At 41.1% G+C, this 115343-nt stretch carries 92 protein-coding genes and 1 pseudogene (1 of these 93 running past the window's edge); 37 read left to right on the top strand and 56 right to left on the bottom strand.

Annotated elements, in window-relative coordinates; translation table 11 throughout:
* From U3A58_RS13850 to U3A58_RS13840, 3 genes are all read right to left on the bottom strand, one after another.
* A protein-coding gene (locus U3A58_RS13850) for a tyrosine-type recombinase/integrase (protein WP_323824246.1) crosses the window boundary here: on the bottom strand, positions 1-301 show its 5' portion. Its footprint begins 104 nt before the window's first position; 301 of the gene's 405 nt are visible here — the first part of the coding sequence; it begins with the start codon at positions 299-301; its stop codon lies beyond the left edge, outside the window.
* Positions 302-899: 598 nt separating this feature from the next.
* Complete coding sequence (locus tag U3A58_RS13845) at positions 900-1073, bottom strand: hypothetical protein (RefSeq protein WP_323824244.1); 174 nt, start codon at positions 1071-1073, stop codon at positions 900-902.
* A 124-nt stretch (positions 1074-1197) separates the two neighbouring features.
* Positions 1198-5028 carry a PVC-type heme-binding CxxCH protein gene (locus U3A58_RS13840; RefSeq protein ID WP_323824242.1) on the bottom strand — a complete coding sequence of 1277 codons (3831 nt, stop codon included), beginning with the start codon at positions 5026-5028 and terminating at the stop codon, positions 1198-1200.
* Between the two features lie 488 nt (positions 5029-5516).
* Between U3A58_RS13840 and U3A58_RS13835 the strand changes: the two genes are divergently transcribed.
* Positions 5517-6254: a phytanoyl-CoA dioxygenase family protein gene (locus U3A58_RS13835; RefSeq protein WP_323824240.1), complete on the top strand. Its 738-nt coding sequence runs from the start codon at positions 5517-5519 to the stop codon at positions 6252-6254.
* 114 nt (positions 6255-6368) lie between these two features.
* Here U3A58_RS13835 and U3A58_RS13830 read toward each other — a convergent pair whose 3' ends face one another.
* Entirely contained in the window at positions 6369-7022 is a 654-nt protein-coding gene (locus tag U3A58_RS13830) for a DUF2490 domain-containing protein (RefSeq protein ID WP_323824238.1), read from the bottom strand.
* A 619-nt stretch (positions 7023-7641) separates the two neighbouring features.
* Here U3A58_RS13830 and tnpA point away from each other — a divergent pair.
* Positions 7642-8103, top strand: a complete 462-nt coding sequence (tnpA, locus tag U3A58_RS13825; RefSeq protein ID WP_323824236.1) for an IS200/IS605 family transposase — start codon at positions 7642-7644, stop codon at positions 8101-8103.
* Between the two features lie 1219 nt (positions 8104-9322).
* Positions 9323-9727, top strand: a pseudogene (locus tag U3A58_RS13820) (XRE family transcriptional regulator).
* A gap of 120 nt (positions 9728-9847) precedes the next feature.
* Here the strand turns inward: U3A58_RS13820 and U3A58_RS13815 are convergent.
* The 3 genes from U3A58_RS13815 to purL all read right to left on the bottom strand — a co-directional run bounded on the left by U3A58_RS13815 (position 9848) and on the right by purL (position 15928).
* Positions 9848-10528: a hypothetical protein gene (locus U3A58_RS13815; RefSeq protein ID WP_323824233.1), complete on the bottom strand. Its 681-nt coding sequence runs from the start codon at positions 10526-10528 to the stop codon at positions 9848-9850.
* A 180-nt stretch (positions 10529-10708) separates the two neighbouring features.
* On the bottom strand, positions 10709-11950 hold the full coding sequence (locus U3A58_RS13810; protein WP_323824231.1) for a hypothetical protein: 1242 nt from the start codon (positions 11948-11950) through the stop codon (positions 10709-10711).
* Positions 11951-12244: 294 nt separating this feature from the next.
* A complete protein-coding gene (purL, locus tag U3A58_RS13805; RefSeq protein WP_323824262.1) occupies positions 12245-15928 on the bottom strand; it encodes a phosphoribosylformylglycinamidine synthase in 3684 nt (1227 codons plus the stop codon).
* A 454-nt stretch (positions 15929-16382) separates the two neighbouring features.
* On the opposite strand from purL, the gene U3A58_RS13800 reads away from it, so the two are divergent.
* The 5 genes from U3A58_RS13800 (at position 16383) to U3A58_RS13780 (ending at position 23886) form a co-directional block, all read left to right on the top strand.
* Positions 16383-16982, top strand: coding sequence for a TetR/AcrR family transcriptional regulator (locus U3A58_RS13800; RefSeq protein ID WP_323824229.1), 600 nt, complete (start codon positions 16383-16385; stop codon positions 16980-16982).
* A 70-nt stretch (positions 16983-17052) separates the two neighbouring features.
* Positions 17053-18435 carry a TolC family protein gene (locus U3A58_RS13795; RefSeq protein WP_323824227.1) on the top strand — a complete coding sequence of 461 codons (1383 nt, stop codon included), beginning with the start codon at positions 17053-17055 and terminating at the stop codon, positions 18433-18435.
* A gap of 271 nt (positions 18436-18706) precedes the next feature.
* Entirely contained in the window at positions 18707-19840 is a 1134-nt protein-coding gene (locus tag U3A58_RS13790; protein ID WP_323824225.1) for an efflux RND transporter periplasmic adaptor subunit, read from the top strand.
* 4 nt (positions 19841-19844) lie between these two features.
* Entirely contained in the window at positions 19845-23249 is a 3405-nt protein-coding gene (locus U3A58_RS13785) for an efflux RND transporter permease subunit (protein ID WP_323824223.1), read from the top strand.
* 136 nt (positions 23250-23385) lie between these two features.
* Complete coding sequence (locus U3A58_RS13780) at positions 23386-23886, top strand: UpxY family transcription antiterminator (RefSeq protein ID WP_323824221.1); 501 nt, start codon at positions 23386-23388, stop codon at positions 23884-23886.
* An 8-nt stretch (positions 23887-23894) separates the two neighbouring features.
* Here the strand turns inward: U3A58_RS13780 and U3A58_RS13775 are convergent, their stop codons facing one another.
* The 8 genes from U3A58_RS13775 to U3A58_RS13740 all read right to left on the bottom strand — a co-directional run bounded on the left by U3A58_RS13775 (position 23895) and on the right by U3A58_RS13740 (position 31307).
* A complete protein-coding gene (locus U3A58_RS13775; RefSeq protein WP_323824219.1) occupies positions 23895-24596 on the bottom strand; it encodes a hypothetical protein in 702 nt (233 codons plus the stop codon).
* A gap of 122 nt (positions 24597-24718) precedes the next feature.
* Positions 24719-24907, bottom strand: a complete 189-nt coding sequence (gene xseB / locus U3A58_RS13770) for an exodeoxyribonuclease VII small subunit (RefSeq protein ID WP_323824217.1) — start codon at positions 24905-24907, stop codon at positions 24719-24721.
* Positions 24904-26214, bottom strand: a complete 1311-nt coding sequence (gene xseA, locus U3A58_RS13765; RefSeq protein WP_323824215.1) for an exodeoxyribonuclease VII large subunit — start codon at positions 26212-26214, stop codon at positions 24904-24906. The genes xseB and xseA overlap by 4 nt, the downstream gene beginning before the upstream one ends.
* Before the next feature lie 2 nt (positions 26215-26216).
* On the bottom strand, positions 26217-27080 hold the full coding sequence (dapA, locus tag U3A58_RS13760) for a 4-hydroxy-tetrahydrodipicolinate synthase (protein ID WP_323824213.1): 864 nt from the start codon (positions 27078-27080) through the stop codon (positions 26217-26219).
* Between the two features lie 153 nt (positions 27081-27233).
* The gene (gene ligA, locus U3A58_RS13755; protein ID WP_323824211.1) at positions 27234-29684 is read right to left on the bottom strand and encodes an NAD-dependent DNA ligase LigA; all 2451 of its coding nucleotides are present in this window, start codon (positions 29682-29684) and stop codon (positions 27234-27236) included.
* Between the two features lie 208 nt (positions 29685-29892).
* Positions 29893-30507, bottom strand: a complete 615-nt coding sequence (locus tag U3A58_RS13750; RefSeq protein ID WP_323824209.1) for a toll/interleukin-1 receptor domain-containing protein — start codon at positions 30505-30507, stop codon at positions 29893-29895.
* Positions 30508-30718: 211 nt separating this feature from the next.
* Entirely contained in the window at positions 30719-31003 is a 285-nt protein-coding gene (locus U3A58_RS13745; protein WP_323824207.1) for an addiction module antidote protein, read from the bottom strand.
* A 4-nt stretch (positions 31004-31007) separates the two neighbouring features.
* Positions 31008-31307: a type II toxin-antitoxin system RelE/ParE family toxin gene (locus U3A58_RS13740; protein WP_323824205.1), complete on the bottom strand. Its 300-nt coding sequence runs from the start codon at positions 31305-31307 to the stop codon at positions 31008-31010.
* Between the two features lie 259 nt (positions 31308-31566).
* Between U3A58_RS13740 and U3A58_RS13735 the strand changes: the two genes are divergently transcribed.
* From U3A58_RS13735 to U3A58_RS13720, 4 genes are all read left to right on the top strand, one after another.
* Positions 31567-32199 (top strand): TetR/AcrR family transcriptional regulator, encoded by a 633-nt coding sequence (locus U3A58_RS13735; RefSeq protein ID WP_323824203.1) that lies wholly within the window; start codon positions 31567-31569, stop codon positions 32197-32199.
* Positions 32200-32293: 94 nt separating this feature from the next.
* Positions 32294-34354, top strand: a complete 2061-nt coding sequence (metG, locus tag U3A58_RS13730) for a methionine--tRNA ligase (protein WP_323824201.1) — start codon at positions 32294-32296, stop codon at positions 34352-34354.
* A 129-nt stretch (positions 34355-34483) separates the two neighbouring features.
* Positions 34484-34882: a nucleotidyltransferase substrate binding protein gene (locus U3A58_RS13725; RefSeq protein WP_323824198.1), complete on the top strand. Its 399-nt coding sequence runs from the start codon at positions 34484-34486 to the stop codon at positions 34880-34882.
* A 9-nt stretch (positions 34883-34891) separates the two neighbouring features.
* Positions 34892-35200 carry a nucleotidyltransferase domain-containing protein gene (locus tag U3A58_RS13720; RefSeq protein WP_323824197.1) on the top strand — a complete coding sequence of 103 codons (309 nt, stop codon included), beginning with the start codon at positions 34892-34894 and terminating at the stop codon, positions 35198-35200.
* 104 nt (positions 35201-35304) lie between these two features.
* Here U3A58_RS13720 and U3A58_RS13715 read toward each other — a convergent pair whose 3' ends face one another.
* Complete coding sequence (locus tag U3A58_RS13715; RefSeq protein ID WP_323824195.1) at positions 35305-36210, bottom strand: YitT family protein; 906 nt, start codon at positions 36208-36210, stop codon at positions 35305-35307.
* A gap of 261 nt (positions 36211-36471) precedes the next feature.
* Between U3A58_RS13715 and U3A58_RS13710 the strand changes: the two genes are divergently transcribed.
* Both U3A58_RS13710 and U3A58_RS13705 read left to right on the top strand, forming a co-directional pair.
* Complete coding sequence (locus U3A58_RS13710) at positions 36472-37896, top strand: circularly permuted type 2 ATP-grasp protein (protein WP_323824193.1); 1425 nt, start codon at positions 36472-36474, stop codon at positions 37894-37896.
* A gap of 14 nt (positions 37897-37910) precedes the next feature.
* Complete coding sequence (locus U3A58_RS13705) at positions 37911-38891, top strand: alpha-E domain-containing protein (protein WP_323824191.1); 981 nt, start codon at positions 37911-37913, stop codon at positions 38889-38891.
* Positions 38892-38911: 20 nt separating this feature from the next.
* Here U3A58_RS13705 and U3A58_RS13700 read toward each other — a convergent pair whose 3' ends face one another.
* A complete protein-coding gene (locus tag U3A58_RS13700) occupies positions 38912-39694 on the bottom strand; it encodes a DUF6503 family protein (protein WP_323824189.1) in 783 nt (260 codons plus the stop codon).
* 274 nt (positions 39695-39968) lie between these two features.
* Between U3A58_RS13700 and U3A58_RS13695 the strand changes: the two genes are divergently transcribed.
* On the top strand, positions 39969-41201 hold the full coding sequence (locus tag U3A58_RS13695) for a PepSY-associated TM helix domain-containing protein (protein ID WP_323824187.1): 1233 nt from the start codon (positions 39969-39971) through the stop codon (positions 41199-41201).
* Between the two features lie 447 nt (positions 41202-41648).
* Here the strand turns inward: U3A58_RS13695 and U3A58_RS13690 are convergent, their stop codons facing one another.
* Entirely contained in the window at positions 41649-42338 is a 690-nt protein-coding gene (locus tag U3A58_RS13690) for a LytR/AlgR family response regulator transcription factor (protein WP_323824185.1), read from the bottom strand.
* Positions 42335-43360: a sensor histidine kinase gene (locus tag U3A58_RS13685; protein WP_323824183.1), complete on the bottom strand. Its 1026-nt coding sequence runs from the start codon at positions 43358-43360 to the stop codon at positions 42335-42337. Before U3A58_RS13685 ends, U3A58_RS13690 begins: the two co-directional genes overlap by 4 nt.
* A 182-nt stretch (positions 43361-43542) precedes the next feature.
* On the opposite strand from U3A58_RS13685, the gene U3A58_RS13680 reads away from it, so the two are divergent.
* The 3 genes from U3A58_RS13680 to U3A58_RS13670 are packed head-to-tail and all read left to right on the top strand — an operon-like array spanning position 43543 to position 46063.
* Positions 43543-43680 carry a hypothetical protein gene (locus U3A58_RS13680; protein ID WP_323824182.1) on the top strand — a complete coding sequence of 46 codons (138 nt, stop codon included), beginning with the start codon at positions 43543-43545 and terminating at the stop codon, positions 43678-43680.
* Between the two features lie 11 nt (positions 43681-43691).
* The gene (locus U3A58_RS13675; RefSeq protein ID WP_323824180.1) at positions 43692-44075 is read left to right on the top strand and encodes a carboxypeptidase regulatory-like domain-containing protein; all 384 of its coding nucleotides are present in this window, start codon (positions 43692-43694) and stop codon (positions 44073-44075) included.
* Positions 44076-44083: 8 nt separating this feature from the next.
* Positions 44084-46063, top strand: coding sequence for an outer membrane beta-barrel family protein (locus U3A58_RS13670; protein WP_323824178.1), 1980 nt, complete (start codon positions 44084-44086; stop codon positions 46061-46063).
* A 958-nt stretch (positions 46064-47021) separates the two neighbouring features.
* Here U3A58_RS13670 and U3A58_RS13665 read toward each other — a convergent pair.
* From U3A58_RS13665 to U3A58_RS13645, 5 genes are all read right to left on the bottom strand, one after another.
* Positions 47022-47705, bottom strand: a complete 684-nt coding sequence (locus U3A58_RS13665) for a haloacid dehalogenase type II (protein WP_323824176.1) — start codon at positions 47703-47705, stop codon at positions 47022-47024.
* 266 nt (positions 47706-47971) lie between these two features.
* Positions 47972-48286 (bottom strand): YtxH domain-containing protein, encoded by a 315-nt coding sequence (locus U3A58_RS13660; protein ID WP_323824174.1) that lies wholly within the window; start codon positions 48284-48286, stop codon positions 47972-47974.
* 80 nt (positions 48287-48366) lie between these two features.
* A complete protein-coding gene (locus U3A58_RS13655) occupies positions 48367-49098 on the bottom strand; it encodes a hypothetical protein (RefSeq protein ID WP_323824172.1) in 732 nt (243 codons plus the stop codon).
* 339 nt (positions 49099-49437) lie between these two features.
* Positions 49438-50457 carry an alpha/beta hydrolase gene (locus U3A58_RS13650; protein ID WP_323824171.1) on the bottom strand — a complete coding sequence of 340 codons (1020 nt, stop codon included), beginning with the start codon at positions 50455-50457 and terminating at the stop codon, positions 49438-49440.
* A 205-nt stretch (positions 50458-50662) separates the two neighbouring features.
* Entirely contained in the window at positions 50663-51091 is a 429-nt protein-coding gene (locus U3A58_RS13645; RefSeq protein WP_323824169.1) for an RNA polymerase sigma factor, read from the bottom strand.
* Positions 51092-51711: 620 nt separating this feature from the next.
* Here U3A58_RS13645 and U3A58_RS13640 point away from each other — a divergent pair.
* Positions 51712-52806 (top strand): phosphoglyceromutase, encoded by a 1095-nt coding sequence (locus U3A58_RS13640; protein WP_323824167.1) that lies wholly within the window; start codon positions 51712-51714, stop codon positions 52804-52806.
* Positions 52807-53264: 458 nt separating this feature from the next.
* Here the strand turns inward: U3A58_RS13640 and U3A58_RS13635 are convergent, their stop codons facing one another.
* The 5 genes from U3A58_RS13635 to U3A58_RS13615 form a co-directional block, all read right to left on the bottom strand.
* On the bottom strand, positions 53265-53609 hold the full coding sequence (locus tag U3A58_RS13635) for a hypothetical protein (protein WP_323824166.1): 345 nt from the start codon (positions 53607-53609) through the stop codon (positions 53265-53267).
* Between the two features lie 158 nt (positions 53610-53767).
* Complete coding sequence (locus U3A58_RS13630; protein WP_323824164.1) at positions 53768-54196, bottom strand: GAF domain-containing protein; 429 nt, start codon at positions 54194-54196, stop codon at positions 53768-53770.
* 70 nt (positions 54197-54266) lie between these two features.
* The gene (locus U3A58_RS13625; protein ID WP_323824162.1) at positions 54267-54494 is read right to left on the bottom strand and encodes a hypothetical protein; all 228 of its coding nucleotides are present in this window, start codon (positions 54492-54494) and stop codon (positions 54267-54269) included.
* Positions 54495-54762: 268 nt separating this feature from the next.
* Positions 54763-56469 (bottom strand): tetratricopeptide repeat protein, encoded by a 1707-nt coding sequence (locus U3A58_RS13620; RefSeq protein ID WP_323824160.1) that lies wholly within the window; start codon positions 56467-56469, stop codon positions 54763-54765.
* A 468-nt stretch (positions 56470-56937) separates the two neighbouring features.
* Positions 56938-57405: a GAF domain-containing protein gene (locus tag U3A58_RS13615; protein ID WP_323824158.1), complete on the bottom strand. Its 468-nt coding sequence runs from the start codon at positions 57403-57405 to the stop codon at positions 56938-56940.
* Between the two features lie 177 nt (positions 57406-57582).
* Here U3A58_RS13615 and U3A58_RS13610 point away from each other — a divergent pair, with 177 nt between their 5' ends.
* Positions 57583-58683, top strand: a complete 1101-nt coding sequence (locus U3A58_RS13610; RefSeq protein WP_323824260.1) for a glycoside hydrolase family 130 protein — start codon at positions 57583-57585, stop codon at positions 58681-58683.
* Between the two features lie 260 nt (positions 58684-58943).
* Here U3A58_RS13610 and U3A58_RS13605 read toward each other — a convergent pair whose 3' ends face one another.
* From U3A58_RS13605 to U3A58_RS13570, 8 genes are all read right to left on the bottom strand, one after another.
* Positions 58944-59894: a DUF1259 domain-containing protein gene (locus tag U3A58_RS13605; protein WP_323824156.1), complete on the bottom strand. Its 951-nt coding sequence runs from the start codon at positions 59892-59894 to the stop codon at positions 58944-58946.
* A gap of 465 nt (positions 59895-60359) precedes the next feature.
* Complete coding sequence (locus U3A58_RS13600; RefSeq protein ID WP_323824154.1) at positions 60360-60782, bottom strand: SRPBCC family protein; 423 nt, start codon at positions 60780-60782, stop codon at positions 60360-60362.
* Between the two features lie 106 nt (positions 60783-60888).
* Positions 60889-61464, bottom strand: a complete 576-nt coding sequence (locus tag U3A58_RS13595) for a TetR/AcrR family transcriptional regulator (RefSeq protein ID WP_323824151.1) — start codon at positions 61462-61464, stop codon at positions 60889-60891.
* Positions 61448-62032 carry a TetR/AcrR family transcriptional regulator gene (locus U3A58_RS13590; RefSeq protein ID WP_323824149.1) on the bottom strand — a complete coding sequence of 195 codons (585 nt, stop codon included), beginning with the start codon at positions 62030-62032 and terminating at the stop codon, positions 61448-61450. The genes U3A58_RS13595 and U3A58_RS13590 overlap by 17 nt, the downstream gene beginning before the upstream one ends.
* A 688-nt stretch (positions 62033-62720) precedes the next feature.
* Positions 62721-62999 (bottom strand): helix-turn-helix domain-containing protein, encoded by a 279-nt coding sequence (locus U3A58_RS13585; protein WP_323824147.1) that lies wholly within the window; start codon positions 62997-62999, stop codon positions 62721-62723.
* 11 nt (positions 63000-63010) lie between these two features.
* On the bottom strand, positions 63011-63259 hold the full coding sequence (locus tag U3A58_RS13580) for a hypothetical protein (protein ID WP_323824145.1): 249 nt from the start codon (positions 63257-63259) through the stop codon (positions 63011-63013).
* Positions 63260-63306: 47 nt separating this feature from the next.
* Positions 63307-64659, bottom strand: coding sequence for a sensor histidine kinase (locus U3A58_RS13575; protein ID WP_323824143.1), 1353 nt, complete (start codon positions 64657-64659; stop codon positions 63307-63309).
* Complete coding sequence (locus tag U3A58_RS13570; protein ID WP_323824141.1) at positions 64649-66037, bottom strand: sigma-54-dependent transcriptional regulator; 1389 nt, start codon at positions 66035-66037, stop codon at positions 64649-64651. Before U3A58_RS13570 ends, U3A58_RS13575 begins: the two co-directional genes overlap by 11 nt.
* Positions 66038-66365: 328 nt before the next feature.
* Between U3A58_RS13570 and U3A58_RS13565 the strand changes: the two genes are divergently transcribed.
* From U3A58_RS13565 to U3A58_RS13520, 10 genes are all read left to right on the top strand, one after another.
* Positions 66366-67613 (top strand): efflux RND transporter periplasmic adaptor subunit, encoded by a 1248-nt coding sequence (locus U3A58_RS13565; protein WP_323824139.1) that lies wholly within the window; start codon positions 66366-66368, stop codon positions 67611-67613.
* Between the two features lie 110 nt (positions 67614-67723).
* Positions 67724-68077 carry a four helix bundle protein gene (locus U3A58_RS13560; RefSeq protein WP_323824138.1) on the top strand — a complete coding sequence of 118 codons (354 nt, stop codon included), beginning with the start codon at positions 67724-67726 and terminating at the stop codon, positions 68075-68077.
* Positions 68078-68627: 550 nt separating this feature from the next.
* Positions 68628-69323 carry an ABC transporter ATP-binding protein gene (locus U3A58_RS13555; RefSeq protein WP_323824136.1) on the top strand — a complete coding sequence of 232 codons (696 nt, stop codon included), beginning with the start codon at positions 68628-68630 and terminating at the stop codon, positions 69321-69323.
* A 240-nt stretch (positions 69324-69563) separates the two neighbouring features.
* Positions 69564-71885, top strand: a complete 2322-nt coding sequence (locus U3A58_RS13550) for an ABC transporter permease (protein WP_323824134.1) — start codon at positions 69564-69566, stop codon at positions 71883-71885.
* Positions 71886-71980: 95 nt separating this feature from the next.
* Positions 71981-74344, top strand: coding sequence for an ABC transporter permease (locus tag U3A58_RS13545; protein ID WP_323824132.1), 2364 nt, complete (start codon positions 71981-71983; stop codon positions 74342-74344).
* 425 nt (positions 74345-74769) lie between these two features.
* Entirely contained in the window at positions 74770-75204 is a 435-nt protein-coding gene (locus U3A58_RS13540; RefSeq protein WP_323824130.1) for a nucleotidyltransferase substrate binding protein, read from the top strand.
* Positions 75205-75292: 88 nt separating this feature from the next.
* Positions 75293-75616, top strand: a complete 324-nt coding sequence (locus tag U3A58_RS13535) for a nucleotidyltransferase domain-containing protein (protein WP_323824128.1) — start codon at positions 75293-75295, stop codon at positions 75614-75616.
* Between the two features lie 261 nt (positions 75617-75877).
* Entirely contained in the window at positions 75878-77092 is a 1215-nt protein-coding gene (locus U3A58_RS13530) for an exo-beta-N-acetylmuramidase NamZ family protein (RefSeq protein WP_323824126.1), read from the top strand.
* Between the two features lie 585 nt (positions 77093-77677).
* Entirely contained in the window at positions 77678-80038 is a 2361-nt protein-coding gene (locus tag U3A58_RS13525) for an ABC transporter permease (RefSeq protein WP_323824124.1), read from the top strand.
* 344 nt (positions 80039-80382) lie between these two features.
* Positions 80383-82809 (top strand): ABC transporter permease, encoded by a 2427-nt coding sequence (locus U3A58_RS13520; protein WP_323824122.1) that lies wholly within the window; start codon positions 80383-80385, stop codon positions 82807-82809.
* Positions 82810-83099: 290 nt separating this feature from the next.
* Here U3A58_RS13520 and U3A58_RS13515 read toward each other — a convergent pair whose 3' ends face one another.
* From U3A58_RS13515 to U3A58_RS13500, 4 genes are all read right to left on the bottom strand, one after another.
* Entirely contained in the window at positions 83100-84878 is a 1779-nt protein-coding gene (locus U3A58_RS13515; RefSeq protein WP_323824120.1) for an arylsulfatase, read from the bottom strand.
* A gap of 402 nt (positions 84879-85280) precedes the next feature.
* The gene (locus tag U3A58_RS13510) at positions 85281-85886 is read right to left on the bottom strand and encodes a DUF2911 domain-containing protein (RefSeq protein WP_323824118.1); all 606 of its coding nucleotides are present in this window, start codon (positions 85884-85886) and stop codon (positions 85281-85283) included.
* Between the two features lie 155 nt (positions 85887-86041).
* Positions 86042-87187, bottom strand: coding sequence for a geranylgeranyl reductase family protein (locus U3A58_RS13505; RefSeq protein WP_323824116.1), 1146 nt, complete (start codon positions 87185-87187; stop codon positions 86042-86044).
* A 136-nt stretch (positions 87188-87323) separates the two neighbouring features.
* Entirely contained in the window at positions 87324-88163 is an 840-nt protein-coding gene (locus tag U3A58_RS13500; RefSeq protein WP_323824114.1) for a sugar phosphate isomerase/epimerase family protein, read from the bottom strand.
* 187 nt (positions 88164-88350) lie between these two features.
* Between U3A58_RS13500 and U3A58_RS13495 the strand changes: the two genes are divergently transcribed.
* The 3 genes from U3A58_RS13495 to U3A58_RS13485 all read left to right on the top strand — a co-directional run bounded on the left by U3A58_RS13495 (position 88351) and on the right by U3A58_RS13485 (position 91257).
* Positions 88351-89394: an NHL repeat-containing protein gene (locus U3A58_RS13495; RefSeq protein WP_323824112.1), complete on the top strand. Its 1044-nt coding sequence runs from the start codon at positions 88351-88353 to the stop codon at positions 89392-89394.
* A gap of 173 nt (positions 89395-89567) precedes the next feature.
* Complete coding sequence (locus U3A58_RS13490) at positions 89568-89846, top strand: VOC family protein (RefSeq protein ID WP_323824110.1); 279 nt, start codon at positions 89568-89570, stop codon at positions 89844-89846.
* A 103-nt stretch (positions 89847-89949) separates the two neighbouring features.
* Positions 89950-91257 (top strand): sensor histidine kinase, encoded by a 1308-nt coding sequence (locus tag U3A58_RS13485; protein ID WP_323824108.1) that lies wholly within the window; start codon positions 89950-89952, stop codon positions 91255-91257.
* On the opposite strand, the gene U3A58_RS13480 is transcribed toward U3A58_RS13485, so the two are convergent.
* Genes U3A58_RS13480 through U3A58_RS13455 form a run of 6 tightly spaced genes read right to left on the bottom strand, consistent with a single transcriptional unit; the run spans position 91254 to position 98492 of the window.
* Positions 91254-91814: a LutC/YkgG family protein gene (locus U3A58_RS13480; RefSeq protein ID WP_323824106.1), complete on the bottom strand. Its 561-nt coding sequence runs from the start codon at positions 91812-91814 to the stop codon at positions 91254-91256. The two genes, U3A58_RS13485 and U3A58_RS13480, sit on opposite strands and share 4 nt — an antisense overlap.
* Positions 91811-93169, bottom strand: coding sequence for a lactate utilization protein B (locus U3A58_RS13475; RefSeq protein WP_323824104.1), 1359 nt, complete (start codon positions 93167-93169; stop codon positions 91811-91813). The genes U3A58_RS13480 and U3A58_RS13475 overlap by 4 nt, the downstream gene beginning before the upstream one ends.
* Positions 93166-93924: a (Fe-S)-binding protein gene (locus U3A58_RS13470; protein WP_323824102.1), complete on the bottom strand. Its 759-nt coding sequence runs from the start codon at positions 93922-93924 to the stop codon at positions 93166-93168. The genes U3A58_RS13475 and U3A58_RS13470 overlap by 4 nt, the downstream gene beginning before the upstream one ends.
* 20 nt (positions 93925-93944) lie before the next feature.
* A complete protein-coding gene (locus tag U3A58_RS13465; protein WP_323824100.1) occupies positions 93945-95270 on the bottom strand; it encodes an FGGY-family carbohydrate kinase in 1326 nt (441 codons plus the stop codon).
* Positions 95271-95280: 10 nt separating this feature from the next.
* The gene (locus U3A58_RS13460; protein WP_323824098.1) at positions 95281-96315 is read right to left on the bottom strand and encodes a GntR family transcriptional regulator; all 1035 of its coding nucleotides are present in this window, start codon (positions 96313-96315) and stop codon (positions 95281-95283) included.
* Between the two features lie 56 nt (positions 96316-96371).
* Positions 96372-98492: a bifunctional aldolase/short-chain dehydrogenase gene (locus U3A58_RS13455; protein WP_323824096.1), complete on the bottom strand. Its 2121-nt coding sequence runs from the start codon at positions 98490-98492 to the stop codon at positions 96372-96374.
* Positions 98493-99167: 675 nt separating this feature from the next.
* Between U3A58_RS13455 and U3A58_RS13450 the strand changes: the two genes are divergently transcribed.
* From U3A58_RS13450 to U3A58_RS13435, 4 genes are all read left to right on the top strand, one after another.
* Entirely contained in the window at positions 99168-100643 is a 1476-nt protein-coding gene (locus U3A58_RS13450) for an arylsulfatase (RefSeq protein ID WP_323824094.1), read from the top strand.
* A 209-nt stretch (positions 100644-100852) separates the two neighbouring features.
* A complete protein-coding gene (locus tag U3A58_RS13445) occupies positions 100853-101872 on the top strand; it encodes an SMP-30/gluconolactonase/LRE family protein (protein WP_323824092.1) in 1020 nt (339 codons plus the stop codon).
* A gap of 756 nt (positions 101873-102628) precedes the next feature.
* Positions 102629-102991 (top strand): transmembrane 220 family protein, encoded by a 363-nt coding sequence (locus U3A58_RS13440; RefSeq protein ID WP_323824090.1) that lies wholly within the window; start codon positions 102629-102631, stop codon positions 102989-102991.
* A gap of 82 nt (positions 102992-103073) precedes the next feature.
* Positions 103074-103823 carry an NIPSNAP family protein gene (locus U3A58_RS13435; protein ID WP_323824088.1) on the top strand — a complete coding sequence of 250 codons (750 nt, stop codon included), beginning with the start codon at positions 103074-103076 and terminating at the stop codon, positions 103821-103823.
* 251 nt (positions 103824-104074) lie between these two features.
* Here the strand turns inward: U3A58_RS13435 and U3A58_RS13430 are convergent, their stop codons facing one another.
* The 9 genes from U3A58_RS13430 to purH all read right to left on the bottom strand — a co-directional run bounded on the left by U3A58_RS13430 (position 104075) and on the right by purH (position 115025).
* Positions 104075-107518 (bottom strand): ThuA domain-containing protein, encoded by a 3444-nt coding sequence (locus U3A58_RS13430; protein ID WP_323824086.1) that lies wholly within the window; start codon positions 107516-107518, stop codon positions 104075-104077.
* A gap of 128 nt (positions 107519-107646) precedes the next feature.
* Positions 107647-108792 carry a galactokinase gene (galK, locus tag U3A58_RS13425; RefSeq protein WP_323824084.1) on the bottom strand — a complete coding sequence of 382 codons (1146 nt, stop codon included), beginning with the start codon at positions 108790-108792 and terminating at the stop codon, positions 107647-107649.
* 4 nt (positions 108793-108796) lie between these two features.
* Positions 108797-108940 (bottom strand): hypothetical protein, encoded by a 144-nt coding sequence (locus U3A58_RS13420; RefSeq protein WP_323824082.1) that lies wholly within the window; start codon positions 108938-108940, stop codon positions 108797-108799.
* A gap of 4 nt (positions 108941-108944) precedes the next feature.
* Positions 108945-109967 (bottom strand): LacI family DNA-binding transcriptional regulator, encoded by a 1023-nt coding sequence (locus tag U3A58_RS13415; RefSeq protein ID WP_323824080.1) that lies wholly within the window; start codon positions 109965-109967, stop codon positions 108945-108947.
* Between the two features lie 163 nt (positions 109968-110130).
* Positions 110131-111111, bottom strand: coding sequence for a M28 family peptidase (locus tag U3A58_RS13410; protein ID WP_323824078.1), 981 nt, complete (start codon positions 111109-111111; stop codon positions 110131-110133).
* A complete protein-coding gene (gene cysS / locus U3A58_RS13405; protein WP_323824076.1) occupies positions 111101-112591 on the bottom strand; it encodes a cysteine--tRNA ligase in 1491 nt (496 codons plus the stop codon). Before cysS ends, U3A58_RS13410 begins: the two co-directional genes overlap by 11 nt.
* Before the next feature lie 222 nt (positions 112592-112813).
* The gene (locus U3A58_RS13400) at positions 112814-112963 is read right to left on the bottom strand and encodes a type II toxin-antitoxin system HicB family antitoxin (RefSeq protein WP_323824074.1); all 150 of its coding nucleotides are present in this window, start codon (positions 112961-112963) and stop codon (positions 112814-112816) included.
* Positions 112964-113027: 64 nt separating this feature from the next.
* A complete protein-coding gene (locus tag U3A58_RS13395) occupies positions 113028-113285 on the bottom strand; it encodes a type II toxin-antitoxin system HicA family toxin (RefSeq protein ID WP_323824072.1) in 258 nt (85 codons plus the stop codon).
* A gap of 213 nt (positions 113286-113498) precedes the next feature.
* A complete protein-coding gene (gene purH / locus U3A58_RS13390) occupies positions 113499-115025 on the bottom strand; it encodes a bifunctional phosphoribosylaminoimidazolecarboxamide formyltransferase/IMP cyclohydrolase (protein ID WP_323824070.1) in 1527 nt (508 codons plus the stop codon).
* Positions 115026-115343 lie beyond the last annotated feature (318 nt).

Below are 115343 nucleotides of genomic sequence, written 5' to 3'. Positions count from 1 at the left end.
TTTTATCGCTGATAGGAACTAGCCGGTCGTTATTGTCTTTTCCCTGATTGACGCTAAGCATCCTTCTTTTGGAATCTATATCTTGTGGCGTCAGATTCGGTAGTTCTGATCTTCTCAGCTCACTTGCATAGATTAGACTCAGCACTGCCCAATGTTTGATATTCTGATGTGCCTGGTGAATTGCCTTCACTTCTTCTGAATAGGAGATGGGCCAAATTTTTAATTTGTGACGCCAATCAGCTCCGGGTATGGTCTTGATGCGCTCTTTCAATTCTAAGTCTAATGGAAATTTCAGCAGCATTACCGGGTTTTTTTGATTTGTCCATTTCGGATAAAAATTAACTTCATCAGTCTCAGGTGAAAAATATTTTCAAAGTAACTAAAAATCGGCTCAAAAAAAATCCCTCAGATTTCTCCAAGGGATTTTTGTGAATTCAAGTAAGAAATATTGAAATTGAACGCTTGTGGTGACGCAATCTCAAATCTCAAGTATCGAATGATGTATTATCAATATTGGGAATAAGAATCAACCCAGCCTCCCCCTCAATATTTCTACTTTTGCAATGTTAGTTTTCGACTAAAAATATATTGATATGCCTACCAAACAAGAAATCGAATTTTTAGATACTTAAGATTATCTTGATTTAGGTCAATTATTGACTGCAGGGCAAGTCAAACAAATGAATTTACGAATTGATGGAGTCAGAAGGTAAACATGCTGGGGCAGAATAAGTAGAATCAAAGTATATCCGTCACCCGAAAGAAGGAGGGGGGTGTTCCTGATCACTGCTGCCCGGCCGCTCCCGAAGGGATTCGTATTTCGCCTTTCGTGCCGACTGTTTTTTGATTTCCGCCGCCAAGATTTCCTGTTGCCCGACCTCTCCGTCCTCTTTGGCAAGTTATGTCTGGTACTTGGCGAGTTTTACTTCAATGTAGGCTAGATTCAGCTCCTCTTCAAGCTGTTTGATACGGTCTTTTAAATCCCTGATTTCGTCTTTTCCCCCAGCCAATTTTTTTAGTAGTGGAAGAGGATCAATGGCTGCATTTCTGGGCAAACCTGCAAAAATCCTCATCCACTCCTAGATGGCGGATTTACTCTTAATATCGTAAACAAGCCTTGCACGTTCCTTTGAAAGGCTACCGGATAGCGCCTCAATTACAATTTTTCTCCGTGAAGCTTCGGGAAACTTTTCTAAATCAGTCTATTCGCTTGTTGGTTTTGAGATACTCAACAAGATCGATAATTTCGGTTTGAGTGAGATTTTCAAACAAACCTGAAGGCATCATAGAGACCTCTGTTACCTCCCGGGAGAGTATTGCTGATTTGTTAATAATCAGCTGATCTTGACCGACAATTCGCATGGTGATCTGTCTTTCGTTTTCCCCAATGATATTTCCAGAATAAGTTCTTCCATCGCGGGTATTAATCACCACCATTTTGTAGTCATCCTGAATTTCCGCACTTGGTTCGAGTACATTCATAAGGATGTATTCGGGATCTGTCCGGTTCGATCCGGTAAGGTCTGGCCCGATGATTCCTCCTTCTCCGTACATTTTGTGACAGCTTCCACAGGATTTGGCGAAGACTGTTTTCCCGGATTTGATATTCGCTGACCCCAAGGCTGTTGGTGTGATCATTTCCCGGTACTTGTCATATGCGGCTTGATTGCTGGGAACTGACTCAATAGGACCCCAAACCTCAATAAATCCGCTGCCCACAACCCGCAACAGTTGTCTTGCGACGCTGGCAGGAACTTCTGATTTGGCGATGGTTTGTTTTTTAAGTTCTTGAGTAAGCATGTTGCCATATCGCGCTCTGGACGAAAGTGTCTGCATGGCTTCTAATTTTTCCTCAGGGGAAAAATTGGGGTAGTTTTCCAAAAGAATTTTCCCCAAGTCCTCATTGTCAAAGGCTGCTATGGCCCTGATGGCATCTTTTCTTAAAGTAGGTTCCTGAAGTAGTGCCGGGATTTCGGCAGGTAATGCTTTTTGTTGTTGAGCGGTAAGTATTTGCAGGGCTTTCCTTCGTTGATCTATTGGTGAATTTTTGTCTTGTAGTGTTGCGAAAGCCCGTTGGGTAGCTTCGGTATCACCGAAAAGTCCAGAAATCTCCAATGCAAGCTCTTGCTTTTTTCCGCCGGATTTTTGAAGGGTTTCTGCCACGGATTTCCAATTCGCCGGGGTTTTCAGATCTGTCCGGCCTTCCATTCCGCTCAGCATGCCGGCCATAAGCAGTTCAGTATTTTGACCTCCCTTGCCAATGAGAGTGACTAGTTTATCCGGCTGATTTCCGTCCACAGCTCTTCTTGCTATATTTTGGGTGACGAATGTGAGTTGGGAATTAGGCGCCAGTTCGAGGAATTTGTCTGGATATTCAGCAAATAATGGTTCGATTCCATACCACAACATTTTGGGAAGGTTGTGATCTTTTTCATCTTCAGTATGCTGAATTAAACTTTCTGCGATATCCCATTTTTCAGAAGTTGGAATGCGCTGCAAAGCTGCGGTAAGGTAAAGCCGGACCACAGGGGAAGGGTCAGAGTCAGCCATTGTTCTGAATTTGGTCAAGGCTTCAGTGGAGGGTTTCATATCCTCACAAAGCAATTGAATGGACCAGGCTCTGATGTAGGGATCCTTGTCAGAAAGTGAAGCAACCAGTTCTTTCTCGCTAAATCCTCCGATCTGATGAATCGTCCACATCGCCCGAAGCCTCCAGTCGGGATTATTGTCATTCACAAAAATCGTCTTCAAAGCGTCATTTGTTCCAGGCTGAAGTGTCTTGTTTACAGCGCGCTTATGAAGAATTCCCCTTGCTCGTCGTGAATGCCAATCAGATGGATTAGTCTGAAGAGCCACCAACTGTGCATCGGTCATTTTATTCAGGTCTGAATACCTTCCGGCGAAGTTTTGGGCTAGTGAATTTTCGGGCATAATCCTAAAAATTCTGCCGGTTTCTTCATTCAATACTTCTTTGCCGCAAATATCCGCATCGTGCCAATCGAGCGCGTAAAGTCCACCATCCGGTCCGATCTCCATACTGAAACCTACCCATTGGGCATTGTTTGCCATCATGAACTCATCCCCGTGCTCTCCTTCAAATCCTGAACCTTTTGGAATCAAAATATCGGATAGTACCCCGTGCTCGTGGATGTTGGCCATAAAAATACGGCCTTGTTCTTCTTTAGGAAAAGCGTCTGATTGATAAATCCGAGCCCCTCCATGTGCAGAGCGATGGCTGTGATTCGCAATGGTTTTAATGTCCTCATAAACATAAGGATTGAAATGCTGTCCACCCTGTCGGTGGTAGATCCCCCCGGGTACAACATGCCATAAATGGGGGATGACACAAGCACTCATAAAAAGTTGGCCTTTTGCATCGTAGTCAATTCCCCATGGATTGCTGAAGCCGTGGGCGACCACTTCAAACCGTTCTTTGATCGGATGATAGCGCCATACACCGCCATTGATGTCGACTCCTTCTGCTTCGAGGAGATCTTCAGGAAATTGGTCTTTATGGTAATAAAGTTTTGCATCACCAGTTGGCTTACGGATTTTGGAAGGCGTGGCAAATCCCTGCAATCCATATAACCACCCATCTGGACCCCAATGCAAGCTGTTTAGCGTTTCGTGCCGGTCGCGGATTCCCCAACCGGTAAGTAGGATTTCAATATTATCCATATCGGCTTTGTCATCGCCGTTTTTGTCGGGAACAAAAATCAGGTTGGGCGGAGCACCGATGAAAACCCCGTCGAACCCTACGGCTAAGGCCGCAGGAAAAGCCAACCCCTCCATAAATACTTTTTGACTGTCAGCTTCACCATCTCCGTCGGTATCTTCTAGAATAAGGATTCGGCTGTCACCTGAATTGGAAAAACCGTCTCCTCTGGACTCGTAATCTTTGTTTTCTGCAATCCAAAGTCTACCCCGATCATCCCAACAAAAAGCCATGGGTTGGGTCATCATGGGCTCCGAAGCCCAGACATTTACCTTATACCCAGATTTAATAGTCATAGCATCCACGGCTTCCTCAGCAGTCAAGAATTTTGCATTTCTTCCTTCTTCCTGTGCCAAACCCCAAAGTTCGGTGGTGCTGTACATACCCTCTCTACCCGAAAAATTCCCCCAGGATTCTTTCAGTTTCAGGTCATTTGCTTCACCTGTGTAGACCAAAAGGCGAAGTTTGATGGTTTCGGTGTTTCCTTCTTCGATTACCCAATCTCCGTCTCGTGTAAAAGCTGGGCCCAATCCCATTTGACCGTCAACACGCCATTTGTTGGGATATCCCCGGTTTTCTGGATGATCAAAAATGGCCACATTTGCACGATCCTCCCGACCTTCGACTTTCAATCCCACATTGATCCACATAGCAGGCTGACCTTCAGCCTGCATGTTTTTCTGTCGGGCTGCATTGATGATTTCTCCATCGATTCCATCTTTCCAAGGCATTCGGACGAATAAACTCCCGTAATCGTATTGACCAATCGTTACTTCAGTTTTTGCTTCGCCTTTCCATTCCAAGTCAAGAATATATTCTCCATTTGCCTCGCTCATAGTCCAGTTCTGAGTTTCTTCCAAAACTGTTCCTCCCAGAGAATCCAGAAGTTGATAGATAGTCTGCCATTTGACCTGCTCTCCGGTTTCCTCTACGATGTTCAGCGCCACCTTTTTCCAATAATCTCCCTGAGGATTGTGAAAATAATCGCGACCATTTACCCTTGTGAAACCCCAATAAAGTCCGGTCTGATGCTTGTGGTGTCCCGGACTATATTCAGTCAAAACTCCCTTGCCATCAGGAGCAAGAACAGGATGGATGTAGGGTCTGAAATCTTCAGTGGCATTTTGAACTAGAATAGGATCACTCTCTCCCTCCCTTAAAATTGAGATAGTACCTTCCTCTTTATTTTGGACGAGTGTTAGGAGAGTGGCTTGATCTGAAATTTCTCCTTTTACTGATTTTTTTGGAGTAGAACTGAGAAGTATTAAAAAAGTAAAAACACCAATAAGGGTCGTAATTCGGGCTTTTGACATGGTATAAATGGTTTTTTGGGTTTGGGATAGAAAAACGAAGTGTCTAAATGCTCCAAAAATGGATTTTTAAATTTGAATAGAGGTATAAATCTTATTTCTTTTCTCAAAGAACTTTTGAAAGTTTTTAATGGTTTGGCTAGTTTTTTTTGTGAAGTTCTAAAGTGGTCTCAATTGCTTTTTGTATAGCCCTGGTTTGTTCAGCCCATTGTTTCTTTACATTAAGCACAACGTTTTCGGGCTTTGCGTTAGGGCGGGTTTCGTAGCACAATATTGTCAACCTGAACGAAAGTTTGAAAAAATCCCTCAAATTTCTCTAAGGGATTTTCTCGAGTTCAAGTAATAAATATTGAATTTGAACGCTCGTGGTGACGCCATCTCAAATCTCTAATATCAAATGATGTATTATCAATATTGGGAATAAGAATCAACCCAACCCCCTCAATATTTCTACCTTTGAAATATTATTTTACGACTAAAAATATATTGATATGCTTACCAAACAAGAAATCGAATTTTTAGATACCTATGGTTATCTTGATTTAGGTCAATTATTGACTACGGAGAAAGTCAAACAAGTGAATTTGCGAATTGACGAATTGATGCAGTCAGAGGGAGAAAATGCAGGGGCAGAATTAGCAGAATCAAAATACATCCGCCATCCCAAAGAAGAAGGGGCGGATCGCTTGGCTAATTTGGTCAATAAGGGGCCCATTTTCGATGTTTTTTATACGCATCCGCGTGTGCTCGCGGGTATTGAAGCGGTTTTAGGTCAGGAATACAAATTATCCTCCCTTAATTATCGGGCTGCCAAACCCAATCAAGGTCTACAAAAACTTCATGTGGATTGGAAAAATACGGTCGTGAATGGCTCGTACAAAGTATGCAATAGTATTTGGCTTTTGGATGATTTTACAGACACAAATGGTTCTACCCGAATCGTCCCTAAATCTCATAAATTAAGCACCTTGCCCGATGAAGCGATGGCAGATCCTCTTGACAAACATCCTGACGAAATCCGGATTATAGCTCCCGCAGGGTCGGTGTTTATTTTCAACTCGCATGTTTGGCATGGTGGCACGACTAATCAGACAGACCAGGTGCGAAGGAGTATTCACAGTTATTTTTGCAACAGAGAGCAACCCCAACAGATTGACCAAAAGAAGTATATAACGGAAGAAACGTTACAGCGGATTGGTGAAAAAGGCAGGCATATTTTAGATGTTTAAGGCTTATCCACAGTATCAATTGTAAATTGATTAGGATAGGTGTAATTACTTCCGACTGCTGTACGGAACTACGCCTAGCTCAAAGCTGTCTATTCGACAGTTGCCAGTTTTTATTTAAAAATTTAGAAACGTAATTATATTTAATTGATTTCGAGAAGTACTATTGGCGGATTGGTTCATAATGCCAATTTCTGTTCTAATGTTTTTTGAAAATCTGTATCCAAGCCCGCCATAAAGTCTGTTTCTGTCGAAAAATGTTTGTTCTGTATTCATAAAAATCTCATTATATGCGGACAGATAAAGCGTTTTGTCTGTGATTTGTTTTTTGTTTAAAGCCACGTTAAGGGCAAGAAAATATCTTAGCCTAAGTTTGAAGTCATCTTCAATAAATCGTTGCTCAAATCTGTAGCGGTGTTGCAGAGCAAAGCGTCCAAACGTTTGCCGGGTAATGAATTGCTGATAAATTCGGTGTTCGTTAAAACTGGTTTTTTCATCCGTTTTCCCGATATAGGGTTCACTATATACAAAACCATATCCTAGAAGAATATTATTGTTGTTTTCCGAAAGGTTATACCCTAAACCCGTTCTCAAGAGTAGCTGCTCAGTGTCGCCTATAAAATTGAAGTTACGATACTGTACTTCGTGATGCCAATTGAATTTGTGATTGATTTTCTTGTCCCCAAAATAAATCCACCAATTACCAAAATCAGTATTCTGCGCAAATAGCGAAATGGGTGCAAATAACAGTATAATTAGCAGTCTTTTCATTTTTGATTGTATTGTGCTCCACCAGTGGTTTGTGTCCTCAAAGATCAAACTTATGAGGATTATTCTATTCTGCGAGTCACAGACTGGGTAATTGGAGTGTAAGCAGGATTGATGGTAAATGCTAGTGTCTGAGTCCCTAATGTCAGTATCAATATGATTTTGGTTTTATGGCGTAGTTACAAAATACACCTAGCGCTGTGCTATCAAATTTTGCTGTGCTTAGGAAAAATCTAATTCCCTAGTAATACTACGGTCATTTGTTTATTAAGACGTTCGTTGGTAAGACTGGGTGAAGCCTAGCTCAACTCCCATTCTACGCTCAGGGGGGGGCTGGTTTGTAACCAAATTTATCGTTTTTGGCCGGTTAAAGCTTGCTTAGTGGCGTATTTTGCAAAAGGTTCAAATAAGAATTAATATAGGTATGTACGATAACTTAGCCGGTCACCGATGTTACGTAAAATGAATTAGAATTTTCATCCCAATTAATACCGTTAGGCATTACCGATCTTTTAGCCAGCCATTTCAATGGCTGGATGAATGGCGAAGTGGCATATTGTAAAATGTCTTTAGGTATGACCGATATTGGTTAAATTAGTTTGAATAATATATATGATCTATTATGCCAAATACCTATTCAAAGATGTATTGTCAGGCAGTTTTTGCCGTCAAATACAGAAAAGCAGTTATTCAGGATATTTTTAAAAGTGAGTTGTATGGAGTGATAGGAAATCTTATCAATGAGACAGGTGCAAAGACTTTAATAGTTAACGGTCATTTTGACCATGTTCATTGCCTGTTCCAATTCTATCCGAAACTAGCTGTCTCTGAAATAATGAAAAGCACCAAATCCAAATCATCCAAGTGGTTAAATGAATCAAAGCTACTTGAGCATCGGTTCGAATGGCAAGCCGCGTTTGGCTCCTTTACTTACAGTGAAAGGGAGATGCCAAATATTTTTGACTATGTGAAAAATCAGGAAATTCATCACCAAAAAATGAGCTTTAGAGAGGAATACCTCATGATGCTAAAAGCCCATAATGTAGATTTTTTGCCGGAATACCTTTTTAAAGAGTTGGAATAGATATCGGCCGTCCCTATGGGACTTTGCCATATTATATTGCAACTCAGAGATCCAGAGGTTGAAACCTCTGGCAAGAAGATGGGTCGTCCCTATGGGTCTGGTAAGGAATAGGTCTGGAATTAAATGTTGTTAGATATGAACGATATATTAGCCAGCAATTTGATTATCACGAAGATGAATGAGGATGTCCATTTCAATTAATGCCGTTAGGTATGACCGATCATCTAGCCAGCCATTTCAATGGCTGGTAAAATGATAATAGAATAGTTTACAAATGCCTTTAGGCATGGCCGATATTGGTCAAAGACAATCCAATTTTAGATGAATATCTGATGTGGTGCAGAATTGATATCGTCCGTCCCTATGGGACTTTGCCAGATCATATTGCCATTCAGAAATCCAGAGGTTGAAACCTCTGGCTATAAGATGGGTCGTCCCTATGGGACTGATAAGGAATAGTTCCGGTAATAGTGCCTTTAGGTATATCTACGATAACTTAGCCAGCCATGGTTGGTGAGTGGAGTCGAACCATGAATATGGTAGAAATGAATGAATTTTCCATTCCAATTAATGCCGTAGGCATGGCCGATCATCTAGCCAGCCATTTCAATGGCTGGATGAATAGGTATGAGGTTTTCATAATAATGCCGTAGGCATGGCCGATATTGGTTAAAGTCAACCAGCGATAGGTTGAATTTTTTGCAATGAAAACCATGTACGGTGTTGAATTAATATCGTCCGTCCCTATGGGACTTTGCCATATTATATTGCAACTCAGAGATCCAGAGGTTGAAACCTCTGGCAAGAAGATGGGTCGTCCCTATGGGACTGGCAAGGAATAGGTCTGGAATTAAATGCTATTAAATATGAATGATATATTAGCCAGCAATTTGAACATCAGTAATATGAATGAGGGTTTACGTTCAAATCAATGCCGTAGGCATGACCGATTGGCTAGCCAGCCATTTCAATGGCTGGTCTAAAGGAATGAGATTTTTATAAAATGCCGTAGGCATGGCCGATATCTATAGGAGCATGAGATTTCCTCGCTTCTTGCTGCCTTGTCAGCTGACAAACTCTCAATTACTTATCCCGACACATTTTGTCTGGATTTATCAGGCAATACCTCGAATTCCTTGCTGGTATCCTCCCGAATGAATAAATTAGTCTAAACACTTTGGGCAGATTTTACTAATTTCCCTTTTTAATACTTCAGACTATGAACGAAAAAATCCACCACGGCCGGAATATCAAGCGTTTTCGTGAGATGATGGGCATCAAGCAGGAGTCACTTGCCTACGAACTCGGGCCTGACTGGTCATAGAAGAAAATCAGCTTGCTGGAGCAAAAGGAAGAAGTGGAGGAGGAACTATTACGTCAGGTGGCTGAGATTTTAAAAGTTCCGGCGGAAGCGATTAAGAATTTCGATGAAGAAAAGGCGATAAATATCATTTCTAACTCCTTTGAAAATTGCAACCAACCTGCCTCTATTTTCTATAATTCTTCCATCAATCCGGTGGATCAAATAATTAAAATCCACGAAGAAAAAATCACCCTTTACGAGCGGATGCTAAAGGAAAAGGATGAAATGATGGCGAGATTGGAGAAGTTGCTGAATAAGTAAAATTTTTAGGCTAATCCATAACAGCCTTTCTGGACTATAGAGAATTACAAATTCTATTGAATATGAAAGTATAGTTGCAAACTACGCATTGACGAAAGATCTGACTACACCCAGACGGGGCTATTGTAGCTCGTTTTTGGCATCTCTAAAATTTATTATAAAATTACTTATTAAGTAATGTAACATATAAGCAGTAATCCAGATAGTAAGCCAAAATGATATTTTTCCTAATGTGTCTGAATAATAGTTTGTCCAAATTGTTTTCAACATGTAGAATTCAAAGTAAAATGGAAGGAAAATTAAAGATAATAAAGGGAGTACTAGTATAACACCTAAGCAACTGTTTATTACGCCTGTCTTTTCCATGCTGAATTTTAACAATTCTGTTGAATAGGAAAATGGAAGTAAAATTCTTGTAAATATATTGTTGTTTTCATTTTCAAACTCTTTAGGGTTAATGTCTTGCACATAGTTTGCTAAAAATATTAACTTTACGATTTTGAATAATTCTGCTTTTTGTGATGAGATTACAATTATTTGAAGTAAAAGAAAAGCGAATAGAACGGGTATTATTTTTAGTAGAATAGAGATGTCTGATATTGTAGCCGGTCCAACTTGTATTGAAGATATAGTAGTTCCTGAAGCAATGAAGTATAAAAATGTAATAATGATAATATACAATGAGGTCTTATCAATTCTCGTGTTAAGATCTTTCAATTTATCATAGCATTTGTCGTAATAGTCGAGCAGCCTTTCATTTTGATTATCACTAATGAATTTAATCACATCATTTCTGTTCATTATTTAGTTGGGGTTCATGTTTTAATTATTTAGGAAGGGTGCTCATGATCTATTGAAAATTGATCAAAATATCAAAGCGTAGTTAAAAACTACGCTCAGAAGGGACTGTAACTAAGGTTGTCTGAGAGGTGCATCGTGGGCTTGTGGCTCACTGCCGTCTACTTGATTATCCATTGTATTTTATTCTTTACTTCCGATTATTATTGTTCTGCTAATTTGTAATACTAATTCTATCTCCATTCTTAAAATCTCCATATTCTTTGTTGTTGGTACAAAAGGTATTGCTTTTGACTCGTCAAAGTCAGGGTTCGAATGCACTATTGAACACCTAACTGAGTAAATTCTTTTAGTTAAATCACCAAAAAAATTGGGATCGATACTGAAATCAATTTTCGGAAGTTTTAAAGGTTTAGAGCAATCTATAATCATTTCTTGTTCGAAATGGTCAATAATACCAAGGCTTCTAAGTTGTTCTCCGAGTTCTTCCCTTGTAATGAATTGTCTTAAAACTCTTTCAACTTTGATTTTGTCAGATGTATATCTATCGCTTTCCTTCTTAAAGAAGTTAATGGCTTGATTAACATACTGATTTGTTTTAGTATGGAAATCCGGTTTAAGCAATAACTTTTTCAAATAGTCTGAAACAACATAGTACGCACTTTTATCTGAGAAATACTCAATAATATGATAATAGCAAATGAATTTAAAAGGTAAATAATCTACTTTTTCTCCTATGTGGAAATACTCGATAAGTTCTGGTATATATTTTTTGTAGACTAGATTTATTTGGTCTGTGGGTAATTCACTGAATTGGTCATTTCTTCTAAAATATCTTCGAGTTAGGCTGTCAATGTTTATTGTTTCAAACCCAATTCCGTATGTATACTCTATGTCAAAAAGAACAGAATTGAGAATATTTCTCGTGTCATTTTCAATTCCTTCTCCTGTTATTTTGTCAAAATTTTCAACTTGAATTATTAGTGGAGCCCTTCTAGTCGAATATCGCCTAGCACCTCTTAAGATTTGGCTGTACTTAGAAATTAAATCTGTTGGAGTAGCGTATTTTATTGAAATATCGAGTTCATTTTTGAAATAGTTTATTTTAATTCGGATTATGTCTTTTCCTTCTTCGTCTCTATCAATTCCACGTAAACTTCGATAGGATACATTTGAAAGTGCAACTTGTATTGTAGAATCTGCATAAGTTCCGATAAAATCGCTAAACAGATAAGGAGATTTGTCGATTAATTCTTCGAGGATATCAACATCCGCTTCTTCACGAATTAAAAAGTCAATTGTTTCATTCTCTTTAAGTCCGTGAACAAGATAAAAAATTCTTGCCTCTTCATCCGGATATATGACTTTTCTTTCCTCAATGTTTAAGGATTTTTCTTTTTTAAGTTTTTCAATTCGTTCTTTCATTTTGTTCATATTACTGCCAACTTATTATTGTCACCAACTAGTGACGTAATTATCAGTGGTTTTACTTGAGTTCTGACTCAAAAGTTCCTGAATATTTGGAAAGTCTGTCCCACTTTCCATTTGGTTAAAATTCGTCTTCATCAGCTTTAGTTGGAAAGTATTTCAAAATAGTAAAAGCAAGGTTTAAAAAAAAATCCCTCAGATTGCTCCAAGGGATTTTAATGTGTTCGAAGATCTTAATTTTTCAATCAGATTAATTTCGAATGAAGAATGATGAACGTCGAATAATGAAATTTAAGAAGTGTGAGTCTCAACCCACTTCCTAGCATTCACAAAAGCCTCCATCCATGGCGTGAAGTCATCGTTTCTATCAACTGGATAGTGTGCCCAGTTCCAAGGCTTCAAGCTTCGTTCGATATGTGGCATAATAGCTAAGTGACGTCCGTCAGCAGATGCGATACCTGCGGTAGCATGATCGGAACCGTTTGGATTGCCTGGGTAAGCTTCGTAGCTGTATTTCATCGCGAAGTTGTAGTCGCTTTCTGCCTGTGGAAGGTGGAATTTACCTTCTCCATGCGCTACCCATACGCCTAGTCGTTGACCGCTAAGCGACCCTAGCATCACAGATTCGTTTTGTGGAATAGTTACATTCACGAAAGTAGATTCAAACTTATGCGAGGCATTGTGTAGCATCTTTGGTTTGTCTGCATGATCAGGAGTGACCAAGCCAAGTTCTACCATCAGTTGGCAACCGTTACATACACCTAAACTCAAGGTATCTGGTCTTGCGTAGAAGTTGTCCAGTGCTTGCTTAGCCTTATGATTGTACAGGAATGCACCTGCCCAGCCTTTGGCCGAACCTAGTACATCGGAATTGGAGAATCCACCTACGAAGACGATCATCTGCACATCTTCCAGGTTTTCACGACCTGCGATCAGATCGGTCATGTGGATATCCTTCACTTCGAATCCTGCCAACCAAAGGGAATAAGCCATCTCACGATCGCCATTCACCCCTTTTTCACGGATGATCGCTGCTTTCGCCTTGCCCTTCTCAGTTCTGAATGGATCAAGTCCCGCAGCAGCAAAGTCGCCTTTCCATCCGGCTGCAAATTCAAAAGACAGCGGTTGATTTTTATAGTTGTCAAAGCGGTCTTTAGCTAGTTTCTCTCCGCTTTGCTTTTTGTCCAACAAGTAAGAAGATCTGAACCAAACATCGCGTAGTTCCTCGATGTCAAGCGTGAGGTCTTTTCCTGCAAATTCAATATTTCCGGAATCAGTGACTTTCGCCAGTTCCACATAATCTACATCTGCTTCTACCAATAAGGCTTCCACCGCATGAGTGTCTTCAACTTGAATTAAGATTCCTGGATTTTCGGCAAATAAAGCTTTCACTAGATCCGCTTCATGCAAGCGATCCAGCTTCACTTTCAACCCAATATTCTGCACTGGGAAACACATTTCCAAAAGTGCTGTGACCAAACCACCTGAAGAGATATCATGCCCTGCAAGAATCCACGTTTGATCGATTAGATCCTGAATAGCTGTAAATGCCTGAGCAAAATAAAGCGGATTTTTAATGTCTGGCGTTTCTGTTCCTACTTTGTTCAGCGCTTGATAGAAGCTGGAGCCAGCCAGTTTGAATTCGTCTTTCGAAAAGTCTATGTATAGAATTCTACTTCCCATGATTGGTTTCAGGGCAGTTTTCACGGTTTTCTTCACATCTGAGCATTCTCCCACGGTGGAGATAATCACCGTTCCCGGAGAGTAAACAGTTTTGCCGTCAGGATATTTCTGCGTCATGGATAGGGAGTCTTTTCCTGTAGGAATATTCACACCCAAATCAATGGCAAATTCAGAAACAGCTTCGACGGCTCTATATAATCTGTCGTTTTCACCTTCGTTTTTGGCAGGCCACATCCAGTTGGCAGAAAGGGAAATGCCCTGCAAGCCGTCCTGAATATGTGCGAAAATCAAGTTGGTCATCGCCTCTGCAATCGCCAATCGGCTTCCTGCCTCAGGATCCGCCAAAGCTGCCACCGGTGCATGGCCGATGGAAGTTGCGATGCCTTTGTTGCCGGTGAAGTCCAAAGCCATCACGGCCACGTCATTTAGCGGAAGTTGGATCTCGCCGACAGTCTGCTGTGTTGCCACACGACCAGTCACCGATCTATCGACCTTATTGGTCAACCAGTCTTTACAAGCCACAGCTTCCAGTTGCAATACCTCGCGGATATATCCTTGGATCAGATCTGCTTCATAGGTTGCTTCCGCAAAAGATGCGTTGGTAGTTTTGTCTTCTAAAATGGTCTTTGGCGAAGAGCCGAACATGTAGCTCAAGTTCCAGTCCACCGGTTTTTCACCGGTTTTGCCATTTTCAAACTTGAAATGCATATCTCCAGTCGTCTCACCTACCACATAGAATGGAGCACGCTCCCGGTCGGAGACCTGATGTAGGGTGTCCACGTTCTCTTTGCCAATCACCAACCCCATTCGCTCTTGAGATTCGTTTCCGATGATTTCCTTGGCGGAAAGTGTATGATCTCCCACCGGCAATTTGTCGATGTGGATCGTTCCACCGGCATTTTCTACCAATTCAGATAGGCAGTTTAAATGTCCGCCAGCTCCGTGATCGTGGATGGAAATGATCGGGTTGTTTTCGCTCTCAGCCATGGCTCGGATCACATTGGATACACGCTTTTGCATCTCCGGGTTGGAGCGCTGTATGGCATTAAGCTCAATTGCATTGGAAAGTTCTCCGGTGTTCAAAGACGAAACCGCCGAACCGCCCATACCGATTCTATAATTGTCACCGCCCATGATCACGATCTGATCACCGGCTTTTGGCTCGTTTTTCTTAGTGTATTTGGCATTGGTGAATCCCACACCACCTGCCAACATGATTACTTTGTCAAATCCGTGATGCTTACCATCTTCCTCATGCTCAAAAGTCAACAATGATCCACAGATCAAGGGTTGACCGAATTTATTCCCAAAGTCAGAAGCTCCGTTGGAAGCTTTTATCAGGATATCCATAGGTGTTTGGTACAGCCATGGACGCTCAGCAAGCTTGCTTTCCCAGCTTCTTCCTTTCTCGGATCTAGGATAAGAAGTCATGTAAACAGCCGTTCCTGCTAGAGGAATGGATGCCGTACCGCCAGCGAGACGGTCTCTGATTTCTCCTCCCGCTCCGGTAGCAGCGCCGTTGAAAGGCTCCACGGTAGTTGGGAAGTTATGTGTTTCAGCTTTTAGGGAAATGACCGTATCGATCTCTCGGGTTTCGAAGAAGTCGGCTTGGTGCTGAGTTTTCGGTGCGAATTGTTGGGTTTTTGGTCCTCCTACGAAGGCTACATTATCTTTGTAAGCTGAAGCGATACGGTTAGGATGTATTTTGGAAGTTTCTTTGATGAGTTGAAAAAGAGTTTGAGGCTTTTCTACTCCGTCAATAATAAATGTACCGTTGAAAATCTTGTGTCGGCAGTGCTCTGAGTTCACTTGGGAAAACCCAAAAACTTCTGAATCCGTTAATGGGCGCTCTAATTGCTTAGAAACATTATCCAGGTAATCGACTTCTTCTTGGCTAAGTGCCAATCCGTTCTCCTTATTATATGCAGCGATATCGCTTACGGCTACGATTGCTTCCGGCTGTAGGTGTATATCAAAAATATCCTGATCCAATTCATCAAACTTATGCTGAAGCATAGGATCAATGCTGTCTCCTTCATTCAGGGGGAAGAACTCTTCTATTCGGATTACGCCAGGGATGCCCATGTTTGCAGCGATTTCCACTGCGTTGGTTGACCATGGGGTAATCATTTCCTTGCGAGGTCCTGAGTATTTCCTGTTAAGTGATGGGCTGCTGATAGCTGTAGCTCCGCCAAAAAGCCAAGTCAGCTTTTCTAAGTTTTCGGATGCGAAAGGTTGTGGGGATTGTACAGCGTAAACGGTTTTGAGAGGGGATTCAAAGAAGAAAATCATGTCCTTTGGCTGGTAAGATGCAAAGATAAGCATTTGGGGGGGAGTTTGAAAAGTAAGTGATCAGTTTTGAATGATCACTACGCGTCATTGAAGAAGAGAGGAATAGCTTGCCTCACGCCAGTGATCAAATGACGAGATTGCGTCGGTCATTTTTCCCTCACAAAGACGCTGTTGCTTGGTCATGAGACTTAAACCATGAGTTGTGATTAAAATTCTTGGCTCTTGGCTCTCGGCTCTTGAATCTAATATCTAAATACTTGATTCAAGCTTTTTACAACTAATAATCATCCAGTGTTAAATTTTAAAAAGATAACCAACTGTTCAAAATCGCGCGCTTTTCTATGTTATTTTTTTATTAACGCCGAAGAATGTTCGTTTTTGATACAACGGAAACTTTTGATTTACCTAAAGTTTCCGTAGTATTGTGATCCAAAATACAATTTGATCAGCGTAAATGAGAGAAAAGATTTTATTGATAGCCAGTGAGCAGTTTAGCCAGTATGGTGTGAGGACGATCACCATGGAGGATATTGCTCGCTTGGCTGGGATTTCTAAAAAGACCATTTATCAAGAATTCAAGGACAAGAAAGAACTAGTCAAAGAGGCATTTTCTATGGCTTTGAGAGAAGATCAGGATAGTCTCGACAAAATAATGGAGGGAGAAGACGGCGTCATTGAGCATTTGGTACACACTTCCAAAATGGTTCGGGAGCGCTTATCTGCCCTAAACCCCATGGCTTTACTTGAGATTCAAAAGTACTTTCCGGAGGTTTGGGAAATGTTTAATGACTTCAAGGAAAAAATTATTGTGACAGATCTTGTCAATGTCATAGAGAAAGGCAAGACACTTGGTTATTTTCGTCCGGAAATTAATGCGAAAATATTAGCTAAAATGCGAGTGGATCAAATCAGTGCGTCTATGAATCCATCTAACTATGATAGAAGGGATTTCAGTTTTTTAAGTCTTCACTTAGAGATGCTGGATCATTTCTTACATGGTATTTTTACCGAAAAAGGTAGGCAAGCTTATTTGCAAAAGCGTAATTCAACTTAAATTGCTCAGAATTTAGAATTCGCCTTATAGAATCAATTAACAATGAAAAGATCCTTTATTGAATTATATCATGTTTAGATCGAAGATTTATCTAGTAATGGTTATGGCCTTGAGTGTTTTCAGGCTGGAAGCGACTGCCCAAGAAGTGCTGCCGTTGGAGACGCTTCAGCTCAATCTCAAGGAGACCTTGGAGTACGCTTTAGAAAATAATGCTGACGCGAAGAATGCCAAGCTGGAGGTATTGGTTTCTCAGACTACAATAAAAGAGGAGACTGCAGCAGGCTTGCCCCAGATCAATGGATCTGTGGGCTTGAATTATAATCCATTGGTACAGGTTCTTTTTCTGCCAAATGAGCCCCCTTTTGGAGATCCCAGCAATCCTTCCGACGTAATTCCCGCTAGGTTCGGTGTGAACTACACAGCAAATGCAGGTGTGAATTTGACCCAGATGATCTTTGACGGTTCTTTCTTTGTAGGCCTGCGAGCCGCCAAGACATACAAAGCCTTGACTGAGTATGACAAGACCAAGGTGGAAAATGATGTTATCGAAAATGTAAAGAAGGCGTATTTCGGAGTCTTGGTAAATGCAGAACGTATCAAACTTGCACAGGCAAACCTGACTAGAATTGATTCACTTTTGGAAGAAACCAAAGCAATGAATGAGGCAGGATTTTTAGAGAAAATTGAAGTTTCCAGAATCCAAGTTCAGCGCAATAACACCTTTTCTCAATTGAGAAGAAGCATGACAGCCTATGATATTTCCAAGCAGCTCTTGAAGATTCAACTGGGACTACCTAGAAATTACGATATCGTACTTACCGAAACACTAGACGAGCTGAATCCTGAAGAAGAACTAGCGTCACTGCAGGCTATGGAAGGTTCTCATCGGGTGGAAATGGACCAGTTGGAAACTAATCTTGAGTTGACACAATTAGATCTCAAGTACAATACTTCGCAGTACATGCCCACGCTGGATCTAACTGCAAATTTCACACGATCAGGAGCTGGTAATTCTATGAATACCTTGTTCAAATCGACTAACTGGTTTAGCTCCTCCATGATCGGTGTGGCGATGAATATCCCGATTTTCGATGGCTTTTCTAAAAGTGCAAGAATCCAACGAAACAGAATTCAATTGCAGCAATTAGAAAATCAAAAATTCTATCTCGACCAGAATATCCAGTTGGAGATCTATCAAGCCAAGCAGAATTTGGCAAATGATCTGGAAGTACTGGCAGTTCAGCGGGAGAGCATGGCGCTGGCTCAGGAAGTTTATGCTATATCCAAAATCAAATATAATGAAGGCGTGGGCTCCAACTTGGAAGTAGTAGAGGCCGATGCTGCACTGATAGAATCAGAAATTAATTATTTAGGAGCCCTATATGACGGCTTGATTTCCAAGGTAGATTTGGAAAAAGCACTGGGGATTTTAAAGGAAGGAATCATTCAATAAACCTACATTTTGCACACATACGACCAGGGCTTATTTAACAACGACATTATTCACAAATCATGAAATCGAGCATGTCAGAGACGTCACACAGAGGGATGATTATCCGCTATGTGAGATTCTCCCGATCCGCGGCGGCGGACGGGACAGGCTATCTGACCAATAAAAATCAATTATAAACACATGAAATCGAGCACGACTGAAGCGTCACACAGAGGGATGATTATCCGCTATGAGAGATTCCATGTGACCAATAAAAATCAATTATAAACACATGAAAGCAACCTATAAATTTTTATCCCTAATTGCACTTGCCTTTCTCGCTAATTCCTGTGCTACAGAAGACGGAGTGGAGGCTAAAAAAGCTGAATTGGAAAAACTCAAAACCGAGTCAATCGAAATCACCAACGAGATTAAGGCACTAGAAGCTGAGTTGATCAGACTCGACCCTGAATTTGCGAAGCAAAATCATAAGTCTATTCTGATCACTACGGTTCAGGTGAAGAAGGGGAGATTTGAGCACTATGTAGAAGTGACAGGATCAGTTCTTTCTAAGAAAAATGTAAGCATTAGCGCGGAAACCTCGGGAAGAATCCTAGAAGTGCCAGCTTTAGAAGGCATGCGAGTGGGGAAGGGGCAGGTTTTGGCAAGAATTGATGCGGAATCTATTCAGAGATCAATCGAAGAGCTAGAGAATACAATGAATCTGGCAACTACCTTATTCGAAAAACAAGAGCGACTTTGGAAACAGCAGATCGGTACTGAAGTTCAGTATTTGGAAGCTAAAAGCAGAAAGGAAGGCTTGGAAAGAAATCTGGCAACAGCGAAAACTGAACTGTCGAAGGCCGTGATTCGTGCGCCTTTTTCAGGTACTATCGAAACGGTACAAGTACGTTTAGGAGAATTGGTGCAGCCTGGTGCAGTGATGTTTCAGTTTGTAGGGGATAGCGATTTGTTTATCGAAGCAGATATCTCTGAATCCTATGTGGGAGTGCTGGCGAAGGGAGACTCGGTAGATGTGAGCTTTCCTTCAATCGATAAGACTCTCCAGACTAAAGTATCCGCTGTAGGTGCGATCATCAATCCAAACAACAGGACTTTTAAGGTAGAGGTATATCTTCCCAATATACCGATGGTGAAGCCAAATATGATTTCTGTTCTGAAGATTCAGGATTATGAAAGCAATGAGGCAGTGACCGTGCCTAGCCATTTGATTCTTAGTGACAACAGAGGAGATTATATTTTTGTAGTGCAGGATGGACTAGCCAAGAAAAAATATGTGGAGAGAGGTAAGACCTTTGATAAGGAAACGGAAATCCTAAAAGGCCTCGACGGTAACGAAAAACTTGTGGACAAAGGCTTCCGTGAAGTGGGAGATAATTTCAACGTGAACATAGCTCAGCAGTAATAAGATGGCGGAAAAACAAAGACCAATAAAAACGCGCGAGTTTGGATTATCCAGCATGTCTGTGGATAATTCCACCTCAGTGGTGATCCTTACGCTGATAATTACCTTCTTGGGCTTAAGTGCATATCGCAATATGCCTAAAGAGAGTTTCCCTGAAATTGTCATCCCCACCGTATATGTTGGTACTCCTTATCCCGGCAACTCACCGGTAGATATGGAGAATCTGATTACCAGACCTATCGAAAAGGAACTGAAGTCTATCAATGACGTGAAGGACATCACCTCTACGTCAGTTCAGGATTTTTCTGCCATCGTGGTGGAATTCAATCCCGGTGTGGAGATATCCAAGGCGATTCAAGATGTAAAAGATGCAGTCGATAAATCCAAAAGTGAATTGCCTACAGATTTGGATCAGGAACCCAATGTGTTGGAGATTAATACCTCCGATTTCCCGATAATGAATGTGAATATCTCAGGGAATTATTCTGAGGCAGAGCTGAAGAAATTTGGAGAGTATCTAGAGGATGAAATCGAAAAACTGGCGGAAATATCTAAGGCAGATCTAGCGGGAACAGTAGAGCGAGAGATTCAAATCAATGCAGATCCCTATAAAATGGAGTCAGTTGGCGTAAGCTTTGGTGATATTGCGACTGCTATCCAAACGGAAAATGTAACTATTTCTGGAGGTAATATTCGTTCTGGAGATTTTCAGCGTACGTTACGTGTGGATGGTGAGTTTACTGACCCTATGGATATTTTGAATATCATCATCAAAACTGATAATCAGAAAATCGTATATCTCCGGGATGTAGCAGAAGTAAAGGATACCTATAAGGAGAGAAGTAGTTATGCCAGAAGTAAGAACCTTCCAGTAGTCACTATCAATGTGGTGAAGCGAAGTGGAGAAAACTTGCTGAATGCTGCCGATAAAATCAAAGAGATTATTGATAAAACTAAGGCAAATAGATTTCCTCCGGATCTGGAAATCAGTATCACCAATGATCAATCAAAAGCGACTAGGCTTCAGGTGAGTGACTTGGAAAACTCCATCATCTTCGGGGTAATCCTAGTAGTATTGGTATTGATGTTTTTCCTTGGATTTAGAAATGCGCTTTTCGTAGGTATTGCGATTCCACTTTCCATGTTTATTTCATTTTTGGTGCTGAATGCATTTGGGATCACGCTGAATCTTATGGTGCTTTTCTCGCTAATACTTGCGCTTGGCATGCTGGTGGACAACGGGATCGTGGTGGTAGAGAATATCTATCGATTGATGTCTGAGGGAAAGAGTGCTATTCAGGCAGCCAAGGAAGGTGTCGGCGAAGTGGCTTGGCCGATCATTACTTCTACGGCTACTACGTTGGCAGCATTCCTACCATTGGCTTTTTGGAAGGATACCGTAGGAGAGTTTATGAAATTCCTCCCTATTACGTTGATAATCGTACTTTCTTCATCACTCTTTGTAGCATTGGTAATCAATCCTGTATTGACTGCTCTATACATGAAAGTGGAGGATGTGAGTAAAGATAAACCAAAGCAAAGATCAATTATTGTGGCGGGCGTACTTCTCATTCTCTCCGCATTACTGTATCTGATAGGTTGGACTGCTTTTGGCTCCTTGATGCTGATTGCATGTGTGCTGACTGCGTTCAATGTATTTGTATTAAGAAAAGCCATACGCTGGTTCCAAACGGTGTTTCTGGTGAAACTTGAGAATAAATATGAATCAATTTTGGAGTATGCTTTGGTAGGGAAAAAACCATACGCATTCATAGGAGGAACCGTATTGCTCCTAGTACTGTCTTTGGCATTGCTATATGTGAGAGCCCCAAAGATTCTTTTCTTCCCGGACAATCAACCTCAGCTGGTTAATGTATTTATTGAATTCCCTATCGGCACCGACATAGAAGCGACAAACGAATTTGTGGATGGAATGGAAGACGAGCTGCTGATAGCTTTGGATGAATACAAAGATATCTTAGAGTCAGTCATTACCCAAGTAGGAGAGGGTACGGGGGATCCGCTGGAAGGGCCTAGTAATCAGCCTACTCCACACAAAGCTAAAATCACAATAGGATTTGTTGACTACATAGATAGACAGGGAATTAATACCAATGGGGCAATGGAAGAAATCCGTCAATTGGTAGGGAAATATCCAGGCGTTTTGATTACGGTAGATAAGCAGCGAAATGGCCCTCCTGTGGGCAAGGCAATCAACTTGGAATTTGCTGGCGAAGACTACGATCAGTTGATTGCGTTTGTCAATCAAACACGAGAATACCTAAATGACCAGAATGTTCCGGGTGTAGAGGAATTGAAATCTGATTTGTCTTTGGGTAATCCTGAAGTAATCTTAATTATTGATAGGGAAAAAGCAAGAAGATTTGGGCTTTCTACCTCAGAAATCGCAACAGACCTGCGTACGGCTCTTTTTGGTCTGGAAGTTTCCAAATATAAAGAAGGAGAGGATGATTACCCTATTCAGTTGAGACTGAAGGAAGGTTTCAGATACGATATCAATACCTTAGTCAATAAGAAAATTGGCTTTAGAGATAAGTTTGGAGACAAACGAGAAGTTCCCATCTCAGCAGTAGCGGATGTGAAATACGGCTCAACTTACGGTTCTGTGAAGAGAAAGGATCTAGAAAAAGCCATCACTATTTATTCCAATGTCCTTGATGGGTTCAATGCAACTGCTGTAAATGCACAGATCCAGACAGTTCTTCAAAACTATGAAGTGCCAGATGGCATCACAGTAAAATACACCGGAGAGCAAGAAGAGCAGCAGAAGTCTATGGATTTCTTAATGGGCGCATTGGGTATTGCTGTCTCTTTGATTTTCCTAATCATTGTAGCACAATTTAACTCAGTTACTACTCCATTCATTATTATGGCTTCTGTGGTTTTGAGTACTATTGGCGTTTTCTTGGGTCTTGTGATTTTCAATATGGATTTCGTAGTGATCATGACAGGTATAGGGATCATATCCCTTGCCGGAGTAGTGGTCAACAACGCAATCGTCTTGATTGATTATACCAATCTAGTTCGGGAGAGAAAAAGAGACGAGCTAGGAATGGGACCTAAGGATCACCTGCCGTTCCCATTAATGATAGCTAGTATAGTGGAGTCAGGAAAGACAAGACTACGCCCAGTATTGCTGACAGCCATCACTACCGTACTGGGATTGATACCCTTGGCTATAGGAATGAATATTAATTTCGGGACTTTACTGAGTTCTTTTGATCCCCAATTTTATGTGGGTGGAGATAATGCTGCGTTCTGGGGACCAATGGCTTGGACAGTAATATTTGGGCTAACCTTTGCGACTTTCCTTACGTTAGTCATCGTACCAGTCATGTATTTGTTGGCAGATAAACTCAATATGAGAATCAGCAAACTTAAATCTTGATTGGATTAAGGTTGGTGGTTTTTTTTGTTAAAACCTCCGGGACAATGTCTCGGAGGTTTTTTGCTTTTAACAGCTGGGTTTTTCTCTTTACAGCATGGAATTTGTAAATTCACCATCCCGAAATGATACGAGTAAAATGGAAGAATTAAAGTGGTTCGTGATGTACACATCTTCACGATCCGAAAAGAAAGTGGCTGATCGCTTGATAGAAAACGGCTTAGAAGTTTACTTACCGATGATAGAGGAACTTCGACAGTGGTCAGACAGAAAGAAGAAAGTAAAACGGGCTATGTTTAATGGCTATGTTTTTGTAAAAACTCGTCGCAATCAGCTTTGGGAATGCCTACAAGTACCTGGAGCTGTCAAGTTTGTACACTTTTCAGGACAACATGCCACTATTCGGGAAGAGGATCTTGATATCATCAAGCGTATAATCGAGACCGGTGTAGGGGTGGAGTCTGATGGATCGACTATAGACCCTGGTGAAAAAGTCAAGGTAATCGGCGGTCCGCTTCAGCACATGAGTGGAGAAGTTATTGAGAAAGGCAATCAGGATTATTTGTTGATCAGAATCCCAGGTATTTACCAGAATTTGCTGATCAATGTGCCTAGAAAATTTCTTGAGGTAGTCCCCTAAATTTTGTACTACTTGGATTTTGAGAAAAAATACCTTCTATACACGAGCTGCCCTTGGACTAGGTGATCTCCAAAGCGGTTGAAGCCGGCATTTCCATCGAGGTTATCGGTGAAAGTAGCAAGCATAGTTCCTTCCAATGCAATATCAGAAAACGCACCAAGTGTATAGCTGATTCCTCCTCTGATAGGTACATATCCCGTGGTGATTTTTTTCCGCTTTGGAATTTCATCTTTATTGAAAGAGCTGGTTTGCTCAGTACTGGCATGCATCACACCTAAGCCTAATCCACCGTAAAAGTTAAATATGCTTCTGTTCATGTGATTTCCAAAAGGGATGAGATACATGCTAGGCATCAAATCAAAATAGAAAACCGAGCCTTTTGCTGTAAATGTGGAGTTATTTTCCGACCAATAATTAGTGACAGCAGCACTGGGGGATCCTCCACTGGATATCCATTGCGCTCCACTTGTAGCTCTTAGTTCTACTCGGTCTGATAGTCGTTTGGTCAAAGAGGCAGAAACTGATGGTTTAATTTCAAAATTAAGTGATCTATATTGTCCTCCATTGTCAAGATATGCAAATGAAGGGCCTATACCGATGCTGATGATATTGTCTCTGGATTGTTTCTCTTTAAAAAAGCTTTGGGCGGACAGATTTATGCTTGCACAAAGGAAGAAAACTAGTGAGGAGAGTTTGAAAATTTTTGACATAACTTCGAGTCCTGAATAAGTGAAGACTTGATTGCAAATTTGGCAACAAATATGCCAATACGCTGCATGGATTTAAATTTAGAACTGAGCGATGCGAAAATTAGTATAGTCAAGACTAAAAATCAGGCTCCGTCAAACGCCTTTTTGATATCTTCCTCGGTGGTCTTTAACTTCCTTCGGCATGATTTTACTAGCTCTGCAGCTTCCTTGACCAATTCAGAAAGCTCATCCACACTTTTCTTTCCTTCCTCTAGTTCTGCTAGGATTGTCTCCAAGCGAAGCATGGCTTCATTGTACTTTAATTCGCTCATTTTTCCTCAATTTGTGTAATTGTGCTACTGATTATTTGCTTGGAAGTATGGGTTTGTAGTACATCTCCAAGTTGGATTTTTGCTGTATTGATAGGGTTACCGCTGATTTCAGTTCGGGTATAGCCTCTGGCTAAAATTACCTCGGGATTCAATTGACGCAGCAGTAATTCCTTGGAGTCTAGGTTCTGTTTGTGTTGTTGCAAAAAGCCCTCTAATCCCCGGATTATGTTTTTTTCAAAAGCCAGAAGCGCGTTTTCTTGGATCTGTAGTATGTTTTTGCCCGAAATCCGAATCCGATTAGTAGAGAAATTCAATTTCTCAGCTTCAAGATTCAGACGGCTTTCAGAACTTGCTTTTACCTGATGGGCGATTTGATGAATTCTGGTTTGCTCTTCACTCAGTTTTTGACGAGTCGCCCGATCCACTCGTAGGATAGCTAAGCCTAAGTTTTCTTCAAATTCCCTGAAGCCTGAAAGTAGAAATTCAGCTACTGCTGTGGGAGTTTTGAGTCTGGAATGTGCTACCAAATCGGCTATACTTTCATCCCGCTCATGGCCGATTCCTGTGAGCACAGGCAAGGAGAAATTCGCGATTTGGGCGGCAAGCTTGTAGTCATCAAAGCAATCTAGATCTAACTGCGCCCCTCCTCCGCGTATCATTACCACTGCCTCAATCCCCAATTCTTCTTTCACAGATTCAATCTGTTCCAGACTTCTGCTCAAGGATGCCACGGCTTCATTGCCCTGCATCATCGATGTAAAGAGCTTGTGATATACTTGATATCCGTAGGTGTTATTTTTCAGTTGATTGATAAAATCACCATAGCCTGCAGCTGTAGGGCTGCTGATGATGGCGATTTTCTGAATGACTGCTGGAAGTAGGTGTCTGGCGTTAAGACGTAATAAACCTTCTTTGGTGAGCCTATCGATTGTTTCTTGCCGGACTCGTGCTCTTTCTCCCAATGAAAAAGAGGGGTCTATGTCTTTTACATTGATGCTCAGACCATAGATAGGATGGAAGTTGACGGCCACCTGGGCAAGTACTTTCATGCCGTTTTTGATGCTGGAGCCAGTGATAGATTCAAATCGCGCCGCCACACCTCTATAGGCAAATGACCAGAGATTTGCCTTTATCTTTGCCTGAACCTGATTCCCTTGCTTTTCTACCAGTTCAAAATAAGCATGTCCCTGAGGAGCCTGACGGAAATCCGCAATCTCACCGATCACCCAAATCACCGGATCCAATTCCGTCTCTAGGGCTTGTTGGATGAGCCGATTGAGTTCAGATATTGATCGGGCATTTTGCATACTTAATTCAGCTTTTGGAATTCCGCCTTGATCTTTTGGTTCAATCCTAGGCTTGCACGAAGCATGGGGAGTCTAACTTGATCGTCACAGATTCCCATGTGGCAAAGCAGATTTTTAATACCTACAGGATTGCTTTCTTCATACATAAGGTGATTCAATGGCAAAAGTGAGAAGGCTGCCTTCAGACTTTCCTCTTCTGAGCCATGGCATAAGGCCTTAAAAGTTGCTGGAATTGCATTTGCCATCACAGAAATAATTCCTGATCCGCCAATGCTGTATATTGCTTTGGTCATCAGATCATCACCAGAGACCAACAAGAAGTCTTTTGGCATTTTTGATGCTATTTGCATGCATTGCTCCAGATTTCCACTCGCCTCTTTCATTCCAATAATATTTGAATGCTCGGCAAGACTTAAGGTAGTTTCCGCTGAGATATTAGACATGGTTCTTCCTGGGATATTGTACAAAATCACAGGCACTGGACAGGCATCGGCAATCGCTTGATAGTGAGCTATAATCCCTGCTTGGGTAGGTTTATTATAATATGGGCTGACTGAAAGGATGGCTTTTATGCCAGTGAAGTCTGTGTTTGCGATATCACGAAGGACGGACATGGTATTATTACCACCCATACCATAGACTACAGGTACTCGGTCAGCATTATATTCTAGACAGGCGCTTAACACCTGTTTTTTCTCAGAAGTTGATAGCGTCACTGTCTCCCCAGTCGTACCCAAAACCACCAAATAATCCACTCCACCATTGATCACATGATTGACAAGGCGTTTTAGTCCTTCGAAATCAATGGAGTAATCATCGTGAAATGGCGTGACAAGGGCTACGCCGGTTCCTTTAAGTTGGTGCATGGTTATAAGGTTTGGGAGGCTAAAGATAATGGGATGAGAGGAATTGACATTCTGTTTTGGAAAAAAATGGGGTAAGATCCAGTGAACAGTTACAGTGAACAGTCACAGTTGGGGCCTTCCACTAACTGAGACTGAGACTGAAGACTGTAAATCCTAAACACCAATCATCCTCAAAAACTCTTCCTCAGAAATCATTGGAACGCCCAGTTTCTGGGCTTTCTCCTTTTTACTTGGCCCCATATCTTCTCCCTCAATGATGAAGTCAAGATTTTTGGAAACTGCAGAAATATACTGTCCACCATGTGCTATCACAGCATCCTTGATCTCATCTCTCTTGAAATGAATTAATTTCCCGCTGGCCAAAATCCGTTTGCCTTCTAGGGAATTGCCCAACTGCTTTGATTCACTTTCATCCACCTCGAATTTCAATCCGAAGCCTTTCAGTCTAGCGATGATCTCTTGGTTTTTTGGCTGCGCAAAAAAGTCATGAATGCTATAGACTAGTGTTTCGCCTACGCCATTAATATCCAGTAATTGTTCAGAAGTGGCAGCTTCGAGTTTTTCAATTGTTCCAAAATGTCTGGCTAGCAATTGAGCTGTGTTCTCTCCAATATTTCTAATTCCCAAAGCGAAAAGCACTTTCTCGAAAGGCTGATTTTTTGAGGCTGCAATTCCTTCCATCATGTTTTTAATCACGCCGTCTTGAAATGTATTTGCTTTGAGTTTTTTGATGCGCTCAGTCAATTCCTGATTGAGATCAAGATTAAGTTTCAGAAGAATTCCATGCACCGTCCCTTCCTTTTTGCTGACTTCAAGCACCTGCTGGAAATCTACTTTTCTACTAAGGAAAAGATCCAATACCACAGCTACAGGTACGTAGTCTTCCAGTTTGGGTAGGTTGTGATCTTTAAGGTTCGAAATTAGGAAATCGATCATACCAGTATTGGAGGGGACTTTTTTCTTCCATTTTCTGATATGCTCCTGAAATGCTTTGAGCACTTGGGCTAATGGTAATTCAGTGTTTTCAGCTAGGAAATCATGAACTTGTTTAAATGTTAGCCCTTCAGTTAATGCAAAAAGTGCCTTTTCCAAGGTGATATAAAGCAGGCCATCCCCTTCAGTTTCATACTGGTCTTGCGACATTTCCAAGCCCAAAAGTTGATCCTTCCTCGCCTCCAATTCATAAATACCCGCTGGATTGGAGATAAAACCTTGATCAATCAGTGCTCTGATGCGCTCAGTTCCCATGGAGTCTATATCCATGGCTCGCTTATGTACAAAATGCTCGATTCTCCCCAAAACCTGAGGCGGGCAGGATTCTGCATTGGGACAATAGTGTTTGGCTTCGCTTTCTTTTCGTTCAAGCACTGATCCGCATTCCGGGCAGTGCGTGATATAGTCAATAGGTTTGGTATCTGAGCTTCTCCTTTCGGGATTTACTGCCGTGATCTTCGGGATGATTTCCCCGCCCTTTTCCACAAAAACAAAATCACCTTCGTGCAGATCCAGACGCTCAATCTCATTGGCATTGTGTAGGGAAGCCCGCTTCACGGTCGTACCAGCCAAGCTCACTGGAGAAAGGTTAGCCACAGGCGTGATCGCTCCGGTTCTTCCTACTTGATATGTGACAGATAATAATTCAGTCTCAGCACTTTCTGCTTTGTATTTGTATGCAATTGCCCAGCGGGGATTTTTTGCGGTAAAGCCCAGCTCCTCACGCTGATCGTAATTATTGACTTTCAAAACTACTCCATCGGTATCTACAGGAAGTGAAAAACGCTTTTCTTTCCAGTCTTCTATGTATTGGATTACCTGCTGTATATTTTCTGCTTTTCTATAGGTTTGGGAGACATTGAATCCCCATTTTTCTATCAATGAGATAGTCTCAGAATGCGTGTTTACACTGAGTTCATCGCCTAGCAACTGGTAGAAATAGCAATTCAATCTTCGCTTGGCGACGACAGAAGAGTCTTGCATCTTCAGTGTCCCGGAAGCTGCATTTCTGGGATTGGCGAGCAGCGCATCTCCTGCTTCTTCGCGTGCGGCATTGATTTTTAAGAATTCTTTCAAAGGCAAAAATATCTCTCCGCGTACTTCGAATTTGGCTGGAATTCCATTGCCTTTAATGTATAAAGGAATATTGCGGATCGTACGCACATTGGCCGTGACATCATCTCCTCGGGTTCCGTCTCCACGGGTGACAGCCCTAACCAATTTCCCGTTTTCATAGACCAGACTGATGGCCACGCCATCGAATTTCATTTCACAGAAATATTCGTAATTCGTATGCCCAAGACCTTTTGCGACACGCTCATCAAAGGCGATAAGCTCTTCCACAGAATAGGTATTGCCCAAAGAAAGCATGCGGGTCTCGTGCTCCACAGTCTGGAATTCCTTGGTGATCGTCCCGCCCACACGCTGACTTGGACTATCAGGATCAAGCAAATCAGGAAATGCCGTTTCCAATCGGATCAGTTCCTCCAACAATTGATCGAACTCATAGTCAGAGACTTCGGGATTGCTTTCCTGATAATACAGGTTGTTGTGGTGGTTGATTTCCTGGCTCAGTTGGGCAATTCGCTTTTCGGCTTCCTGTGGGTTCATGATTTTGTAGAAAAATTGGGGTATGTAAAAATAATAGATACTTACCGCAAAGTCGCAGAGGTCGCTAAGAAAGGCGTGGAGGGATTGCGGTGGAGGTGTTGGCGTATTCTGCACATAGCATTTTTTCTTATCAAATCAGCTCAAATTGAAACCTGATATTAAAGATGTTTAAGATTACTATTTATTAAAGCTATCTCCCAAATGATTTTTATTTATTCCAACTCATGATTTTTTCCAATTGATTCTTTGAGTCAAAATACTTTGTCAATTCCGCTCCTTTAGGTTTGATTTTTTCTAAGAATTCGTTAAGTGATTTAATTCCCTTAATTGGAAATGCTATTTTCAAAAAGTCTGGGATTGGGATTTCACTGATTTCTATTAAGGTTAAAAAAGATAAGTTGAAAAGTTCGTTGTCTTTTAACACTTCAAGGTTGTCGTCAACTAAGGAAGCATGACCATACCCGATTTCAAATGGAACCCATTGAGATTTGATAGTTTTTTCGGAAAGTACAACAATCATATGTGTACTAAACCGAACTCCATCTTTAATGTGTTGGGTAATCTTGATTGGATCATTTTGAGCAGATGCATATTGTAGTTCTTGGTCATATATGTCCAAATAATAATCAATTCCTGCTTCTTCTAGATACTTTCCAATTTCCAAACAGGCCTCTTTATCTTCATTTTTATGACTTAGGAAGATACAAACCTGATTTCCTTTTCTCCATTTAGAATTATTGATGCTATCTCCAGTTTTAAATACTTTTTGTATTACATCTTTGATTTTAAATTGTGCACTGGCTCGATTAATTCCTTTTTCCATACTTAAAAGTAATAATTCTTTTAGTTGTTTATTAACCGTAGTATGTCACTCTTCTCTTCACGAGTTTGTGGTTTGTTGACTTAAAGATTGGATTATGTGAAATGATGTAAATGTTATGAATATGCTCGAACTTCCTCCAAATCCCACAAATATTTGAGGTAATAAAAAAAAATCAAAACGCTTCGCCGTTGCGTCGCCGCGAGATAGATATTTAACCTGAAACGGGATTCACTTGTAGCTGCCCCCCTATTGCTTTGAGAACTTTCATTACGGTTGCAAATTGGGGTTTAGCACCGTCTGAAAGTGCTTTGTACAAACTTGGTCTACTAAGCCCGGTTTCTTCTGAGATTTTTGTCATTCCTATTGCTTTGGCCACGTGGCCGATGGCATTGATGACATCTGTTTCATTCCCATCTTCCAAGACAGTATTCAGGTACTCTGCAATCATTTCCTTACTGTCTAAATAATCTGCGATGTCAAATTTTGAAGCTTTCATAGTGCTATTCTTTTAATTTATCCCAAATTTCTATTGCTTTCTGTATATCTCTTTGTTGAGTAGACTTATCTCCGCCAATTAGCAGCACGATTATTCTACCGTCCTTTTCCTTAAAGTAAACTCGATATCCTTTTGCGAAATTTATTCGCATTTCACTGATTCCATCTCCTACAGGTTTGCAATCTCCAAAGTGTCCATCAGTTTCCAGTTTCTGAATCCGAAATAGGATTTTGGTCTTGGCTTTTAGATCTTTCAACTTCCTCAGCCATTTATCAAATTCAATGGTTTTTTCAATGAAGAACATAATTGGTGTATCTACTTGGATACAAATATAGATAAATTTTTACTGCGATTTTTTTGCTTATCAAGGTTAAGCCCGGCTAGTTATCTCAATAGGAAATATTTCTTATGTAATAAAAATTGAGTTTAAGGTTAAAACCTTCGAGATTCAAAACCTCAAAGGTTAGCAGTACGTTGCGACGTTCCGCCGCTGCGAGAACTATTTTCATTGTATATCCTCCTATTATTTTAAACCTTTGTTTTCCCCATTTCCCTAAATTTCTATGAGCAAAAAAGCGAGTGCTGAAAGCAAGATTCTGGATGCTGCCTACAAACTTTTTCTGGAGAAAGGCTACCGTCATACCACCATGGATGATATCGCCCAAATGCTTGGCATGAGCAAAAAGACACTTTACAAATATTACCCAGGCAAACTGGAATTGCTTGCGGCTTCTTTTGAAGTGACTAAAACCAAGCTTACAGCTAAAGTTGAGGCTGTCTTAGAGAACCAGTATATTTCTTTTCCCCTCAAATTGAAGTCAACCCTGACCGTAATGGCTTCCCTGCTGGGACCGATCAATCCTGAGCTTTTTGAAGACCTCAGGGAATATGCTCCCGAAATCTGGGAAGATCTGGAGCTGTATATCAATGAGTCTGCCTACACACGTTTTAAGAAATTGCTGGAGCAGGGGATAAGTGAGGGTTTAGTCAAGCCATCCGTCAATATCAATTTGGTGGTTATGCTTTATGCCACCGCAGTACAATCACTTATAGATCCTAAATTCACCAGGCAGTTTCCAGAGCCCATACAGAAGGGAATGAAGATTTCACCCGCCGATATCTACGATCAGTCGATCACTATTATATACAATGGAATTTTGACAGAGGAGGCACGCAATGAATTTGCGAATGGCTAACCCCCGCTTCAGCTGTTTTCCCTATCTTTGCAGTCAATATTGAACGTATTTCAGTAGAAAATCACTTTTCAAAAATCCGAATAGCTCCACTCATATGAGTCATAAAAATTTTAATAGATATACAGTCACTTCCGCCCTTCCCTATACCAACGGGCCGCTTCATATTGGTCACTTGGCCGGATGCTACATTCCCTCAGATATATATGTCCGCTATTTGCGAAGCCTCGGGAAAGACGTAATCTACATCTGTGGTAGCGATGAGCATGGGGTAGCGATTACTATCAAAGCAAAGAAGGAAGGAAAGACTCCTCAGGAAGTGGTGGATCAATATCATGAAATGATGAAAGGAAGTTTCCAAGAATTTGGGATCAGCTTTGATCATTATTCCCGTACATCGGCGCCCATTCATCATGAGACTGCCCAAGGCCTTTTCATGGACCTGTATGAAAAAGGTGAGTTTCTAGAGCAAAGTACTGAGCAGTATTATGATGAGGAAGCAAATCAATTTTTAGCGGATAGATATATAGAGGGAACCTGTCCTAAATGTGGCAACGAGCATGCCTATGGTGATCAATGTGAGAAATGCGGAAGCTCTCTTAGCCCTACAGAACTCATCAATCCCAAGTCAAAACTGAGCGGAAGAACACCTGTTTTGAAAGAGACTAAGCATTGGTTTTTGGATTTGGCGAAATACCAGAATTTCCTAAAAAAATGGATTCTGGAGGATCATGCTGAAGATTGGAAAAACAATGTGCTTGGACAATGTCGCTCTTGGTTGGAAGCCGGTGAGGGATTGCAAGCTAGATCGATGACCCGGGATTTGGATTGGGGAATAAAAGTGCCTTTACAGGATGCTGAGGGTAAAGTTCTTTATGTCTGGTTTGATGCGCCGATTGGCTACATCTCTTCAACTAAAGAATGGGCTGCTGAGAAAGGTATAGATTGGGAACCTTACTGGAAAGATCAGGATACCAAGTTGGTGCACTTTATAGGCAAAGATAACATCGTGTTCCACTGCATTATTTTCCCGGCTATTCTGAAAACTCACGGCGATTTCATCCTTCCGGATAATGTACCTGCCAACGAGTTTTTGAACTTAGAAGGAGACAAGATTTCTACTTCAAGAAACTGGGCAGTTTGGCTTCACGAGTATTTGGAAGAGTTTTCTGGCAAGCAGGATGTACTTCGTTATGTGCTGACGGCTAATGCTCCTGAGACAAAGGACAATGATTTTACTTGGAAGGATTTCCAGACAAGAAATAACTCAGAGTTGGTTGCGATCTACGGGAATTTTGTGAATCGTGCGGTGGTTTTGACTCATAAATACTATCAGGGAATTATACCACAGCGAGGTGAATTGACAGGATATGATCAAGAGGTCTTGAATGCTGTGGCAGAATTTCCTGAGAAAATCGCAGCATCTATCGAGCGATACAGGTTCCGAGAGGCACTTAGTATAATGATGGAGTTGGCTCGATTGGGAAATAAATATTTAGCAGATACAGAGCCTTGGAAAGTGATTAAAACCGACGAGACCCGTACCGGCACCATTCTGAATATTGCACTAAATATCGCAGCAAATCTTGCAATTGTATCTGAGCCGTTTTTACCTTTTACTGCAAGGAAACTGGTGGATTTATTCGGGATGAAAAAGATAGACTGGTCAGATGCTGGAAAGGTAGAGCTAATGAAAGCAGGTACTTCGCTGGGTGAGATGGGATTACTTTTCGATAAAATCGAAGATGAAACTGTAGAAAAACAAGTTCAAAAACTATTAGATACCAAGAAAATGAATGATGCTGAAAATGCACCTGTTCCTGTGATGAAAGAGATAATTACGTACGATGATTTTGCAAAGCTAGATATGCGCGTGGTGACCATTTTGGAAGCGGAGAAAATGCCGAAATCCAAGAAGTTGCTTAAGCTGAAAGTGGATACAGGCTTAGGTGAGAGAACTGTTCTTAGTGGTGTAGCTGAGCATTTCGAACCAGAATTTCTAATAGGAAAGCAAGTGACGATGTTGATCAATCTTGCTCCAAGGAAAATGATGGGCATCGATAGTGAAGGAATGATTTTAATGGCTGAGGACAAAGATGGCAAGCTCAAGCTGATGGTACCGCATGAAGGCACTGCGAATGGATCGACGATATCGTAAGTAGTAAGACATTAGTATCAAGTATCTAGATTTTAGAATTAAGATATCAGTAGGGGCGAATAATCATTCGCCTTTATTGACTTCACTTCCGTCCACATGATCCAAATAAATTCTTAAATTCATTTCTCTATGGAAAATGACATTAGGTGGATGCAACGATTGGAGAATTTCACGAAGGCTGTCAGGCTTTTGGAGGAAATTCAATCTCTTGATCTTGCTAAAATCTCTCAGTTGGAGAAAGAAGGGATTATTCAGCGTTTTGAATTTACGCTAGAATTGGGATGGAAAACGCTCAAGGATAAAATGGAGTCAGACGGTTTGGTTCTCCATCAGATTTCACCAAAAATGGTAGTGAAGGAAGCTTTCAAGGCTAAATACATTGATCAGATTGAAATCTGGCTTGATATGATTAATGACCGTAATCTTCTTAGTCATACCTATGATTTTACAGTCATGGAAGAAGTAATTCCTGATATACAAAAACGATATTCGCCAGCTTTATCAGCCTTGCATAAAACACTAGAGTAAATTGAAATCATGAAATTTGGCCTGACAAATTCTGCTCAAGAAATCCTTGTCGATATTTTTGAAAAGTATCCTCAGGTAGCTCATGTGATTATTTATGGTTCTCGCGTGAAAGGAACCTTTACAAACAGAAGTGATCTGGATTTGGTTATTGCTGATGAAGATATTGATCGCTTCACTTTGGGGAAAGTGATTTCTGATATTAATGACAGCGATTTTCCATATACTATCGATCTGCAAAGTCTGGCTAGGGTTCAGAACAAAAATCTCCTCGATCATATCAATAGATTAGGAAAGACATTTTATAAAAAAGATAAGTAGGGGCGAATAATCATTCGCCCTTTTCTATTATAAAAATAATCTTTCGGTCACTTTTCATGTCCCTAAAGTCTAATATCTTGCTACTTGAGTCTAACTACTAAAGTCTAGTGCAAGGGCCTCTTCTTAATCATCCCACCTTTGGTATCCTTGATTGGGTATTGGATCACGAAGGCTTTTGAATCAATTTTTTCGATTTCTACCAGCATTTTGGTGACTTCAAGTCTGGTGATTACGCAGAATAGAACTTTTCTGTCTGGAAGCTGATTGGCTTTGTCACCATAGCCCCCATCGGATTTTAGGACGGTTACACCCCGGCCTAAATCAAAGGAAATCATTTGCTTGATTTCCTCATTGTACGAAGACATGATCATTACGCCAAGGTATTCTTCCACTCCATTGATGATGAAATCCACTGTTTTGGATGCGGAAAAATAAGTCAGCATGGAATACATGGCAGTTTCTAAATCCACGAAAATCGCTGCCACAATAAAAAGGCAGACATTGAAAACAGTGATAAAATCCCCCACGGTCAAGCTGGATTTCCTACTGACAGAGATAGCCAGCACTTCAGTGCCATCTATCACAGCGCCACCCCTGATAGCAAAGCCAATTCCGCTTCCAAGAAAGAAACCTCCAAATACGGCAATCAGTAGTTTATCTGCCGTGATAGCTGGCACTTCTATGTAATGGACCAGAAGTGCCAGTCCGAAAATAGCAAGTGTGCTTTTGATGGCGAAGGGTACCGAAACTTGCTTAGCACCGAGTAAGATAAAAGGTAAGTTGACCAGGATAATGAGAACAGAAAGGTTGACAGGAGTGAGCATTTCCAAGAGTAGCGACATGCCCATAGCACCTCCGTCGAAAAAGCCATTCGGCAATAGAAACCCTTTAAGGCCAATACTTGCCATCACCACACCAATCGCAATGAAAAGACCGTCTTTAATTTGCCTCCAAATTGTAATTCGCTTCACTAATGTACTGTCCTGTATTTTTAATAGACGCTTAACCATGGGTCGAAAATAGAGTTTTTTAATCAACTGTTCTGCTTATAAATTTTTACAACCCAAGAATAAATACGTTACTTAAGTGTGAAAAGAGGGTTGGAATTACAGTTAATATAATTGAGAAAATCGAAAATAATGAATCATATTTTTAATAAAGTATGATAAAATTGTGGGTTTTGATAAAAATAAGTACCTATTTTTACTATTTTTTTGACAATTACATTTTTTCATTTATCTTTTTGGAGCTTGTTTTATTTAGATAAACTTATGAAGACCGAAGGATACAACTCAGGAGAACACTACGACGAGATGATCTCTGTAGATGGGGAGATTAGAGAGCATTATAATGAATTCTATCACCATCTGAAAAAGACGAGCTCTAGAAAGATGAACCAGCTTCAGCATTCTGCAAACCAGACGCAGCGGTCGATGGGTATGACATTTAATGTCTATCATGACAATCAGGGCTTGGAGAAGATTCTGCATTTGGATATTATTCCCAGGATTATTCCCAATTCAGAATGGCAGAAACTTGAGGCGGGATTAAAGCAGCGGACCCAGGCACTTAATCTTTTCCTTCAGGATATTTATAATGAACGGAAAATCCTAAATGATGGAATAGTGCCTTCAGATCTTATTTTGAAAAGTAAGGATTATTTAGAGCCTTGCATTGGCCTCACGCCTCCTAAGGGTATTTGGTGTCATATTACAGGTACTGATCTGGTAAAAAGCAAAGATGGAGAATACTATATTTTAGAGGATAATCTCCGATGTCCTTCTGGCGTGTCTTATATGTTGGAAAGCCGAGAAATTATCAAGCGTGTTTATCCGGATATTTTTACTCAGAAGGGCGTGATGCCAGTATCCGATTATCCTACAAAGCTGCTGCGCATGCTTCACAATCTTTCCGATAAACCAAAACCGGTGGTTGGAGTACTGACTCCGGGGATATACAATTCCGCATATTATGAGCACTCCTATCTTGCCTTGCAAATGGGTGTGGAACTGGTCAATGGAGTAGATCTCATAGTGGAAAACAATAGAGTATATATGCAGACCACCAAAGGACTGGAGCAAATAGATGTACTTTACCGCAGGATAGATGATACTTTTCTGGATCCTTTGACTTTCAATCCTGATTCCATGCTCGGCGTGCCTGGCTTGTTTGAAGCCTACAAAGCCGGCAATATTGCCTTGGCAAATGCTCCAGGAACTGGCGTAGCTGACGATAAGGCTGTGTATGCCTATGTCCCAAAAATCATTAAATATTACCTTGATGAGGAACCAATTCTGAACAATGTGCCCACTTATCTCTGTAGAGAAGAAAAGGACAGACAATACGTGTTGGATCACATAGAAGAATTGGTAGTGAAGGAAACCAATGCAGCTGGAGGTTATGGGATGCTTATTGGCCCGAAAGCCACCCCAGAAGAGCATGCTAAATTCAGAGAGCTTGTCAAAAATAATCCAACTAATTACATTGCTCAGCCCACGCTGTCACTCTCAACCGTCCCAACTTTGACTGATGAAGGTATAAGTGGCAGGCATGTGGATTTGAGACCTTACATATTGTATGGAAAGGAAATCGAAGTAATTCCTGGTGCATTGACCCGAGTGGCGCTAAAGAAGGGTTCGCTTGTAGTGAACAGCTCCCAAGGTGGAGGAAGTAAGGATACTTGGGTTTTATATTAATAAACAGAAAGAATATGCTAAGTAGAGTAGCGAATAGTATTTATTGGTTAGGAAGATACCTGGAGCGTGCAGAGAATTATGCGCGATTTATAGATGTGAACTTCAATCTGATGCAAGATCTGCCGATGGATCTGAAAGAACAGTGGCGTCCGCTGATAGCTGCCACCGGTGATTTGGATCTCTATGAGGAGAGATGTAAGGGCTATGAGAGAAATCAGGTTTTATTCTTTTTGGGGTTTGACGCCGAAAACCCGAACTCCATGCTTTCTACCATCAAAAATGCCAGGGAAAATGCACGAATCATCCGTGAAAATCTGAATAAGGAAACTTGGGAGAAGGTCAATGAACTCTATTATATAATGCAGGATGGCTTGGAAAAGAAGGTTTGGAAGAAAGAAGATCCGAGACCATTTTTTGAGAAGGTGAAAAACCAAATTCTGCTAATCTATGGTATAGCGGATAGCAGTGTAGCGAGAATAGAGGGCTGGTATTTCAGACAACTCGGTCAATACCTGGAGCGCGCGGATAAGACTTCTAGGATATTGGATGTGAAATATCATATTCTTTTACCCTCCGATCAAGAAGTGGGAACGCCTCTTGATTTCCTTCACTGGATGGCCTTGCTGAAATCTGTGACTGCTTTTAATACCTACCGTAGATTATATGGTAATATTGATTCTGCCTGTGTGGTGGAGTTCCTGGTTTTGAATAAATATTTTCCCAGATCAATTTACTACTGCATCAAAGAAGCAGAGAAATGCCTCCACAATATCTCAGGTAACTTAGGGAGTGGCTATTTGAACTCAGCCGAAAAAGCGATGGGTGAGCTGCGTTCAAGGTTGGAGTTTGCTGAAGTAGGAGAGATTATTGAGTTTGGCTTACACGAATACTTGGATAACCTTCAGTTGAAAATCAACGGGATTTCTAACCTAATAGACTCCAACTTCTTTACTATCAGGGATAATCAATCCAACCAAACTCAAAGTCAGAATTGATAAACTTGCATTCCGATCGATTAATCAGCGTAAACGCCATCCTCTGGTTTTTCGAAGATTTCTGCATCAAACTCTTCGTCCAGAAGTAAGGCATCTGCAAAAGTGACTTGATACTTTACATTCTTTGTGGAGTCGTTTTCAAAGGTGTATCCAGTTAGAATCCGCGGGAAATAGACACCGTCTGAGTTCCGATAGTCTTCGTATTTCAATGCACTGAAAGGAGGGTTTTCATTTCCGAAGTAAGTCACAGTATAAAGTAAATATTCAAGTCTATTAGTTTCTGGATTGATCAACATGAAATATTGATCATTTGGACTGGAACCAGTGCTGGGGTCAAATTTTGCTTGGTAAGTTGGATACTTTTTACCGTTCAGGGATTTATCGGCTACTTTCTCTACGGTTACTCCTGGGTCAGTAAATACATAGGGGATGTTGAAAAAATAGAAATATAAGTTGTGGTAAAACCTAACTGAGTTTCCTTTGTAAGCATCTCTAGTCGGGCTGATCCAAGTTTGATTACCATCAAAACCAATTTCAAATTCTGAGTTGGAAAGTCGGATTTTTCTACTATCCAGATTGATAAATGCATCCTCCTGAGTCATGACGCCTTCATGGATCATGGCATAGCTTTCGGCTTTGGCATGGTGCCATTTTTGCCAATCGCCATGCGCCTCCAGAATGGAAGTGAATTCTGGGGAAAGCTCAGGAAGTGGTTTTTCTACCTGAGACTGACAAGAACAGATAGAGAATAGAAGTGCTAAAGAGGCAACAGTCAGACGGAGTTTGAGCTTTTTGTATAACATTAGCTTGTTCAATGTAAAAGGAAATTATGTTTTGATAAGCGTGATAGATTCAATTAATACAGCATAAGCTAAGTGGTATTTTGGTTAAAAAAAAGCCCAAGCATTTCGCTCGGGCATTTTCAATTGATCAGACCTATCGGTTATTCAATTAACCTACTGTGTGTTATTCTACGGAGCTGTCTTTTAATTTTTATTAGATTAAATCTAAATAATAAAATACTTCCTTATTTTTGCCTCCTGTATTTATCTCCATTTTCTTTAAACTGACCATTTTATGAAGACTGAAAAAGTTACAGCTTGGAAAAGCATCCGAAATATTTTTGACCAAATACACCTGTATGCTGGGCTTATTTCTGGTCTGGTGGTGATTGCAGTTTGTCTCAGTGGGACTATATATGTGTATAATACTGAGATCCGAGAGTTTATGGATTCTGAACTTTATTTCGTGGAGGCTACCGGTGATCGTTTGTCTGCGGATGAATTGAAGAGTTCTTTGGAAATAAATTCTAATTCGGATGTAATAGGCGTGATGTGGAATGAAGAGGCTGATCGCTCGGTGCAGTTCACCTTGAAGAAAGAAGGAGAAGAGGGTCGTGGAACTACCTATTTTGTCAATCCTTATTCTGGGGAAATAGTAGGAAATACCTCAGAACGTACCAATACAGCGGAATTTATGGGCTACATCTTCAGTCTTCATAGATGGCTTATGCTGGATAGAATTGAAGAGCCAATTCTAGAAAATATGGGCAACCGGGATTTAGGCCGCTTTATCAATGGAGTTGCTACCCTTTTGTTTCTTTTGGGAGTGATTACAGGTATTGTGATCTGGGTTCCAAATAAAGTGAAAAGCTGGAAGCAAGGCTTGAAAATCAAATGGTCAGCCAACTGGAAGCGGGTCAATCACGATCTACATAATAGTCTGGCATTTTACTCGCTCATTTTCCTTTTTATTATGTCATCTACTGGGCCGTTTTGGTCATACACCTGGTACAGAGAAGGATGGCAAAAAACCTGGGACACCTATCAAGAGCCTGCTCCCAGAGGTGAGAATGCAGGGAAACCCAAAAACGAGGCAAAAACCGAAGAGGCTACTTCGGGAGTTTCTCTAGAGGATATTTTTGCAAAGACCAATGCCGAGCTTCCTTATACTGGGAACATCAGAGTATCTCTTCCATCCAAAGCATCTGATCCAATAAATGTGAGTAAGTATAGAACTGGTTTTTTTGCAAGATCCGGCTCAGATCAATTGACCTTGTCTTCTGCTGATTTATCAGTTACTGAGACTAATTTATTTTCGGATTTACCGTTCCGTCAGCAAATAGGCAGATCTGTGAAGTCTCTGCATGTAGGTGATATATTTGGTCAGTTTTCGAAATTTCTATGGTTTGTAGCTTGCTTGATAGCGACTTCATTGCCTTTTACAGGAACATTGATCTGGTGGAATAAGCGAAAGAAAAAAACAGCAAAGAAAAAGCCTTCCAGGGGCAAAGTGGTAGAAATGGCGTAATTCATATAAGAGACCTTCTGGTTTCGGAAGGTCTTTTTTTCAGGTTTATTTTAACCGCAAAGTTCACCGAGTTTTTCGCAGAGTGCACAGTGCGCATCTTGTTTCAAAACTTTAAGAGAATCTTAAGCTTGAGAATTACAGAGCTTGGATTGAATTGTTAACTTTTGCGTAGCAAAAACAACCAAGAAAGAGAATTCAAGGTCAACTATGGAAATTGCATAGCTTTTCAATAAAACTAAATCGCTTAACTGCGACCTTTGCGTGACCTTTGTGATCTCTGTGGTAAAAAAATAAGCATGCGAATTCTAGTCGTAGAAGATGAGCCGGGGATTTCCGGGTTTTTAAAACAAGGATTTTATCCTTTGGTATGGAAAAGGCTACTTGATAGGGGCTCTGGTCTGTGGGGACACAGACCGGGGCTTAGTATTTTTGGCAAAGCAGGCTCAATTACTTCAGAAATTTCTCCATGAAATCTTCCCTATAAGTCCTGCCGATTGGAAGAACGGTGTCACCGATGAGGTGAACTTGGTTGCCACTGAGTTTGATGATTTTGTGGATGTTTACTACGTAGGATTTATGTATTCTATAGAAATCTCTTTCATCCAATATTTCTATCCATTTTTTCATGGGTTCAGAGGAAAGGTGCTTTTTCTCTAACATAAATACCTCACAATAATCCCCATCAGCAGCGAGATGAATAATGTCGTGAAAGGCTATACGAACATGCTCATAGCCGATCTTGATGAAATGTTCTTTTTTTGATTGATTTAGAGTTTGGCTTGGAACGTCTGAGTTTCTTCTCACTTTTACCACTGCCTTCACAAATCTCTCAAAAGAAAAAGGTTTGAGCAGGTAGTCAACCACATCTAGTTCATATCCTTCCAGCGCATATTCCGAATAGGCAGTGGTCATGATCACCTGAGGTTTGTTCGATAGATTTTTCAGAAATGAAATACCGGAGAGCTTGGGTAGGTTGATATCCAAAAACATCAGGTCCACAGATTCTCCCTTTATAAAATCCATAGCCTGAATAGCATCTCCAAAGGTACCTACCAGTGTCAGTGATCCTATATCTTCTGTATATTTCTTAAGGATTCGCTGGGCAGGCTGCTGATCTTCTACGATGATACAGTTCATGCTTTGCTTAGTTTGATCTTTAGACGGACGAAAAACTCATCCTCAGTTTGATCTATTTTCAATTCATATTGCTCAGGGTATAGCAAATTGAGTCTTTTTTTTACGTTTTCCAGTCCAATTCCATTCTGAGGAGAATTCACAGGATGGTAATTGTTTTGACAGATAAAAGTAAGTTCTCCACTCTCATTCACCCTGATTGATATAGCTATTTTGATTTGATCAGACTGCCCTGACTGGCTGTGTTTGAAGGCATTTTCCACAAAAACATTTAGAATTAGGGGTGATATTCTATAGCCATCTTCAATATTCTTAGTGTCAAGCTCTACTGAACCTCTTCCCTCTATTTGTAATTCATAGAGTTGGATGAAGTTGAGCAGATGATCTATTTCTTTGGTTAGCAATACAGTGGGCTCTCTGCATTCGTAAAGCATATACCGAAGAACCCCGCTCAGTCCCAAGATGATTTCGGGTGTTTTGGGAGACTGCTCTACTGCATAAGAATAGAGATTGTTAAGATTGTTGAATAGAAAATGAGGATTGATTTGAGAGTTTAGGTATGATAATTCACTTTCCTTCACCATGACCTTAAGCTCGTCCAGTTCCCTTTGCCTTTGAGTAGCATCCCAGGCGATTTTCGATCCTGCCAAAGCGACCAAAACAGACAGGATCTTGCCACTACTTAATAGCACTCCCTTGAAATCCGCTCCTCTGGTGTAGGGAAAAAAAATGGGTTCTAGTATAAATTCCTCGATCAGTAATACCCATATCAATGCTAATAATGTATATAAGCCAAATTGAAGATATTTTTTATGGTAAAAAAACATAGGCAAAAACACATAACCGATCAGCAGATTTGCCCAGATATAATTAAAAAAAAACCAAAGTTGATACCAATTTAGCTCGTATTTCAACTGCCCTCTTTCATGATCCATAATCACAAAATGGAACACCAGCAGGTGGATGGTGATCTGGAAGATCCATTCCTTTTTTAGAGCCTTATTTTGAGTTGCGATTGAATCCATAAATCAAATTAACTCCTGAAGATATTAATAAAGTATCAAGTCGGTAAACAGCCGGATTTTGCCGACAAACGACAGAGCGAATGAGTTTTTGCTGTTTAGCGGGAAAGTCTGGTCGTTCATCGGTTTTGTTTTTTCTGGCAGCTTTTACTCGTCAAGTTTAAGTCAATTAAACCTGCTGCAATATGAAATCGAGCATGACGCAAGCGACACACAGAGGGTTGATTATCCGATATGCGAGATTCTCCCGATCCGCCGCGGCGGACGGGACGGGCTATCCCGTTTCCTTCGTCACGGGACAGGTTATGACCATTGAAAAATAAATTATAAACATATGAAATACGTGCTTATTTTGATCTTATTTTTTGGTTTGAGAATTACTACCGCCTATTCACAAGGTATAGAAGTTACCGGAAAGGTAGTAGATGCCATAAGCCAAAATCCTATCGAATTCGCAACTATCAAACTTTTGAATGGAGATTCGGGACAGATGATCGCTGGCACAACCACCTTACCAAACGGGAACCTTCTTCTATCTACTGAGATTAAAAATTTTTCTATAGAAGTGAGTTTTATTGGATTTATCACCCAGCAGATCAAGGAGATTGAAGTGGTGAATAATAAAGTGAATCTGGGAACAATCTCCCTAGAGCAAGATACTAAGCAGATGAGCGAAGTTGTAGTTCGGGGGAAAGATCTACCACTGAATTTCAACTAGACAAGCGCGTGTTTAACGTGGGACAGGATTTGAGTAGCACAGGCGCCAGCGCCTTGGATGTCTTGAATAATGTCCCCTCTGTGACCGTGAATATAGAGGGCCAAATTCTTCTTCGTGGGACAGGTGGGGTGCAGATTTTGATCAATGGTAAGCCTTCCGTCCTTACTAATGACGGAGGCAATGCGCTGGGCACTTTGACAGCTGATATGATCGAGCGAGTGGAGGTGATGACCAATCCCTCAGCCAAATACAATGCGGAAGGTACTTCTGGGATTATAAATATAGTCTTGAAAAAAGAGGAGAAAAAGGGCGTGAATGGATCTGCCTCACTGAATACCGGGGTGCCAAACAACCATAGTTTAGGCTTTAGTCTGAATAAGCGTACCGAGAAATTTAATTTGTTTAGTCAAATAGGGGTGGGAAAGCGCACCATGCCGGAGAATTTTGAGACGCTCAATAGAAATTCAACCACAGGAGCTGAAGTGCAAAGTGTAGGCGAAGTGGAAAAGAACGAGAATTTTTTCAATCTGATTTTAGGTACAGATTATTACTTCAATGACAAAAACGTAATTACGGTTTCTGGAAATTATGCTATGGAGATAGAATCAGAAAGCTCCATAGGCGATTTCACCACATTAAGTGGGCAAGGTGCACCTTTGACTGGCTGGCAACGGAAAGAAAAAACCGAAGCGACCAATCCAAAATGGCAGTATGAAATGCAGTACAAAAGCGACTTCTCGGAAGAAGAAGATCATTTTCTGCTGATCAGTGCAATAGGAAGTTCCTTTGCTAAAGATCAATCTTCCACCTTTATCAATAGTCCTTCTTTTGGGGAGGATGCCCAATCGGGTGAGCAGTTGAGTGATAATGATTTCAGCCAGGCGGAATACACTTTCCAAGCAGATTACACGAAGCCAATTGCTGAGAAATTCACATTGGAAACAGGTGGTCAGTATTTCATTCAAGAAGTGAAAAATGATTATTCCATAGCTTCTTTAGAATCAGGGCTATGGGTAGTCAATCCGGCCCTTTCCAATAATTTCTTCTATGAGCAAAAAGTACTGGGAATCTACGGGACAGGTGCTTATGAAGCAGATAAATTTGGTTTGAAGTTGGGGCTGAGAATGGAAAATACGGACATTCATACGCTATTGGAGGAAACAAATGAAGAGAATGGTCAGAATTTCACGAACCTATTCCCGACTGTCCATGCTTCCTATAAGGTAGCCAAAACCTTTTCTTTACAAGGTGGCTATTCGAGAAGAATTTCCCGGCCTAGGTTCTTTGACCTGAATCCATTTTATAATATAAGAAACACTTACAGCGTATCCACTGGGAATCCAAATCTACTGCCTGAATACACTGATAGCTATGAAGTGACCGGTATTTTGGATCATTCCTTATTTTCACTTAGCGCGTCTGTATATCATCGCTACATCACGCAAACGATAGAGGATGTGACGATTTTCGAAGACGGAATCAACATCACCAAGCCGATGAATATTGGAACCAACAATGTCACTGGGCTGGAGATCAATGGAAAAATGACGCCTGCCGACTGGTGGTCTTTGAGTACAGATTTCAACTATAATTATTTCGACAGATCAGGAACTTACGAGTCTACTCCTTTCGGCTTTCAATCTAATCAATGGACGGGACGCCTGACCAATAAGTTCAATTTACCGGCGGACTTTACCTTAGAAGTAGTCGGCGATTATAGGTCTTCTTATAAGACATTTCAGCGAAATATAAGTGGATATGCTATGGCAGACATAGGCATCCGTAAGAAAATCGTGAAAGGTAAGATCATCGTGAATCTCAGCGTCCGGGATGTATTTGCTACCAGAATTTCGGAGAGTGAGACACAAAATTCTGATTTCTACCAATACAATTTCCGCCAGAGAGGTCGCTTTGTGACATTTGGTGTGAGCTATGGATTTGGCAAGGGTGAAGCCATGGAGTTTAGCGGAGGAAGAAGGAGATTTTAAGAGGCCAATACAGATGTTCCCTTGCCTGTGAAATGGGAAGAGATCCTTCACCATTGTCTGTGTTTCCATACATCACGTGATAAGTAGATATTCAGGTTTGTAAGGACATGGATCAGCTAGAGGAAAGCAAAAAATAATGGGTTAATTGTTAAAGGAAATCCCAAGTCCAAGTGGGCTTGGTTTTTTTTATTGCCGTTCCATTTGTTGTTAAACTTGTTTGGAATGAGTTATATCTAAGGACATTTTGCCAATGTGGCTAATTAATCTCATTTCAACTAGGGTGAATTCACTTTTTGGTAAAGCTATGGTAATCGCTATTCACTTGTTCAGGATTAGTTTTGGTAACTTGTATTTCACTCGTTTTTTTGCACAAATATTACTTAAAATCCATGTTTAAAAAATCACTTATTTGCGCAGTGTTTGCATTGCTAATTTTCAAAACAAGAGCTGTAAAAGCTCAGGAATACAAAACGGAAAATATCATCTTGATTACCGTGGTGTGACAAGTTTACTACCTACTTCGACAAGCTTACCAAGCAAGGTTTTTCGAAGAGTGCGCAAATAGGTAAACCTAACCGTGAGAGTGTAATTGTTCCCGATGACTGGTAAATAGATTATGCCCATCTGAACTCTCTTTCTACACGGGAGTAAAGTTTTGTCTTCAGAAGATTGTCGGGTGGATTCTGAGGAATAGAAATGATAGGAAGTAAGGAGTAAGGTAGAAATGCGGGAGCCATTGCAACTTTGAATTTTCAGCCTGGCGTACATATTACCTAAGTCTTCATTATCAAATTACCAATCTTCAGGCAACATCTCCGCTATCTTTAACATTAGCTTCATTCTCTTTCTAAGGCAAACAGATATTTTTTTTTACCAGACCATTGAATTATTATTGTCATGAAAGGCCATTTTTCATTCGTTAGTTTTGCAGAATCATGGTTTGACTTTAAGCTTTTTTTTAGCTGTAATAAGCAATGATACTCTTGGAAACTTCAATCAAATTCTTTCCTATGAATTGGGGCTTTGGGGCAAGCGGATAAAGTGATTGACCTTCACGTTCAATAAAAGCTGCCTGCATGCCAGCTCGTAAAGCACCAGCAATATCCCAACCGTGAGCAGCAACCAGTACAGCATCAGAAACATTTACTGACAATTGTTCGGTTGCCCATGTATATGTTTCTAATGCTGGTTTATATTTTTTAATTGTATCTATACTCAGTGTTGCTTCAAAATATTCGGTGAGTTTTGCATGTTGCATTTGTGAAGTAAGCGTAGCTGAAGGCGAATTAGTAAGCGTACAAAGCCGAAATCCATTCTCTTTTAAAAGCTGTAAGCCTTTTGGTACATCATCGTAAGCAGATAATTTCCTGATAGTTTGCAATGCTTCTTTTCTTTCTTTGGGAGTGACATCTGCCTTTAGCGCTTTGACAGCCATCTCTAAAGTTGCATCTGCAAGGTGAGTAAAGTTGTGATAATTATTTGTACAGTTATCCACTAATGAATAATGCAGGAGCATTTCAAACCAGACACTAAAGCCTTTATTGCTACCTAAAAGGCTATTTATTTTACTTTTCAGGGCTGACATATCCAATAATGTTTCATTTACATCGAATACTATCAGGGGAAGTTTATTATTGGTCATCGCTGAGGCCTTAACTAGTTTATTTGTAAAATGTATTTCTATACTGCCTATTTTGTCTGCCTGACATATTTTGAAAGAGTATTAATTAAATTTATTCTATTTGGATTTTCTCATACGCAGAATGAAATATATAATTATAGCAACAACAAATACAACTAAAAATACGCCTACTCCTATTCCTGCTTTAAATATATCTCCAATTACTGAACAACTTGAAAATATTGTCATTATGGAAATTAGCAATGCGGTGATGAATGTTTGTTTTTTCATAGCTGTATATCAGTTTTGAGTAAACTCGAATCATGATGGTCATCATTTTTAAACTCGTTGTGTCCATCATACATTTTTGATTTGCTTTTTCCTATTAATGAATCAGCGTCTTCTATAACAGATTTATACTTTGCCGCTATATTTTCCTTTAGTTGATCAAACTGCACCTGAATTTCTCTAAACGAATCTTCGCCTTTTTTAGAGATTTTTCTACGGGTTTCCGAACCTTTTTCCGGAGCCAATAGGATCCCTAAAGCTGTACCAGCGGCTGCGCCTACCAATACTCCTAATAATACTTTGCTTGTGCTCATAATTTTTATTTTTAAAATTGGTTAATTGATTAAATTTTCTCGTTTGTAAAACTCTTACAATTGAGATCTTGAAAGATTGATTACATTTTATCTTTCATCTCCATTTTCATCTTCATTTTGACTTTTTTTATTTCTTCCATAACTTCTTTACTAACCGAATTTTCGTCAGTAAAACCTGTGTCTCCACTAGATACAGTAAACTGGAAGGATTGCATGTAAGGAGATGTCTTCTTTTCCAAAACAAATTCTTTAATGGTTTTTGTATAAAAATCCCTTGCATCCTGAACTGTTTTTTTGCCGGTTAAAACATCATGGGCAAGATTCAAAGCCAAGAAATTTGCTCCTTCAAAATCACATTTGGCCGATATTACACCATCTGTTCTTTGCGCACTCACACTTCCATCATATTCTGCCAAGTCACTTAACTTGTTTGCAGGAACTTTGTAATTAATTACCTGTTCCATTACATCGGTGTGGTCAACTGGGAATAAATGTTTGGTTTCAAAGTCATAAATGATGGTTTTTTTCCAGGGACCGTTATTGTGCCAGACCAGCATGTGAGGTGTAGTTGCATTTGGCTTACCATATTTGTCCATCATTTCTTTCGCTGCCTTTTGTGATGCTTCGGGCCATGTTTTTATATCCGGCATCGTCATTTCATCCATATGCATTTTATGTTTTTCCAAAGGCATCTTTTCCTTGGTCATCTTATTTTTATCCGCTTGCTTCGTGGTATCCTGTGCATTAACCTGTTGGGATAAAAGCGCTGTACATGCTATTATTACAGACAACATAATTTTTTTGAGTTTCATTTTATTAGAGTCTAATTGTGCGAATTATTTGATTGATATTTATAATATTTGTTTTGGCTTTGAGTCTGACTTATTTTCTTCTAAGTTGATTTTCTTTGAGTCAGTTATATTTAGCCCAGTAATTACTATTCCATCTTGTGTAATCCCTGAGCCATTTTCAAGGCTATAATTTTTGATTAGCACTGATCAATAACTCCAGATTGGAGTATAGTATATGAATGTATTTATTTATTTTAGTATGTTATTAGTCCTTTACTTTTTCCTTTACATCTATTGCAGTTTTATTTTTTGCGATAGTTCAATTTTAAAATAAGAAACAGACAATATTAAAATACAGCTTTACTTATTGAATGCGGACTTTAAATCATTTGCGACCAATGCTTGTGCCTCTTGAGCTTGGTCAACTACCGCTGCCATACCAAAAAACTCATGTGTAGTTCCGTTATAAAGTTTGTAATTAGTAGCTACGCCTGCCTTTTTTAAATTGTCAGCTAGTAATTTTCCCTCACTTCGTAAAGGATCGTACTCGGCTCCAATAATTGTCGTAGCTGGCAATCCTTTTAAGTTTGCATCCACCAAAGAGACCAAAGGGCTCTTACTATCAGCAGCACTCTTTAAATATTTGTCAAAAAACCATTTCATCAGTTCTGAGTTCAATGGCTTTGTATTTTCATTTTCTTTGTAAGAAATAGTGTTAAAATCGTAGCCGGCAATTGGATATACCAATACCTGGTATGTCGGTAATTGAATTCCTTTATCCCTTGCCATCATACTTACTGCTGCAGCAAGGTTTCCTCCTGCACTTTCACCTACCAATGCAATTTTTTTGGGATTACCTTTTATTGAAGTTGCATTTTCAACTACCCATTTGTATGCAGCATAACTATCATCGTGTGCTGTTGGAAATTTAAACTCGGGAGCCTGCCTGTAAGCCACGGAAACCACTATTGCTTCTACCTGATTGGCTAGTCCTTCTGCAGAAGCATTATAAGTATCAATGCCTGCAATTACCCATCCACCGCCATGATAATATACAATTACGGGATATGAATCTTTGCCTGTTTTAGGGGTGTAAATCCGAAGATGGATTTTACCTCCCGGCACGACGATGTCTCTTCCCACCGTATCCAGATTGCTAACTGCTACCGAAATGTTATGCTCTTTAATTACAGCCATGGCAGCATCTGCAGGTGTAGGCTGCTTTCTTGCTTCCTGTGCTGATAAGCTGATGAGTGGTGGTGCCTTAAAACTTACTAGTTTTTCTATCACCACAGCCATAGGATCTGTCATGTCTTTTCCCCAGCTTGGTTTTGGATCTGCAGGTTTAAGATTAACTGTAGCATTTGATGAGTCTGCCATAATTTTTTCTGAATTATCCATGCTATTGGAATCAGTTATCGTTTTGCTATTATTGCATGATGAAAATAAGAGTAAACATGCTGCCGTTAAAATAGGGAGGCTATTTTTGCAGGCTAAATATTTTTTAGGCTTAGCGTAATTCATTTTTATTTTTTTTTTTGTGTAAAATTTTAATGGTTAGTTATTCTATAATTCCTGCACTACTTTATAATCTGAGCTGATTTGAAGGAATATTACTAAGCCTTCGGAGATTTGAAAATTCTACCTGTAGTCTTTTTTTAGCTTCTTTATCAGATATATTAAGAATGGAAGCTGCCTCCTTCAGTGAATTGCATTGAGTAGTGAGCAGATGTATAAGTTCAGCTTCTTTAGGCGGATTTAAATTTTTGGGGGATATATTAATTTCCTTTAAGTGTTTTGTCGTAAAAGAATAGGTGTGTCGCATAATAATAGGGTAAAGTGCACACTTAGTTTTTGAAAGAATTTGTTTTTGTTTTAAGTCAAGAAAAGCACCCATAAAAATTTCTTCTGCAAGTGATTTATTTTTTGTAAGATTATAGATTAGCCCGTACATAGCTGAGGCATATTTATCATACAATTTTCTCCACACTATAGGATTGTTTACTTGAACCATGATGATTAGTTGTTATTCTGAAATCATTATGCTTTGTAATGACATATTTCGTGATTCTGTAGCAATGACATGTAAACCAATCATGCATCCGCAAATCATTAAAATTTCAGTATGCGTAAAGATCCATAGTCCAAATATTATGCTCTAAAAATAAATGCTTTGAAAAGCGGTAATGCTACACATTTTAGAAGAAAAGTTGTAACATTCATAAATTTATGTGGATACTATTACTCAATTAAATGCCATACATTGAGGGTATTATTACTCAATTAAGTATTGAGGTAATTAAATAGGATTGCTCTTAAACAGTTTAGTTATATGTAGTAGCGGCTTGAATAGTTATATTACTTGTGGCTATTGTATTCTCTTAATATGGTGAATCCCGCGCTTGTTCTCATTACTAAATCCGGGTAAAACGGCGTACCTGCGTTCGGTTATTTCGGGAAGTTGGTTGTCAAATGATGAAAGAATGTGTCGCAAATACCAGGGAGTATAGTTTATGCTACTTAGGAAATAATTCATTTTTTGATAAAGCTATGGTAATCGCTATTCACGAGATTAGCTTTAGTTTTGGTAACTTGAATTTCAACCGTCATATTGTTCAAGTTTTTCCTAAAATCATGTTTCAAAAGACAATTGTTTACGCGGCGTTTGTCCTGCTTATCTTCCAAACAGCTGCAGTAAAAGCTCAGGATTACAAAACGGAGAACATCATCCTAATCACGCTGGATGGAATGAGATGGCAGGAAGTTTTCACTGGGGCTGATTCCTTGCTCGTAGATGATACCGGGATGATAGAAACCTCAGGTTCTTTATTGCCTGATTTTTGGGATGTAAACCCTTTGAAAAGAAGAGAAATGCTATTTCCTTTTCTATGGAATACCATAGCGAATCATGGTCAAATCTATGGAAATCGTGCCTACGGGAATATGGTGAACAACAGCAATACCATGTGGTTCTCGTATCCAGGATACAATGAGGTGCTGAGTGGCTTCGCTGATGATAAGCGGATTACCAGCAATGATAAAATTAACAATCCCAATGTGACTTTTCTGGAGTATTTAAACCAGAAACCTAAGTTCAAAGGGAAAGTGATGGCTTTCGGGTCTTGGGACGTGTTTACATATATAGTGAATGAGGAGCGGAGTGGCGTGCCGGTAAATGCTGGTTTTGATGTTGCTGAGGGAGCTGATCTTTCTCCGGAAGAAATCCTGACGAATAAAATGCAATCCGAAATCCGTGGTCCTTGGGCAGAGGTTAGATTGGATGTTTTTACGCAGAATTATGCCATGGCAGCTTTGAAGAATCAAAAGCCAAAGGTCTTGTATATCTCCTATGGAGAGACCGATGACTGGGCGCATGAAAATCACTACGATCAGTACATTTGGTCGGCCAAGCAAACAGATGCTTATATCAAAGAAATATGGGATTTTGTACAATCAGACCCACAGTACAAGGACAAGACTACGATGATAATTACCACAGATCACGGACGTGGTACCAGCAAAACTTCTTGGAGAGGTCACGGCTCATCGATTCCTGAAGCAGGACAAATCTGGATGGCTGCTATCGGTCCTGATACACCGGCAAGTGGGGAAATGAAATCTCAAGGTCAGTGGCAATCTGCTATGATCGCCCGTACGATTTTCCAATTGCTAGGCATGGATTATCCTGATGCCAAGGCTGGGAAGGTGATTAAAGAGATGGTGAAGTAGGTGATTTATTAAGCACAAAGACCTGCAAGGTCTTTCGGAAGATGCAATGGCAAGAGTGAAAATAATTTGGCTAAAGCCGTTCTCTACTACAATCAAATTTCAAATGAAGGGGCTAAAACCAGATTCCTATTCAATTGGGTTCTTTTTATAGAACGTGATGCAATAGGATTTTTTCGATTAGCCTCCTGCTTTAGCTGGAGGTAGATGAAAAGTGTTAGAATTTTAGGGTTTTGGCCGAATAGGCGTAAATGGGAGAAATGCTGGTTCGCCAAAACGGATGTAGGTAGTTTTTGAACCACATAGAAAGCATAGAAAACATAGTTTATTTCATGATTAGCACTTCAGATGTGATTCATTTCTAACTTTTGAAACTATTTGTCAGATACAAAAGATGGAGAGAAAATGTATGCCAGCTAAGCATTGATATTTTGCTCATTGCACTCCTCCGCAGAAACTACTCAATCTGCAAGTTTGGCATTAACGATAGATATTCCTGGGTAACTAATTCCAATGGCTAGGCAAGCGCGTAAATCCTCATCCATTACTTGGGTGAATTCAACAATTAATGTATTTCCAACAGCATTCAAGGAGTTGTCAAGGTGGTATGCATTATAGGTTAACGTCTCCAAGTTGGTAAGCGCTTTTACTTCAGCTTCTTTATCAATAAACCTGATTACAGGAAGCCCGCAGGAAATATCAGAATTGTTTTCCACAACAATTTTGAATCCCTTGTCTATCGTATCCTCTTTTTCGCACGACGTAGCCCAGAAAAGTAAAAGCAAAAGAATAATTCTTGTTTTCATCCTTTATGATTTAATTTTTAATAGCCATAACGTACCGTGAATCTCGAATGATACAATCATTCACTAGATGACTATGACTATTGAATCATGCCTGTCTGGCCTTAGTTAGGGTTGAATTCATGTATTTTTAATAGATTTAGCTATTTCCTCGCCTATAGTTAACAATGCATCACTTTCTGACTTGGTGAAATCATACGGCTCGGACTTGGCGATACCCAAGGTTCCATACAATTTCCTTCCAGCATCATAGGAACGGCGATAGATCCTTCCACTTTGGTTTCTTTTGCTGCAGGACGTGCTACCCCGGAATCATCGGTCTGCAAGTTGCACATTTCTACAGGAGCCTTCCGTTCGGCTGCGATTCCTGCCATTCCCTTTCCGATAGGAATGGAAGACATTTTAGGCAATAGAAAGTCGGGAATTCCTTTTTGGGATTTGAGTACCAATAGATTGGTGGTATGGTCAAGTGTGTGTATTGTCCCTGTGGTGCTATCAAAGGATAAAATAATAGTTTCCAGCAATTCTTGCCAGTTTGGTTCTCCTGATGTTTTTCTGATGGAATTGATGATTAAGTCTGTATTGTTCATGGGCGCTATTGGGGTTAATATGTTTTTATTGATTGATTTCAGTTTTAGCTACTCTATGTTCAGTAGTTTTTCAAAGGAGGGCATGCAGATAATTAGCTGAATCAACCAATCCATTTTTGCGAAATCGATCCAAAATCTCATATTCATCTAAATTGGGGTTGGTTCTGTTTAATACCAATGCTCTAAAAGCTTCTAATGCAAGGTCAGTATTTAGGTCAATGGTATCTGTTATAAAGTCATCTGCAGTCTTTGCTGTTAGCCCAAATCTTTCCAAATATTCTTTAGAAAACTCCTTCAAGTTCTTGGTAACGATGATGTTCGCATTGGTTTTAATTGCTGCTGCAAAATGCGGGTTTAATGGTCACAAGTTAATCTAACACGGTGAATCCTATAACCCTATTTCATTCTCAGTTTCATGATTTCAGTAATTCTATTTTGATTTTTCAATCACAAATTCCAGAAAATAAAAAGGTGCAGCTAAAACCACATCTAGTCAAACGTGTGGTCTATTACTCGAAATTCAAACCTGAAATTCAATGATTTAATGAGTGGGACTGACTGTGGGCTTATGACTCACGGCCGGCTACTCGACTAGTCTCGTTTAGTGTTCTGAGGTATTCTTTAGCTTCAACAACTTCCGGCCTATCCACATTAGCATTTTTTGTTAATTCAACCAATTGTCTGAAGTATTTTGTAGCCAGTTTCTTAATACCGGTTTTATCTGCAGCAGATGCTGCTCCATAAATGCCATTTAATCTATTTGGATGTTGTTTCAGGTCGTATTCATAGGCTTTCAATGCCTCAGCTGGTTGATTAGTCGCCATTAGAAGGTCACCAAGTAATTCCCCCGCTGGTAATACCTCTCCAGGAGTGACAGGATGCTTATTTGTGCTGTATTCCATTTCAGCGGCTTCTCTCATTAGTGCGATGGCTGTAGATTGGTTTTCATTAGCAAGTGCTATCCAAGCTTCTATTATTTTAATCTGTATATGAACCTGATTTGCCTTATATGCGTCATCAGCCTGTATCAATTGCTCACGGTTAGCTAATAGGTTAGCTAATTCCTTCTGAGCGGTTGGGACGTCTCCTTGCCGCACCGCTCCCATGGCTCTTGCGAAATACACTATTGACTCTTGCCAGGGCATCATATTCCAATCCAAGGTTAGAATTGGCTTTTCTAAATTGGCAGCTGCTTCCCAGTTCTTGTTTTCCAGAGCTATTCGTGCCGGTATTGCCGCTGCTGTATAGGCAACTTTGAAATTGACTGGAAATACTTTTCTAATGGTTTTTAAGTATTCATACTGTGCAATGGCCTGTTGATTATCACCTATTTGCAAATAGGCATAGACCAGGTAGTCCATTCCATGAAGTTCCTCATCCCAATGAGCATCAGGAGCGATACTTTCCGAATAACATAGGGCTGACTTTGTAGATTCTATATTTGAACTTATTGACTCATCCCATAATCCTAGTCGTGTAAAAATATGAGAGGGCATATGTTGCGCATGAGCCGAAGCTGGAGCAATTTGGGCATACATTCGTGCTGTTGGTAGTGCCAGCTCTGCCAGTTCAACATAGTCATAATTATGAATGATGTAGTGTGCAATACCGGGATGATTAGGCTGATTTGGATAGATTGATTCCAAAATCGCTCCTGATTTGCGCTGAACCCGGTAAGACCTATCTGCCGGGTCAGCCGTGGCAAGTAATGCAAGCGCATAAAAAATTGCAGCTTCTTTATCTTCGCTATATTCTTGATATACTTTATACATTTCCTGCTCGTATTTCTGAAGACGCTCCTTATGGCTCAACGTTTCCCAATTCTTATAAAAACCTGCGAGTGCATTGATATAAGCTTTTTCCCTTTCCTCTTTAGCAGTTGAGCTGGCAATTTTCAGCACTTTTGCTCCCTTCTCCAGGTAGTCAGTTCCTGATTGTAGCCAAAGAGCGTGAAAATTGCTCATTGCTACCCCCCAATAGGCCATAGCACATTCCGGATCAGCATCTATTACTTTTACGAATGCTTTTTCCGCTTCCTCATATTCAAAGGAGTGCAAGAGGGAAATAGCTAAATCAAAAGTCTGCCTTATATCTACATTACAGGAGAGGGCGAAACTGACTTCTCCAAAATCTCCACCACCGCAGCGTGTTATTTCTCCCCTTAAAAGGTCTAGATCTTCTAAGTTGACCGTAACTTTGGGTTTCTTATTCTGGCACCCGCTTATTGAAAAGGCAATTAAAAATATGGAGATTATTGCTGATGAGATTTTCATATTGTGAAGTTGAATGTTGTCGTTACGGCAAAATGAGATCTAACTTGTTTATTTATATACCTTTTGTATATCTACTTTCCTGTTATGGATCGAAAAATCCACCTTTTTGCCTTTTTATAAGGCATAAATACTTTCCTCTATCTTCTCCAAAAAGTTATTGATAATATACTTCATTTTCTTTCCCCAAAAAGCCTAAATATCAGATTGATCAAAGTTGTCAGAACAATATTTCATTTGCGATCGAGGCCAAATAACCATTGTAATGGTTTTAGAAGACGATGGCGATCTTTCTAGTATTTTTTGAATAGAAATACTAGAAAATAAAAAGGTGCAGCTAAAACCACACCTAGTCAAACGTATGGTTTACGCTCAGTGGGGGCTTTAATTGATTTATGACTCAGCCTCCTAGGCTGATGCTAAGACCATATTCAGCTGAGGATAGAATCACAAATTCTATAATAATAAGGTCTATTTTTTAATGCTTCTGGCGATTTCCTCGCCTATGGCTAACAATGCGTCACTTTCTGACTTGGTGAAATCATACGACTCCGACTTGGCAATGCCTAAAGTTCCATACAATTCCCCTTCCAGCATCATAGGAACGGCGATAGATCCTTCCACTTTGGTTTCTTTTGCGGCCGGACGGGCTACTCCGGAATTATCGGTCTGCAAGTTGCACATTTCTACAGGAGCCTTCCGTTCGGCTGCGATTCCTGCCATTCCCTTTCCAATAGGAATGGAAGACATTTTAGGCAATAGAAAATCAGGTATTCCTTTTTGGGATTTGAGTACCAATAGATTGGTCGTAGGGTCAAGTGTGTGGATAGTCCCTGTGGTGCAATCAAAGGATGAAATAATGGTTTCCAGCAATTCTTGCCAGTTTGGCTCTCCTGATGTTTTTCTGATGGAATTGAGGATTAAGTCTGTATTGTTCATGGGAGTTAAAATGTTTTTATATATCGGTTTCGGTTTCTAAAGATAGTTTTTTGTGCTTCTTCGACCCATTCCAAGAAGTAGAAAACTGTCGATAGCCTACGATTTAAAAGGTGGGCTATGGCTGACTTTTTTTCCAGCATTCTTGGGTTTACCTTGAGAGAAATAAACCCAACTCAAATGAAGAAGTCGATTTCATTCATCCTGCTTTTATTTTCTTTTTTGTCTCTCCAAGCCCAGGAAAAACCTTGGATGCTGGGGCCTTTTCTTAGACCAGAGGGAGCCATGCCCATTATAGCTCCGCAGAGTACAAGCAGTTTTGAAGATCCTATGACTGGTAAAACTGTAGCTTGGGAGTCCATGGCTACCTTTAATCCTGCTGCCATAGCTAGAAACGGTGAAGTGTTTGTACTCTATCGGGCGGAAGAAAAGCTGGGAGAAAAAGAAATCGGTGGACATACCTCAAGAATAGGTTTGGCTACATCAGCAGACGGCTTTGCTTTTGATCGGGAGCCTGAACCGATATTTTATCCGAAAGAGGACAATCAAAAGGAATTTGAATGGATGGGTGGGACTGAGGATCCCCGGATCGTAGAGACCACTGAGGGACTGTATGTCTTGACCTATACGCAGTGGAATCGGGATGTGCCAAGACTGGCCGTGGCCACTTCAAAAGATCTGCGAAACTGGGAAAAACATGGGCCGATTTTCAAAGATTGGAAGGATGGGAAATACCACAATTCGGAATCCAAATCCGGTGCAATCGTTACTGAACTGGAGGATGGAAAGTTAACAGCCACTAAAATAGATGGGAAATATTGGATGTACTACGGGGTGCCACACATCTGGCTGGCTACCTCGGAAGATTTGATCCATTGGCAGCCAGTAGAAAATCACGAAGGTAATCGGGTTCCGGTGCTTAGTCCACGGCCAGGATATTTTGATTCTTGGTTGGTAGAGGCAGGTCCTCCACCAGTGCTGACCAAAGATGGAATTGTAGTGCTGTACAATGCAGGCAACTCACAACAGGTAGGAGTGAAAAACCTTGGGAACCGGGTCTATACAGGCGGACAGGCACTCTTCTCTGCCACGGAGCCCTGGAAATTGATCGATCGGGTAGAAACGCCCTTTATTCAACCTACCCTGCCGTTTGAGAAATCAGGACAGTACCCTGAGGGAACCACCTTTTTGGAAGGCTTGGTTTATTTCGAAGGCAAATGGTTGCTTTATTATGGAACAGCAGATAGCATGGTGGGTGTAGTATCTGCGGTAGATGACTAGTTAAAGTACCAAACTATTTTTGGAGGGGTCAATATGACCGGAACCGATATTGCGGTTGCTAAACCCATCAAGATGAAGGGAAATGGAAAACCATTGCTGACTTTTTGGGCTTGTCGCTTCTACATTTCCTCCTGAAATTCCGATTCAATCCCCATAAGAACCTCGCCTGTTTCGTGCAACAGCGGTTTCATTGTTTCCGCCAAAGCGGGCAAGCTGTGCTACGCAAGCAACGAAAACCTAGTTGTTGCGTTCGTATTTTTTCAATTGTTTTCCAAACCAGTTTTATCTAGAGCCTCTTTTAATCCTTTTGCCAGTTCTTCTACTGGTCCAACACCCCAATAATGTAGAAAGAAAATTCTTGGATCTTCGTGGACCATATGATTATGAACGGCAACTACTTCAATATCATTTTCGATCAAAGCCTTGATAACTGGTGCTACCTCACTGGCGAGCATCGTAAAATCCCCTGCTACGGCAGCTTTTTCTGAAGTTCCTTGCCAACTTGCCCAAGTGTTAAATCCTAGAAATGTACTAACTGGTGCACCGTGTTCTTTTAGATCTACATCAGGTCGTCCAATAGTAATTTTATACACTCCATTATTCATAGTTCCACTATATCCTAGAATGCTATCTATTAATTTTGTGTCAAGCGTATTTTCGACTGTTGAGTTAGGTGCACTTGATGGATTAGCACCTCTTATTTCAGCTACTTTATCAAAAACGGCTTTGACACTTTGAGCTAAATCCTTTTCATTTCCCATGCCACCTATGTGCATATACATAACATCAGGTTCATTGCGAACAAAATGATTGTGGATAGCCGTGATTGTTAGCCCCTGTTTTATCACTTCTTGTTGTACAGGTTTTAGGTCATTTTCCGTGACAACTATGTCTCCCATAATCATAGGTTGCTCTGTAGTTGGAGCGAATGCAACCCAACTGCCTAATCCCATAGGAGGAATAATTTTAAATCCATCGACTGTTACATTCAAATCATTCTGTGGAACAGTAATTTTAAATTGACCATCTTGCTCTATTCCGTCCATTCCAAGCTCCGATTTCAATGTTCCAATATCAATGGGCTTTAATTCTTTATTGTTATTCAATGGGTTTTCGGTTGATTCATGTAAGTCGTTTTTCTTTGTAGATTGTTCACAACCAAAAGAAATTACCGATATGCCTACCATTAGATAAATACATATTTTTTTCATAATTCTATTTTTTGATAAAATTTAAGTTCCTTTTAATATGAAGCCCAACGACCCAGACCTTTGCGTAAGGGCTTTGCATTTTGCAAAGGTCTTGCTAGGGGATAGTCCCGTAGGGCTATTTCCCTGTAAAGCTCCGATCCTTTAGGATTGAAGTCCGAAGGGATTTTCTCCTAACCGGTTCATAAATTGTCGTAGGTGGCCTTTTAGGTGCACTTACAGTCCCACCTCACAAAAGTAAATTAAATGCACGAACTTTCAATTTACCACTGTCCCGCCAATTGCGGCAATTTTGTTGTGCCCAGTGCTGTTGTCTCTGTGTCAACTGTCTGGTGAATAAGTGAATAACTGTTGCCTGCACGGTAGCTCTCCGAAAATTGCGTGACCGTCAATTGTTGTCCGATTTTGAGGCAGTATCAAAAAGAAAAACCCCCAAGCACACTTGAGGACTTTCTTCATTACTCCTCTTTAATTCTGTTTATTAATTAACGATTCAAGCCCGTCAATGATTACATTGTAAAAGCCACCGAACAATTCTTCCATCTGTGCCTTGGCTTCACTACCCACATCGAATTCCGAACCCCAAGTTACCTCACAGGCGCTGTCGCCAAGAGGTTTTACCTTTATGGTGCTCAGGTAGCCGGTGATGGGGAAAGGTCCTTCCGTGATTTTGTATTGCATGGTCATAGTAGAATTATCTACTAATTCCAAGCGCTCGCTTATTTCTGCACCGTCTGGCATGTAGCATTTACGCTTGGTGCCAATTCCTTCGCCTTCGGTTACCGAACTTGCAATGGGTGAAAATTCTTCGATGCCCTTGAATGATGATACTTTCTCCCACACCTGATGGGCTGGAACATTGATAGTTTTGGTTACTTTTACTTGTGTCATGACGTTTATTTTTTATGATTAATAAATTAATGACACAAATAAACGGAGGAAGGAGGGTCAGTAAAAAAAATAGCGTTCAGGTATCGCGGCTATGGTCGGTTGTATGCTATTCTATCAGTGACAATTGCTCGTCCACAAACTGACACAGCGTTTCTTTATCGTGCAGTTTGTAGAGGATGCTCATTTCAAATATCATCCCCAGCAGGAATTTGGCATATTCATTTTTTCGTTCGGGATGTTTGATTTCTCCTACGCTGATGGCTTTTTCTACAACTATCTTGTAGGAATTTGTGAGGTTGCCGAAATAGCGTTCATACATTTTATTCACTGTTGAATTTTCATTCCGCAACTCCACCACCGTATTTACCATCAAGCAACTGCGTGGAAAGGTCCTTGTCATAAGCGCATCTATGAGTGAATAAAAGAAATCTCTGAGCGATTCCTTGCCGTTGGTGGTTTCCCTCAGTTGTTTCAGGAAAGGGTCTGAGCAGGTGTTGTTGTAATATTCCAGGGAGTCTATGAAGAACATTTCCTTACTGTACTTATTATAAATAGTAGATGAGCTGACGTTAAGGTAATCTGCCAATTCTTGGGCAGTAACCCCCTTGTATCCTTTGTTCCAGAATAACTGCTGTGCTTTCTGCACTAGTTCTTCGTAAGTTTTGTCAAGTACTTTTGGCATAGGCTATATTTTTATTGAGTATAATTTTAATTCCGTTGTTGATATGGCCCAACCGCTCTTCATCCAGATGGATGAGACAAAAACTCATGGAAGTACAAAACAAGCCGACTAAGTGTTTGGCAAAAAAGTTACTTGCTTCCTCAGATTCCCCGTTTCGTTGTAACATGCCAGTAAACAACGTTCGTATGTCTTCAAGATATTTTCTTAAGATAGCGTTTACCGTTTCATCCCTGTCTGCAAGCTCCGTTCCGATGTGAATAATGAAACACCCTTCCTGATAGGGGTTGTCATGTTTCAGGAAGCTCAGATAAAATGTTCTCAACAAAGTGATAGCATCTCGATTATGATTCAGTATTTCGAGGTTCTTTTCGGCATACCGTTCACGATACAATTCAAGTGCGGCATGAAGAATGCCTTCCTTATTGCCAAATTCCTCATAAAGGGAATAGCGGTTCACATCCGTGGTTTTCACAATATCACTGATCGCACAAGCATTGAAACCATTCTTCCAGAAAAGCGGAATACATTTTTCCAGCACCCGGCTTCTGTTGAACTCTTTATAACGCATAGCATTTACTTGTTTTTACAAAAAACACATCCGTAGCAGGAACATATTTATTCATATAATTTCTTAGTTGACTAAATATAGATTCTTTTTGTTTCGGGCTGTCTTTTTTAGCATTGGGCACAACGGTCAAGTATAAGCGTAGTGCGGGATTAAAAGCACTTTACTTTCGGTTTAACCTTATGTTTGTTAATATTCAATGCGTTCAAGTTTAACACTTTAGCTCGCATTACACTTTAACAGTGTGTGTGCCTTGAATGGTGAATATAGACCAAAAAGATGGTCGTTCCAACGGGTGAAATGCGAAGCATTCATGAACACTGTTGAATGCAAATACTTCGTGAATAAGGTCCCTTAAGCACGGGAGTCGATACCCGAAGCCAAGCAAGTGGCAAGCTGGTTTGACATGAGGTATGCAGTGAAGTAAGCCAGACTGCGGTGTCTCTACTGATAGCCTGTCCCGCAAGGCGGGAAACAGGAACTCTGTACCGAGACTATGAGGCTGGATGAGGTAGCACATCATGCCGAAGGCCCAACCTTCCGCAAGGGAGGAGTATCAAAGTAGTAGATAAAAAAATGTCCCTTAGGATCATTTTAGCAAAAGGCCGGGATGCAGGGAAGACACGAGACACTAACTATCAACCTTAATTTTCTTTCATTGACTTTCTGTACTGGTAGGGTTTTTTCCTGTTTACTTTTTGAAAAAGTTATTGAAATAAGTCACTTCCGAATAGCCCAATGCACAGGCAATACCGGACACATTCCGTGAACTATGTCGGAGCAGGACTTTCGATTCCTGTAATAAGAGTTCAGCAATCAGCGCAGAAGTTATCTTTTGGGTGATTTCCTTGACAGATCTGTTCAAATGATTCACAAGTACATTTAGCTGATCTGCAAAATCTGAGGCAGTTCTCTGCTTCACTGAGGTATGTAAATCATCCACAGGAAATTGTCTTTCCAGTAATTCCATAAACATACTGGCTATGCGTTTTGACGCTGAGGCCACCTTATTTTCAGTCCAAAGTGGATCAGTTCAAATCGTGTGAGGTTGGTGAGAATGTCATCCACTTCAACATTGGAAAAATAAGGATTGAAAGTCGAATCTAGATTCATCCCACTTTCTACAGCAATTTTCGCATCGCCACTCATTTTGAATCTAGTATCTGTCTCACCACTGAAGTAATCTCGTGCAGCATTAAAATCAAACAATGAATTACAATAATCAACCATTTTCAATCGATTCCTTATTCAAAACAAATAATGATATTGATTTTGCTTTACCTGAAATTCATCGTGAATACTGTGCGCTCATGAGGAATAGAACTTACTTCTAAGCTGCCTTTGTGCAAGTTCATAATCTGTCTAGAGATGGCCAAACCAATGCCGCTTCCCGTTTTTTTGGTGGAATAAAATGGAACAAAAATGCGCTCCAATGCCTCAGGGATAATTCCCGGACCAGAATCTTCTACTTGTATCATCAACCCTAAATCTCCCTGACTAATAGCTGAAAGCCAAATCGTACGGTCAGCCTGAGATTGTAAGGATTCAGCCGCATTTTTCACTAGGTTGATCAAGATCATGGTGATCTGATCCGGATCGCAATGGATATCCAAGTCACTGGGATGAACCTTGGTTTCTACTTTTACCTCAGCCAATTTTAAATCCTCCTTCATCAGGGTGAGCACATTTTCAAAAAGCTGTCTCACTGGCATGATCACTTTTTTAGGAGTTGGTATATTGGTGTAGTCACGGTAGGCATTCACGAAATTTACCAAGCCTTTGCTACGGTTGGCTATGGTGTCTAGACCTTCCTGCATATCCATAAATCCATCTTTTTTGATCAAAAATCCTTCCTGTTGCACGTAGCTATCCTCATCCAGAATAGTACGAAGCGATTCCACCAAACTGGATATAGGGGTGATCGAATTCATGATTTCATGACGAAGTACCTTAGTCAAGTTCTGCCAGGCTTCCAATTCGTTAGATTGAAGTTCTGCATTGATGTTTTGGAGCGAAAGTAAGGTCCAACTGTGGCCTCCCATTTTTAGCGAAGTGGACTGGATGATGAGGTGAAGGGAAGGGTTTACTTTTTTCGAGATCCGCTGACCTGGTTTCATATCCATCACATCCTCCAGCAGTTTGGGAGATAGCTTACCCAAATCAGTAATGTCCCGAAACTGTGGAATCTGCAGCAAATGCTTTGCAGCATTATTTATTACACCGATTTTTCCGGCATCATTGAAGGAAATAATGCCAGTATTGATGTGCTGAATGATCACCTGAAGGAAAAGCATCTGTTCTTCCTTTTCTGCACGGGTCTTCTTAAATACATCCATCACATCATTGAAAGAAGTATTTACTTCCCGGAAGGACTTTCCCATTTTGCTGTCTGAAGTGAAGGAACTTGAGAAATCAGCGTACCGAATGGAATCTAGAAATCGGGCAAGTTTATGATTGATGGAATTGACATAGTAGATCATTTCTCCGATTTGAAATATAGCAATCAAACCCAAAATAGCGGGCGCCAACCAGAGATCCTGACTGTAATACAGCCAAAGTCCAAGGTATAGATTGGCGATAATTCCGAAAATCCGTAAGCCAACTCCAAGAGAAAACCGCTTATAAACCATATTTCTCCAGTCTGCGATAGAGTGAGGATCGTGTCAGACCGAGTTCCTCAGCTGCACGCGTGATATGACCATTGTGCTTTTGCAGTGCTTTTCTGATGAGAATACGCTCCACATCTTCGATATTTAGGTGCTCCAAACTCACGGATTCATCCTGACGCTCAGGCTGGGTCATTTTCTGCAAAAACAGATCTTCGGGCTGCAGTACATTATGGTTGGACATGATTACCGCCCGCTCTATACTGTGTTGAAGCTCTCGGATATTGCCCGGCCAATGGTACTTGCACATGCGTTTTAACAGTGGCTCGGAGGCTTTGCGTATATCTTTATTATATTTTTTAGAATAAAAAGCAATGAAATGGTCTGCCAAAAGCGGAATATCTTCCACACGTTCCCTAAGTGGAGGAAGATGAATTTCTATGGTATTGATACGATACAATAAATCTTGACGGAAGCCATTTTCATAGACCATAGCATGAATAGGCATATTGGTCGCAGAGATGAGGCGGATATTTACATCCACAGGCCGATTTGCGCCCACACGTGTCACTTGGCGGTTTTGCAGTACAGCCAATAGCTTGGACTGAAGTGCAAGGGGAAGATTTCCGATTTCATCCAGGAAAAGTGTTCCCTTATTCGCTTGCTCGAATCTGCCTGCACGGTCTTCTTTGGCGTCGGTAAATGACCCTTTTTTATGCCCAAAAAGCTCAGATTCGAAAAGTGTTTGCGTGATAGAACCCAAATCAACTCCTACAAATGCTTCTCGATTTCTGCGGGAATGTCTGTGAATTGCCCGAGCTATTAATTCTTTTCCGGTACCGTTTTCTCCCAAAATCAACACATTGGCATCAGTGACGGCCACTCGTTCTATTGTCTCAAAAACCCGCTGCATAGATTCACTTTGGCCGATAATGTCCTTGAATTTATTATCAATGTCCTGCTCCATGGTTTGCTTTTGATCCCTCAATAGATCCACTTCCATCTTCTTTTTGCGCAGCTGCAAGGCAGAATTAAGCGTAGCAAGCAAGCGCTCATTTTCCCAAGGCTTCAGCACAAAATCAGTAGCACCTTCCTTTATTGCTTTTACTGCAAGGTTCACATCTCCATAAGCCGTGATCAGAACCACCACCGCGGAAGGGTCAAGTTCCAGAATCCTGTCCAGCCAATAGAACCCTTCCTGCCCGGAACTTACATCTTTAGTGAAGTTCATATCCAATAGAATCACATCATAGGATTCATTGTGGGTGAGGATAGGAAGTAGATCGGGATTGGTCTCGGTGTCCACTTGGGAAAAATGCCGCTTCAGAAAAATTTTTGCTGCCTTTAGGAGGTCTTCATTGTCATCTACGATAAGAATTTTGCCTGTTCGTTGCTCGCTCATAGTAAAAAGGAATTAAAAAAGCACGGAAACCTATCCTGCTTGGGTTGTGCTCCTGTTCCAAAAGCATACCGAAAAACAAGACGATATAAATTTGCTGCAAAACGTTTGATTTCGGACAATTTGGGCATGTTTTAGACGATAGAACTGAGATATAAGGTAGAAAAAAAATATTCGACTTTGAATTATTTTGTTCGCTTGCGGACGAAAATGTTCGCGAGTCTCGATTCCATTTTTTCCAAAATCAACCAAACAAGCCTGTAAAGGCGATTTTTTGCATGGCATACCATTTGGCATAATGGAGGCAGCCCGAAAATGGCATTTACACACAATGGATAGAAAATTAGCTAAGAAAACCTGGACCCCTAAGAGAATCGCCTGGATAGTTGGCGGAGTCGTTTTAGTCGCTGGGATTATTTATCAAATAGGATATGCAGACCATAGATCTACGATGAACGTGGAGAAGGATCGCCTGAGTATCGCGACAGTTTCGAAAGGTGAGTTTACAGATTATATATTGGTTTCGGGACAGATCGAACCTGCACAGACTTTTTTCCTAGATGCTGTGGAAGGCGGCATGGTAGCTCAGATCGTACGGGAGTCGGGTGCTATAGTCGATGTAGGAGACACGATTTTGATGATGGCCAATTCCAATTTGCAGCTAGACGTGATGCAGCGTGAAACCATGCTCTATGAGCAAATCAATAACCTGCGTCAGACACGTCTATTTCTGGATCAAAATGACCTGAGCCAGCAAGGACAGCTAGCTGAAATAGATTATCAGATCAGCTTACTTCAGCCTCAGTATAAAAGATTCAAAGAACTTCATGAGAAGAAACTGGTTTCTGACCGGGAATTCGAGGAAGTGGCAGAGCAGTACGAGTACAATCTGAAAAGAAAGGAATTGACCTATAAATCCTATAAGAGTGATTCCATTGCTAGAGCTTATCAATTGGCGCAGCTTCGGCAGTCCGAAAATAGAATGAATGCTTCGCTGAATGGAGTGGGTCAAATCTTGAATAACCTGGTGATCAAGGCTCCTATTGCAGGTCAATTGGCCATGGAGCAGATAGAAGTGGGTCAGGCGATCAACTCAGGTGAGCGCTATGGTCAGATCGACGTGCAGGACGAATTTAAAGTGCGGGTTCCGATAGATGAATTGTATTTGCCAAGAATCGGTCGAGGACTTCGGGGGAAGTTCACACTTAGCGGAGTAGATCATGAGCTGGAAATCACAAAGATCTATCCGACGATTACCAATGGACGATTTGAAGTGGATATGACATTTACTGGTGAAAGCCCACAGGGTATCAGAAGAGGACAGAGTGTAAGAATCAGATTGCAGCTAAGTGATAGTGAGCAGAGTTTGCTTTTGCCTACAGGCGGCTTCTTTAAGGACACAGGAGGAAACTGGGTGTTTGTGATCAACTCTTCCGGAAATGCCGAAAAGAGAAATATCAGGCTTGGAAACAAAAACCCTGAATTCTATGAGGTCTTGGAAGGACTTGTCGAAGGCGAGAAAGTAATCATCAGTGGGTACGAGAATTTCGGGAAGAATGAGGTGCTGGAGTTGAGGTGATGGAAGGGAGACGGAAGACCGAAGACCGAAGACGGAAGACCGAAGACCGAAGACGGAAGACCGAAGACGGAAGACGGAACGATTGTAGTCAAAAGTTAAATTGTGGAAATATGAGTTTTAAGTTTGAAAAATTGATCATTTGGCAAAAAGCGATGGATTTAGCTGAGGAAATTCATGTGCTATCAAAGAAGTTTCCTAAAGAGGAGATTTACAATTTGAAAAGTCAAATTTGTAGATCAGCTGATTCTATTGCACTTAATATTGCCGAAGGGTCAATTAGCCAAACCAATCCCGAGCAAGCTAGATTTATTGGGTACTCCCTTAGATCTTTAGCTGAGATGGTCACTTGTTTGTATAAAGCAAAAAGAAGGAATTACATCGATGATTCACAGTTTGAAAAGCTCTATTTGGAAAGCTTCAATCTGATGAATATGATAATAGGATTTAAAAAATCGATTAAATAATGAAGCTGGAAGACGGAAGACTGGAGACCGAAGTGGCCTCGTCGTTAGTGGTTTCCGAATCCTATGAATAGGAGTTCTTCGGTCTTCGGTCTCCTGTCTTCGATCTAAAAAACTAAAAATCTATACAACAAGGTTGGAGGATCCAACGACTTCGGTCTTCGGTCTCCCGTCTTCGGTCTCAAAACATAAAATCTATCAAATATAGATGGAGGTTCCAATCACTTCGGTCTTCGGTCTCCCGTCTTCGGTCTCAAAAACATAAAATCTATCAAATAGAGATGAATGATCAAATGACTTCGGTCTTCGGTCTCCTGTCTTCGATCTAAAAAACTAAAAATCTATACAACAAGGTTGGAGGATCCAACGACTTCGGTCTTCGGTCTCCCGTCTTCGGTCTCAAAAACATAAAATCTATCAAATAAAGATGAATGATCAAATGACTTCGGTCTTCGGTCTCCCGTCTTCGGTCTCAAAACATAAAATCTATCAAATAAAGATGGAGGTTCCAATCACTTCGGTCTTCGGTCTCCCGTCTTCAAACCTAAATCACATGAACATAATCAAAACAGTCAATCTCCGAAAGATGTATGCTACCGAAGAGGTAGAGACGACAGCATTGGATAGTATCCAGATCGAAATCAAGAAAGGTGAATTCGTCGCCATCATGGGTCCTTCAGGATGTGGAAAATCCACCCTGCTGAATATCCTTGGGTTGCTGGATAACCCTGATGCGGGAGAATACCATTTCCTCGAAAATGAGGTGGCTAAATTCTCAGAAAGACAGCGCTCTTCACTCAGAAAAGGCAACATAGGTTTCGTGTTTCAGAGCTTTAACCTGATCGACGAACTTACTGTATTTGAAAATGTAGAGCTGCCATTGCTTTACCTGAAAATCCCTACAGATGAGCGTAAGGTAAGAGTAGAAGAAGTGCTTACACGCATGAACATCATGCACAGAAGAAACCATTTTCCTCAGCAGCTTTCAGGAGGTCAGCAGCAGCGTGTGGCCATCGCTAGAGCGATTATAGCCAAGCCTTCGGTGATCCTTGCCGATGAACCTACAGGTAATTTGGATTCTACCAATGGAGAAGAAGTAATGCGTCTGTTGGAAGAACTCAATAACGAAGGAACCACGATTGTGATGGTAACTCACTCTCCGCATGATGCCAACTATGCTCACCGTATCATCAATCTATTCGATGGCAAAGTGGTGACAGAGAATATTAGAGAGCAGTTTCATGTGTAAGAAGACGGAAGTCCGAAGACGGGAGACCGAAGGGAGTTTCATCACTGCGAGGAGCCCCGTCACTGCGAGGTACGAAGCATTCTCGATTAAAAGAATTGCTAAACCCTGAAAATGCAGGAATGAGTACTTAAAACCAGATTGCTTCTCCGCCTGTGGCGGATCGCAATGACGTAACCAGAAACTCTTAACTAACAACACCCCATGCTCCGCCATCAACTTACCCTCGCATTTCGCAGTTTTATGAAGTTCAAGAAGATCTTCGCGATCAATCTGTTTGGATTGGCAATAGGTCTTACCACGGTAGTTTTGATCCTACTTTGGGTAAAAGATGAATTGAGCATCGGTCGTTATCACGAGAAGATAGACCGAATCTATGCCGTGATGACCAACCACGATAATTCTGGAGGGATTGTAACTTGGTCAATAACTCCTGGTGACATGGCGGAAGCGATGAAAGCTGAGTTGCCTCAGGTAGAATTATCTGCCGGAACCTCTCCATTCATTGAAGGAGTCGCTTTTGAAAATGGTGATACCAAGATGACGGGAGATGGTTTATTTGTGGACCAAAGCTATTTCGATATTTTCTCGGTTGATTTTGTGGAGGGCAATCCTAGCCAGGTTATGACAGGCATCAATAGCTTGGCGATATCTGAGACGATGGCAACCAAGCTCTTTGGTTCACCAAAAGAAGCGATTGGTAAATCCGTAAAATGGCAGGTATTTGATTTTCAGAATGAAGTTGAAGTGACTGGAGTTTTCAAAGACTTTAGTTCTATGGATGTTGACAGGTCAGACTACCTTCTTTCTTTTTCTTACTTCAAACAAATGTTAGGTGAGGGTGTTCACTGGGGCAATTTCAATGCTTCTACATATGTACTCCTTCGGCCAGATACAGATGTCGAAGCTTTCAATGAGCAAATTGAGGGCTTTATCAAAGCCAAAGATGAAGGAAGTAATGTGTCTGCTTTTGTGCAGGCATATGGTGATACGTATCTGTACGGTACTTATGAAGATGGCAAAGTGGCAGGAGGAAGGATCAGCTATGTGAAACTTTTTTCGGCTATTGCACTTTTTATTTTGATTATTGCCTGCATCAATTTCATGAATCTGACCACAGCGAGATCCATGAGTCGATTGAAAGAAATCGGTGTCAAAAAGTCTATGGGGGCTAGCCGTGGAGGTCTTTTCGGACAGTTTATGGTGGAATCCTTACTGTTGACTTTCTTGGCTTTGCTTGTGGCAATGGTGGCAACATTTATACTACAACCATTTTTCAATCAGGTGACTTCCAAAACATTGAGTATGTCATTTCAGCCGGAGTTGATTCTTCTTTTATTGGGTATCTGGCTTCTTACAAGCTTTTTGGCGGGAATTTACCCAGCCGTTTATCTCTCCAAGTTTAAGCCTCTGGAGGTAATGAAATCGAATATCAAGGGAAGTTTTGGGGAATTGCTGGCGAGGAAAGGTCTGGTAGTTTTTCAGTTTGCCATTTCCCTTTTACTGATCATTGGGATCTCAGTGATCGGTAAGCAGATGTCCTTTATTCAAGATCAAAATCTCGGCTACAATCAGAGCCAACTCCTTCAGGTAAATGCCTCTGGTATCCATCCAAATCAGCTGGACTCCTTCTTGGCTGAGCTCAAAAATACTCCTGGAGTAGAGAACGCATCCAGTTTGAGTCATCCATTAGTTGGCTTGAGCAGCTCTACAATCGGTCTTACCTGGGAGGGTAAAAATCCGGATGAGCAGGTGAAGTTCGAAAATGTATCAGTCAACATGGGTCTGATCGAAACTATGGGTTTTGAATTAGTGGATGGTCGGGCATTTTCTCCTGACTTTGGAGAAGAAAATTCAAAGATAATTTTGAACGAAGCTGCAGTTCGAACCATAGGCTTTGAGGATCCAGTAGGGCAAATAGTAAATCTTTGGGGTGATGATAAAGAAGTGATAGGAGTGGTTAAGGATTTTAATTTTGAGTCATTGAAGGAGACTGTTAAACCGGCTTTCCTAAAATACGATCCGGGTTTTGCACAACGAATAATGGTAAGAATCAGCCCTCAAAATCAACAGGAAACCATTGCAGGAGTTGAGCAGCTTTTTGTGAAGCAAACCGCTCAGCCAATGGACTATTCATTCATGGATGAGGATTATCAATCATTGTATGCCGCTGAGCAACGGGTATCTAAGCTTGCAAAATACTTCGGAGTGATGGCGATTTTCTTGAGTTGTCTGGGACTATTTGGATTGGCAGCATTCACTGCTGAAAAGCGTAAGAAAGAGATTGGTGTACGCAAAGTAATGGGAGCTTCTACTTTCGGGATATTGACTTTGGTGTCCAAAGACTTCGTGCAGCTCATATTGGTATCTATCATCATTGCAGTGCCTTTGGCTTGGTACTTTGCTGATAACTGGTTGAAGACCTATGCTTATCAAACCAATTTGAGTTGGTGGATTTTTGCGGGATCTGGGTTTCTGCTGGTGATTATTGCGGTGGTAACTGTAGGAGTACAAGCCTATAAGGCGGCATCAGCCAATCCTGTGAATTCATTGAAAAGCGAGTGATTTTAAGTAGCTAGTATCAAGACATAAGTATCAAGATTCTAGATCCAAGAGTCAAGAACAAAGAATCAAGAAAACCTTCATTTACTTCTTTAATTATGCTTAAAAACTATGTTAAAATTGCTCTAAGGGGATTTTCGAAGCATAAACTCACCTTTTTCATCAATTTATTTGGACTATCTCTTGGGCTTTGGGCGGCGATCTTGATCGGGCTTTGGGTCAGATCAGAGATGAATGTCAATCAGGAATTTGCAGATGTGGATCAGATCTATCGTATCATGGAGCATCAGGCGTATGGCTCGGATGTTTTTACTACCACTTCCACTCCGGGAGTTTTGGCAGAAAGTATGAAGGAGAATCTGGCCGAGGTTGAGTATGCTTCGACTTACACTTGGGGGGAAAGCCAGCTTTTTATCCAAGGAGAAAACCGGCTAAAATTTACCGGTATCTATGCCCATCCTGACATTCTGCAAATTTTTCAGTTTGATGTGATCCAAGGGAATAGAGAAAACATGCTTACTGAGAATAACCATGTGATACTGACGGAGAAAACGGCAATAGCTCTTTTTGGCAGTATGGATGTGGTGGGGAAAGATGTGGAGATCAGAAAGGAGGTAGATTCGAAAAACTACATCGTGCGTGGGGTGTTGAAAGATCTCCCTGAGAGTTCCTCGGTTAAGTTTGATTATTTGCTTCCGTATTCGGTCTTTTTTGCAGAGAATGAATGGCTCAGTGATTGGGGAAACAATGGGCCAAACACTGTTGTAAAATTACGAAAGGGGACAGACGGAGAAGCATTTTCAGATCGTATTTCCGACTACATAGCGGAAAGAAATGAGGAGTCAAATGTAAATTTGTTTGCTTATCCGCTAGCGGATTTACACCTGCATGGAAGTTGGAAGGATGGGCAACCGATCGAAGGAAGGATCAAAAATGTAAAACTGTTTGGCATAATTGGGCTATTTGTGCTCATCATTGCTTGCATCAATTTTATGAATCTCAGTACGGCTAAATCCCAAAAGCGGGCTAAGGAAGTTGGCGTGAGAAAGGTGGCCGGGGCAAACAAACAATCACTTGTGCTGCAGTTCATGAGTGAGTCACTTTTGATTACGTTTTTTTCGGCTATTCTGGCGATACTTCTTGTAGAGGCTACACTTCCGGTTTTCAATAATCTCACGGGTAAAAGCATGACTGTTCCTTATGCTGAACTGACCTTTTGGCTTCAGTTGATGGCAGTTGTAGTATTTACAGGAATAGTAGCCGGAAGCTACCCTGCTTTTTATCTATCAGCTACCAAAGTAGTATCAGTATTTCGTTCATTCACCCGGGCTGGAAAAGGTGTGGTACTGGCCAGAAAGGGCTTGGTATTATTCCAGTTTATCCTGGCCACTATTCTGATCGTCGCTACCCTAGTGGTATATCAGCAGATCAATTACGCACTTAATCAGGACTTGGGATATTCCAAAGATCAGCTTGTTCACGTGACTTTAGAGGGCAACCTGTTGAAGAATTTTGATGTATTCAAAACAGAATTGGAGAAGAATGAGAACATAGAGTCTGTGACCAGATCCTCTTTTGGAATGCTGGGAAGGAATTCCAATACTGGAGGAGTGTCATGGGAGGGAAAAGACCCTGCAAATTCCGCGCTTTTTGAAATTATCCGGGTGGACTATGATTTTGCCAGAACTATGGGATTGGACCTAGTGAAAGGGAGAGATTTTAATAGAATAAATGGAGCAGACTCTATTTCGGGAGCAATTCTCAACCAGACAGCCTATGATTTGATGGCAAAGGATAACGAGGGAGGTGAATTCTTTAGGATGTGGGAGGAGGAATATTCTATTACCGGGCTTGTAAAGGATTTCCATTTCGAAAGTTTCAGACAAAATGTGGCACCTGCTATCATACTTCTTGAACCTGACAATACTTGGGTAGGATTTGTCAAGGTTAATTCCGATGATATGCCTGGAACCATCTCGTACATAGAAAATGTAGCCAAAAATCTGAATCCTGAGTTTCCTTTCGACTACAGTTTCATGGATGAAAATTATGCAAGACTGTACCAGGAGGATGTGAGATTGCGGGATTTGGCGCAATACTTCAGCATCTTAACAATCTTGATCTCTTGTCTTGGGCTATTGGGACTGTCGGCGCATATTGCAGAGCAGAAAACAAAGGAAATCGGCATACGAAAAGTGCTGGGAGCATCCACGCTTTCCATTCTTCAGGTGATCAACAGAGAGTTTATTTTGATAGTGGCGTTATCTATTGCAATAGGTTCGGGCTTGGCTTTTTGGCTGATGCAGGATTGGCTGGAAGGCTATCAATACAAGATCAGCTTTGAGTGGTGGTTTATCCCGCTCGCAGCAGCTACCATTCTGGGAATTGCCTTGTTGACCGTCACCCTTCAATCATTGAAGGCTGCTAATTCCAATCCGGTGAAGGCGATTAAGAGCGAATAGGGGTTGTTCGTCATTGCGATCCGCCACAGGCGGAGAAGCAATCTCGTCGTAACTAACTTTGACTTAGAGTATCAAGAAGGCAGTATTAAGTAGCTAGAATCAAGACTGGGGGAGAGAGTGGTAAGGTTTGTATGTGGTGAGAAGTAAAAGGTAAAAAGCATTAAGAAGTATAAGAGTCAGATCGGATTCTGTCATTGTACAGGACGAAGGAGTTCGGCAGTCTCATCGTTAAAAACCTAGTTTTAGTTATTATTTCGTAATTGCGATCCGTCACAGGCGGAGAAACAATCTCATCGTAACTAACTTCAGCCTTTAGTGAAATCAGTCCGATACTATGATCTTTGAGACCCAGACCACAGGAGGAGATGAATAAAAGTTGTCTAATTCTGGCTAAAAATTTTTGGAAAAACATAACTTGTAGCTAGATGGAAGATGATATCAGATGGCAGCAGCGTTTTTCCAATTTCAATAAGGCCTTTTTGAAATTGTCCCAAGCAGTGACTCAGGCTAAGGAGAAAAAAATGTCAGAACTGGAGACGGAAGGATTGATACAGCGATTTGAATATACCTATGAACTTGCTTGGAAAACACTTCAGGGCTACATCAAGGATATTGGTATATCGGATATTAATGGTCCATCTAAAGTTTTGCAGGAAGCCCTCAAAATGGAGTTAATTACCGATTCCGCAGGCTGGGTCAAATTGAAAAAAAGTAGGGAGAAAACTTCTCACACTTATAATCCTGAGACTGCGGAGGAAATTAAAGATTTGATTTTGGATCAATTCTATCAGCTTTTTGTAGACCTCCAAGCCAAGCTTGAATCTGAAAGATCAGGAAATCAGGGATTATTAGGTTTATGAAATCGAGCATGACTCAAGCGTCACACAGTGGGATGATTATTAACCCTGCGAGATTCCATGTGACCCATAAAAAACAAATTATAAACACATGAAAAATACTGGAATCAGCGAAAGCGTCTTATCGGAAATGAAGACTGTTTTTTCCAATTTCCCGGAAGTTGAAAAAGCAGTTCTTTTTGGCTCTAGGGCTAAAGGCAACTTTTATGAGGGTTCTGATATTGACATTGCTGTGTTTGGAGGAAAGCTGAATTTTGAACAGACACTTGATCTTTCGATTGAACTAGATACAATAGGATTACTACAAGCTATAGATTTGGTTCATTTTGAAAAAATAAAGGAACCAGAATTAAAAAAGCATATTGAACGGGTAGGAGTTCGAATTTATGACCGGGAACTGGTTTTGAAAAATTAGATGTTTTTCTTGCTTCTGCAATCTGCGTATAAAGGGCAACGGCGAAGAGACACAGACCAGGGCGGATATTTTGGAAACTTTCATTGCGATCCGCCATAGGCTGTGAAGCAATCTCGTCGAAACAAACCTCACTTCTTTTGTTATTTCGTCATTGGTAGACGAGGAACGAGGCGTGGCAATCTCGTCGTTAGTATTTGGGATTGCTTCGTTCCTCCCAATGACGTATTTTTAAAGAACCTGAAACTTATCTTCCGAACACTTATGCATTCCATTTCACTTTTTGCGCTAGGCATACTACTTTGTTTTTGCACCACAAAACTTCCCGCAAACCAAACCGAAGAACCCCGCCAAGAAATAAAAACGGGCGCTGAGCAAACGGACTTGTACCGGCCATTATTGGAAGGGAAAAGGGTAGCGGTGTTGGCAAATCAAACATCTATCATTGGCAAAACCCATCTGGTGGATAGCCTGCAAAAGTTGGGAATTAACATAGTAAAAGTTTTTGGCCCAGAGCACGGTTTTCGAGGTGATGCCAGTGCCGGTGCCGATGTGGTTAATTTCATAGATGAGCAGACGGGAATTCCCATTATATCTTTATATGGGAAAAAGAATAAACCCAGCAAACAAGATTTGCAGGATGTAGATATTTTGATCTATGACCTACAGGATGTAGGCGTTCGTTTTTATACAAACATCAATGCCTTGGCTCGTTTGATGGAAGCTTGTGAAGAAAATAACAAACACTTGTTGATTTTGGACAGACCAAATCCCAATGGTTATCTGATTGATGGCCCAGTGCTGGATATGAAGTATGAATCAGGCATTGGGATGTTTCCCATTCCGATGTCTCATGGGCTCACTGTGGGTGAGTTTGCTATGATGGCCAATGGAGAGGGTTGGTTGAGCAATGGGAAAAAGGCGGATATTCAAATAATTCCCGTAGCAAACTATGCACACGATATGCCCTATATTTTGCCTGTAAGCCCTTCACCAAATTTGAATACACCGCAGTCGGTATTGTTATATCCCAGCCTTTGCATGTTTGAAGGGGTTTACGTAAATCATGGCCGAGGAACCTATTTTCCCTTTACAGTATTGGGGAGTCCGGCCTACAAAGATATTTACGATTTCAGCTTTATACCCACAGGTATAAAAGGAATGGCTGAAACCCCAATTTTCATGGACGAAGTATGCTATGGCCTTGACCTGCGTGAGTATGATACCGAGCTATTAAGGAAGAGCGGACAAATCAACTTTGACTGGATACGGGAACTCTACAAAGCCAGTCCGGAAAAGGAGAAGTTTTTTGATTCTAAGTTGAGCAATCAGATGAATAACATCGAGATCCAGATTGGTAGAGGAGATTTCAGACAGCAGATAATTGATGATGTTCCTATGGAAGTCATCAGAGCGGGTTGGGAACCGGAGCTTTCAGCATACAAGGAAATGCGGTTGAAGTATTTACTTTATCCATAAGGATTATTCTAGGTAATTGTATCGTATGAGAATCATTGGTCCTACGGGCGAATCATCATTTGCCCTATCTTACAATTGATTCCCAATTAGCATTTCGAATTGTGACTTCTGAGAGCAACCACAATTAGCTCTAAAACTAATCCTTCAGAGTTTGGAAAACCCCAAAGGATATCGACCGCAAGCGAACAAAATTGTTCGGAAGATTTGCCTCAATTAAGATTTTATTAGCTCTGGGAGTTCTTTTGAGCCTTTTTGACTGGCATAGAAGTGGAATTGAATAGGTCGCCGTTGCGAACGACGAAGGAGTGCGGCAATCTGAGATTGCTTCAGGGCAAGATGGCTAGGGAGAAATTATGTATGATGATGCCCTTCGAAATGACGGTGAGACTGCTTCAGGCCTCATAGTTACGACTAGAGACTGCTTCGTTCCTCGCAGTGACGATGGCTTCTTTCTTCGCAATGACGATGAGACTGCTTCAGGCCTCATAGTTACGACTAGAGACTGCTTCGTTCCTCGCAGTGACGAATAAAGACTGTCTCGCAGTGACGATAAGAGAATATTTCAATTTTTAAATCAGTAGAATAATGTGGAAAAACTATCTGAAAATCGCCTGGAGAAATATTACCCGAAGTAAAGGGTATGCATTTATCAATATCTCTGGACTGGGAATCGGTATGTCTGCCTCGATATTGATACTTGTTTGGGTTCAATTCGAAATGTCTGTTGACCGCTTTCATGAAAATTCAGATCGAGTCTATGCGAACTGGAGAAATGCTGAAATGCAAGGTGAGGTATTCACCTGGGATTATACACCTGCGCCCTATGCACATGCTATAAAAGAGCAGTTTCCGGAAGTGGAAGAGGTGGCGAGAATCACAGAATGGGATCAGCAGCTTCTTACAGTGGGAGAAAATAACTTTTATGAAGAATCCACTTTTACCGATCCGGGATTCTTTAAGATGTTTAGTTTCGAAGCATTGGAAGGCGATCCGGTAGCTTCATTGACGGAACCCGGGAATATTGTGTTGACAGAGTCGGTGGCCAAAAAGCTATTTGGGGATTCTCCGGCAATTGGAAAAACCGTCACTGTGGAAAAGCAACTGGATTTTGAGGTAAAGGCTGTTATCAAAGATTTGCCTGAAAACACGGACTTCCCTTTTACGGTATTTTTACCTTTCAAGAAGCTGGAAGCGATGGGTTGGGCGGATGACTACTGGGGGAACAATTCTTACCGCACATTTACCATGCTAAATGAGGGGACAGACCTCGCTTCATTTAATCAGAAGTTTAATGACTTCACAGCAAAAAATTCAGAAATGGATGAAGTTTCTGATTTCCTTTTTCCGATACGTGATCTGCATCTGTATTCGAAGTTTGAAAATGGAAAATCTGTTGGTGGCAAAATAGAGATGATTCGGATGTTTGGGATTGTTTCCATTATAGTTTTATTCATAGCTGCTATCAATTTCGTGAATCTGAGCACTGCTCAAAGTGACAGGCGATCTAAAGAAGTTGGAATTAGAAAGATATCAGGAGCAGGCAAAGGAATGCTTGTTGGGCAGTTCTTGGCTGAATCTGTTTTAATTGCTCTTGCGGCTTACCTGCTAGCCATATTTATTGTCTCCTTGTCTTTTTCAGCATTTAAAGATTTGGTTGGACAAGAACTGGAGAACCCTTTTACCCAGCCCTATTTCTGGGGAATTTCTGTGATTTATGTCTTCATTACAGGAATATTGGCTGGAAGCTATCCTGCATTTTTACTAAGTTCTTATAAGCCGGCTGTGGTTTTCAAGTCTAAAATGAATACAAAAAGAAGTTTTGGATTGAAGCCTCGGGAAGTCTTGGTTGTGTTTCAATTTGCGGTGGTAGTCACGTTGATCTCATGTGTTTGGATAGTCCAAGACCAGATGACCTTTGTCCAAAATAGAGACATTGGGATAACTAAGGAGAATCTGATTTTTCATACGGTAACTCAAAATATGAGAGATAATAAAGCTGCCCTCCGCAATGAATTGCTGGCACTCCCTGAAGTGGCTGAAGTGAGTTATACTTTTTCTCCTTTGACAAATATCCACAGTGATACTGATGGCATGGAATGGCAGGGTAAGGACCCCGAGTTCAGGCCATTGATTAGCCGAATGGGGACGGATGCAAATTTGGTGAAAACGGCTGGGATGGAGTTAGTCGCTGGAAGGGATATCGACATTTATACCTTTCCGGGTGATAGTCTTTCGGCAATAGTAAATGAAAAAGCTGCGAAAGTTATGGGTTTTGAAAATCCAATTGGTCAGGTGATTAAGGACGATTCGTATGAGTTTACCATCGTGGGTGTAGTAAAGGATTTTATTATGGAATCTCCTTTTGATGATGTGATTCCAATAATGGTAATGGGACCAAAGCGTAACTTGGATTTTATCCATATACGTTTTGCAGCTGGAGGAGACTATTCGAATTCTTTGGCCAGTGTGGAGACTGTTTTTAACAAGTTTAATCCCGATTCACCTTTTGAGTATAAGTTCGTGGATGAGGAACATGCCCGGAAATTCAGCTCTCAGGAGCGCACAGCTAAGCTTACCTCGCTCTTCACAGGCTTGGCAGTACTGATATCCTGTATGGGGCTATATGGGTTGGCTACTTTCATCGCAGAGCGCAGAAAAAAGGAGATCTCTGTACGAAAAGTCATGGGAGCTTCTGTGACCAGCGTGGTAGGTTTGATCTCTTCAGAATTCACCAAATTGGTAATCATTTCCGTGATCATTGGCATCCCGGCAACCTGGTATTTTATGAGTGACTGGCTGGAGACATTTGCCTATAGGACTAGCATAGACTGGACTATATTCTTATGGACTGGCGGGATTACACTTTTGATTGCATTATTGACAGTGAGTTCACAGGCGATCAAAGCAGCACTGGTAAATCCTGCGGAGACGCTGAAAAGCGAATGAGGGGATTGAGGATTTATGATTTCGGAGATACGATTGGGGATTTACGTCATTGGTAACGACAGAGGAGTGAAGCAATCTGCTAGTGACTCTTAAATAGTTTGCTTCGCTCGTTCCTCGCTACCTAACGAGTCAGTTACGTCATTGCGTGGAGGAGGTACGACGACAAAGCAATCTGTTTTGTGGATTCACGATCAGATTGCTTCAGGGCAAGATGTCTAAAGTGTAATTATGAGTCATGTTGCCCTTCGCAATGATGAATAAAACGAATGATGAATAATGAATATCGAATGATGAACGCTGAATGTTGAAGTACTAGAATTAAGAACAACTTAGAATTATCTACCATGTGGAAAAACTACCTTAAAATCGGCTGGAGAGTCTTAAAGAAAAACAGACTTTATACCATTCTCAATGTATTGGGCCTGACGATGGGGATTTCCGGGTTTTTGATGATAATGCTTTTTATTCAGGACGAGGTGAATTACGATCGCTTCTATCCTGAATCTGAATCGGTTTTTCGGATTACATCCCATTGGGGAGATTACAGCACTGCTAGCTATGCAACTGCACCACCTGCACTAGGTCCGAGGATTCAAGCAGATATTCCTGAAGTAGAAGCTGTCACCCGGGTTTTGAAGTGGAATGATTTTACCATACAGCCAGGCTCAGGCCAGAATAAGGAGCAGGTTTTTCGTGAGGAAAAAGTCTATTACGCAGAGCCTAACTTCTTTGATGTTTTTGATCTAAATCTGCTGGCAGGAAATAAGGAGAAAGCATTGGCAGACTCCAAGAATGTTGTGATTACGGAGAGCTTGGGACATAAATACTTTGGCGATGTTACTCCCTACGAGATGGTCGGAAAATCCATTCTCATGGGCAGCAATAATCCGGATTTGAAGCAGATTTCCGCTGTTGTGGAAGATATTCCTGCTCAATCGCATTTTCATTTTGACATGCTGGTATATGAGCCAGGCATGAATGCCGAGATATTTGACATGGATACCTGGTCTTGGGCTATACTTTATACCTATGCGAAGTTCCCAAAGGAAAAACAGCAGGTAGTTGCCGAAAAACTTGACCGCATAGTTGCCGACTTTGCTATCCCAATGCTGGGAGGTGAAGATGAGAATTCTAATTATAATCTGAAGGTAATGCCCGTGCAGGATATTCATCTAAACTCGCATTTACTTCGAGAACATGAGGCGAATGGCTATCAGAGTTACATTTATATTTTCTCATTGGTGGCCGCATTTGTCCTGCTGTTGGCTTGTATTAATTTTATGAATTTGGCAACCGCCAAAGCAGGACTTCGCTCTATGGAAGTGGGTGTGCGCAAAGTAATGGGATCGCGGAAATCCCAACTCATCTATCAGTTCCTCACCGAAGCACTTCTATTGGTGTTGATCAGTGTAGCTATTTCATTGGTAATCGTAGCACTCAGCAATGGGCTTTTCAATCAACTTACAGGAAAAAATCTACAGTTCAATCTCTACACCAACAACATGATACTGTGGATATGTCCGACATTGATAGTTGTGCTGACGCTGCTTTCGGGATTTTATCCCGCATTTTATCTTTCCTCTTTCAAGCCGCTGCAAACCATCAAGCGACAATTATCAGTTGGAAAAAACAGCCACAGTTTTCGCAATGGATTGGTGGTGTTTCAGTTTGCTACTTCGCTTACACTGATTATTTGTACACTGCTGGTTCAGCGTCAGATGAGCTTTATTCAAAATTCTGATCCAGGTTTTGATCGGGATCAGTTGGTGATAATTCATAATGACGGGGAAATCCAAAATTCCCAGCGGGAGGATTTCAAAGGTCATTTTGTGTCCAGCTCGAATGTGCAGACGCTGAGCTTTTCTACAGGAATTCCCATGTCAGGTCAATTCCAGATGCGTTCCTTTAATCTTCCAACCAGTGATTTGGAGCAAGGAATGAATTGGTACGAAGCGGATGCTTCTTATTTGGATACCTATCAATTCAAACTTCTGGAGGGTCGGAACTTTGGAGAAACATCCGGCGCTGATCAAAACAAGATCATAATCAATGAAATAGCGGCAAAGCAATTGGGGATTTTGGATGATCCTTTAGGCCAGTTGGTAATGAAAAATGAAGGAGAAAATGATGAGGCCACACTTGAAGTCATCGGGATGGTAGAGAATTTTAATTTTGAATCTTTTCGAAATGAGATTAAACCGCTCGTGATAGAATACATACACGATTACTTCCTTAGAGATTATATTTCTGTAAAGATTCAGGGTGGAAACATCGAGGCAGGAGTGGAAGAGTTGGAGTTGGCTTGGAAGCAATATGAACCACGTGTGCCGATGAATTACAGCTTCTTGGATGAGGATTTTGGAAGAGTCTATCAGTCTGAAATGAAAATGGCAAACCTGCTTCAGGTGTTGACAGGGATTTCGATTATCATCGCCTGTTTGGGTTTATTTGGATTGACTGCTTATACCACTGAGTTGAGGAATAAAGAAATCGGAATTCGGAAGGTATTCGGAGCGACTATGCCGGAGATATTCCTGATGCTTTCGGCTTCTTATTTCAAATTGATTTTGATTGCTATGCTGATTGCCTTACCGGTTGCTCTGATATTTATGAAGAGTTGGCTGGAGGAATTTGCCTACAGAACAGGAATTGAGATTTGGGTGGTTATCCTCGCTGTTTTTGCGTGCTTTGGATTGGCTTTGGCCACGATTTTCTTCCAGACATATAAAAGCATCCGTGCAAATCCCGTGAAGGCATTGAAAAGTGAATAGTAAGTGATGGGAATGTCTCCCGCCAGCGCAGAAGGCGTAAAGAAAATAGGCGTGCAACGGCGCTACGACGCAGCGAAAATATACTCTGATTATCCGCAATGATGCCAGTTACCTTAGATCCTTCGCTCAGCACAGGTTTTGGGTTTCCTCCTTGCGAGGCACAGCCTGCCCCGATGAGTCGGGGAAGGAATCTGTTTTGTGGAATCACGGTCAGATTGCATCAGGGCAAGATGTCTAAAGTGTAATTAAGAGTCATGTTGCCCTTCGCAATGACGACATGGCTCAGGATATTAGTTCATGCGCTCCAAAACGAGCAATCGGACATCTACAAATTGAGAGCCTTTTATTTCTAAAGCCTTCATAGTAATCGGATGACGTCCTTTGTCCAATTGAATTACTCCCATTTCCAAAGGCATGAAATCTTTCTCGTAAGATTCATCACGAGGAGAACGATCGTATTCTACTCCTACAAAATCTGGATCATGGGCCTCTTTGATAGTGGTTTTTACTTCATTTTGTCCCTGAGTTAATAGGAGGGTAGAACCAACTGCCGATTCCTTACCTGTGTAATAGACTGTCGCCAAGTACTTGCCCGAGGTGAGGATATCTGTATCCCAAGTGATGCTATCCTTGGTGGATGTCCAATTGGTGAAAAAAGAAGAGTTTGGATGAATGCTGGATCGCTGAATGTCGCCATGAGGAATGCCATCTCTAGCAGGAAGGAGAGTGTATTTGCTTCCTTCATATCCTACAGGAAATATTTCCTCCCTATTACGGTCAAGCTCTGACAATACCGAGTTGATCCATGCTTCTTTCGCATCGATCAATTGGGAAAGAATAGTTTCTGAAGGTTGAGATATCGCATGAAGTTGTCCTGGGTCTGAGTCTAAGTCGAAGAGATTGTTGTCGCTATCAAGTATGTAGTTTTGGTTTCGGACACTGACTTTGCCATTCCAATGACTGTAAACAATTCGCTCTTTCCATGTTTCATTAGACGCCATTAGTAGAGGTTTTAAACTCACACCATCTATAGGCTTATCGAATGAGGTTGTGATATCCGCCAAATCAATTAGGGATGGCAAAATGTCTATTGTGCTAGCAAGGTGGGCGATGATTTGCGGTTTTAACTGGTCTTTCCAATACATGATGAAAGGAGAGCGTACTCCGCCCTCATCAGTGCTTCCCTTGATGCCCTTCAGTCCGTCATTCCATCTCCAGCCATTTGGCCCATTGTCAGACATATAGATTACTATCGTGTTTTCCAGAAGCATTAAGCTGTCCAGTTTATCCATCACCCTGCCGACATTCCAGTCTAGGTTTTCACAAAGTGCATAGGCAGCCCGCGTCTTATTTATCATTTCTTTCTCACCGTATCGATGTGTGGAATCAATGTTGGCATCTTTGTATTTGTCCCACCACTTATCGGGAACCTGCATCGGACTGTGTGGAGTATTGTATGCCAAATAAACGAAGAATGGTTGATCCGTATTTTTCTCGATGTAGTCCAGCGCATTGTCTGTTAAATCATCGATAATGAACCCATTCCCTTTGGTTACTTGGCCGTTTCGTTCTAGCATAGGGCTGAAATAATTACCCCAATGTCCCGAGGCAAAGCCATAGAACTCATCAAAACCTCTGTTATTGGGATGATATGGAGGTTGGGATCCATTGTGCCATTTGCCAAAGGCTGCGGTATTATATCCATTTGATTGGAAGATTTCGGCAACAGTTGTTTCATCAAGGTCTAATCGTTCACCGCCTCTTGAGGTAGAATAAACCCCACCTCTGGGATGGTACCTACCTGTTAGAATCTCAGCTCGGGTAGGAGAACATACTGGGTTTACATAAAATCTACTGAATTGAACACCCTTTAGTGCCAGTTGGTCAATATTCGGAGTAGATACATTAGGATTACCATTGATTCCCAGATCTCCCCAACCTTGGTCATCTGTCACGATGAGTATGATGTTTGGTTTGATTTTTTCTTCTGAATCAGAACTGCAGGATTGGAAAAGTAGTACTCCAATTCCAACTATCAGATAAAACATGCTTTTTGGCTTTTTTGCCATGGTTACAAGGGTTGGGTGGCGAAAGGATTTTCTAAGGTAATTTAAAATGATTATCCGCAATGATGCCAGTAGCCATATTTCCTTGTTTTACTGGCTGGAGGACCGATGACGGGTGACCGAAGTGGCTTCAATGCTACTGTTGACCAAACTTTTTAATGCTTTAGTCTCTTTACTGGCGGAAAAGCGGATATACATATAATTTAATAATAGATAAAGCTACCAAAGTCTACACATCTATGCCCGTGTAGGTACCATTTGGCCTATCTGATTAGTAAACTTTGTTGCACTCATATATTCAAAGCGCCTCCTCCTGAATTAGCACTCAGGGGATTATTTGAATTGCGTCCACAAAAAAAGCCCGAATTAACTCCGGGCTTTAGTGTTATCATATTAAGTCTTTTCTTAGAATATGCCTTTGAACTGCTCTAATTTTTGATCCACTTGAGTATCTACTTCAAATGAAAGCATGACATCTGCCCACATAAAAGTAACTGATGCCACCTTATTGTCCTCAGCGGAGATGAAGAAAGCAAGTCTTTCAAAGGTCTCAGGTGCTGCTATTGGAGCTACTTTGATCGCTACCGCATCGTCTTTTGCCATGGCCTCCTCGTCTATCTTACCATCTTTCATGTAGGCAAAAACTGCATTTGCCTTACTGTTCAGGTGTATAGTCCAGTCTCCGGTTTCTTGAGGTGTGATGAATAGGGAGTATTTTCCAGCTCCTATATTTTTGCCAGCAATACTCACCCCTGTGCTGAATTCGATAGTCGTTGGGCCATTGGCACCGGCTCTCCAGGTGACGCCATATTTTTCCAATTCACCGAATACTTTTCGGCCTTTTACCGCTGGTGAGGAGTAATCAATACTGATTTTGGTGAAACCTACATTTTGAGCAACATAAGCAGAGGGACTTGGTGCTGGAGCCTGTACCTGCGCAAAAGATATTGTGGAAACTGAGAAAAAGAGAATCAGGGCAAGTGCCGATAAAAAGAGTTTGTTGTTTTTCATGTGATATAATTGTTTTGGTTATTGAGAGAGTAAGCTAAATCAATTTTTGCAAAATGTGTATATGAAGAATTGTAAATGAGTACTTCTCCACTTTCTTTTAGATGATAATCCTATCCAAAAGAACTGAATTAAAGTAGGTACTCACGAAGCAATAGTTACACCAAGGGATTTTTAGCTTCAGTTAGTTTGTTTTTGATGGTTTTCATCAAGTTCTTCGGATAGCTTCTGTTTCCAAGATAAAGATCGGTCATAAATGACATCGCATAATCACCATATTTTTTTAAAAGCAGGTTCCTGATAATTCTATAGTTGTAAAACCACTTAGCGGCAGTCTGAGAAATGTTGAGTTCTGGCAACAATTCTTTCTCTAGTTTTTGCTGGTAAATTGCTCCTGCTTTTTCTGGATTCAATCCAGATTCGAAGATTGCTTCCGCTACCAATTCTCCACTCCACAATGCATTGGAAATCCCCTCTGCTGTCAGCGAATCAGCAAATCCTGCTGCATCCCCAATCAGAAATACATTTTTCTTATAAAATCCATCTGTGCGAGGGGAAATTGGAATCTGATAACCATGTGCTTTTTCACTTAGGATTTCTTTAATGCCCAGCTTTTCTACATACTTTTTGTAGTATGCCTTCAGGTCAATTCTCTTTCTTCGTGTAGAAGCTATACCTAAGGAAAGGTGATTTTTCTTGGGGAAACTCCAGGCATATCCATGTGGGACGCTATCCATGTCAAACCTAACTTCTTTGGAAAGCCGTTCGAAATCTTCGTGATTTACCTCCACTTCATATTCCAAAGCAGGAATGAGTTTACGGGTTTCCTTCCATCCAGCTAACTTGGCCGTGGGACTTAACGCCCCATCCGCAGCAATGATCAGCTTTGCATGGATATCACCTTTACTTGTATGAAGCGTGGGATGATCGCCAAAAGTGATATCTATGAGCTTATGATCCTGTTTTATATTGACTCCAAGTTCCTTGGCTTTTTCGATAAGGAAATGGTCAAACTTATCCCGCATCACCATGCTGATAACGGGAACATCACGCTCAGCAGTAAGCACTTTCTTCTCACCCTCAAAGTAGAGTTTTATCTGGCAAAATTCCCGTTCTACGGCTGCGCTGATATCAAAAGGCAGCTTCCGTCTTCCTCTGTAAACCAATCCTCCGCCACAGGTCTTATATCTGGGCAAGGTTTCCTTTTCGATTATCACGGTAGAAATACCGCTTTTTGCCAAGTGATATGCTGCCATAGCACCTGCAGGCCCACTACCTATTATCGCTACATCATAGTGACTCATGTACTCAATAGAAAATCAATGTTAAAAATCCACTGGAAAGAAAATGTAAAATAGGCGCAATGCTACAGGATTAGTGTAAACATCTCAATATTCTAAGATAAGGTTGAGCTTTAAGGGATAGATTTGAGTTTTACTTCTAATTCTTCTCTAGTTCCTTTTTGATAAAAGCTACACTCAAGGGAATCTGAGTGACCGATCTTGAACTTTCGTCTTCAATGCTCAAGTATTTGGTTCCTTGATTTCTAGCCTCCTTGATTATTCCTGCGATATCAATGTCACCTGTACCCAGAACTACATTGGTTTCTACGTCTCCACGTCCATCTTTTGATCCAGGAGTTCCTTTTTTGCGATCTTTGAGATGTAGTATAGGGAATTTGCCAGGGTATTTTTTCATGATCTTCAAAGGATCTCCACCGCCCATTTTTACCCAGAAGACATCCAAGTTGAACTCAAAGTTTTTGGCGTGATGAAGCATATAATCAAACCTGACCTTTCTGCGATCCTTCGCAAATTCATAGCCGTGTGGATGATATAAAAAAGTGATCCCTTCTTTACTGAGTTCTTCTCCTACAGCATTGAAGAGCGCAGTCGCTATTTTAATTTCCTCTATGGAAATAGGGCCTTCAGCATGAGGAATCCAATAGCAAGTGGCATATTTCGCACCATATTTTTTCGCTTTGTCAATAATTGGTTGTAAGTCCTTGGTGAGTTGGTTGTAATCAGCACCTACCCCGATGATACGCAGGTTATTCTCAGCGAGAAGTTTGGCATATTCCTCATCAGACATTCCATACCCGCCACCGCCTTCCAATGCTGATATTCCCCATTCGGAGATAAGCTGATGGTATTTCACTGGATCCACCTTCATTTCATTTCGTAGGGAATAAAGCTGTAGCGCCACTTCCTGCGCTTGTAGTTCCATGAGTGGTGAGACTACAAATAGACTTATTAAGAGTATTTTAATGTGTGTTTTCATGTGATTATAATTAGTTTTTCAAAGGTCACGTCTGCATTCCGACCTTTAGGTGGTAGAAAATCATCCAAGTGTGTGACGCTTGAGTCATGCTCGATTTCATGATTGGTTAAATTAGGGTTGACCTAAACTATGGAAAATTCTGCAGTTTTCGATAGTAATCCTTAAATTCAAGCTTTACCCTTAATGTATGAAATCTGATCGAAGAACATTTATCCAAAAAACATCCCTGATGGGACTTGCTATGTCTATTTCACCTTCTTTTTCTTTCGCTCAAAACCGAGATATGCTAATTGGTCACGGTAATTTTCAATATCAAGTTGATGCAAAATGGGGTTTGCTTGATCCTGCCAAGGTACCAGTGAATAACTGCCACGAGATGGTAATGGATCGCAAAGGACGCATGATCATGGTCACCGATGAGCCTAAAAATAACATCATTAGCTACGATCAATCGGGTAAATTCCTCAGTGCATGGACACTAGGGATGGATCGTGCGCATGGATTGACGCTTGTAGATGAAGGCGATGCAGAATACCTCTGGATTTCGGATAATGCGGGCAGGGTAGTGAAGACTACTCTAGATGGCACCGTCGTGATGGAGATAGTTTCTCCGGTGAAAGAAGGACTCTATACAGATAAAATGCCCTTTGTGCCCACAGAGACTGCTGTAGCTCCCAATGGAGACCTGTATGTAGCGGATGGGTATGGCTCTCAGTTTTTCCTTCATTACGATAAAAACGGCAAGTTTATAAGGAAATTCGGAGGAAGTGGATCTGGCGATGCACAGTTTAGTACAGCTCATGGTATTACGGTTGATCAGCGTGGGGGCAAAACGCCAACTTTGCTTTGCACCTCCCGTGGGCATAATTCTTTCAAGCGATTTACCATGGATGGAGACTATCTAGAGACTATTTTCATGCCAGGCGCTTTCGTATGCCGTCCGGTGATTCATGGAGACCATCTCTATGCAGGAGTGTGCTGGTCTAGACTTAGATATTTAGAGCAAACACCCGACTCGGGTTTTGTGACTATTTTGGATCAGGACAATAAGGTGGTCTCCAATCCTGGAGGAACAGCGCCTGAGTACAGAGATGGGGAACTTCAGCTCATGGTGCAGTCAGAGCCCATCTTCAAGCATTGTCATGATGTATGTATAGATCAGGATGAAAATATTTATGTATGTCAATGGAATGCTGGAAAAACCTATCCTATAAAGCTTTCAAGAGTTTGATGGAAAAGTACTGATTATCTGATAGTCTCGTGTATTTTGCAATTCTATTATTCATAATTTCCTAACTTATGAACCAAGTAACAGTAGGCTGGTTTGAAATTCCAGTGAGTGATATGGATAGAGCTATCTCTTTTTACTAAATGGTTTTTGGCTGTAGCCTAAATAAAATTGACATGGGAGATTTTCAAATGGCAATGTTTCCCAGTGAAAGTGGTGGAGAAGGAGCTGGGGGAAGTTTGGTTCTTCATCAGCAATTCTATAAACCAAGTTATTTAGCTGGTACCTTAATCTACTTTTCTTCGGATGACGTATCTGAGGAACTTGCAAAAGTGGAAGAGGCTGGAGGCACTATATTGATTTCCAAAAGGATAATTTCACCTGAACATGGTTATATGGGTGTTTTTGGATTCAGAAGGCAATCGCATAGCACTTCATTCTATGAGTTAGTCTGACCTTGAATAAGTCGAGCATGTGTTTTTAGCCATGATTAGTGTGCCCAATCTCTCAAAAAGACTGGATTTTCTTATTTTCAAATCATTTTAGTAAAGAGTTTTTATGCTACTGACCAAAGGCTTAGTGCTTTCCGAGGAGAATGTCACCAATCTGGACTATATCCAAAAGCAAATTGCGATCATAATTTCACTTTTAGCATTCGTATTATTATTGATACTAGGTGTTTCAGATGCATTTCTTGGGATGTCTCCAGTGATTTTTTGGATTAAAATTGGAATATCTTTTCCTTTTTTGGCAGCCTATTTTTTGGTTTCTAAGTATGGCAAGGTACAACTGGCATTAAATATTCTACTCATTCTGGCTCACATAGTAATCTGCTTTAACTTTCTCTATAATGACGGAAATGATGGCCCTACGATTTACGCGTTTTTCTTGATGCTGGTTGTTTCCTCCGTGCTGATTCAGGGCTGGCTTAAAGTTGTTTGGTTTCTAGGCTCTTTATCCACGTTTTTCTTGCTTTTTTATGCTGAAGCTCACGGATATATTAAAGTTGAGCATTATTATGAGGGGCCTCAGCATCAATTTATCGACCATGCAGTTTCTATTCTATGGATTAGTTTATTTGTGTTTACCGTGTTGCATTTTTTCGTGAAAAGCTACCAGAACCAAAGTCAATTGCTCCATGCAATTAAGCTGAGACAGGAGAAGGCAATAGAGGAAGTGAAGATGCTAAATGATCAGAAAAATAAATTGATCGCCTTGCTTTCGCATGATTTGAAGAATCCTATTGGCATGCTTCACACTACGCTTGATCTTGTGGACAAAGATGCCTTTGAGCCAGGAGAAATGGAGCAGATTCTGAGGAACCTGAGAAGCCAAAGTTTTCATCTCAATAAAGTACTCAACAATACGCTGAGTTGGGTGATGACGGAATTAGAAGATACGCCTATCCAACTTCATCAGATTAGTCTGTCCGCTCTGACCCATGAAATGAAGGAGATGATGCAACTACAGGCCACTGAAAAGAATCAACTAATTGAAGTTTCTATTGAGGGAGGGGATCATGATATTTCAATAGCGATCAATGAAATCAAAATCATTCTTAAGAACCTGCTTGACAATGCGATAAAATTTTCTGCCCTGAATTCAACTATTAACCTGAATCTAAAGATCAATAAGGATGAATTAAATTGGGAGGTCTGCAACCAGGGAGCTACAATTTCGCAGGGAGATCAAAAGGATTTGTTTGCATTCCGGGCAAGAACCTCATACGGTACCAAAAAGGAAAAAGGGACAGGTGTAGGCTTACCGCTATGCAAAAGAATAGCAGATAAAATTAAGTTTGATCTGAAATATACCAGTAGTCCTGACCAGAAGAACTGCTTCACCTTAACAAAGAAGCTAGGCTAAAGAATCACTACTCTAAGGCTCATAGCTCCGTGGGCACCGATCACCAAGGATTGTTCGATATCGGCAGTTTTGGATGGTCCGGCGATGAATACTCCAAAGCCCGATTTTGTCAATCCGATTAGTGAATAAGCTTGGTGCATATTACCTACGATATTCTCCTTCTTGATTACAATGACTAAATGTGCTGTGATAAATGGAATTGCTCTTAGGTCTAAATTGCTTTCATCCAGCCAAATTGCGGCGTTCTCTGCTGTTGCAAATTGTCCCTCTACTATTGCCAGATCCAAATCTGAAAAATCTGCCGGATGCAGCGGTAGTTTACAATTGGTATATGCTCCAAATGTAGGAGAAGAGCTGTAGATTTTTTTAAAGGCAGTTTCGGTGATCAGTTGCTCAAGATCTGCCTTGCTGATCACGGTACCTTTATTGGCCTGCAGAGAATTGGTAAAAGCTTCTACAAGGTCAAATGGAATATCAAAATCCGGGATTTCAGGAAGAGGCTGCTCTTCTAAGTTCAGCCCTTTGATAGCTGTCAATATGGATGTCTTACTACTCATTTTCTGTTCTTTTTGTACCAAGATTTGAATGATTCTTCTGGTAAATCCGGCAGGTTTCTGCTTTTTCCCCATGCATTCAGCGGATTGTAGATGATACTGTCGGGAAGAGATTTCAGTGACGCTCGCATCATTTTTCCAGATAGCTTGTAGGCAAGCGGACTTTTGAAGATCCCATTTGCTAATTTCATGGATAATCCTTTGACTGAGGCGCCTTGCGCTTTGGTGATTTCTTGTCGCCACTCGTAGAGTTGCTCGTGAATATTGATTTTCACAGGACACACGTCTGAGCAGCTCCCGCAAAGGGTGGAAGCAAAAGGTAACGTACTGTATTTTTTAAGATCGATCCCCGGGGAAAGTATGGAACCAATTGGGCCAGGCACTGTACTCCCGTAGCTGAATCCTCCGCTTCGGCGATAGATAGGGCAGGTGTTCATACATGCTCCGCAGCGTATGCATTTGAGTGAATTTCTGAATTTCTCTCTGGCGAGTTGCTTGGTTCTGCCATTATTCACCAAGATCAGGTGAAGTTCTTTGCCTGGTGATGGGCTTCTGAAATGTGAGTTGTAGTTCGTGATAGACTGTCCTGTGGCTGACCTAGCCAAAAGACGCAGGAAAACTCCCAGGTCTTTTCTTCGGGGAATAAGCTTCTCTATTCCCATACAGGCAATATGCGTATCTGCCAGATGCACACCCATATCAGCATTGCCTTCATTGGTGCAGACGACGAATTCACCTGTTTCTGCCACGGCGAAATTGACTCCTGTGATGGCTACTTTGGCCTGCAGGAATTTCTCACGTAGATGTAAGCGCGCTGCATGCGTAAGGTAAACGGGGTCTATATTTCCTTTTTCAGTATGGAGTTTTTCGTGGAAGATCTCTGAGATATCAGATTTTTTCAGGTGAATAGCCGGCATCACGATATGACTTGGCGGTTGCTTTAGAAATTGGATAATCCGTTCACCCAAATCGGTATCTACGACTTCAATTCCTTTTTCTTCCAAGAATGGGTTCAGATGACATTCTTCCGTGAGGATAGATTTACTCTTGACTATTGCCTTGCATTGTTTTTCCTCCAGTATGTGCCCAATGATCTGGTTATGCTCTTCCGCATTCTCTGCCCAGTGAACTTTGATGCCATTTGCGGTGGCATTTTTCTCCAGCTCTTCGAGATAGAAATCAAGCTTAGAAAGTGTGTGATCTTTGATTTGGGACGCCAGTTCTCGGAGTTTTTCCCATTCGGGGATTTGGTGGATAGTTACATCTCGCTTTTGTCTCACAATCCATAGCGTATCATCATGCCATTTGGCGCGCTCTTTATCCTTCAGAAATACAGTTGCCTTCTCCGGGTGACTCATGAGATTACTTGGTTTAAGATTTCTGCAAAGTGCATTAACTGTATATTTTCTTTGTCTCGGGTGGCGATTCCCTGCATGTGCATGATGCATGACATGTCTCCGCCCACAATGATTTCTACGCCTTTATCGAGATGATCTGCGATTCGGTCTTTTCCCATTTGTACGGAGATTGCTTCTTCACTTACGGCGAAAGTTCCGCCAAATCCACAGCATTCGTCTTTTCTAGTCAGTTCTACCACTTCCATTCCTTGTAGGTCTTTCATCAGCTGGAGAGTTTTGTTGAATTTAGGTTCATTTTTCTCCGAATCACTCGCGAGTCTTAGTCCTCGAAGTCCATGACAGGAAGCATGAAAGCCGATCTTATGCGGAAAGCTGCCTTTAATCGAATCAACCTTAAGGACATCAGTGATGAATTCGCTGAGTTCGTAGATGTTTGATTGTACGTGCTCTTGGTTTTTTTTGAGCTTAGCTATAGTTGGTGAATGCTTTTTGACGTGCAAAACACAGCTGCCGGAAGGGGCTACGATGTAATCAAACTTAGCAAAATCGCGGATGAACTTGGACGCAGTGCCGGCAGTATCAGCTTCGAAACCGGCATTGGACATAGGCTGTCCGCAGCAAGTTTGACCAAGTGGATAAGTGACTTTGCAACCTAGTTTTTCCAGCAGTTCCAAGGTGGCAATTGCCACGTTGGGATAGAACTGATCAATGTAGCAGGGGATAAACAGGCCGATATGCGGGGCATCTTTTTTCATGATTGAGTAAATTAAGCCATCTATTCCATTGATACCAGCATGGCTGCACCTAATGCAGATCCGTTCGGAAAATCACTTGGAATGATCTTTAATTCCGGGAGTTTTTTGCGGAGCATCTCTACAAAGATATCGTTGGCATTGAATCCTCCATCTATGAAAAGCCTGCCTACTGGAGCGTTGTCTAGTACAAGCTTGATGGCTGCAGTTTGCAGATCCGTCAGTTCATGGATAAAGGTGTAATAGGCTTCATTAAACTCAGAATAAAGCGACCAATCGTTTTCTCCAGCTTGATCAAGGCCATAATCTTCAGGCTTGAGGTAATGAAAATGTATGCGTTTGCTTGAATGATCTTTTACTTTTTCGTAGAGGGTAGCATTGAATTTCAATTTCTTGTAGGTGCCAAGTGGCATCTGGAAGTATTCATAGAGCTTTTCCACCTGGTATTTATGCTCTTCTCCGATGAATAGTCTGGAGATTTTGATGGGGTCGCCGGTGATGCTGAGAAATTGTAGGCAATCTCGGCTAAGCTCTTGTTCAGTAAGTCTGGTTTTGTTGGAGGGATTGATGCAAATTGCCCAGGTGCCTGTGGACAGCAAGGCGAAGGGGTCTGTTTCTTGCCGTCTGTATGGAAGCAAGGCCGAAGATGAATCATGAACGCCAATGCCACAGGGGATATTCCCGAGTTCTGGTTTGGTCTTCAGCAGTGTGTTTCCGGGCACTATAGGAGGCAGTAAGGGTCGGATTTCTTCCCTATCTACCCAGTCATGGTAATCCTTTGCTTCATAGTCCCAAAGTCCCGTATGGCAACCGATACTGGTGTAATCTGAGACCATTTCTCCAGTAAATAAGAAACTTAAGTACTGAGGGAAATGGAATGAATGTTTGATATTTTTGAAGTAATCGGGCTTTGCATATTTGATGAAATATAGCTGCAAACCCGAATTGAGCATAGCCAATGGCGGTGAAGAAGTGGTTTGGCAAAAAGCCATTTTCCCTCCGTTTTCTTCATAAAATCTGCTTAAAAGATCTGCTGGGAAAGGCTTCAGGTAATCATACAGCGGTGTGGCAGGAACTCCATTTTTATCCGTATGAACAAAGGAAGCCCCATGACAGGAAAAATTAAGTTTCTTGATTTGATAAGTTGGCGATTTCAGTGCTTCCTTGAAGGTATTCAACATCCACACTTCCAATGGGGCCAGAGGCTCACTGGGGAAATTGTCTTCGTCGGGAATTGGGTCTAGACGTATATAGGAACTATGTACTTCGGTTAAATTTTCATCAAAAAGGAAAAACTTCTTATTTGTCCTGCCTATATCAAAAACAGCCGTTACTGGAATTTTACTCATATCGACGCTATCATAGCGATTTTCGGATGATCATTTTGAAAGGGTTTTTAAGAGGGATTTTGTCCTCTTCGCCCATGATTTGATTTGCGATAGTTTTGCCCATTTTAACGAAGTCCGTGGAAATAGTAGTGACTCCTTCAGCTAAAATTTCCTTTAGCGGAGTTTCATTATAGGAAATGATTCCTATGTCTTTGCCTAGCTGCAGGGATTGTTCGCGGGATTTCTTCACGATGTTGGCAAGATCCGTCTCGGCCAATACAATGAATGAATCTCCTTCATAAAGCGGTTCATCATCGATTCCATCCAGGATCAGGTTATTGAAATTGTGGAAAAAGCAAAAACGCTTAAATCCATCAATGATCTCCACTGGATACATGTCTCCTTTAGAGAATACCAAGATTAATCTAGTGTATTTTCTCAGGTGTGTAATACCCGATTCCAACGCTTCAAGAATATCTCTGGCAAAATCCTGATAAACTCCCGGAAATTCGTTTTCATGATCTTTTACATCACGATCCAATATCAGGAGTTTATCTTTAGGAATTTGTCGGATCAAGTCATAGCAAGTTTCTGGATGATTATTTTCATCAAAGAAATGTGGTGCTAAGACATAGTAATTGTATAGTCCCAGGTTTCGCTCCAAGAGGTTTTCGAAAATTGTGCTATTGTAATGATGGATTTGAAGATCCACTGTCGCTTGATCCCCTAAGGTTTCTATGATAGAATAATAGATGATCTTTTTGTACGAGCTCAGCTTATTGAATATCAATAGCACCTTTAGTTTGTTAGCCATATTAGTCGAACTCACGTAGAAGCCTTTGCCTCTTACCGATGTAATTATGCCTCGATCCCGCAGTTCATTGTATGCTTTTTCTACGGTGTCGCGAGAGAGGAGAAAGTCAAAACTTGTCTCATTGATAGAGGGGATTCTATCTCCGATTTTAAGCTTTCCACTTTCCAAGTCATCAAGAATTAAGTTGACTACTTGCATATATTTAGGAGTTCTCGACTCCGTATGGATTCTTTCAGATTTGTCAACTAACATAGCATTTTGGGTTATTAGTGGGCACTAGTGGTAATTGAGGTTTATTAATTCGTATTCTATCTTGGGAATGCAGCGGCCAATCCTCCATCTACATTCAGCATATTTCCGGTTGTTTTACCCAGCTGACCACTTACGAACACGAAGGCTGCGTTTGCGATATCGCTGGTTTTTACACTTTCTTTCAATAGTGTCCGGTTAGCATAAAATTGAGGCAAGTCTTTCACTTCAATTCCATAAGCTTTTGCGCGGTTTTCGCCCCATCCACCTTCCCAGATGTTTGAGTTTTCGATCACAGCATCAGGATTTACCACGTTGACTTTGATTTTATCCTCTGCCAATTCAGCTGCCATTAATCTTGACATGTGGAGCTGTGCAGCCTTGGCAGTGCCGTATGCCACATTTTTTGGTCCGGCTACCAAGCCGTTTTTACTTGCAATGTTTACAATATCTCCACCATGACCTTGAAGTTTCATGATTTTGACGCCAGCTTTGGAAATGTGATACTGTCCCATCACTAAGATGTCATTCAATCTGTCCCAGTCTTGGTCAGTGTGCTCTTCAAAGGGCTTGCTGATAGAGATACCTGCATTATTGACCATGATATCCACTCCGCCAAATTGTAGGCATGTAGCCTCGATGGCAGCTTCTAGACTTTTGCCATCCGTGACGTCCAATTTCACAGCCAGGAATGCATCACGACCATATTTTTTCAAAAGAGCATCACTAGTCAACTTGAGTCTTTCTCCATCTATATCAGTAACTACTACACAGGCACCTTCTTTGATATATTTTTCTACAATAGCCAAACCGATTCCGCCTGCACTTCCAGTCACCAAAGCTATTTTTCTTGAAAGGGGTTGCTCTTTCGGCATTCTTTGAAGTTTTGCCTCTTCCAATAGCCAGTATTCAATATTGAATGCTTCCTGAAGAGGTAAGGAAACGTATTCGGAAACAGCCTCAGCGCCCCGCATTACATTGATAGCATTGATGTAGAATTCACTCGCCACACGGCTAGTCTGTTTGTTTTTTGCGTAGCTAAACATCCCTACTCCTGGCCAAATGAGGATTACCGGGTTTGGATCCCGCATTGCAGGACTATTCGAGTGTTTGTGGTTTTCGTAATAATCTGCATACATCTCGCGGTAAGACTGGAATGCTACACTGATTTGTTCTTTCAAAGCAGTAAGATCAGAAAGGTCTGTATCTGCAGAAATATCCAAAACCAAAGGAGAAATCTTAGTTCTCAAAAAGTGATCTGGGCAACTGGTACCCATGGGAGCCAATTTGCTTAAGTCATTGCTGTTGATAAATTGAAGTACTTCTGGTGCATCAGTGAAGGTACCGATCATGAGATTTTCAGAAGAAGCGAGTCCTCTTAATAGTGGGGCAAGTTTTGCAGCTTGACTTTTTCTCTGCTCAGGAGCTAAGGATTTTACTTTCTCACCTCCGAAAACCGCTCGGGTTTTTCCATAATTCTGAGCTAAGTATTCAGAAGCAGTTTCTATTACTTCTAGGCTATTGATATAGCATTCATAAGCTGTATCTCCCCAAGTGAATAGTCCATGTCCGCCTAGCATGATGCCACGGATTCCCGGATTTTCGTCAAGTGCTTGCTTCAGTTGCAGACCAAGGTCAAAACCTGGTTTTTGCCAAGGCACCCAAGCGATCTGTCCATTCCAAAGATCCTGAGTGATCTGCTCTCCATCTTTTGCTGCAGCAATAGCAATAGCAGCATCCGGATGAAGGTGATCTATATGCTTGAAAGGTAGAAAGGAATGTAAAGGAGTGTCTATTGAGGGTGCTTTGGACTTTAGGTCGTAAATGCAGTGATTGAATAGTTCAACCATTTCATCTTCAAATTCCAGACCTCTGTAGATGCCTTTTAAGGCACGTAGCTTATCCACATATAAGCCTGCCAAGCCAGCTTTTGTCAAGGTTCCAATATCTCCTCCGGAACCTTTTACCCACATTACTTCCACTTGATCGTTGGTCAAAGGATCTGCTTCATAGGTTTTGCAGCTTGTGTTCCCGCCACCGTAATTGGTGATTCTCAGGTCAGCGCCTAAAATATTTGAGCGATAGATCAATAAGTCAACTTCTTTTCCTTCAAGTTTTGAAGCGACTGCTTCATCCCATAGATAACTTACGTGTTGAAATTCTTTAATTGTTTGGTTCATGCGGTTTCAATATTGTTCTGATAGTGAATATGGGTGAAATGTTTACCTCATGTATCCTGTGCTGTCTTGAAGACAGCAGGAGTTTTTATGTTTTTGCAAGAGGATATTCGTTATAATAGTTGGTGAAGTGCGCTTAGATATTATTTTTTTTCATCCCGTGATACTTTTCCAAAATTAAGTTCGGAAAACTTGGTGTGTTAGGCTGATCGGCTGGGTTTGTATCCAGATCCTTTAGGTGTCAATTTTATTGAGAATAAAGGGAAACTTTATTTTGTCTGTAATCTAAAAAGTAAAATGCAAAATGCATAAAGACTAGAGAGGTATCTGATTATTGAGTGTAAACCTAAACTAGTGGTGTAATCCTTCTTTTATCAACTTCAGGTTTAAGCCTGCTATTCGAAAGCCCCTTACAACTGGATGGTGTTTTTGGGTTACTTAGTAAGGTGGTTAGCTCAGGAAATCATCTTGTGTTTAGAGTCTGATTCAGCTTTTTTTTGAAAGCTCTATTTTTATATTGAGTTTAATGAAAGAGATTTTTGTAGTCAAGGGATAAGTGGACAAGAAGAAATATCGCCAATCGTGTTTTGATGATCCGTCATAAATTGGCTCAGGTGCTAGGTACGAAATCATACACCTGACTATTTTAGCCAGATACATTTCTTAGTATCTTGGGGCATGACAAAACACAATTCTGTTCTCATTGCCTTAGTTTTTATTTCCGCGTCACTTGTGGCTACAGGTTGTAGTGCAAAAAAAGAGGAAAAGACGCTACCAGTTGAAACAAAGACAAACATCATTTTTATTCTTGCAGATGACCTTGGGTATGGTGACCTAGGTTTCTTAGGTCAGCAATACATAGAAACCCCAAACATCGACCGCCTTGCGAAAGAGGGAATGTTTTTTACCAATCATTATTCTGGTGCCACGGTATGTGCACCCTCTCGGTCAGCCTTTTTGACGGGTTTACACACAGGGCATACACCTATTCGGGGTAATAGGGGAGTAGAGCCGGAAGGACAATATCCACTGCCTGATTCCATTGCCTCAGTAGCCAAAGTAATGCGAAGTGCAGGATATAAAACTGGCGCCTTTGGAAAGTGGGGGTTAGGGTTCATCGGGACTACAGGAGATCCAAATCAGCAGGGTTTTGAGCAATTTTATGGCTACAACTGCCAGAGCTATGCACATCGATATTATCCAGCTTACCTTTGGGATAATAGTGAAAAAGATACTTTGAAAGGAAATGGATGGATTGAAAAAACGATCTATGCCCCGGATTTGATCCAAGAAAGAACCATCTCATTTATTGAAAAAAACAAGGATGATCCATTTTTCTTATTTATGCCTATAGTAATGCCTCATGCAGAACTAGCCGCACCAAACGACGAGGTTTTTCAAAAATACAGAGCAAAATTTGGTGAGGAGAAGTCCTATCCGGTCAGGCAAGGATCTGAATACGGTTCAGATATAAATATCTCATCCTACCAATCTCAGCCTTATCCGCATGCCACTTTTGCAGCGATGGTGGAGCGTATTGATGCGTATGTGGGAGAGGTACTAGCCAAAGTGGAAGAATTGGGGTTGGCAGAAAATACATTGATAATATTTGCCTCTGATAATGGTGCTCATCTGGAAGGCGGGGCTGATCCAGACTTCTTTGACAGCAATGGGCCATTTCGAGGACATAAGCGAGACTTATACGAAGGCGGTGTACGCTCTCCTATGATAGCCTGGTGGCCAGGCAAGGTCAAAGCCGGTTCGCAAAGTGATCACATTTCAGCATTCTGGGATTTATTACCAACTTTTGCTGAGGTGGCTGGTGCAGAGATTACTCAGAATATTGATGGGATTTCATTATTGCCGGCTCTAATGGAGCAAAGTGATCAAAAGCAGCACAAGTTTTTGTACTGGGAATTTCATGAACAAGGCGGAAAGCAAGCTATAAGACAGGGGAAATGGAAGGCCGTGAAGCTTCAGGTATTTGGTAGCGATGAGCCTACGATCGAGCTCTATGATCTAAGTACCGATCTGGGGGAGGAGCTTGATATTGCTGCCCAACACCCAGAGAAAGTTAAAGAATTGGAAGCTTTGATGAATGTGTCGCACGAGCCAAATCCTATTTTTGGCTTGCTGCCATCTGAGCGCAAATAAGGAATAAATAGGGCAGTAGAATGAAAAAAGGCGGAGATCAATCCCCGCCTTTTTGTACCCAATCTATTTACTGTAAAACCTTTGAATAAGTGAATATAGTAAGAGAAAAAAAATTGAGTATCCTTCTCTGTCCTGTATTAGTCTTATCATCTCAAGAAGATAGGGTTTGAGTCCAATTAAAAAGAAGATTAATGAAATAATAATATAATATGAGAAATTCAAGTATTTTACTCCTCCTACCTCTAGTTTTAGCTTGTTCCGATCCCAAAAGTTCTTCTGAAAATGAAGCGCAAGGGACTTCTTATCAAACTGTAGGTTCTGTAGAAAGATTGGATGCAGCGATTAGTTCATTCATTCCTGAAGACGCAACTATCGATGTATTGGCTTCTGGTTTTGAGTGGGCCGAAGGGCCGCTATGGCTGGCTGATCAAAATGCCCTTATCTTCACAGATGTGCCCACCAATAAAATATGGAAGTGGACAGAAAAGGATAGTCTGAGCTTATTTTTGGAGCCATCTGGATATTTGGGAACTGAGACGAACAAGAAAGAACCAGGGGCAAATGGCCTGGCTTTGAATGCGAACGGTGAGTTAATTCTTTGTCAGCACGGTGAAAGGCGAATTGCCAAGATGAATGCTCCGCTGTCTGCTCCCAAAGCCGATTTCACGGCGTTAGCATCTGGGTTGGGCGGTAAAAAATTCAATAGCCCCAATGATTTGGTCTTGAGTAACTCCGGTCAGATATTCTTCACTGACCCACCTTATGGCTTGGATGATTGGAATCCCAAGGAACTGGATTTTCAAGGGGTATATAGATTAGATCCTGATGGAAGTTTGCTGCTGCTGCTGGATACTCTTAATCGACCGAACGGGATTGGTTTGAGTCCAGATCAGCATACCCTTTATATCGCACAGTCAGACGCACAGAAAGCACGATATTATGCGTTTGATTTGGATGAGAGTGGCGATATCCTCCGAGGTAAGATCTTATTGGACGCCACTGCCAGTGTGGGCGATGAGCATCCGGGGTTGCCTGATGGTTTGGCTGTTCATAGTTCAGGAACTCTTTTCGCCACTGGGCCGGGTGGCGTGTGGGTGATCAGTCCTGAGGGAATACATCTAGGTACAATACGTACGGGACAAGGCACAGCGAATTGTGCTTTTGATACTGATGAGGATTATTTGTACATGACCGCGGATGCTTATTTGATGCGAATCAAGGTGAAGTAAGTGCTTACTTGGTAGAATCAGGAAAGATTTTATTCAAACTGTGATTAAAAAGTTGATAACCATGATTTTGAGGTGAATAACTCTGTTGATTTAGAATAAAATTTGGTGGGAAAATAGTGGGAAACAAAGTGTCCAGGATGTTGCGATTCGGTAAAATTAGGGAGACATTTAGTAAACCAAGTAAGAGATAAAAAGACCGAGAGTACGATCTCGGATAAAGATTGAAAGCTCGTAATTGAAACATGAATGGTCAAAGTCCTTCGGGAGTTTGTCTGAAATGGGCAACCACAAAATTGTTAATTGAAATCTTCAAAACTGCAAGGTGGCGAGGGCGGAGTTTGAAAATCGATATTAAGAATCCGGGCAACTGGAGGAAAAGTCTTTGAACAGTAGCTTGGCTCTTGTAGAAGATCAAGATTTTCTCAAGAGAAAGGGAAACATTCGAAAGAGGGTTTCCCTTTTTGCTTTTACATTATTTTATCAAAGCAAAAATACAGGATGCCACTTTCTTTTCATCCAACGTATCAACAAGAGCTTTGACTTCAGTCAGTTGTTTTAGCTCTTCCGATGAGTTTTGAACCCATAAAAATCCCTAGGTTTCTTTGTCCTTATCAGAAATAACCGTTTTTAAATTGGCCTTTTTAGATGACTAATACCTTGTATGCCAATATTCAGAGAGGTATTTTTCGAAGATGTAATTCTCTCGATTAACAATACCTGTTGTTTTCAGTAGTAGTAACTAACCGCTTAAAAAGTATGAAGTTTAATAAAATCTTTTATGGGCTTTGGATTTTCATCTTTGCCCTTTTTGCCTATTGGCAATTTAATGATCCCGATCCAGAGGTTTGGGTGAGTATTTATGGTGTGGCAATGATATTTTGTATACTGGCTACACGTGGGATTTTCCCGAAAATCCCATTGACAGTTCTTGCTATTGGGTGCATTGTAGGAGCCATTTATTACTGGCAAGGAGATGTGGGAAGATGGGTAGCGCAGGAAGTTGAACAGCACAATCTAAGTATGAAAACCCAGTCTATGGAGGAATCCAGAGAGACGTTTGGTTTAATAATTATCCTTTTGGTGATGCTTCCTGCGCTTTGGAAAGCATGGAAGGGATAAGGCTTACTCTATCGTTAGCTCAATTCTCCAATTGATAAAACCTCACACAAAATTGTTTTATTACCAGTCAAACCTAATAATCATGAAAAAAATATTCCTAAGTATGCTAGCAATCCTTTTAGCCTTTAGTGGTTTTGCTCAGCAGTTAAGTAACAGCAGGTCAACCTATTTTGAAATTAGAAAGTATTACGCTAATGAAGGTAAACTACCTGATTTGATCAAGCGCTTTGAGAATCATACCCTGTCGCTTTTTGAAAAAAGCGGTATGGAAAACATCGCTTATTTTGTTCCGGCTGATAACACCGATAATTCACTTACTTATATTTTGGGATACCCAGATGAGAATTCCAGAGACATTATGTGGGGAAAGTTTACGAACGACCCGGAATGGCTAAAGGCTTTTGAAGCATCAAGAGTGAATGGAGCATTAGTGAAAAGTGTAGATCAGATCTTTATGGTATTGGCCAAAGGACTAAATGACACGCCCGTATCTCAACCTAGCGGTATTTTTCAGTTAAGAATGTACACTTGTTTTGATGGCAGGTTGGATAATCTAATCGCTCGATTCAAAGATCACACGCAAAATCTTTTCGAAAAGCAGGGGCTGAGAAACTATCCCTATTGGCTCACGGTAGAAAAGGATGGTAGTCAACCAAAGCTCGTTTATCTATTGGCAGATAAGGATCAGGCTTCTTTCGAAAATAACTTCCAGAATTTTATTAAAGATCCGGCTTGGGTAAAAGCCCGGGATGCTTCTGAGGCTGACGGGAAAATTGTAGAGAAAGTAGATGCCGTATTCTATAAGACGCTACCTTTTTCTCCGATGAAATAGACCCGTTTGTAGTATTTAGGTTTACCTGTTTTTAAGTATAGTAAGTTGCTATCTGCCTCCCTCTACGAAAAAGTAATTTACCCTATTTTATTCTGCCTAGTGGTGGGTTTTGCAACCTGAAAACTCTCAATGTAATATTAGTAAAGAAGAATGTAGATTCTGACTAATTACTCTTCTCTGGAAGCATTCTGATAGAAAAAAAAGCCATCCCCTTATTTGAGGATGGCTTTTGAATTGGAATAAGGTTGGTTTTACTTTGCGTTGAAGGTCATGCCACCTATTATAAATGTTCCTTTACCTCCATCATTTTTAGGCTTGGTAATGACGAAAAGCTTATGAAGTTTTCCATCTACCGACCCTGTCACAGGGATCGTAAATTGTCCAGGGCTAGGTGCACCTTCGGGTCCAGTAGAAGGCTTTTGAGTGAAGGTCTCCGAACCTACTAATTCCCCTGTCGGGCTGTCTAATCTGAGTTCAAATACATATTCATCTCCAAGGTTTCCGAGGGTAACAATCGTGGCCGTGACAGAAGTGATTCCGGTTAGGTCGATCCCGCTGATTGCAAAAGATGCTTCATTTTTGGGAACCATCACCAAGTTATTTCCATCATAGCTCATGCTGTTATAGCCATTAGCATAATCCCCGGTAGTGCCCATGTCAATGGTATTACTCTTTAGCAGTAGCGTAGTTGAACCCGTCAAAGGCTTTACATTTACACCACCTTGGTCAGTGTAAGATGCATTAAGCATCAATACACCTGTTGGAGTTGCTGGCTTTCCTACAGTAGGATCTATAGATCCAGTTGCTGGTAAGGATGGAGTTGTCACTTGATCCAGAGAAAGGATATAAGCTACTAAAGCATTCAAATCAGAATCTTTCATATCAGGATTCGCTGGCATCATAGTTTCTCCCCATACGCCTCCACCTCCATTTTTGATCTTATCCTTTAAATAGTCTACGTCTCTTTGATTATACTTTTTGGCAACATCAATGTAAGCAGGACCCACAGATGCTTCCGCTTCTTTGTGACAGGTTTTACAGGTCAACGTTGTGAAGAGTGATTTGCCCATCATCGCCTCAGTCATGACTTTGTGCCCCATGTCTGATTCTGCTAGGTCTAATCCTTCGATATAGTCAGCTGAAATATAAAGTGTACTTAGGTCTGTAGCAGCTTCAGGATTATCAGCATCTGCCACGGATACGTTGTAGGCGACTTTCTTTCCAGGGAAGTAGAAGGACTGGTTACCATTAATCGTGATAGAAACTTCCGGAGCAATGTTGCCAGAATAAACACTTGCGATAGTACTGGTGCCTGTTAATCCTGCAGGATCTTTTGCGGTAACTTTTACATCATATTCGCCGATTCCATCAAACGTATGTGTAAGGCTAGGAACATCCGTAGCCTTGGTTTCTCCATTACCCAAATCCCAAGTATAAGTCATAGGGTCATTTTCTGGATCTGAAGAAGTCGCATTAAATGTGACCGTCAATGGGTTTTTGCCAGAAGTCTTATCTGCAGAAACCTGAGTCACAGTTGGTGCTCTGTTTCCTCCATTAAAATCTATTCTGGAAAGTCCAGAATCTGAATTCTTGGAGAACCATCCGTTTCCGTATTCCAAAACATAGATTCTACCATCAGGACCCATTTCCATATCAATCAGACCATTGAATTTGGTGCTTGGCATAAATGCTTCCATTTTGTCAAAATCACCATTTTCCTTTATTGTAACAGCTTTTACCCATCCTCTAATCCAATCATAAATGAAGATTTTCCCGTCATAGTAATCAGGGAATTTAGTGTCTGCGGTGTACATATCAGCGTAATAAACTGGTCCAGCCATGGCATTTCTTCCTCCGGAACCTAATTGCGGGAATTCCTGGGATTCTCCATAAGGATACCAGATGAATGCTGGTGCTACTGCTGGTAGATCTTTCGCTCCCGTATTGTTTACTGAGTTGTTTTTTGGTCCGTTTACATCAAATGCAGCTCCTGATTCACCGGTTTCATAATTAAATTCACGGTAAGGATAATTATTTCCTACGAAATATGGCCATCCAAAATTACCTGCTTTTCTTGCTTGATTTAATTCATCATAACCTCTAGGACCACGAGAATCTAAACTGTCAGCATTGGCATCCGGGCCTACTTCACCCCAGTATAAGAATCCATTTTTTTGATCCACTGATATTCTGTATGGGTTTCTATTTCCTTGGACATAAATCTCCGGTCTTGTTCCTTCTGTTCCTTCTGGATAAAGGTTTCCCTCCGGAATATCATAAGACCCATCTTCGTTTACTTTTATTCGAAGGATTTTACCTCTTAGGTCATTTGCATTTCCAGATGATCTTCTCGCATCAAACTGTTCATTTCCTGGTCTTTGATCTAGTGGAGCGAAGCCATTATTGATGAATTTAGAATCAGCTTGATTGAAAGGGGTAGAGTTATCTCCTAAAGAAAGGAATAAATTACCATCCTTATCAAAAGCGATGGAACCACCAGTATGGCAGCAAATATCACGGTCAGAATGTGCGTCAAGAATGACAACTTCTGAAGCCATATCCCATGTATCGTTTTTGAAAGTAAACCTGGAAAGTCTATTGATTTCTTCTTCACCGGTAGGGGCGTAGTAAACAAATACATAGCCGTTTTCGGCGAAATTGGGGTCTTTCTGAATACCCATCAAGCCCTCTTCAGCATTGACTCCTTTTACCTCTGTTTTCCAGTAAACATCAAGTTTAGCTACTTCTTTTAGTTCTTCTGTTTCATTATCGAAAAGCAAGATTTCTCCTCTTCTTTGTCCCACAAGAATATCCAAGTTCGGAAGAATGGTCATTTCAGTTGGCTCAGTGAAAGCTCCAGTAACCAAAGATGTTTTTGTAAACCTGTTTTCCTCCGGAACTCGCTTGCTCTTTGCTTTAGAATAGTCTAATACCGAATTATCTCCAATAGCATATTCAATACCTGCAAGCATATGCTTCAGATAAAGCTCTTCTGTGTAGGACTCATCTGTGTGTCCACCCCCGGTGTAGAAAGCTCTTCCTCCATCATAGTCATGGTACCAAGCTATTGGGTGTTCGCCCGTATCAAGACCTCCTTGATAAGAATCTTCTTCCAGATTCAAAAGCACCTGTACATCAGGGTTCATATTTTTGTAACTGTACCACTCATCTGTCCGAGTCCAGGGAGTTGGAAGGAAAGATGTAGAAGGATTATTAGCATCCGCAACAGTGATTTCTCCTTCCTGAACGTTTGGATTTGGGTCATTGATGCCCGGGTGATCAGCGAAGTAACCACCTACTAATCGGCCATACCAGCCCCAATTATATTCTGTATCAGCCGCCGCATGGATACCCACGTAGCCACCGCCTGCCTGAATGTATCTTTCGAAATCGGCTTCTTGGTAATTATTCAACACATCACCGGTAGTGCTTAAAAAGATTACTGCGGAGTATTGTGCCAAATTTTCCTCAGTGAATATTTCTGCCTGAGTAGTGGTGTCCACTTCAAAGTTATTTTCAGATCCTAGTTTTTGGATCGCTGCTATTCCTTGAGGAATGGATTCATGATGAAATCCTGCTGTTTTACTGAATACAAGTACTTTAGGTTTTCCAGAGCGGGAGTTACAGCTCCAGAAACCCACGCTGGCAATCAGTCCAAGCAGCAGTAGGCTTCTTAGGTTTTTTTGGAAATTCATAGGTTTTCAAATTTTTGGGAAAATGGGTAATTAAACTCAGTTAAGAGTTGCGCCCACAAATTGAGGATTTTTTTGATAAATATTATGGTAATTGTCTTTTTGAAACAATAGAAACTTTCAACGGTAAATTAATTAAGTATTCTAGCACCGTCAGAAAGGGCTACAGGAATAAAATCAGCTTCTATACCAAATTTTTCTCTGTAGGAAGAATACAGCTCAGTTTGGAAATCTTCTATATGTGTATTGGAAATTAAATTAATTGTACAGCCTCCAAAGCCTCCGCCCATCATGCGCGAACCGATGACTCCGGGTAGTTGCCATGATTGTTCGGCAAGGAAATCAAGTTCCTCGCAGCTCACTTGGAAGTCCTGACTTAAGCTTTGGTGAGACTCTTTGAGTAAGTTGCCAAAAACGATTAAATCCCCAGCAAGCAGTGCATTTGAAGCTAAAGTTACTCGCTCGATTTCAGTAATGACGTGTTTAGCTTTTGGAAAAAGATCACCAGGTAAGATTTGCTGAACTTTCTCCAAATCTTTTTCAGGAATATCTCTGAGCATTGTGGCCTCAGGATAAGTTGCCTGAAGAAGTTGGACACTTTCTTCGCATGCTTCTCTACGATTGTTATAAGCAGAATCTGCTAGGGTATGTTTCACTTTGGAATCGACCAGTAGGAGGGAATGATCTCCCAAATCAACTTCAACTTCAAAGTGTGTATTCGTACGGCAATCCAATAATAAAGCACGATTTTTCAAGCCAAAAGCAGATGCGTAAGGATCCATGATGCCACATTTCACACCTGCGAATAAATGCTCAGCCTTTTGGGCGTAAAGCACGATAGATTTTTTTGTGATGGTAAACTTGAATAATTCTGTCAACGCAGTGCCAATTGCCACAGAAAGTGCTGCTGAAGATGAAAGTCCGGAAGCTGGTATATTTCCCCCAAAGACTAAATCAAAACCTTCCAGAGTATAGCCCGCCTGTTGGAAAAGCGAAACCATACCCATGGTGTAGTTTGCCCAGTGGCCTTTTTTCGGAGAAAAGGAAGTGATATCAAACACAAACTCTTCCCCGTAATCGGCCGAGTAAATTCTACAGGAAGGAAGTCCGTTTTTTTGGATTGCCACCCAGATGCCTTGCTCGATGGCAGCTGGAAATACTAAGCCTTCCTGATAATCTGTATGTTCTCCTATTAAATTGATTCTTCCTGGTGCAAATGCCACAAGGGGCTTATTTCCAAACAGTTTCCTGAAGGATTGGACAATTTCATCTTTCATCTGTTTATAATTGTTTTTCAAAGGTCATAACCTGTCCCGTGACGAAGGAAACGGGATAGCCTGTCCCGTCCGACGCGGCGGATCGGGAGAATCTCGCAGGTCTTATAATCATCTCTCCGTGTGACGCTTGAGTCATGCTCGATTTCATATAGTCAGAGTGCTTTTGTAGATTGACGAGGAATCAAAGTAGTTTCTAATACAATAGAAATAGGGTCATCTGACGCCTGTCCCTCTAATTGATCGAGTAAATGAGTAACAGACAATTTACCCATTTCATAGCCGGGCTGGGCTACCGTGGTAAGAGGTGGCTCTACCACAGCAGAGGTTGGATTATTTGTAAATCCTGCTATTGCCATATCAGCTGGTATTTTTATTCCCATAGGCTTCCAAACAGACATTAAATCCAACGCAACTGGATCAATCATACAGAATACTCCATCTGGGCGATCTGTCATGGCAGCTATTTCATGAGCGACTTTCATGTTTCCTTCTACCGTGAGGTCGGAGATTTTCACCAAGTTAGGGTCTGGGGTTATCCCGAATTCGCTAAGCGCGTGGAGGTAGCCTTCTTTACGTTTTTTACTGATGTACAGGTCTTCAGGGCCAGACACGTACATGACGCGCTTGCAGCCTGTTTCCAAGAGATGTTTGGTTGCTTGATAGGCGCCGCCTTCATCATTGAAAGTCACCCGGGACACGGGTATATCTTCATTTACTCTGTCAAAAAGTAAAAAGGGGATTTCTCTATTGTAAAGGTCAATTAAGTGTTCGAATTTGTTTGTTTCCCGACTCAAAGAGATCAGCAAGCCATCTACTTGGGAAGAAACCAAAGTTCTGATATTGGCTTTCTCAAGTTCCAGTGTCTCATTGGATTGACAGATCATGACATTATATCCGCGCTTATTGGCATAGTCCTGAATTCCGGAGATACAGGAAGCAAAGAAGTGCGAAGTGATCTCCGGAACGATGACACCCAGGGTATTGGTACGGCTGATTCTAAGACTTTGGGCCAGAAGATTGGGCTGATAGTTCATCTCCTTGGCCATATCCACTATTCGCTTTTTCGTGTCAGGATGTAGCTCTGGTGAATCTTTCAGTGCTCGGGAAATAGTTGATACAGAAACGCCTAATTTCTTGGCTATTTCTTTCATCGTAACCTGATGACCTTTTTTCATATGTTTATAATTGACTTTCAATGGCCATATGGAATCTCGCACGGTGAATAATCATACCTCTGCGTGACACTCTTCGTAATGCTCGATTTCATGTGGCAAAATCATTTAACTATCACAGCAAATCCTCCAAATTGGATGATTTTAAGACGGGAAGATAAGCTATTTACTCTTGGTAAACAGTAAATAGCACAGTTTCTCCCACAGCTTGTAAGGTTCTACGGGCTATGATGTCCATGTTATCACTATGCTTGTGATGGTATTGGGCAAAGCCAAAATCCGGAGAAAACTCAATGATATCTATCATTGGGATTTTAGCATATGCATTTACAAATAGGTGATCATCCGTAATTTCGGGAGAATCTTTGTAGATGAAAAAGTCACCCTGACCTATTCGGGCAGCATTGTCCCAAACTTTCTTCAAAATACCTGATGCATACTGACGGGAATATCCTTCTCTGTAGAATCGTGCTCCTTTTGCTCCAACCATATCTACCAAAATCCCATAATAGGCAGCGTAATTTGGTTTATGCTTGTTTTTGGACCAATACTGAGATCCTAAGCACCACCAAAAATCCTGTTCAGAATTTCTCACTTTCGTGCTCTCTGGTTCACCATCATCCTCTCCATCAAAGAGGATAATATCAATTCCTACATCGGGTTTCAATTCTTGAGAGCCTATCACCCGAGCTATTTCCATCAGCACACCCACTCCGCTGGCACCGTCATTGGCACCATCGATCGGTTCATCCAGTCGCTCTGTATCCTTGTCTGCTATTCTGCGGGTATCCCAGTGCGCAGCTAATAGTATTCTTTTGGTAGCCTCGGGATTATAAGAAGCTATGATATTGCTCAAATCCCAAGTGAGCCCATCATAGGTTTTAGCTTCGAAATCCTGGGTTTCCACTGTCCATCCATAACTTTCAAACTTAGCCAACAACCAATTTTTGGTGGCTTCATGTGCGTCAGTTTCCGGAACCCGTGGCCCAAAATCTACCTGCTTTTTTACAAAAGCATAGGCAGAATCCGGCGAAAAGGTAGGGTAGGGCTTTGCCGGGACTTCCGCTACAGTTTCCGATTGTTTCTCATGACTGCTACATGACCAAGCAAGGGCGATAAAGCCTATCAGCCAAAATTTATTCTTCATACGCCCAGTCAATTTTATCTTTCATGTCTTTCACTACAAATCCAATTGCTTTCAATCCAGCTCTGATCTCATCCACTTTGGTATAGTTCCGGGCAGTTTTAGCCTCAGAATATACCTGCAATAGCAAGTTTAGCATTTCATTTTGAGTATCTGACTTTTCCTCCATCAATCCCAAAATATCAGAAACAAAGGTGCTGAAGGTCTCAATTAATTTGTTGAAAATGTCCTCCCCAAAAACAGAAGGTTTTAATTGACCTGTGTACATGGAGTTTATTTTCTTTAGCAAGTTGAACAAATGCCCTATCGCCTGCGCAGTATTGAAGTCATCCTCCATGGCTCTGTAAGCATTGGCAATGATTTGCTCCACTTGTTTGATCTGCTCCTCATCTTTGTCTAGCTCACTTGCTTCGAATTTTAGCAACTTGGCAATTCTCAGCCCATTGATCAGCTTTTTGTAGCCCTTTTGCGCAGCTAGAAGCGCTTCATTAGAGAAGTCCAGCGTAGAGCGATAGTGGGCCGTTAGGATAAAATAACGGATCGTCATCGGGCTGTATGCCTGATCCAGAAGCTTGTGATCACCGGTGAAAAGTTCTTGCAAGTTGATGAAATTGCCCAGCGACTTACCCATTTTCTGACCGTTGATGGTGATCATGTTATTATGCATCCAGTACTTGGCCGGATCCTGATGATTGCAGGCATTCCCCTGAGCGATTTCACATTCGTGATGGGGAAAAAGCAAATCCATGCCTCCACCGTGTATGTCAAATTGCTTTCCTAGGTATTTGGAACTCATGGCTGTACACTCCAGGTGCCAACCTGGAAAACCAGCTCCCCAAGGAGAAACCCACTTCATCAGATGTTCGGATGAAGCATTTTTCCAAAGTGCAAAATCAACAGCATTTCTCTTTTCATCCTGTCCATCCAGGGTACGGTTGCCGCTCATTAGATTTTCCAAATCACGACCAGAGAGTTTGCCATACTGGCTGGTTTCATTGTATTTCAGCACATCGAAATAAACGGAACCATTGATTTCATAAGCTAAACCCTCCTTCAAAATAGCCTCAACCAAGGCGATCTGTTCGGGAATATGCCCCGTGGCGCGTGGTTCGATACTCGGTTTCCAAGTATTCAAAAGTGCCATATCTCTGTGGTAGCTGTCCGTATATTGCTGGGCAACTTCCATAGGCTCTAGTTGCTCTAGCTTGGCTTTTTTAGCGATTTTATCTTCTCCCCCATCTGCATCGCCCTGCAAGTGACCCACATCGGTGATATTGCGTACGTAGCGAACCTTGAAACCCAAGTGAGTCAGATAGCGATTTACCGTATCAAAAGTAATGGCAGGACGTGCATGGCCCAGATGAGCATCTCCGTAGACCGTGGGTCCACAGACATACATGCCTACGAAAGGGGGATTTATGGGTTGAAACTCCTCTTTCTGGCGGGAAAGCGTATTGTATAATTTAAGATTATGCGATTTCATCAGTAGATTCAATATCTATTCAGTAAAAATCAGGAAACGGAAATAGTCCGAAATTGATTCAGGTTGCAAAATAGGGGATTAGCGTGGGGAAATGAAAGTTTGATGGAAATCGGGATAGGTAAAATATTCAATCCCAATTATATAATGTGTTTTATAAGTATATCTGACATGCCGTCTTTGATAGTTGAATAAAACTAAAAAAAAATAAAAACAGAGTGAGAGTTAGGCTAGCATCAATTTCCCTTTTGGGATAGGGATAGATCTTCCTAGAGATTTTGCCGTTTCGATCCATTCTCCTATTACAATTTCTGCATTAGCTAATGCTTCTGAGTAAGATGTTCCATCGGCCAGACAACCGGCCAATTCAGGCACTTATGCAATGAATGCTTGATCTTCCTCACTCCAGTAAATGATAATCTCGTATCGGGGGTTAGTTTTAATCTTCATCTAGCTTTAATTTATATATCAATATAAGATTTCTTACTTGTTTGTTCTGATAAGGTTTGGCTTTTCCGCCTTTTTCCTGAATGTTGAGAATTTCCTCGACATGAGATTTATAGAAAATATGATGACTTCCTTTGATTCTTTCCTCAAACCCAAAAATAAGTAGTAATCTTTTGAGGTCTTCAAACCCGATATTTTGATCAGAAGTACCTCTAAGTATTTTTAACGGGAGTTTTTCATATTTACCCATGTTTAAAGTTATTGAATGTTTCGATTTTTGGTTTCATCCAGAATATTAGGTTTAATATTTTACCCTGAAAACAGTTCCAAATTTCCTTTAATCCTTTGCCTCATGAGAAATAGATAAACAAAAAGAAAAGACCTTCGAGGGGGGGGCCTTCGACTTCGCTTAGGGTGACTCCTCAAAGGTCTTGATACTTATGTTTAGCGACTTGCTACTTTCTTAATGCTTAAAGTGTCTCACGCCTGTCATCACCATTGCGATGCCATTTTCGTCACAGTAATCTACACTTAATTGATCTTTGATAGATCCTCCCGGCTGCACTACCGTAGTGATTCCAGCTTTGTGGGCGATCTCCACACAGTCTGGGAAAGGAAAGAATGCATCTGATGCCATCACAGCACCATTTAAGTCAAAGCCAAATGCCTTTGCCTTATCAATTGCCTGAAGTAACGCATCTACGCGGGAAGTTTGACCCACGCCGCTTGAAAAAAGTTGGTTCCCATTCGAAAGGATGATGGTGTTTGATTTGGTGTGCTTACAGATTTTTGCTGCGAAGACCAGCGCATCTTTTTCAGCCTCTGTAGGGGCTTTTTTGGTGGCCACAGTGAAGTCTGCTTTTGTTTCAGTAGCCAAATCTTTGTCCTGCTCGATCACGCCATTAAGTAAGGTCTTGATCATTTTGACGCCAGGAAGATCCATTTTCTGCTTAAGCAGAATTCTGTTTTTCTTACCTTTCAATACTTCCAACGCTTCTTCGGTAAAGTCAGGAGCGATCAGCACCTCAAAAAACAAAGAATGCATTTCCTCAGCTGCGTCCTTATCTACAGTTTGGTTGGTTACCAGCACACCACCGAAAGCTGAAGTAGTATCTGCCGCAAAGGCTTTTTGATAGGCGATCTTCACCGTATCGGCCAAAGCTACTCCGCAGGCATTGGTATGCTTCAGGATCGCAAAGGCTGTTTCACCTTTGAATTCGGCAATCAAATTCACAGCGGCATCCACATCTACCAAGTTGTTATAGGAAAGTTCCTTGCCGTTTAACTGATCAAAAAGATCATCCATGTTTCCATAAAAATGAGCATTTTGATGTGGATTTTCCCCATAGCGAAGTGCTTTTGCTTTGGTTTCAGAAACTTTCAGCGCCGGAATATTTTCTTCTCTATTAAAGTAGTTGAAAATATGAGTGTCGTAATTTGAAGACACCTGAAAAGCCTGAGCAGCAAAATAGCGACGGTCGGCAAGGGTAGTAGCTCCTTCTTGCGTGGTTAGCCTTCCTTCTAGTTCAGTGTACTGATCCTTGGAAGCAATGATGGTCACATCTTTGAAATTTTTCGCCGCAGCTCTGATCAATGAAATGCCTCCGATATCAATTTTCTCAATGATATCAGCTTCTGGAGCTCCAGATGCCACTGTTTCTTCGAATGGATACAAGTCCACAATCACCAAATCAATCGCCGGAATATCGTATTCTCCAGCCTGCGCGACATCACCATCATTGTCTCTTCTGTAAAGAATACCGCCAAAAATCTTGGGGTGAAGGGTCTTTACTCTGCCTCCGAAAATAGAAGGGTAGCTGGTCAGCTCTTCCACAGGGATAACTGCCGCACCTTGCTCCTCAATAAACTTCTGAGTGCCACCGGTAGAATAGATGCTCACACCGTGTTTTTTCAATAATGCGATGATAGGTTCGAGGTTGTCTTTATAATAGACAGAGATCAGGGCAGATTTTATTTTTTTTGTAGCCATCTGAGAAATGGGTTGATTTGAAAACGTAGGAAGCTGCAAAGGTAGGGAAATTGCTCGTAAGCGAGGTAGAAGAGATGGTATTTAGGAAGTCTAAAATGCGAAGTAGAAATTGTGTGATACGGTCAAAGTTTTTTCGCAAGGCTCCTTATTGTGTCAATTTATCCTGGTTTCTAATCCTTAAAAAGTATTATGAAGCACAAAAAAAAGAGGCTGTCTCAAAAGTAGATAGTTTAAAAGGCTAGTCGATTACTCGGCTAGCCTTTCTTGTTTTACTCAAAATATGTACTTTGAGGTGTGGAAAAACAAGACTTAAATGTA

This window comes from Algoriphagus persicinus, from assembly GCF_035156415.1.
GTDB classification, from domain to species: Bacteria; Bacteroidota; Bacteroidia; order Cytophagales; family Cyclobacteriaceae; genus Algoriphagus; species Algoriphagus persicinus.
The sequence above is the reverse complement of the archived record's forward strand: the minus strand, read 5'-3'. Positions and strand labels throughout refer to the sequence as shown.

Bases quoted from the DNA above. Each gene is read 5' to 3' on its own strand.
- U3A58_RS13395 (WP_323824072.1), bottom strand. From the start codon at position 113,285: ATGGGTAAATATGAAAAACTCCCGTTAAAAATACTTAGAGGTACTTCT.
- U3A58_RS13655 (WP_323824172.1), bottom strand. From the start codon at position 49,098: ATGAAACTCAAAAAAATTATGTTGTCTGTAATAATAGCATGTACAGCG.
- U3A58_RS13585 (WP_323824147.1), bottom strand. From the start codon at position 62,999: ATGGAATTACTGGAAAGACAATTTCCTGTGGATGATTTACATACCTCA.
- U3A58_RS13695 (WP_323824187.1), top strand. From the start codon at position 39,969: ATGAAGACTGAAAAAGTTACAGCTTGGAAAAGCATCCGAAATATTTTT.
- U3A58_RS13745 (WP_323824207.1), bottom strand. From the start codon at position 31,003: ATGAAAGCTTCAAAATTTGACATCGCAGATTATTTAGACAGTAAGGAA.
- tnpA (WP_323824236.1), top strand. From the start codon at position 7,642: ATGCCAAATACCTATTCAAAGATGTATTGTCAGGCAGTTTTTGCCGTC.
- U3A58_RS13685 (WP_323824183.1), bottom strand. From the start codon at position 43,360: ATGGATTCAATCGCAACTCAAAATAAGGCTCTAAAAAAGGAATGGATC.
- U3A58_RS13455 (WP_323824096.1), bottom strand. From the start codon at position 98,492: ATGAACCAAACAATTAAAGAATTTCAACACGTAAGTTATCTATGGGAT.
- U3A58_RS13595 (WP_323824151.1), bottom strand. From the start codon at position 61,464: ATGCCAAAAGTACTTGACAAAACTTACGAAGAACTAGTGCAGAAAGCA.
- U3A58_RS13675 (WP_323824180.1), top strand. From the start codon at position 43,692: ATGAAATACGTGCTTATTTTGATCTTATTTTTTGGTTTGAGAATTACT.
- U3A58_RS13515 (WP_323824120.1), bottom strand. From the start codon at position 84,878: ATGGCAAAAAAGCCAAAAAGCATGTTTTATCTGATAGTTGGAATTGGA.
- U3A58_RS13600 (WP_323824154.1), bottom strand. From the start codon at position 60,782: ATGACACAAGTAAAAGTAACCAAAACTATCAATGTTCCAGCCCATCAG.
- U3A58_RS13450 (WP_323824094.1), top strand. From the start codon at position 99,168: ATGACAAAACACAATTCTGTTCTCATTGCCTTAGTTTTTATTTCCGCG.
- U3A58_RS13735 (WP_323824203.1), top strand. From the start codon at position 31,567: ATGAGCAAAAAAGCGAGTGCTGAAAGCAAGATTCTGGATGCTGCCTAC.
- U3A58_RS13720 (WP_323824197.1), top strand. From the start codon at position 34,892: ATGAAATTTGGCCTGACAAATTCTGCTCAAGAAATCCTTGTCGATATT.
- U3A58_RS13435 (WP_323824088.1), top strand. From the start codon at position 103,074: ATGAAAAAAATATTCCTAAGTATGCTAGCAATCCTTTTAGCCTTTAGT.
- U3A58_RS13775 (WP_323824219.1), bottom strand. From the start codon at position 24,596: ATGTCAAAAATTTTCAAACTCTCCTCACTAGTTTTCTTCCTTTGTGCA.
- U3A58_RS13810 (WP_323824231.1), bottom strand. From the start codon at position 11,950: ATGAAAGAACGAATTGAAAAACTTAAAAAAGAAAAATCCTTAAACATT.
- U3A58_RS13710 (WP_323824193.1), top strand. From the start codon at position 36,472: ATGAAGACCGAAGGATACAACTCAGGAGAACACTACGACGAGATGATC.
- U3A58_RS13840 (WP_323824242.1), bottom strand. From the start codon at position 5,028: ATGTCAAAAGCCCGAATTACGACCCTTATTGGTGTTTTTACTTTTTTA.
- U3A58_RS13480 (WP_323824106.1), bottom strand. From the start codon at position 91,814: ATGAGTAGTAAGACATCCATATTGACAGCTATCAAAGGGCTGAACTTA.
- U3A58_RS13785 (WP_323824223.1), top strand. From the start codon at position 19,845: ATGGCGGAAAAACAAAGACCAATAAAAACGCGCGAGTTTGGATTATCC.
- galK (WP_323824084.1), bottom strand. From the start codon at position 108,792: ATGAAAGATGAAATTGTCCAATCCTTCAGGAAACTGTTTGGAAATAAG.
- U3A58_RS13430 (WP_323824086.1), bottom strand. From the start codon at position 107,518: ATGAATTTCCAAAAAAACCTAAGAAGCCTACTGCTGCTTGGACTGATT.
- U3A58_RS13530 (WP_323824126.1), top strand. From the start codon at position 75,878: ATGCATTCCATTTCACTTTTTGCGCTAGGCATACTACTTTGTTTTTGC.
- U3A58_RS13750 (WP_323824209.1), bottom strand. From the start codon at position 30,507: ATGGAAAAAGGAATTAATCGAGCCAGTGCACAATTTAAAATCAAAGAT.
- purH (WP_323824070.1), bottom strand. From the start codon at position 115,025: ATGGCTACAAAAAAAATAAAATCTGCCCTGATCTCTGTCTATTATAAA.
- U3A58_RS13505 (WP_323824116.1), bottom strand. From the start codon at position 87,187: ATGAGTCACTATGATGTAGCGATAATAGGTAGTGGGCCTGCAGGTGCT.
- U3A58_RS13845 (WP_323824244.1), bottom strand. From the start codon at position 1,073: ATGAGGATTTTTGCAGGTTTGCCCAGAAATGCAGCCATTGATCCTCTT.
- U3A58_RS13460 (WP_323824098.1), bottom strand. From the start codon at position 96,315: ATGTTAGTTGACAAATCTGAAAGAATCCATACGGAGTCGAGAACTCCT.
- U3A58_RS13535 (WP_323824128.1), top strand. From the start codon at position 75,293: ATGAAAAATACTGGAATCAGCGAAAGCGTCTTATCGGAAATGAAGACT.
- U3A58_RS13520 (WP_323824122.1), top strand. From the start codon at position 80,383: ATGTGGAAAAACTACCTTAAAATCGGCTGGAGAGTCTTAAAGAAAAAC.
- xseB (WP_323824217.1), bottom strand. From the start codon at position 24,907: ATGAGCGAATTAAAGTACAATGAAGCCATGCTTCGCTTGGAGACAATC.
- U3A58_RS13500 (WP_323824114.1), bottom strand. From the start codon at position 88,163: ATGAAAACACACATTAAAATACTCTTAATAAGTCTATTTGTAGTCTCA.
- U3A58_RS13660 (WP_323824174.1), bottom strand. From the start codon at position 48,286: ATGAGCACAAGCAAAGTATTATTAGGAGTATTGGTAGGCGCAGCCGCT.
- U3A58_RS13485 (WP_323824108.1), top strand. From the start codon at position 89,950: ATGCTACTGACCAAAGGCTTAGTGCTTTCCGAGGAGAATGTCACCAAT.
- U3A58_RS13795 (WP_323824227.1), top strand. From the start codon at position 17,053: ATGTTTAGATCGAAGATTTATCTAGTAATGGTTATGGCCTTGAGTGTT.
- U3A58_RS13560 (WP_323824138.1), top strand. From the start codon at position 67,724: ATGAGTTTTAAGTTTGAAAAATTGATCATTTGGCAAAAAGCGATGGAT.
- dapA (WP_323824213.1), bottom strand. From the start codon at position 27,080: ATGCACCAACTTAAAGGAACCGGCGTAGCCCTTGTCACGCCATTTCAC.
- purL (WP_323824262.1), bottom strand. From the start codon at position 15,928: ATGATTTTCTTCTTTGAATCCCCTCTCAAAACCGTTTACGCTGTACAA.
- U3A58_RS13715 (WP_323824195.1), bottom strand. From the start codon at position 36,210: ATGGTTAAGCGTCTATTAAAAATACAGGACAGTACATTAGTGAAGCGA.
- U3A58_RS13830 (WP_323824238.1), bottom strand. From the start codon at position 7,022: ATGAAAAGACTGCTAATTATACTGTTATTTGCACCCATTTCGCTATTT.
- U3A58_RS13555 (WP_323824136.1), top strand. From the start codon at position 68,628: ATGAACATAATCAAAACAGTCAATCTCCGAAAGATGTATGCTACCGAA.
- U3A58_RS13420 (WP_323824082.1), bottom strand. From the start codon at position 108,940: ATGAAATCGAGCATGACTCAAGCGTCACACGGAGAGATGATTATAAGA.
- U3A58_RS13440 (WP_323824090.1), top strand. From the start codon at position 102,629: ATGAAGTTTAATAAAATCTTTTATGGGCTTTGGATTTTCATCTTTGCC.
- U3A58_RS13800 (WP_323824229.1), top strand. From the start codon at position 16,383: ATGAGAGAAAAGATTTTATTGATAGCCAGTGAGCAGTTTAGCCAGTAT.
- U3A58_RS13790 (WP_323824225.1), top strand. From the start codon at position 18,707: ATGAAAGCAACCTATAAATTTTTATCCCTAATTGCACTTGCCTTTCTC.
- U3A58_RS13680 (WP_323824182.1), top strand. From the start codon at position 43,543: ATGAAATCGAGCATGACGCAAGCGACACACAGAGGGTTGATTATCCGA.
- U3A58_RS13645 (WP_323824169.1), bottom strand. From the start codon at position 51,091: ATGGTTCAAGTAAACAATCCTATAGTGTGGAGAAAATTGTATGATAAA.
- U3A58_RS13475 (WP_323824104.1), bottom strand. From the start codon at position 93,169: ATGAGTCACCCGGAGAAGGCAACTGTATTTCTGAAGGATAAAGAGCGC.
- U3A58_RS13650 (WP_323824171.1), bottom strand. From the start codon at position 50,457: ATGGCAGACTCATCAAATGCTACAGTTAATCTTAAACCTGCAGATCCA.
- U3A58_RS13490 (WP_323824110.1), top strand. From the start codon at position 89,568: ATGGGAGATTTTCAAATGGCAATGTTTCCCAGTGAAAGTGGTGGAGAA.
- U3A58_RS13470 (WP_323824102.1), bottom strand. From the start codon at position 93,924: ATGAAAAAAGATGCCCCGCATATCGGCCTGTTTATCCCCTGCTACATT.
- U3A58_RS13740 (WP_323824205.1), bottom strand. From the start codon at position 31,307: ATGTTCTTCATTGAAAAAACCATTGAATTTGATAAATGGCTGAGGAAG.
- metG (WP_323824201.1), top strand. From the start codon at position 32,294: ATGAGTCATAAAAATTTTAATAGATATACAGTCACTTCCGCCCTTCCC.
- U3A58_RS13640 (WP_323824167.1), top strand. From the start codon at position 51,712: ATGTTTCAAAAGACAATTGTTTACGCGGCGTTTGTCCTGCTTATCTTC.
- U3A58_RS13570 (WP_323824141.1), bottom strand. From the start codon at position 66,037: ATGAGCGAGCAACGAACAGGCAAAATTCTTATCGTAGATGACAATGAA.
- U3A58_RS13575 (WP_323824143.1), bottom strand. From the start codon at position 64,659: ATGGTTTATAAGCGGTTTTCTCTTGGAGTTGGCTTACGGATTTTCGGA.
- U3A58_RS13525 (WP_323824124.1), top strand. From the start codon at position 77,678: ATGTGGAAAAACTATCTGAAAATCGCCTGGAGAAATATTACCCGAAGT.
- U3A58_RS13580 (WP_323824145.1), bottom strand. From the start codon at position 63,259: ATGGTTGATTATTGTAATTCATTGTTTGATTTTAATGCTGCACGAGAT.
- U3A58_RS13705 (WP_323824191.1), top strand. From the start codon at position 37,911: ATGCTAAGTAGAGTAGCGAATAGTATTTATTGGTTAGGAAGATACCTG.
- U3A58_RS13725 (WP_323824198.1), top strand. From the start codon at position 34,484: ATGGAAAATGACATTAGGTGGATGCAACGATTGGAGAATTTCACGAAG.
- U3A58_RS13540 (WP_323824130.1), top strand. From the start codon at position 74,770: ATGGAAGATGATATCAGATGGCAGCAGCGTTTTTCCAATTTCAATAAG.
- U3A58_RS13635 (WP_323824166.1), bottom strand. From the start codon at position 53,609: ATGAAAACAAGAATTATTCTTTTGCTTTTACTTTTCTGGGCTACGTCG.
- U3A58_RS13415 (WP_323824080.1), bottom strand. From the start codon at position 109,967: ATGAAAAAAGGTCATCAGGTTACGATGAAAGAAATAGCCAAGAAATTA.
- U3A58_RS13465 (WP_323824100.1), bottom strand. From the start codon at position 95,270: ATGAGTAAAATTCCAGTAACGGCTGTTTTTGATATAGGCAGGACAAAT.
- U3A58_RS13615 (WP_323824158.1), bottom strand. From the start codon at position 57,405: ATGAACAATACAGACTTAATCCTCAATTCCATCAGAAAAACATCAGGA.
- U3A58_RS13665 (WP_323824176.1), bottom strand. From the start codon at position 47,705: ATGACCAATAATAAACTTCCCCTGATAGTATTCGATGTAAATGAAACA.
- U3A58_RS13630 (WP_323824164.1), bottom strand. From the start codon at position 54,196: ATGAACAATACAGACTTAATCATCAATTCCATCAGAAAAACATCAGGA.
- U3A58_RS13545 (WP_323824132.1), top strand. From the start codon at position 71,981: ATGCTTAAAAACTATGTTAAAATTGCTCTAAGGGGATTTTCGAAGCAT.
- U3A58_RS13610 (WP_323824260.1), top strand. From the start codon at position 57,583: ATGAAGAAGTCGATTTCATTCATCCTGCTTTTATTTTCTTTTTTGTCT.
- U3A58_RS13550 (WP_323824134.1), top strand. From the start codon at position 69,564: ATGAAGTTCAAGAAGATCTTCGCGATCAATCTGTTTGGATTGGCAATA.
- U3A58_RS13410 (WP_323824078.1), bottom strand. From the start codon at position 111,111: ATGAAGAATAAATTTTGGCTGATAGGCTTTATCGCCCTTGCTTGGTCA.
- U3A58_RS13620 (WP_323824160.1), bottom strand. From the start codon at position 56,469: ATGAAAATCTCATCAGCAATAATCTCCATATTTTTAATTGCCTTTTCA.
- U3A58_RS13690 (WP_323824185.1), bottom strand. From the start codon at position 42,338: ATGAACTGTATCATCGTAGAAGATCAGCAGCCTGCCCAGCGAATCCTT.
- U3A58_RS13605 (WP_323824156.1), bottom strand. From the start codon at position 59,894: ATGAAAAAAATATGTATTTATCTAATGGTAGGCATATCGGTAATTTCT.
- U3A58_RS13590 (WP_323824149.1), bottom strand. From the start codon at position 62,032: ATGCGTTATAAAGAGTTCAACAGAAGCCGGGTGCTGGAAAAATGTATT.
- U3A58_RS13565 (WP_323824139.1), top strand. From the start codon at position 66,366: ATGGATAGAAAATTAGCTAAGAAAACCTGGACCCCTAAGAGAATCGCC.
- U3A58_RS13835 (WP_323824240.1), top strand. From the start codon at position 5,517: ATGCTTACCAAACAAGAAATCGAATTTTTAGATACCTATGGTTATCTT.
- U3A58_RS13445 (WP_323824092.1), top strand. From the start codon at position 100,853: ATGAGAAATTCAAGTATTTTACTCCTCCTACCTCTAGTTTTAGCTTGT.
- U3A58_RS13495 (WP_323824112.1), top strand. From the start codon at position 88,351: ATGAAATCTGATCGAAGAACATTTATCCAAAAAACATCCCTGATGGGA.
- xseA (WP_323824215.1), bottom strand. From the start codon at position 26,214: ATGCAAAATGCCCGATCAATATCTGAACTCAATCGGCTCATCCAACAA.
- U3A58_RS13780 (WP_323824221.1), top strand. From the start codon at position 23,386: ATGGAAGAATTAAAGTGGTTCGTGATGTACACATCTTCACGATCCGAA.
- U3A58_RS13510 (WP_323824118.1), bottom strand. From the start codon at position 85,886: ATGAAAAACAACAAACTCTTTTTATCGGCACTTGCCCTGATTCTCTTT.
- U3A58_RS13815 (WP_323824233.1), bottom strand. From the start codon at position 10,528: ATGAACAGAAATGATGTGATTAAATTCATTAGTGATAATCAAAATGAA.
- ligA (WP_323824211.1), bottom strand. From the start codon at position 29,684: ATGAACCCACAGGAAGCCGAAAAGCGAATTGCCCAACTGAGCCAGGAA.
- cysS (WP_323824076.1), bottom strand. From the start codon at position 112,591: ATGAAATCGCATAATCTTAAATTATACAATACGCTTTCCCGCCAGAAA.
- U3A58_RS13700 (WP_323824189.1), bottom strand. From the start codon at position 39,694: ATGTTATACAAAAAGCTCAAACTCCGTCTGACTGTTGCCTCTTTAGCA.